Annotated in this window: 111 protein-coding genes and 1 riboswitch (2 of these 112 cut by a window edge); of the genes, 69 read left to right on the top strand and 42 right to left on the bottom strand. The window is 45.6% G+C overall.

The annotated features are described in order from the left end of the window. Positions 1-383 carry the 3' end of an FAD-dependent oxidoreductase gene (locus ACYFDN_RS11850; protein ID WP_483511262.1) on the top strand. The gene continues 1,300 nt to the left of window position 1, outside the view, so 383 of the gene's 1,683 nt are visible here — the last part of the coding sequence; its start codon lies beyond the left edge, outside the window; it ends in the stop codon at positions 381-383. A gap of 68 nt (positions 384-451) precedes the next feature. On the opposite strand, the gene ACYFDN_RS11855 is transcribed toward ACYFDN_RS11850, so the two are convergent. Further along, the gene (locus ACYFDN_RS11855; protein ID WP_483511263.1) at positions 452-2,776 is read right to left on the bottom strand and encodes a starch-binding protein; all 2,325 of its coding nucleotides are present in this window, start codon (positions 2,774-2,776) and stop codon (positions 452-454) included. Positions 2,777-3,240: 464 nt separating this feature from the next. Between ACYFDN_RS11855 and ACYFDN_RS11860 the strand changes: the two genes are divergently transcribed. Continuing rightward, a complete protein-coding gene (locus tag ACYFDN_RS11860) occupies positions 3,241-4,881 on the top strand; it encodes a glycoside hydrolase family 13 protein (RefSeq protein WP_483511264.1) in 1,641 nt (546 codons plus the stop codon). Between the two features lie 89 nt (positions 4,882-4,970). Here ACYFDN_RS11860 and ACYFDN_RS11865 read toward each other — a convergent pair whose 3' ends face one another. After that, the gene (locus ACYFDN_RS11865; protein ID WP_246615042.1) at positions 4,971-5,270 is read right to left on the bottom strand and encodes a DUF2498 family protein; all 300 of its coding nucleotides are present in this window, start codon (positions 5,268-5,270) and stop codon (positions 4,971-4,973) included. A 224-nt stretch (positions 5,271-5,494) separates the two neighbouring features. Beyond that, the gene (locus ACYFDN_RS11870; protein WP_483511265.1) at positions 5,495-6,403 is read right to left on the bottom strand and encodes a DMT family transporter; all 909 of its coding nucleotides are present in this window, start codon (positions 6,401-6,403) and stop codon (positions 5,495-5,497) included. A 384-nt stretch (positions 6,404-6,787) separates the two neighbouring features. Between ACYFDN_RS11870 and ACYFDN_RS11875 the strand changes: the two genes are divergently transcribed. The 4 genes from ACYFDN_RS11875 (at position 6,788) to yegD (ending at position 10,533) form a co-directional block, all read left to right on the top strand. Further along, positions 6,788-7,663 (top strand): AraC family transcriptional regulator, encoded by an 876-nt coding sequence (locus tag ACYFDN_RS11875; RefSeq protein ID WP_483511266.1) that lies wholly within the window; start codon positions 6,788-6,790, stop codon positions 7,661-7,663. A 15-nt stretch (positions 7,664-7,678) separates the two neighbouring features. Continuing rightward, positions 7,679-8,578: a transglutaminase-like domain-containing protein gene (locus ACYFDN_RS11880; RefSeq protein WP_483511267.1), complete on the top strand. Its 900-nt coding sequence runs from the start codon at positions 7,679-7,681 to the stop codon at positions 8,576-8,578. 70 nt (positions 8,579-8,648) lie between these two features. Beyond that, positions 8,649-9,074 (top strand): hypothetical protein, encoded by a 426-nt coding sequence (locus ACYFDN_RS11885; protein WP_483511268.1) that lies wholly within the window; start codon positions 8,649-8,651, stop codon positions 9,072-9,074. A 91-nt stretch (positions 9,075-9,165) separates the two neighbouring features. Continuing rightward, positions 9,166-10,533, top strand: coding sequence for a molecular chaperone (yegD, locus tag ACYFDN_RS11890; RefSeq protein WP_483511269.1), 1,368 nt, complete (start codon positions 9,166-9,168; stop codon positions 10,531-10,533). Positions 10,534-10,537: 4 nt separating this feature from the next. Here yegD and ACYFDN_RS11895 read toward each other — a convergent pair whose 3' ends face one another. Continuing rightward, a complete protein-coding gene (locus tag ACYFDN_RS11895) occupies positions 10,538-11,794 on the bottom strand; it encodes a sensor domain-containing diguanylate cyclase (RefSeq protein ID WP_483511270.1) in 1,257 nt (418 codons plus the stop codon). 137 nt (positions 11,795-11,931) lie between these two features. Here ACYFDN_RS11895 and ACYFDN_RS11900 point away from each other — a divergent pair, with 137 nt between their 5' ends. Then, on the top strand, positions 11,932-12,570 hold the full coding sequence (locus tag ACYFDN_RS11900; protein WP_483511272.1) for a hypothetical protein: 639 nt from the start codon (positions 11,932-11,934) through the stop codon (positions 12,568-12,570). 60 nt (positions 12,571-12,630) lie between these two features. Here ACYFDN_RS11900 and ACYFDN_RS11905 read toward each other — a convergent pair whose 3' ends face one another. Together ACYFDN_RS11905 and ACYFDN_RS11910 are read right to left on the bottom strand one after the other, a co-directional pair. Beyond that, on the bottom strand, positions 12,631-14,457 hold the full coding sequence (locus tag ACYFDN_RS11905; protein ID WP_483511274.1) for an ABC transporter ATP-binding protein: 1,827 nt from the start codon (positions 14,455-14,457) through the stop codon (positions 12,631-12,633). A 242-nt stretch (positions 14,458-14,699) separates the two neighbouring features. Continuing rightward, entirely contained in the window at positions 14,700-15,914 is a 1,215-nt protein-coding gene (locus ACYFDN_RS11910) for a DUF3179 domain-containing (seleno)protein (protein ID WP_483511275.1), read from the bottom strand. 127 nt (positions 15,915-16,041) lie between these two features. On the opposite strand from ACYFDN_RS11910, the gene ACYFDN_RS11915 reads away from it, so the two are divergent. Both ACYFDN_RS11915 and ACYFDN_RS11920 read left to right on the top strand, forming a co-directional pair. Beyond that, positions 16,042-16,935 (top strand): LysR family transcriptional regulator, encoded by an 894-nt coding sequence (locus ACYFDN_RS11915; RefSeq protein WP_338622459.1) that lies wholly within the window; start codon positions 16,042-16,044, stop codon positions 16,933-16,935. A gap of 102 nt (positions 16,936-17,037) precedes the next feature. Beyond that, positions 17,038-17,805: a hypothetical protein gene (locus ACYFDN_RS11920; RefSeq protein WP_483511276.1), complete on the top strand. Its 768-nt coding sequence runs from the start codon at positions 17,038-17,040 to the stop codon at positions 17,803-17,805. A gap of 1 nt (position 17,806) precedes the next feature. Here the strand turns inward: ACYFDN_RS11920 and ACYFDN_RS11925 are convergent, their stop codons facing one another. Beyond that, a complete protein-coding gene (locus ACYFDN_RS11925; RefSeq protein ID WP_483511277.1) occupies positions 17,807-18,700 on the bottom strand; it encodes a LysR family transcriptional regulator in 894 nt (297 codons plus the stop codon). 153 nt (positions 18,701-18,853) lie between these two features. On the opposite strand from ACYFDN_RS11925, the gene ACYFDN_RS11930 reads away from it, so the two are divergent. The 8 genes from ACYFDN_RS11930 (at position 18,854) to ACYFDN_RS11965 (ending at position 25,504) form a co-directional block, all read left to right on the top strand. Further along, positions 18,854-19,210 carry a MaoP family protein gene (locus ACYFDN_RS11930; protein WP_472589417.1) on the top strand — a complete coding sequence of 119 codons (357 nt, stop codon included), beginning with the start codon at positions 18,854-18,856 and terminating at the stop codon, positions 19,208-19,210. 36 nt (positions 19,211-19,246) lie between these two features. Beyond that, complete coding sequence (gene rimK / locus ACYFDN_RS11935; protein ID WP_152783092.1) at positions 19,247-20,152, top strand: 30S ribosomal protein S6--L-glutamate ligase; 906 nt, start codon at positions 19,247-19,249, stop codon at positions 20,150-20,152. 32 nt (positions 20,153-20,184) lie between these two features. Beyond that, positions 20,185-21,207 (top strand): succinylglutamate desuccinylase/aspartoacylase family protein, encoded by a 1,023-nt coding sequence (locus ACYFDN_RS11940; RefSeq protein WP_221075133.1) that lies wholly within the window; start codon positions 20,185-20,187, stop codon positions 21,205-21,207. Between the two features lie 13 nt (positions 21,208-21,220). Further along, positions 21,221-21,775 carry a mechanosensitive ion channel domain-containing protein gene (locus ACYFDN_RS11945; protein WP_152783088.1) on the top strand — a complete coding sequence of 185 codons (555 nt, stop codon included), beginning with the start codon at positions 21,221-21,223 and terminating at the stop codon, positions 21,773-21,775. Then, entirely contained in the window at positions 21,768-22,193 is a 426-nt protein-coding gene (locus tag ACYFDN_RS11950; RefSeq protein WP_406609770.1) for an ATP-dependent zinc protease family protein, read from the top strand. Before ACYFDN_RS11945 ends, ACYFDN_RS11950 begins: the two co-directional genes overlap by 8 nt. A 69-nt stretch (positions 22,194-22,262) precedes the next feature. After that, entirely contained in the window at positions 22,263-23,633 is a 1,371-nt protein-coding gene (locus ACYFDN_RS11955) for a magnesium transporter (RefSeq protein ID WP_483511278.1), read from the top strand. A gap of 42 nt (positions 23,634-23,675) precedes the next feature. Then, positions 23,676-24,647: a magnesium transporter CorA family protein gene (locus ACYFDN_RS11960; protein ID WP_483511279.1), complete on the top strand. Its 972-nt coding sequence runs from the start codon at positions 23,676-23,678 to the stop codon at positions 24,645-24,647. A gap of 215 nt (positions 24,648-24,862) precedes the next feature. Next, positions 24,863-25,504 carry a PEP-CTERM sorting domain-containing protein gene (locus ACYFDN_RS11965; protein WP_483511281.1) on the top strand — a complete coding sequence of 214 codons (642 nt, stop codon included), beginning with the start codon at positions 24,863-24,865 and terminating at the stop codon, positions 25,502-25,504. 54 nt (positions 25,505-25,558) lie between these two features. Here the strand turns inward: ACYFDN_RS11965 and ACYFDN_RS11970 are convergent, their stop codons facing one another. The 4 genes from ACYFDN_RS11970 to ACYFDN_RS11985 all read right to left on the bottom strand — a co-directional run bounded on the left by ACYFDN_RS11970 (position 25,559) and on the right by ACYFDN_RS11985 (position 28,760). Then, entirely contained in the window at positions 25,559-26,503 is a 945-nt protein-coding gene (locus ACYFDN_RS11970) for a TerC/Alx family metal homeostasis membrane protein (protein ID WP_483511282.1), read from the bottom strand. Between the two features lie 340 nt (positions 26,504-26,843). Then, positions 26,844-27,158: a DUF1840 domain-containing protein gene (locus ACYFDN_RS11975; RefSeq protein ID WP_483511283.1), complete on the bottom strand. Its 315-nt coding sequence runs from the start codon at positions 27,156-27,158 to the stop codon at positions 26,844-26,846. Between the two features lie 101 nt (positions 27,159-27,259). Next, on the bottom strand, positions 27,260-28,141 hold the full coding sequence (locus ACYFDN_RS11980) for an SDR family oxidoreductase (RefSeq protein ID WP_483511284.1): 882 nt from the start codon (positions 28,139-28,141) through the stop codon (positions 27,260-27,262). Between the two features lie 4 nt (positions 28,142-28,145). Then, positions 28,146-28,760 carry a hypothetical protein gene (locus ACYFDN_RS11985; RefSeq protein WP_483511285.1) on the bottom strand — a complete coding sequence of 205 codons (615 nt, stop codon included), beginning with the start codon at positions 28,758-28,760 and terminating at the stop codon, positions 28,146-28,148. A 139-nt stretch (positions 28,761-28,899) separates the two neighbouring features. On the opposite strand from ACYFDN_RS11985, the gene ACYFDN_RS11990 reads away from it, so the two are divergent. Further along, positions 28,900-29,448: a TetR/AcrR family transcriptional regulator gene (locus tag ACYFDN_RS11990; protein WP_483511286.1), complete on the top strand. Its 549-nt coding sequence runs from the start codon at positions 28,900-28,902 to the stop codon at positions 29,446-29,448. Positions 29,449-29,483: 35 nt separating this feature from the next. Here the strand turns inward: ACYFDN_RS11990 and ACYFDN_RS11995 are convergent, their stop codons facing one another. Together ACYFDN_RS11995 and ACYFDN_RS12000 are read right to left on the bottom strand one after the other, a co-directional pair. Further along, entirely contained in the window at positions 29,484-30,374 is an 891-nt protein-coding gene (locus tag ACYFDN_RS11995) for an aspartoacylase (RefSeq protein ID WP_483511287.1), read from the bottom strand. A gap of 90 nt (positions 30,375-30,464) precedes the next feature. Next, a complete protein-coding gene (locus ACYFDN_RS12000; protein ID WP_016401987.1) occupies positions 30,465-31,643 on the bottom strand; it encodes a XylR family transcriptional regulator in 1,179 nt (392 codons plus the stop codon). A gap of 284 nt (positions 31,644-31,927) precedes the next feature. On the opposite strand from ACYFDN_RS12000, the gene xylB reads away from it, so the two are divergent. The 6 genes from xylB to xylA all read left to right on the top strand — a co-directional run bounded on the left by xylB (position 31,928) and on the right by xylA (position 40,833). Further along, the gene (gene xylB, locus ACYFDN_RS12005) at positions 31,928-33,379 is read left to right on the top strand and encodes a xylulokinase (protein ID WP_483511289.1); all 1,452 of its coding nucleotides are present in this window, start codon (positions 31,928-31,930) and stop codon (positions 33,377-33,379) included. 134 nt (positions 33,380-33,513) lie between these two features. Continuing rightward, the gene (locus ACYFDN_RS12010; RefSeq protein WP_016401989.1) at positions 33,514-34,728 is read left to right on the top strand and encodes a XylR family transcriptional regulator; all 1,215 of its coding nucleotides are present in this window, start codon (positions 33,514-33,516) and stop codon (positions 34,726-34,728) included. A 469-nt stretch (positions 34,729-35,197) separates the two neighbouring features. Then, the gene (gene tal, locus ACYFDN_RS12015; protein ID WP_483511291.1) at positions 35,198-36,157 is read left to right on the top strand and encodes a transaldolase; all 960 of its coding nucleotides are present in this window, start codon (positions 35,198-35,200) and stop codon (positions 36,155-36,157) included. Between the two features lie 27 nt (positions 36,158-36,184). Further along, positions 36,185-38,188: a transketolase gene (gene tkt, locus ACYFDN_RS12020; RefSeq protein ID WP_483511292.1), complete on the top strand. Its 2,004-nt coding sequence runs from the start codon at positions 36,185-36,187 to the stop codon at positions 38,186-38,188. Between the two features lie 199 nt (positions 38,189-38,387). Next, positions 38,388-39,137 (top strand): hypothetical protein, encoded by a 750-nt coding sequence (locus ACYFDN_RS12025; RefSeq protein WP_483511293.1) that lies wholly within the window; start codon positions 38,388-38,390, stop codon positions 39,135-39,137. Positions 39,138-39,510: 373 nt separating this feature from the next. Then, positions 39,511-40,833 carry a xylose isomerase gene (gene xylA, locus ACYFDN_RS12030; protein WP_016401994.1) on the top strand — a complete coding sequence of 441 codons (1,323 nt, stop codon included), beginning with the start codon at positions 39,511-39,513 and terminating at the stop codon, positions 40,831-40,833. A gap of 57 nt (positions 40,834-40,890) precedes the next feature. Here the strand turns inward: xylA and ACYFDN_RS12035 are convergent, their stop codons facing one another. Next, positions 40,891-41,253 carry a GFA family protein gene (locus ACYFDN_RS12035; RefSeq protein ID WP_483511294.1) on the bottom strand — a complete coding sequence of 121 codons (363 nt, stop codon included), beginning with the start codon at positions 41,251-41,253 and terminating at the stop codon, positions 40,891-40,893. A 214-nt stretch (positions 41,254-41,467) separates the two neighbouring features. On the opposite strand from ACYFDN_RS12035, the gene ACYFDN_RS12040 reads away from it, so the two are divergent. Beyond that, the gene (locus ACYFDN_RS12040) at positions 41,468-42,313 is read left to right on the top strand and encodes a DNA ligase (protein ID WP_016401996.1); all 846 of its coding nucleotides are present in this window, start codon (positions 41,468-41,470) and stop codon (positions 42,311-42,313) included. A 6-nt stretch (positions 42,314-42,319) separates the two neighbouring features. On the opposite strand, the gene ACYFDN_RS12045 is transcribed toward ACYFDN_RS12040, so the two are convergent. Next, a complete protein-coding gene (locus tag ACYFDN_RS12045; RefSeq protein ID WP_483511295.1) occupies positions 42,320-42,856 on the bottom strand; it encodes a putative ATP-dependent zinc protease in 537 nt (178 codons plus the stop codon). Between the two features lie 120 nt (positions 42,857-42,976). Between ACYFDN_RS12045 and ACYFDN_RS12050 the strand changes: the two genes are divergently transcribed. After that, positions 42,977-43,717 (top strand): substrate-binding periplasmic protein, encoded by a 741-nt coding sequence (locus ACYFDN_RS12050; protein ID WP_483511296.1) that lies wholly within the window; start codon positions 42,977-42,979, stop codon positions 43,715-43,717. Here ACYFDN_RS12050 and thiH read toward each other — a convergent pair. The 9 genes from thiH to ACYFDN_RS12095 all read right to left on the bottom strand — a co-directional run bounded on the left by thiH (position 43,714) and on the right by ACYFDN_RS12095 (position 53,260). After that, positions 43,714-44,826 carry a 2-iminoacetate synthase ThiH gene (gene thiH / locus ACYFDN_RS12055; protein WP_483511297.1) on the bottom strand — a complete coding sequence of 371 codons (1,113 nt, stop codon included), beginning with the start codon at positions 44,824-44,826 and terminating at the stop codon, positions 43,714-43,716. The two genes, ACYFDN_RS12050 and thiH, sit on opposite strands and share 4 nt — an antisense overlap. A gap of 12 nt (positions 44,827-44,838) precedes the next feature. Continuing rightward, entirely contained in the window at positions 44,839-45,606 is a 768-nt protein-coding gene (locus ACYFDN_RS12060) for a thiazole synthase (RefSeq protein WP_338622478.1), read from the bottom strand. A gap of 11 nt (positions 45,607-45,617) precedes the next feature. Further along, the gene (thiS, locus tag ACYFDN_RS12065; RefSeq protein WP_406609787.1) at positions 45,618-45,821 is read right to left on the bottom strand and encodes a sulfur carrier protein ThiS; all 204 of its coding nucleotides are present in this window, start codon (positions 45,819-45,821) and stop codon (positions 45,618-45,620) included. After that, positions 45,818-46,603 carry a HesA/MoeB/ThiF family protein gene (locus ACYFDN_RS12070; RefSeq protein ID WP_483511298.1) on the bottom strand — a complete coding sequence of 262 codons (786 nt, stop codon included), beginning with the start codon at positions 46,601-46,603 and terminating at the stop codon, positions 45,818-45,820. The genes thiS and ACYFDN_RS12070 overlap by 4 nt, the downstream gene beginning before the upstream one ends. A 26-nt stretch (positions 46,604-46,629) precedes the next feature. After that, positions 46,630-48,156, bottom strand: a complete 1,527-nt coding sequence (gene thiE / locus ACYFDN_RS12075; protein WP_483511300.1) for a thiamine phosphate synthase — start codon at positions 48,154-48,156, stop codon at positions 46,630-46,632. Beyond that, entirely contained in the window at positions 48,146-50,083 is a 1,938-nt protein-coding gene (thiC, locus tag ACYFDN_RS12080; protein WP_483511301.1) for a phosphomethylpyrimidine synthase ThiC, read from the bottom strand. The genes thiE and thiC overlap by 11 nt, the downstream gene beginning before the upstream one ends. 107 nt (positions 50,084-50,190) lie before the next feature. Beyond that, a riboswitch (TPP riboswitch) is annotated at positions 50,191-50,305 on the bottom strand. 127 nt (positions 50,306-50,432) lie between these two features. Then, the gene (locus tag ACYFDN_RS12085) at positions 50,433-50,975 is read right to left on the bottom strand and encodes a polysaccharide biosynthesis/export family protein (protein WP_016402005.1); all 543 of its coding nucleotides are present in this window, start codon (positions 50,973-50,975) and stop codon (positions 50,433-50,435) included. Positions 50,976-50,989: 14 nt separating this feature from the next. Beyond that, entirely contained in the window at positions 50,990-52,177 is a 1,188-nt protein-coding gene (locus tag ACYFDN_RS12090; protein WP_338622481.1) for an outer membrane beta-barrel protein, read from the bottom strand. A gap of 186 nt (positions 52,178-52,363) precedes the next feature. Beyond that, positions 52,364-53,260 carry a 1,4-dihydroxy-2-naphthoate polyprenyltransferase gene (locus ACYFDN_RS12095; protein ID WP_483511302.1) on the bottom strand — a complete coding sequence of 299 codons (897 nt, stop codon included), beginning with the start codon at positions 53,258-53,260 and terminating at the stop codon, positions 52,364-52,366. A 132-nt stretch (positions 53,261-53,392) separates the two neighbouring features. Between ACYFDN_RS12095 and ACYFDN_RS12100 the strand changes: the two genes are divergently transcribed. The 9 genes from ACYFDN_RS12100 (at position 53,393) to ACYFDN_RS12140 (ending at position 63,967) form a co-directional block, all read left to right on the top strand. Continuing rightward, positions 53,393-54,715 carry an isochorismate synthase gene (locus ACYFDN_RS12100; RefSeq protein ID WP_483511303.1) on the top strand — a complete coding sequence of 441 codons (1,323 nt, stop codon included), beginning with the start codon at positions 53,393-53,395 and terminating at the stop codon, positions 54,713-54,715. Next, positions 54,708-56,438, top strand: coding sequence for a 2-succinyl-5-enolpyruvyl-6-hydroxy-3-cyclohexene-1-carboxylic-acid synthase (menD, locus tag ACYFDN_RS12105; protein ID WP_483511305.1), 1,731 nt, complete (start codon positions 54,708-54,710; stop codon positions 56,436-56,438). Before ACYFDN_RS12100 ends, menD begins: the two co-directional genes overlap by 8 nt. Continuing rightward, on the top strand, positions 56,428-57,228 hold the full coding sequence (menH, locus tag ACYFDN_RS12110; RefSeq protein ID WP_483511306.1) for a 2-succinyl-6-hydroxy-2,4-cyclohexadiene-1-carboxylate synthase: 801 nt from the start codon (positions 56,428-56,430) through the stop codon (positions 57,226-57,228). The genes menD and menH overlap by 11 nt, the downstream gene beginning before the upstream one ends. Continuing rightward, positions 57,215-58,060, top strand: a complete 846-nt coding sequence (gene menB, locus ACYFDN_RS12115; RefSeq protein WP_016402011.1) for a 1,4-dihydroxy-2-naphthoyl-CoA synthase — start codon at positions 57,215-57,217, stop codon at positions 58,058-58,060. The genes menH and menB overlap by 14 nt, the downstream gene beginning before the upstream one ends. 230 nt (positions 58,061-58,290) lie before the next feature. After that, complete coding sequence (menC, locus tag ACYFDN_RS12120) at positions 58,291-59,211, top strand: o-succinylbenzoate synthase (RefSeq protein WP_483511308.1); 921 nt, start codon at positions 58,291-58,293, stop codon at positions 59,209-59,211. A 415-nt stretch (positions 59,212-59,626) separates the two neighbouring features. Beyond that, a complete protein-coding gene (xylF, locus tag ACYFDN_RS12125) occupies positions 59,627-60,619 on the top strand; it encodes a D-xylose ABC transporter substrate-binding protein (protein ID WP_016402013.1) in 993 nt (330 codons plus the stop codon). Between the two features lie 72 nt (positions 60,620-60,691). Beyond that, entirely contained in the window at positions 60,692-62,215 is a 1,524-nt protein-coding gene (locus ACYFDN_RS12130) for a xylose ABC transporter ATP-binding protein (protein WP_483511310.1), read from the top strand. Between the two features lie 5 nt (positions 62,216-62,220). Beyond that, the gene (locus ACYFDN_RS12135) at positions 62,221-63,399 is read left to right on the top strand and encodes a sugar ABC transporter permease (RefSeq protein ID WP_016403161.1); all 1,179 of its coding nucleotides are present in this window, start codon (positions 62,221-62,223) and stop codon (positions 63,397-63,399) included. A 106-nt stretch (positions 63,400-63,505) separates the two neighbouring features. After that, positions 63,506-63,967: a hypothetical protein gene (locus ACYFDN_RS12140; protein WP_483511312.1), complete on the top strand. Its 462-nt coding sequence runs from the start codon at positions 63,506-63,508 to the stop codon at positions 63,965-63,967. Here the strand turns inward: ACYFDN_RS12140 and ACYFDN_RS12145 are convergent. The 5 genes from ACYFDN_RS12145 to ACYFDN_RS12165 form a co-directional block, all read right to left on the bottom strand. Further along, positions 63,964-65,694, bottom strand: a complete 1,731-nt coding sequence (locus ACYFDN_RS12145; RefSeq protein WP_483511313.1) for a diguanylate cyclase domain-containing protein — start codon at positions 65,692-65,694, stop codon at positions 63,964-63,966. The genes ACYFDN_RS12140 and ACYFDN_RS12145 overlap by 4 nt on opposite strands. Next, the gene (locus ACYFDN_RS12150) at positions 65,691-66,731 is read right to left on the bottom strand and encodes an extracellular solute-binding protein (protein WP_483511314.1); all 1,041 of its coding nucleotides are present in this window, start codon (positions 66,729-66,731) and stop codon (positions 65,691-65,693) included. Before ACYFDN_RS12150 ends, ACYFDN_RS12145 begins: the two co-directional genes overlap by 4 nt. Before the next feature lie 155 nt (positions 66,732-66,886). Then, positions 66,887-67,690, bottom strand: coding sequence for a CLCA_X family protein (locus tag ACYFDN_RS12155; protein WP_483511315.1), 804 nt, complete (start codon positions 67,688-67,690; stop codon positions 66,887-66,889). Between the two features lie 27 nt (positions 67,691-67,717). Next, on the bottom strand, positions 67,718-68,089 hold the full coding sequence (locus ACYFDN_RS12160; protein WP_483511317.1) for a DUF805 domain-containing protein: 372 nt from the start codon (positions 68,087-68,089) through the stop codon (positions 67,718-67,720). Between the two features lie 48 nt (positions 68,090-68,137). Then, a complete protein-coding gene (locus ACYFDN_RS12165) occupies positions 68,138-69,565 on the bottom strand; it encodes an ATP-binding cassette domain-containing protein (protein WP_483511318.1) in 1,428 nt (475 codons plus the stop codon). A 184-nt stretch (positions 69,566-69,749) separates the two neighbouring features. On the opposite strand from ACYFDN_RS12165, the gene ACYFDN_RS12170 reads away from it, so the two are divergent. Genes ACYFDN_RS12170 through ACYFDN_RS12195 form a run of 6 tightly spaced genes read left to right on the top strand, consistent with a single transcriptional unit; the run spans position 69,750 to position 74,770 of the window. Next, the gene (locus tag ACYFDN_RS12170) at positions 69,750-70,877 is read left to right on the top strand and encodes a D-alanine--D-alanine ligase (protein WP_472589478.1); all 1,128 of its coding nucleotides are present in this window, start codon (positions 69,750-69,752) and stop codon (positions 70,875-70,877) included. 10 nt (positions 70,878-70,887) lie between these two features. Further along, a complete protein-coding gene (locus ACYFDN_RS12175; protein WP_483511320.1) occupies positions 70,888-72,669 on the top strand; it encodes a lysophospholipid acyltransferase family protein in 1,782 nt (593 codons plus the stop codon). Then, positions 72,653-73,165, top strand: a complete 513-nt coding sequence (locus ACYFDN_RS12180; protein ID WP_016403152.1) for a DinB family protein — start codon at positions 72,653-72,655, stop codon at positions 73,163-73,165. Before ACYFDN_RS12175 ends, ACYFDN_RS12180 begins: the two co-directional genes overlap by 17 nt. After that, the gene (locus tag ACYFDN_RS12185) at positions 73,166-73,954 is read left to right on the top strand and encodes an NRDE family protein (RefSeq protein WP_483511321.1); all 789 of its coding nucleotides are present in this window, start codon (positions 73,166-73,168) and stop codon (positions 73,952-73,954) included. It abuts the gene before it with no gap. Next, positions 73,951-74,385, top strand: a complete 435-nt coding sequence (locus ACYFDN_RS12190; protein ID WP_483511322.1) for a YHS domain-containing (seleno)protein — start codon at positions 73,951-73,953, stop codon at positions 74,383-74,385. Before ACYFDN_RS12185 ends, ACYFDN_RS12190 begins: the two co-directional genes overlap by 4 nt. Continuing rightward, positions 74,333-74,770, top strand: a complete 438-nt coding sequence (locus tag ACYFDN_RS12195; RefSeq protein WP_483511324.1) for a hypothetical protein — start codon at positions 74,333-74,335, stop codon at positions 74,768-74,770. The genes ACYFDN_RS12190 and ACYFDN_RS12195 overlap by 53 nt, the downstream gene beginning before the upstream one ends. 29 nt (positions 74,771-74,799) lie before the next feature. Here ACYFDN_RS12195 and ACYFDN_RS12200 read toward each other — a convergent pair whose 3' ends face one another. The 5 genes from ACYFDN_RS12200 to ACYFDN_RS12220 form a co-directional block, all read right to left on the bottom strand. Beyond that, positions 74,800-75,309: a hypothetical protein gene (locus ACYFDN_RS12200; protein WP_483511325.1), complete on the bottom strand. Its 510-nt coding sequence runs from the start codon at positions 75,307-75,309 to the stop codon at positions 74,800-74,802. A 104-nt stretch (positions 75,310-75,413) separates the two neighbouring features. Then, positions 75,414-75,560 (bottom strand): hypothetical protein, encoded by a 147-nt coding sequence (locus ACYFDN_RS12205; RefSeq protein ID WP_016403147.1) that lies wholly within the window; start codon positions 75,558-75,560, stop codon positions 75,414-75,416. A 179-nt stretch (positions 75,561-75,739) separates the two neighbouring features. Then, positions 75,740-77,563 carry a sensor domain-containing diguanylate cyclase gene (locus ACYFDN_RS12210; RefSeq protein WP_338622498.1) on the bottom strand — a complete coding sequence of 608 codons (1,824 nt, stop codon included), beginning with the start codon at positions 77,561-77,563 and terminating at the stop codon, positions 75,740-75,742. A 6-nt stretch (positions 77,564-77,569) separates the two neighbouring features. Further along, positions 77,570-78,538, bottom strand: a complete 969-nt coding sequence (locus tag ACYFDN_RS12215; protein ID WP_483511326.1) for an ABC transporter substrate-binding protein — start codon at positions 78,536-78,538, stop codon at positions 77,570-77,572. Positions 78,539-78,757: 219 nt separating this feature from the next. Continuing rightward, positions 78,758-79,927, bottom strand: coding sequence for a multidrug effflux MFS transporter (locus tag ACYFDN_RS12220; protein WP_483511328.1), 1,170 nt, complete (start codon positions 79,925-79,927; stop codon positions 78,758-78,760). 94 nt (positions 79,928-80,021) lie between these two features. On the opposite strand from ACYFDN_RS12220, the gene ACYFDN_RS12225 reads away from it, so the two are divergent. Beyond that, positions 80,022-80,960 carry a LysR family transcriptional regulator gene (locus tag ACYFDN_RS12225; protein WP_016403143.1) on the top strand — a complete coding sequence of 313 codons (939 nt, stop codon included), beginning with the start codon at positions 80,022-80,024 and terminating at the stop codon, positions 80,958-80,960. Between the two features lie 27 nt (positions 80,961-80,987). Here the strand turns inward: ACYFDN_RS12225 and ACYFDN_RS12230 are convergent, their stop codons facing one another. After that, a complete protein-coding gene (locus ACYFDN_RS12230) occupies positions 80,988-82,181 on the bottom strand; it encodes a potassium/proton antiporter (protein ID WP_152783004.1) in 1,194 nt (397 codons plus the stop codon). Positions 82,182-82,328: 147 nt separating this feature from the next. Here ACYFDN_RS12230 and ACYFDN_RS12235 point away from each other — a divergent pair, with 147 nt between their 5' ends. From ACYFDN_RS12235 to ACYFDN_RS12255, 5 genes are all read left to right on the top strand, one after another. Further along, positions 82,329-84,293, top strand: coding sequence for a bifunctional 2',3'-cyclic-nucleotide 2'-phosphodiesterase/3'-nucleotidase (locus ACYFDN_RS12235; RefSeq protein WP_483511329.1), 1,965 nt, complete (start codon positions 82,329-82,331; stop codon positions 84,291-84,293). A gap of 192 nt (positions 84,294-84,485) precedes the next feature. Beyond that, positions 84,486-85,733 carry a methyl-accepting chemotaxis protein gene (locus ACYFDN_RS12240; protein ID WP_051147653.1) on the top strand — a complete coding sequence of 416 codons (1,248 nt, stop codon included), beginning with the start codon at positions 84,486-84,488 and terminating at the stop codon, positions 85,731-85,733. Positions 85,734-85,877: 144 nt separating this feature from the next. Further along, positions 85,878-86,921 carry a hypothetical protein gene (locus tag ACYFDN_RS12245; protein WP_483511331.1) on the top strand — a complete coding sequence of 348 codons (1,044 nt, stop codon included), beginning with the start codon at positions 85,878-85,880 and terminating at the stop codon, positions 86,919-86,921. A gap of 100 nt (positions 86,922-87,021) precedes the next feature. Continuing rightward, positions 87,022-88,461: an MBL fold metallo-hydrolase RNA specificity domain-containing protein gene (locus tag ACYFDN_RS12250; protein ID WP_483511333.1), complete on the top strand. Its 1,440-nt coding sequence runs from the start codon at positions 87,022-87,024 to the stop codon at positions 88,459-88,461. 73 nt (positions 88,462-88,534) lie between these two features. Beyond that, on the top strand, positions 88,535-88,945 hold the full coding sequence (locus tag ACYFDN_RS12255; RefSeq protein WP_483511335.1) for a hypothetical protein: 411 nt from the start codon (positions 88,535-88,537) through the stop codon (positions 88,943-88,945). A gap of 24 nt (positions 88,946-88,969) precedes the next feature. On the opposite strand, the gene trhA is transcribed toward ACYFDN_RS12255, so the two are convergent. Beyond that, on the bottom strand, positions 88,970-89,599 hold the full coding sequence (gene trhA / locus ACYFDN_RS12260; RefSeq protein WP_016403136.1) for a PAQR family membrane homeostasis protein TrhA: 630 nt from the start codon (positions 89,597-89,599) through the stop codon (positions 88,970-88,972). Positions 89,600-89,922: 323 nt separating this feature from the next. On the opposite strand from trhA, the gene ACYFDN_RS12265 reads away from it, so the two are divergent. From ACYFDN_RS12265 to ACYFDN_RS12305, 9 genes are all read left to right on the top strand, one after another. Beyond that, positions 89,923-91,071: a hypothetical protein gene (locus tag ACYFDN_RS12265; protein WP_483511337.1), complete on the top strand. Its 1,149-nt coding sequence runs from the start codon at positions 89,923-89,925 to the stop codon at positions 91,069-91,071. A 223-nt stretch (positions 91,072-91,294) separates the two neighbouring features. After that, positions 91,295-92,062: a hypothetical protein gene (locus ACYFDN_RS12270; RefSeq protein ID WP_483511338.1), complete on the top strand. Its 768-nt coding sequence runs from the start codon at positions 91,295-91,297 to the stop codon at positions 92,060-92,062. A gap of 26 nt (positions 92,063-92,088) precedes the next feature. Continuing rightward, positions 92,089-94,068 carry a hypothetical protein gene (locus tag ACYFDN_RS12275; protein ID WP_483511339.1) on the top strand — a complete coding sequence of 660 codons (1,980 nt, stop codon included), beginning with the start codon at positions 92,089-92,091 and terminating at the stop codon, positions 94,066-94,068. A gap of 262 nt (positions 94,069-94,330) precedes the next feature. Continuing rightward, positions 94,331-95,755: a hypothetical protein gene (locus ACYFDN_RS12280; RefSeq protein WP_483511341.1), complete on the top strand. Its 1,425-nt coding sequence runs from the start codon at positions 94,331-94,333 to the stop codon at positions 95,753-95,755. 168 nt (positions 95,756-95,923) lie between these two features. Next, complete coding sequence (locus ACYFDN_RS12285) at positions 95,924-96,646, top strand: response regulator transcription factor (RefSeq protein ID WP_483511343.1); 723 nt, start codon at positions 95,924-95,926, stop codon at positions 96,644-96,646. A 69-nt stretch (positions 96,647-96,715) separates the two neighbouring features. Further along, complete coding sequence (locus ACYFDN_RS12290) at positions 96,716-97,528, top strand: ion transporter (protein WP_152782989.1); 813 nt, start codon at positions 96,716-96,718, stop codon at positions 97,526-97,528. A gap of 145 nt (positions 97,529-97,673) precedes the next feature. Continuing rightward, positions 97,674-97,907, top strand: coding sequence for a hypothetical protein (locus ACYFDN_RS12295; RefSeq protein WP_016403128.1), 234 nt, complete (start codon positions 97,674-97,676; stop codon positions 97,905-97,907). A 200-nt stretch (positions 97,908-98,107) separates the two neighbouring features. After that, the gene (locus tag ACYFDN_RS12300) at positions 98,108-98,440 is read left to right on the top strand and encodes an immunity protein Tsi6 family protein (protein ID WP_152782987.1); all 333 of its coding nucleotides are present in this window, start codon (positions 98,108-98,110) and stop codon (positions 98,438-98,440) included. An 89-nt stretch (positions 98,441-98,529) separates the two neighbouring features. After that, positions 98,530-98,898 (top strand): hypothetical protein, encoded by a 369-nt coding sequence (locus tag ACYFDN_RS12305; RefSeq protein WP_040307490.1) that lies wholly within the window; start codon positions 98,530-98,532, stop codon positions 98,896-98,898. A gap of 113 nt (positions 98,899-99,011) precedes the next feature. On the opposite strand, the gene urtE is transcribed toward ACYFDN_RS12305, so the two are convergent. The 5 genes from urtE to urtA form a co-directional block, all read right to left on the bottom strand. Beyond that, on the bottom strand, positions 99,012-99,707 hold the full coding sequence (gene urtE, locus ACYFDN_RS12310) for an urea ABC transporter ATP-binding subunit UrtE (protein ID WP_483511344.1): 696 nt from the start codon (positions 99,705-99,707) through the stop codon (positions 99,012-99,014). Positions 99,708-99,718: 11 nt separating this feature from the next. Next, the gene (gene urtD / locus ACYFDN_RS12315; protein WP_483511346.1) at positions 99,719-100,477 is read right to left on the bottom strand and encodes an urea ABC transporter ATP-binding protein UrtD; all 759 of its coding nucleotides are present in this window, start codon (positions 100,475-100,477) and stop codon (positions 99,719-99,721) included. Then, on the bottom strand, positions 100,470-101,675 hold the full coding sequence (urtC, locus tag ACYFDN_RS12320; RefSeq protein WP_016403125.1) for an urea ABC transporter permease subunit UrtC: 1,206 nt from the start codon (positions 101,673-101,675) through the stop codon (positions 100,470-100,472). The genes urtD and urtC overlap by 8 nt, the downstream gene beginning before the upstream one ends. A gap of 3 nt (positions 101,676-101,678) precedes the next feature. Continuing rightward, complete coding sequence (gene urtB / locus ACYFDN_RS12325) at positions 101,679-103,286, bottom strand: urea ABC transporter permease subunit UrtB (RefSeq protein ID WP_483511349.1); 1,608 nt, start codon at positions 103,284-103,286, stop codon at positions 101,679-101,681. Between the two features lie 157 nt (positions 103,287-103,443). Then, positions 103,444-104,673: an urea ABC transporter substrate-binding protein gene (gene urtA, locus ACYFDN_RS12330; protein WP_246612339.1), complete on the bottom strand. Its 1,230-nt coding sequence runs from the start codon at positions 104,671-104,673 to the stop codon at positions 103,444-103,446. A gap of 449 nt (positions 104,674-105,122) precedes the next feature. Between urtA and ACYFDN_RS12335 the strand changes: the two genes are divergently transcribed. The 9 genes from ACYFDN_RS12335 to menE all read left to right on the top strand — a co-directional run bounded on the left by ACYFDN_RS12335 (position 105,123) and on the right by menE (position 112,235). Continuing rightward, complete coding sequence (locus ACYFDN_RS12335) at positions 105,123-106,007, top strand: urease accessory protein UreD (protein WP_016403122.1); 885 nt, start codon at positions 105,123-105,125, stop codon at positions 106,005-106,007. Between the two features lie 20 nt (positions 106,008-106,027). Then, positions 106,028-106,330 carry an urease subunit gamma gene (gene ureA, locus ACYFDN_RS12340; protein WP_016403121.1) on the top strand — a complete coding sequence of 101 codons (303 nt, stop codon included), beginning with the start codon at positions 106,028-106,030 and terminating at the stop codon, positions 106,328-106,330. 22 nt (positions 106,331-106,352) lie between these two features. After that, positions 106,353-106,676, top strand: a complete 324-nt coding sequence (locus ACYFDN_RS12345; RefSeq protein ID WP_016403120.1) for an urease subunit beta — start codon at positions 106,353-106,355, stop codon at positions 106,674-106,676. Continuing rightward, complete coding sequence (gene ureC / locus ACYFDN_RS12350; protein ID WP_016403119.1) at positions 106,673-108,379, top strand: urease subunit alpha; 1,707 nt, start codon at positions 106,673-106,675, stop codon at positions 108,377-108,379. The genes ACYFDN_RS12345 and ureC overlap by 4 nt, the downstream gene beginning before the upstream one ends. 11 nt (positions 108,380-108,390) lie before the next feature. Beyond that, positions 108,391-108,837 carry an urease accessory protein UreE gene (ureE, locus tag ACYFDN_RS12355; protein WP_163133352.1) on the top strand — a complete coding sequence of 149 codons (447 nt, stop codon included), beginning with the start codon at positions 108,391-108,393 and terminating at the stop codon, positions 108,835-108,837. Next, positions 108,837-109,505, top strand: a complete 669-nt coding sequence (locus tag ACYFDN_RS12360) for an urease accessory protein UreF (protein ID WP_483511352.1) — start codon at positions 108,837-108,839, stop codon at positions 109,503-109,505. Before ureE ends, ACYFDN_RS12360 begins: the two co-directional genes overlap by 1 nt. A gap of 26 nt (positions 109,506-109,531) precedes the next feature. Next, positions 109,532-110,167, top strand: a complete 636-nt coding sequence (gene ureG, locus ACYFDN_RS12365) for an urease accessory protein UreG (protein ID WP_152782974.1) — start codon at positions 109,532-109,534, stop codon at positions 110,165-110,167. Between the two features lie 23 nt (positions 110,168-110,190). Continuing rightward, positions 110,191-110,754, top strand: a complete 564-nt coding sequence (locus ACYFDN_RS12370) for a HupE/UreJ family protein (protein ID WP_483511354.1) — start codon at positions 110,191-110,193, stop codon at positions 110,752-110,754. A gap of 74 nt (positions 110,755-110,828) precedes the next feature. Beyond that, on the top strand, positions 110,829-112,235 hold the full coding sequence (gene menE, locus ACYFDN_RS12375; RefSeq protein WP_483511356.1) for an o-succinylbenzoate--CoA ligase: 1,407 nt from the start codon (positions 110,829-110,831) through the stop codon (positions 112,233-112,235). Here menE and ACYFDN_RS12380 read toward each other — a convergent pair. Beyond that, the gene (locus ACYFDN_RS12380; RefSeq protein WP_016403113.1) at positions 112,205-112,414 is read right to left on the bottom strand and encodes a hypothetical protein; all 210 of its coding nucleotides are present in this window, start codon (positions 112,412-112,414) and stop codon (positions 112,205-112,207) included. The genes menE and ACYFDN_RS12380 overlap by 31 nt on opposite strands. Before the next feature lie 286 nt (positions 112,415-112,700). Between ACYFDN_RS12380 and ACYFDN_RS12385 the strand changes: the two genes are divergently transcribed. The 4 genes in view from ACYFDN_RS12385 to ACYFDN_RS12400 are tightly spaced (at most 55 nt apart) and all read left to right on the top strand, a layout consistent with a single transcriptional unit that may run on beyond the window. Continuing rightward, entirely contained in the window at positions 112,701-113,084 is a 384-nt protein-coding gene (locus ACYFDN_RS12385) for a hypothetical protein (protein ID WP_016403112.1), read from the top strand. 55 nt (positions 113,085-113,139) lie between these two features. Beyond that, complete coding sequence (locus ACYFDN_RS12390) at positions 113,140-113,991, top strand: LysR family transcriptional regulator (RefSeq protein ID WP_016403111.1); 852 nt, start codon at positions 113,140-113,142, stop codon at positions 113,989-113,991. Then, entirely contained in the window at positions 113,981-114,778 is a 798-nt protein-coding gene (locus tag ACYFDN_RS12395) for a LysR family transcriptional regulator (protein WP_406609827.1), read from the top strand. The genes ACYFDN_RS12390 and ACYFDN_RS12395 overlap by 11 nt, the downstream gene beginning before the upstream one ends. 44 nt (positions 114,779-114,822) lie before the next feature. Beyond that, positions 114,823-115,343 carry the 5' portion of a tRNA-uridine aminocarboxypropyltransferase gene (locus ACYFDN_RS12400; RefSeq protein WP_483511359.1) on the top strand. It continues 94 nt past the right edge of the window, so 521 of the gene's 615 nt are visible here — the first part of the coding sequence; its start codon is at positions 114,823-114,825; its stop codon lies off the right edge, out of view.

The following is a 115,343-nucleotide window of genomic DNA, read 5'->3' on the forward strand; positions in this document are numbered from 1 at the left end:
ATTTAGAGCTCACTTATGCTCCTCCGTTTGGCAGTGCCAAAGATGTCGTCAATCAAGCTGGGTTTGTCGCCGCCAACAGCATTCAAGGTGATACTCGCCTTTGCCACAGCGACGAGATCAACCAACCGAGCGCAGAGCAGCTAGTGCTTGATGTACGAAATCCTGGAGAGCTAGAAAAGCTAGGAGCAATTCCTGGTGCGGTTAATATTCCAGTAGATCAACTTAGAGAGCGTATTAACGAGCTGCCTAAAGATAAAGAGATCTTGGTGTATTGCATGGTGGGTTTGCGCGGCAACGTTGCTTATCGCCAATTGGTTAATCACGGTTTTAAAGCGAAGAATCTTACTGGTGGCTATAAAACCTGGCTAGCCGCCAAGGCATAAAACCGAGTCAGCAGGTACAAAAAAGCCCGGTGTAAACCGGGCAAAAAGCTGAGACGCATAAAAACAATTTACTGCGCGTTTACCGTAATATCTTTGGTAGCGCTATTGAAGTTGATGCGATAAGTAGTGTTGTCAGACACTTGGTAATCCGCATTTGGATACGCTTCTGTCCAGTTACCACTATCTATCTTAAAGCGCGCAGTTGCTTCTTCACCATTAAAGCTTTGAACGGTGTAGTACAAGCCACTAGCACTATCGTAATCAAGTTGAGTTGTTCCCCAAGCATTTGGCGTACCGCGGAAGTACCATACTTCGTCGCCGTCGTTGTCAGGGTTTCCGCCAACACAGTTCGTTGCAGCAACCCAGCTACCTTGGGCATAACACAATACATCGCCTGTAGTATTTAGGTCTGCGGTTTGATTAGCGCCACTATCATTAAAGATAATGTTTAAGCTGCTTAGCTTAGTGCCAAAGTCATGGCAGTAGTAAGCACCTTTTTGCACCATTCCCACACCTGGCCATTGCGCATTGGCAACCGAAGTTTCAGCTGAAACCGACCAGTAGTAAAGTGTTGGATTACTAAAGCCAGCTTGGTTGTCGTAGCAAACTTCTGTGCCACCTACAGGATCTGGATTCGTGCCGCTAATTTCAAAGCCACAAGCCTCTAAACTGCTCCAGCTACCGTCTTTGTAACAACCGGCACCTGCTGCAGTTAAGTCAGCCGTTTTATTTGCACCGTTGTTGCTGAAGATAGCATTGATGCTGGTAAGTGTGACACCTAGATCATGACAATAGAAGTCGCCGTTCTTCTGCATGGCTACACCAGGCCAAGTTGCATTGGCAAGGCTGCCAGCAGGCTGTGCTCCCCAGTAGTACAGAGTCGGTAGGTTTTCTGATGTACAAATAGAGCTAGCCGCTACTGGGGTAGCTGGTTCTGGGTCAGTTCCACAGTTAGAAGTACATGGGCAATCTGCACCAGTACAAACATCACCAATTTTTGCACCAACATGAATTGCTGCAGCTTGGTCGCCGCCCACAGTAAAGTTAGCTTGACCACCACTCACCGTAATCACCGACTGACCACTTGAGTCAGCAGCAGCGTTACATTGACCAGTGCTCTCATCAAAGTTAGCTTCGATAATGTTACAGTACTGCCCGTCTGGCATGCCTGTATCAAAGCTTTGATTAATTGAGCTACCGTAACGTTTGTTGATAACAACAAAACCTAAGCCGCCACGCCCGAAGGCAATTTGGTCGTTACCACCCTGCCACCAATTGGTAATACTCCACTCACCAGCAGTATGGTTACGGAAGCCCACCATGTTAGCAATGCCGCGCCACTTGTGCTCACACACCCAGTTGCCACCGTCGAAACCACAGGCATTACCAGTATGTACGCCGCTGCTAGGTGGACCTGCATCAAAGTCACCGTTGAAGTAGTAACCAGACATGATTTTTGGGTAACCATAAGGGTAGGCTAGCGCAAAAACGTTCGCTAAGAAGTAGCCGTCACCTTGAACACCATGCCAGATTGGGCCACCTGGATTATGACGCTCCTCATCGTGGTTGGTCACAAAGGTCACCGCATCGGCGCTAGATAGCTCCATTTGGTTGCCTAAATCACGTAACCACGCAATATTGCTATCACGAAAAGCAGGACCTAACTTACGGGCAAATTCAAACTCAGTAACATCACCAATGTAAGTATATTCAGTTGGACGAACTGGTTCTCCAGGAGCCCCAATCACTTCTTGGAAGATGTAAGGATTACCGTTTAACTTGCCTTTAATCGCAGCAATATCACCTGCCGGGATGTGCTTGGCTGCATCAATACGGAAACCTGCAACACCCATGCTTATCGCATCATTCATGTAGTCTGCGATTTTTTGGCGAACATACTCTGAGCCAGTTTTAAGGTCATTTAGGCCCACCAAATCACAGTTTTGTACCTGCCAGCGATTTCCGTAGTCGATATCACTGGTACAAGAGTTAAAGTCATTTGGTCCGTAAGGTACTTCAGGGAAGTTTCTATCGTAGGCTGCCATGTGGTTAATTACGGCATCTACGTAGATATCTACCCCAACGTTTTTACAACGCTGTACCATATCTTGGAACTGACCACGGCTACCACTGCGTCCTTCAAAGGAATAGCTAACCGGTTGGTAGCGGCTCCACCACGCGCCAGCGTTGTGAGATTTAGTTGGAGGTGAGACTTGCACGGCGGCAAATCCTTTAGGTCCTAGAAAGGTTTCACACTCTTGTGCAATGTCTTCCCATTTCCATTCGAAGAGGTGTACAAAGGCGGTTCTTGGTGCCGCCGTGACGCTGGACGCATAGCCCAACGCCGCACCAGCTAGCAGAGCGCTAGTGGCGAGTTTGCTGAATTTTCTCATTGTTACTTTCCCATGTAATCTTAGAGCGTCTCTTTAAGACTCAACTCATCACCACTCTTTGGTGTTTTGCGATGAGGGGCAGACTAACCACTGGAAAGAACCACAAGTAAAACACAACCTTAACTATCCATAGTTAATTTACCGCCTTTCTAATCTACGCTTAATATTTGAACGATGAAGACAAGCGCTCACTTATTGAGCATTAGCTCACAAAGATCTTTGTTTTTGGTTAATGATGTTTGACAGTGATCAAAATTCGAACAAATACCCTAATATTTAAGCCGATAAACTCCAAACACAAATTATTTAACTGCAAACTTTAAGTTCCAGTTTCTGTTAAAACAGCCCTGAAAGGCCTATAAACAGTAGGGTTTGTAAAATTTCATGACATTAATTACTAACTACTCTAAGCACCAAAGAGCTATTACAATGACCTTAATTCATAGCAGTAAAAGAATTTAATCATGAACCAACAATGGTGGCACTCGGCAGTTGTTTATCAGGTTTACCCACGCAGTTTTTGTGATACTAGCGGCGATGGCAACGGCGATTTAAAAGGTATTATTAGCAAGCTAGATTATCTGGAAAAGCTGGGCATCGACCTTATTTGGCTATCGCCTGTTTATCTTTCTCCAATGAAAGACAATGGTTACGACATTGCCGACTACCAGGCCATAGATCCGCGCTTTGGCGACATGAACGACATGCGCCAGTTAATCCATCAAGCTAAACAGCGTAACATCGGCATAATGATGGACTTGGTACTTAACCATACCTCCGACCAACATCATTGGTTTAAGCAAGCAAAACAAAGCCGAGATAACCCCTACCGCGATTATTATATTTGGCGAGACCAAACTAATCAGGTCCGCTCCATTTTTAGTGGCCCTGCGTGGCAGTATGATCCCGTCACTAGCCAGTATTACTTCCACTTGTTTGCCGATGCTCAGCCCGATCTCAACTGGGAAAATCCAGCGGTAGCAAAAGAAATTCATCAAATGATTTCTTGGTGGGTAGAGCAAGGCGTGGCTGGCTTCCGCTTAGATGTGATTGATTTAATTGGCAAACAAATTGACCAAGGTATTACCGAGAATGGTCCGCGTTTACACCCGCTATTGCAGCAAATGCATCAAGCTTGTTTCAAAGGTAAAAAGCTGGTGACCGTGGGCGAAACTTGGGGAGCCACACCCGATATAGCCAAGTTGTATTCCGATCCGCGTCGCGAAGAGCTATCGATGGTATTTCAGTTCGAACACGCCGCCTTAGACTGGCACCCCGAACATGGGAAGTGGCAAGTACAAGATTTTGATTTAGTTGCCTTAAAAAGGGTGCTTAGCAAATGGCAAACCGCCTTTGATGGCGATGGCTGGAACGCCCTGTTCTGGAACAATCACGACTTACCACGCATTGTTAGCCGCTGGGGTAATGATGGCGAATACCGCGAAGCCAGCGCCAAATTGTTTGCAACGCTGCTGCATGGCATGCAAGGCACTCCATACATTTATCAGGGCGAAGAAATCGCCATGACCAACGTACAATTTGCCGAGCTAAGTGATTACGATGACATAGAAATTAAAAACAGTTACCAAGAAAAAGTGGTAGAGCAGCAAAGCTTAAGTCATCAGCAATTTATGCAAGGTGTGTATCAAAGCGCCCGTGATAATGCCCGCACTCCCATGCAGTGGGATAATTCTGACAATGCTGGCTTTAGTTGTGGGCAGCCGTGGCTCAAGCTTAATCCCAACTATCAGCAAATAAATGTTGCTAATGCGCTTGCCAATCAACACTCGGTGTTTTATCACTACCAACGCTTAATCGCACTGCGAAAATCTAGCAAATTTGGCGATACCTTGGTCTATGGCAGTTACCAATTATTATTGGAAGAGCACCCTCATATATTCGCTTATATTCGCCAATATAAGGAGCAAAGGTTGCTAATTGTTGCCAATGTCAGCCAACAGACTCAAGCCTTGAGTTTAGATTATAAGCTTGCAGAAGTGGTGCTGGATAACCTTCAGCCGGAGGATGAATCGGAAGTCGGGGTAGATTTAGCTCAGCTTAACTTAGCGCCCTACCAAGCCATTATCTATTTGCTAGCGGATTAATTAGCGATACAAAAAACCAGCTAAGCGATTTCCTTAACAATACTTAGCGCCTTACTAGGCGGTAATCTATGCGCTAAGTAGCTACAAGCTTATTCGCTAAGGGTATATTGCTCTGATAGGCGATGACACAGCCATTTATACAAGTTAAAAGCTTTTGGGCTATTACTTGTAGGTAATAAGTCATCGTCTAAAAAGGCTTCACCCTTAAAGGTAAGCACATCACGCTGTTGTGATACTTCGCGAACTTCTATTCCAGGAATATAGTCTTCGTGCTCGCGCAGTAGCTGATTGGCCAGATCAATCAAATCTTGTTGGCTTATTGCTTGTTTAGTCATCACACCATGAGTATTTGGGTAAATATGAATTTTAGCATACACAGATGTGGCCACTTACCCTAGCGTCAAGATCAAAACTTGTGGCGCTTTTCTCAGCTTAAAAAACTGAGATAAAACGTAATAAGCCAAACAACTAATACCAATCACACTAAGTAAGTGATCAGAAATAACGCAGGAAAAATACTCGAGAATAAGGCAGAATTTCTCGATAAGTAGTTATTCTACAATCAAAAATTCTAACGCAGTTATCGAGTATTTTAACCAGATAGAATGAACAGTTAATTAGTACGATTGGTATAAGTTGCCTTTTTCTTCCCACGCCATTGCTGTATCAATAAGCCACTAATAATTAACACTAAACCTAAGTAAGTTGCGGGTTCTATCACTTCGTTCAAAAAATAACTGATAAAAAACAGCGACAAAAACGGGGAAATAAAAATAAGATTACTTATACGCGCGGTGTTGTTAGTAAATTTTAATGCTAATACCCAGCACACAAAGGCAATACCCATTTCAAACAAACCTACATAAGCCGCGCCTAACCAAGCTTTAGCATTAAAACTGGGTAAGCCATCACTCCACCAACAGTAGGCTAGTACCATTGGCAGGCTAAAACAAAAGGCTACCAGCAAACTCGCCACCGGGTCGCCAGAGTTACGGGTATTAATAATCCAATAGCCTGCCCACAACAAGGTGCTAAACAGTGCCAGCAGAACGCCTAGCACACTGTCAAACTGCATGCTTAGCAAATCACCTCGGGTTGCAATCACCAGAACCCCAAAATAGCCTAAAGCCATGGCAAGCAGATCTTGCTTACGCAACTGCTGCTTTAAAAAGGGGACCGCCAGCAAAGCCAAGGTAATTGCCCAGGTATAATTAAGTGACTGAGCTTGCTGAGCCGGCAATAAGTCATAGGCTTTGAACAGTACTAAATAATAGAGGAAGGGATTTATAGCACCTACCAGCAAAAAGAAGCCGGGCCGCTGCTTAGCGTAGATTAACGCTAAAGGCAGTTTGCGTTGCCATAACAACACACCACTTAACAGCAAAATTGAAGTTACTGAAGCCAGCAATACCAATTGAATGGGGCTTAACCACTGCAGCGCTAACTTAAAAGCAGTGGCCACCGTAGACCACATTAACACTGCACTTATGCCAAAAGCATAGGCTTTAGTTTGTGTATTCATTATTACTTTACTATTTCCGACCAAGGGGCTCAGTGTATTCGGCATAACTGGCTAGAACAAGCCTTTAAAGTTTGAACGTCTGTGACTAGGGTCTGTTGATCTTTGCTGATGGTTTCTGCAGCAACTTATTAGCCATTTAGGCAAGGCAGTGAGTGTGCAGTTAAGTGGGCTTAATAATCACTCGCTAACGCTGAATAAATGGCTAATAAATGCTGCCCGAAGGGTTCGGATAAGCGAACAAAATTTCAACACCAAAGATCAACAGACCCTAGTAAGCCATCTATAAGTGCTTGAAGAATTAAGCTTAAGCAATGCGCAAGAATGGAAAAGAAAATAACTCACAAACTGGCTAAACTGATTTGAAGTCTAGTAATTGAGTCCAACATGGCAAGCCAACAACAGCGAATCAATACGGTCAAAAGACAAGTAGAGCAAACTCTTGATAGCCAGCTGGATATTGATCAGCTGGCTGCTTTAGCCTGTGTTTCACGCTTTCACTTTTGTCGGCTATTTCATGCTTATGTCGGCGAGAGCATTTATGCTTATCGCAAGCGTTTGTTGCTAGAGCGTTCGTTAAATCACCTTAGGTTTAGTCAACAACCCTTAATCGATATCGCCAATCAAAGCGGCTATCAAAACCAAGCTTCCTTTAACAAAGCGTTTAAACAACAATTTGAGCAAACGCCACTTCAGGTAAGAAATCAGGGCTGGCTTCCGCCTTCTTCGGCAAAATCTAACAACTTTACCCCTCAAGCTGTCAGCCAAGTTGAGGTTATAGATCTCGCGCCACAAGCGGTATTATGTTCACGAGAACGAGGCCCTTATGCCCAAGCTGCCCCCAAAGCTTGGCGCCAGCTATTTAGCGCTTGCAATAAAGTGGGGTTAGATACTCAGCAAAGCACTATGATTGGTGTCTCCTACGATGATCCTAAAGTTACCCATCCGGAGCAAGTGCGCTTTGATGCGTGCCTAAGTTTGCCAATGGAGCAAACAAACCACGCCCGCTTGCCCTGCACTTCACAACTTGCCGAACTGGGCATTCAACAACTAACTTTGCCTGGCGGTAAATTCGCTAAGCTGCGCCACCACGGAGGTTACGCCAGCATACCCAACAGCTATCAAGTGCTGCTGCGCGACTGGCTGCCACAGTCAAGCTATCAGCTTCGAGACGCCAATTGCTTAGAGATCTACCACAATAAAACAGCCGATAGCGTCTCGGAACAAGCCCTAATAACAGATCTTCTACTGCCCATTAACTAGCCACAGGCAAGCCCCATGACCTCTTCAATTGATTACGCCAGTTTTAGTGAGTTTAGCGACCCCAAAAACTATTTTTCGCAACTGCCAGATTGCCAAGCGGATATTGCAAAACTGGTTAAGTGCGTGCAAAACAACTTGGTTCATCCCTATTGGTTACAACACTACCAGCTCGACCCAGATTTCACCCAGCGCCTAGACGAAATGCAAACTCGCAGCGTGCAGCAAAAGCTAAAACGCTTAAGTAATACCAAGGGGCCGCTGCTTGCGGACAAACCAGCTAACCAAAGAATGCTTGGAAATTGCCGAGATTTCGCCTTGTTGCTCTGCACATTATTACGAGCTCAAGGTATTGCAGCGCGCTTGCGCTGTGGTTTTGCCGCCTACCTCGGCATGCACCCTTACGAAGACCATTGGGTATGTGAATATTGGCACAAGCAGCAACAACGTTGGATAAAAGTAGACGCCCAGCTTGATGCCAAGCAACAAGCTCTATTGAACATTACGTTTGATCCACTAGACCTGCCAAATGAGCAATTTATTTACGCAGGCTCTGCCTGGCAACTATGCCGACGAGAACCAGAGCGCGCCCAGCAGTTTGGCATTTTGAGCATCACTGGCTGGCCCTTACTGCAAGGCAACTTACTGCGCGACATATTTGCCCTAAGTAAAATCGAGTTGCTTGCCTGGGACAGCGGCTGGGGACTCAACAAACACTATTTTGAATACAGCCAAGCTAAGCAAGAATTACAGCTACTAGATACACTGGCAGAGTTAAGCGCTAAGTCTTTAGCCGAGCAAGCCTTAGCACAATCGAAAGGCCAAGAGCTGGCTTTTCCCGCTAACTGGCAATGGCAGCTTGCCCCCAGCATTGAAGACTTGTTGCAACAGCACAACAGCATTGTGGAGACCGACTAAACTCTCATTGACAAACAACACTATTAAGCTATATTTCGCGCTATTAATAGAATACAAAGTAACTGCAATAATGCTCCACCACCGCAAAGCTCTTGGGCTAGTGCTGTTATTTAGCCTTAACGCTTGTGACAGCAATAAGCCACTTACGGACGAAGACTATACCCTGTATAGCCGCTATACCCTAGATAACCAAAGCAACTACAATCTCACCTTCAGCAGTGAGCTAAGCTCGCAAATAGAGGCGGTAGACAAGCAATTGCTCAAAGGCCAAATCGTCTCGGGTGAACGCAAACAAATACTGGCTTTCTTTGACCTGAGCCAAGCCACTAATCCCCCCTCAAGTAGTTTTAAACAGCTACAGCTATATGCTGATTCTGGACAAGGCGAACAGCTGGTTTATCAAAAAATCGATGACGAGCTCTGGCAATTGCAGCGCAGCGACAGCAATCAAGAAAACTACGTACTAACTATTATTGACGCCGATTTAAACTGGTAAATTCGCTAAAACTGGAGCTCTGAAACGCTATACTCGGGACAGTAATTTTGCTACTCTGCGCGACCTTTTTTGCAGGTATAAGGCCTTGGTTATGAGTCATTCAATTGCGGGTTTCGATTTTGGAACGTCCAACTGTGCGGTTGGTGTAATGCAAGGTAAACAAGCGCAATTAGTCAGGCTTCCCGAGCACGGCAATTATATGCCCTCTACCTTATTTGCCCCCCAATCAGAGATGATTTGTGCGTGGTTATATCAGCAATTAGACGCTCAAGGTAAGGCCCAGGCTTATCAGCAAGCACGTGGTAACCAACTAAGTGCCAGTTTACGCGCCTTAAAAGAACTCAAACTTGACGGCTACGACGAGCACCTAAGCTTTGGCCAACAAGCGCTAAAAGAGTACCTCGTCGACCCCGCCGATTGTTATTACGTGCGTTCCCCCAAGTCATTTTTGGGTGCTAGCGGTATTCGCGAGCGTCAACAGCAACAGTTTGAAGATATTGCCGCCGCCATGATGTGGCACATAAGCCAGCAAGTGAAACAAAGTGGTCAAGCCGAACTGGCCAAAGTGGTAATCGGTCGCCCAGTTAACTTCCAAGGTTTAAACAGCGAAGTAAGCAACCAACAAGCCATCACTATTCTTAGCAATGCAGCCCGTTTTGTAGGCTTTAAGCAGGTAGAGTTTTTGTATGAGCCGATGGCTGCTGGTTTAAGCTATCAACAGCAATTGCAGCAAGAACAACGTGTATTAGTGATAGATATTGGCGGTGGTACCAGCGATGTATCGATGCTAATTATGGGGCCTAACTACCTTGCCGAGCGAGATCATCAAGACTTGGTGCTAGGTTACAACGGCGAGCGCATTGGCGGTAACGACTTCGACATAGCCTTAAATTTTGAAACCCTAATGCCCAGCCTAGGCGCCAAGCTTAATTTAGCCAGTGGCCAGCCAATGCCAATTAAGCCTTTTTGGGATGCAGCTGCAATTAATGACTTCCCAGCGCAAACCCGTTTCTATGAAAAAGATACCCGCCTGTTATTGCAGCGCTTACTGAAAGAGCCGCAATTAAGCCCACTTAAAGGTTTGCTGCGCCTAAGCACAGAGCGACAAACCTACCAGTTAAGTGCCTGTGCCGAGCAAGCCAAAATTGCTTTAAGTGAAGCGAGTACGACCACTGTGGATTTGTCTTACTTACTGGAGCAACTAGAAGTAAACGTCACTCAAGAGGCTTACCAGCAGGCAGCTGAACGACTGCTTAACAGTATTGCTGCACTTAGTGACGATGTTATCGCGCAAGCAGGTTGCCAACCCGAGGCGATATTCCTAACTGGCGGCAGCGCTAATTCACCCATGGTTAAAAACTTTTTAGCCAAACGCTATCAAGCACCTTTAATTAGCGGGGATAACTTTGGTAGCGTAACCAGCGGCTTAACCTTGTGGGCCGACCATATCTTTGAATAAGTACCTATAGCTCATAAACTTGCGGCGCTAATTCCACCCGGTTTTTGCCGCGCTCTTTGGCAATATACAAAGCGCTGTCGGCACGAGCAACCAGCGCTTCTGGGCTAGAATCATAACTAGTTAACATCGCTAAACCCAAACTCACGGTGGTGCTAAATTTATGCTCATCTTTAGTCACTTCAAGCTCGGCTAAATGCTCTCGGACTCGATTGGCTATTAGTAGTGCCTGCTCTTGCACTGTATTAGGCAACAATAACAAAAACTCCTCTCCGCCCCAGCGACATAAATAATCACCGCTTCGCAGCACCTTTAAGCTTTCTATGGCAAATAACCGCAAGGCTTCATCACCGGCAGAATGACCAAATCGATCATTAATTTGTTTAAAGTTATCAATGTCTAACAAGATACAACATAAGGGCTGTAACGAGCGTTTGCTAATTGCAAACTCTTCAGCAAGAGTCTCACTCATGGAGCGCCGATTCATTAATCCAGTGAGCGGATCATGATTTGCCTGAAACTCTAAACGTCGCTGATCATGATGTTGCTGAGTCACATCCATCATCACTGACTGCACAGCAGGTTTGCCATTCCACTTCACCACCGCTTCACTAATGTGCAACCAAGCAGATGTGCCATCACGGCGAACATTTTCAGTCACCACACTATTGCTATCCACCTCACCTTGAATCAAGCGTTCATGTAACTGAATAGCTTGTTGTTGGTTTTCTTCGGGGATAATAGACAATAGGCTGTCCAACTTAAGCACTGCTTCTGGGCTGTCATAACCTAGAATATTGGCCATCGCTTGGTTGCAATAAAGCGGTTCAAAAAAGCGGTGTACCATAATTCCCTGCAAAGAAGACTCTGTTAACAAACGATAACGTTGCTCACTTTGCTGTAGCTTTTTCTCCGCGGCAATTTGTGGTGAAAAATCCACTAGAGTAATTTGCAAGGCAGGTTTGCCCTGCCACTCGGTGAGGTGATCAATAGTTAACACCGAGAATTGCTCACCGTCTCGATTATAGTTTTCGTAGACCCTTACTTTTGGCCGCGCTTGGCCACTCATTACTGCCTCGTAAGCGCTAATCGCTTCGTCGCGATCATCTTCAGCAATCAGTTCCAGTAAAGAAGGCAAGGCCATAATATCTTCAGCGCTATCGTAACCGAACATTTGAGCATAGCGTTCGTCAGCGAACAGCGGTACAAAGTCCCGGTGGATCACTATTCCGTAATAAGCACTAATGTCAGAAACTTTGCCCATACTTAACCATACTTTACTTAAGGTAATTTAAGCGTAGTCAGGCACAAGGGTGAACTCAACTACCGGTGACTAACTACCACTTAATTAATAGTACTGTTACATTGCTACTAGCTTTGCGATAAACCTGAGGAAAACCAATGAGAACCCTGTTAACAGCCTACTTGTTAATACTCGGCCTAAGTAATCTCTCCCTGGCCAATGCCAATGAGTCTTCAGCCATGCTTGAATCAGATTCTCCGCAACTTAATATGCAGTTACAAGTAGAAGTGATAGGGATTGATAAAGCTGCCGCTCAGGCATCACAAGCTTTGCGAGACATCGCCGATAGCGTTAATCAACTTGCTAGCAATCCAGAACTTAGCCCAGAGCAACAACAGCACTTTCAGCAAACCCTTAACGCGGTAGAGCAGCTAAGCCAACAGCTAGATAGCAGCTTAAAGCAACTGCCCGATACCGTCGTGCAAAGCACCAAACCCATTGTGAACTTAGCCGATAAGCTATCCAGTGAAGTGCAGTTTTGGGTAATGATCATCTTAATCAGTTTGGTGATAATCATTATTGTCGTTTTGTTAGCTATTTACTTTAGTGTGTTAGCGCCAACTAGCCGCGCAGTGCTTAGCGCCACCGGACAACTTAACCAGCTGGCCTCTAGCTTAAAAACAACGGCAGAATTAGTCGAGAAAACCGCCGCTCAAAATCAACATTTGCTAGAGCACTTAAAGCCAACACCACAGCGATTTAGTCAGCGCCAGCGGGCTAAAGCTGCTATTAAATAACTAACCTGTACAACAAAAAAGCCAGCATCTCTGCTGGCTTTCCGAAACTAGCTATCAGGCTTAGTCACCCAAAAAACCACCGGTTTGATGTGCCCAAAGCTGACTATAAATACCGTCACCTTTGATTAACTCGGCATGGCTGCCTTGCTCTACAATCTCGCCTTTATCTAGCACAATTAAACGGTCCATGGCGGCAATCGTTGATAAGCGGTGCGCAATTGCGATCACCGTTTTACCTTCCATCAACTGATTCAAACTGGTTTGAATTGCCGCTTCTACTTCAGAATCTAGCGCCGAAGTCGCTTCGTCTAAGACTAAAATAGGCGCATCTTTTAGCAGTACCCGGGTAATCGCAATTCGCTGGCGCTGACCGCCCGAAAGCTTAACCCCGCGCTCGCCTACATGGGCGTCGTAACCAGTACGACCGTCTTGGTCGCTAAGGCTTAAAATAAACTCATGGGCTTTAGCTTGCTTGGCAGCCTCAATCATTTGCTCTTCGCTTGCGTCGGGACGCCCATACAAAATATTGTCGCGCACCGAGCGATGCAATAGCGACGTATCTTGCGTCACCATACCAATTTGCGCCCGCAGGCTATCTTGGGTCACTTGGCTAATATCTTGATCGTCGATCAAAATAGCGCCGCCTTCCACATCATGAAAACGCAGCAATAAATTAACCAAGGTGGTTTTACCGGCACCCGAGCGCCCTACTAGACCGATCTTTTCACCCGCTTTAATTTGCAAGTTAAGCTTATCAATCACGCCACTTTGCTCACCGTAGTGAAAGCGAATATCGCGATAATGAATGCGGCTTTCGGTCACGTTAATTGGCTTGGCATCCTTTTTATCGGTAATAGTTTGCTTGGTGGTTAAGGTAGTCATGCCATCGGCCACGGTGCCAATGTTTTCAAACAAAGAACCAATTTCCCACATAATCCACTGCGCCATGCCATTAAGGCGCAATACCAAAGCAATCGCTACCGCAATAGCGCCCACCGATACATCGCCCAAGGTCCACAAATAAATAGACAAAGCAGCAATACCAAAGGTAAGCAGATAGTTAGACAGTTGCACCGAAAAGTTAAGGCCGGTCACTAAACGCATTTGTTTGTGCACGGTAACCAAAAAAGCGTCCATCCCTTCTTGGGCATAATCTGCTTCACGCTGGCTATGCGAAAACAGCTTTACCGTTGCGATGTTGGTGTAGCTATCAACAATTCGACCACTCATCAATGAGCGGGCATTAGCCTGTTCGGTAGAAATACGTTTTAACTTAGGCACAAAGTACAACTGCACCCCAATATAAGCACAAAGCCACAGCAACATCGGCCATATGAGTCGAATATCAGCTTGCGCCACCAGCACCACCATGGCGGCAAAATAAACCAAGATGTACACCATCAGGTCGAGCAGCTTCATCACTGTTTCGCGCACAGCTAATGAAGTTTGCATAACTTTAGTGGCTACTCGTCCGGCAAAGTCATTAGCAAAAAATGACACGCTCTGGCGCAGCAAATAACGGTGAGCCGACCAGCGAATCGCCATTGGGAAATTGCCCAACAAGGCTTGGTGAATCAACAGAGAATCCAACAAAATCAGCAGCGGCATTACCACCAACAAGGTGAGCCCCATCATCCATAAGGTTGCTGCCTCTTCGCTGAAAAAGGTAGCGGGATCTTTAGTGCCCAGCCAATCAACTAATTGCCCCATAAAACCAAACAAAGCAACTTCGCAAATAGCAATTAAGGCCGATACCACCGACATAAATAACAAAGGCTTACCCATGCCAGCACAATAGTGACGACAAAATTGATATAAACCTTTAGGTGGTTGTTTAGGCTCTTGTTTTGGAAATGGAACGGTGAGCCCTTCAAAAAAACTAAACATCTAGACATTCCTTGTAATAAATCTTGGTGTTACAACGAATTAACTCGCATTTGTACTGTAGCGTACTTTGTCAAATATGCGCAGCCTTACTGACCAATAAACGACAAATACTTAGCGTTTAGAAGATTCTTTTTGCTCACCCGTCTCAAGTTATGTTTACAGCTATAAAAAATAACAAAAAAAGAGACTAACTCTAGGCAGTTAGTCTCTTCTACGGATAGTTAGGTGCTAATTATTGGCGTTTATTTACTTACGTTTAGCTCTGTTTGTGGAAAGAAATTTGCCCACACCACCCAAAAAATACCAGCTTTTAAGGTTTCGACTCGCTCTAACCTATCGCCATTTTCTAAATAGCCTAAGAAATCTAGTTGTTTAACAGCTTGCGAGGTATGGTTATAAAACACGCCTAAGCTTTCCATTTCTTGGTTGTAACTCACCACAATGTCTTTGCCGTCTACCACTAGATTAATTAAACCACCTTGGCTAATAACAAACTCTTCGGTATAGGCCATGTAATGCTCACCAATATTAAATGCCCATACTAAACGCTTGTTCGGTAAACGATCATCGACATGCTTAATGGTTGGAAAAACCGGTTTGTCGAACTTATGCTGTGCATCAATAGCCAAACTAAAAATTAGTTCGATAGCTCGGTCATAAACAAATAGAAGAGGGTTCTTCCAAAAGCTGGTGCGCATGCCCTTCACTTGGTAATCGTTCACAAATACCAAACCATTGGGGTAAGCCTGCTTAAACTTTGAAAAAGGCATTCTAAAGGTTGCGACTTGCTGCATTGCATTATCAATACCTGCGTTTACATCACACTCTTTACGCCCCCATAGCTGCTGAATAGGCTGGTCTGAATTTGCATCAGCCATGACTAAGTTATTTTCTAGCTGCAATACCGGACGCAGTGACAAGGCTTGACCATCAATTTCAGGAATCATCGCCATGCCTAAGTTTGTTAGACCACAATAAGTCATTACAACATTAGCCGGACCTTCAGCTTGGTCTCCTACAATATGGGGACGAACTAACTGCTTATCTGAATGCGCACGCGCTTGACCGTCGTATTCGTAGACCAACACACTTTCATCATCGCGATAGTAATGCTGGGCTTGCTCTGGATTAACAAAAACCGCGTTTTCTTGGCGAGCACGCATCATAATGTCGGGGTTAATCGCGCCAGTGAAGTACATGCCTAATATCAGAGCACTAACAACCAACATCATTACCACAGTAATTGGGCTATTTAACGCGAACCAAAGCCCCCAAGAAGCAGCCAAAGCTAGCAGAGTATTTCGGCTCAGGCTTTTGCGTTTGTGCCAAGCTCGCATAGTTTTGCTGCGTGTAGATCTTAAGACCCATTGCCCAAAATCACCTAGTTCAATAAAAATGATAAATGCGTGATACAAAGCAATCGCTAAGCCTAAACCAATCAGTATTGTTGAAATCATAAAACACCTCTGTGAACAACTATCGTTAAACTGAAGTCAGTGTATGCGCCAAGCTTTATGAGAAAAATCTACGACAGCGAAACTGATTGTTGCATATAATGAAACGAAACAATAAAAGGGAATGACTGTGAATTTAGAAGACATGGAGTTATTTGTTAACTTGGCAAAACAAGGCAGTTTTACCAAGGCGGCAGACTTTACCAACATCCCCAAATCAACCATTAGTCGACGTATCACCAATCTAGAAAAACACCTTGGGGTAAAGCTGTTAGCCCGCACAACCCGCAGCTTAAGTTTGACTGAAGTGGGTATTAATTACCTAAAAGGCTGTGAAGAATTGCTAAACCAAGCTAAACAGCTAGAACAAAACACCCAGCAACAAAACCAGCACCCCAGCGGCACCTTAAGCATCTTCATCCCCAATACTCTGTTACGCATTTTTTGGCCGGTAGTGATTGAGATGATCAACCAATACCCAGAGCTTAAGTTTGAAGCATACAGCAGTGAAGGGCGCCAAGAAGAGCAAACCTCAACCCGCTACGACATTATGTTTCATGTGGATGAACCTAAAGACTCTTCACTGATTGCGAGGCGAATAGCCACCATAAAATATGACTACTACGCCAGCCCCACTTACATTGCTAAAAATGGGCTACTTCAAGTACCCAGTGACGTAGATAAACACCGCATTATCTTTAACTCAGTGTCACAAGCACCCACTCACTCCTGGCGATTTGAACATAACAACGAACTAATATCACAGCCTGTCTCGCCATTTTTTAGCGTTCAAAACCCCGACCTAGGTTTAGATTTATGCTTGCAAGATAAGGGGATCGCACTGGTGCCGGATATTCTATCAAAAGAGTTAATTAAACAAGGGCGCTTAGTTAAAGCCTATGCTCAGCCGCAACAACTTAGTGGTTACATTTACGCTATTTATCATTCGCGACAATTTCTTCCCGCCAAAGTCGCAGTGTTTATCGACAAAGTGCAGGCCTTTTGGCAAAACAACCTTAATTAGTCCATTTGGTGGAACAATGGATTTCACCTTGATGGATTTTTAAGCCACTTAAGCTTACCTACAATGGGCTCAACTTAACCAGTCCATTGCAGGAAACACTCAATGAAAATTAAAGCTTCCCTTTACGCACTTATCTTCGCTGGCCTTATTTCAAGTTCAGCTCATGCCGCTACGGTACAGCTAAAAGATGGTCGCTCCATCCAAGGTGCCATTGTGTCGCAAAATGCCGACGAGCTGGTTTTAGACATGCATGGTATTGAAGTAAAGCTGCCAACCGAACAGGTGCAAAATATTAGTTTTAGTGATACCCCAGAAGATGGCGCCACCATTAGTAGCTTTACCGAAACCAACCAAACTAGCGCAACTGTAAATACCGAGGCTAACCAAGAGCCTGTAACCGTGCCTGCAGGCACTATGCTAACGGTGCGTATGAGCGAAGGCGTAAATACTCGCCAACATGAAACTGGCCAGCGTTTTACGGCGGTGTTAGAAGCCGACCTAATGGCCGGAGATGCCTTAGTAGCACCACGAGGTAGTACCGTTTATGGCCAATTAAGTGAAGTTAAAAAAGCGGGTCGTTTAGCAGGCTCTGCCAGTATGAGCATTACCCTTACCAATATTCGCATCAACGACCAAATGCACGATATTCAAACCGATGTATTAAGTTCAAGTGGCAGTAATACCGCAGGAGATACTGTGGGAAAAACCGCACGAGCGGCAGCTATTGGTGGTTTAATTAACGGCAGCGATGGCGCTAAAAATGGTGCTAAAGTAGGTGTAGGAGCTTCGGTCATAACTCAAGGCAATGACATTGAGTTGCCCAAAGACAGCTTAATCGACTTCACCTTAACCGCCCCTATGAACAGTTAAGTTACTCGGCAGGAGGAGTATCTCCGGCTTGTTGCAACACAAACGGACTGGTGGGCTCACTGTTATCCAACAGTGTTTCCACCTGCTTGATTTGCTCAAGCGCAGCAGAGTCTTTGCGATAACTTAGATACACAGGCCTTAGCCAAGGCTCGGCGTCTTCAACCAAACATAACTGCTGGCTATCGATAAACGGAGCCACCATCGACTCTGGCAAGTAACAAGCACCACCTTTTTCTAGAATAAAATCTAGAGCGATGCGGCCAGTAGAAGTACGCAAGAAAGGCGGAGCAGTATTACTATGGCGCAGCGCATGTTCTGAGGCAAAACGACTGCCCCAATCTACATACACATAGCCCTTGTCTAGCGCTTGTTGCTGCAACTGCGGTGTGGTGGACACCAATAACAATGATAGTTGGGCCACTTGGCTGCTTGCCAGTTCATCAGATTTTAGGGCGTCAAAACCCACCCCAATATCTAAAGTGCGCTCTAATAATGCGCGGTGCATTTGCTCACGCCCCATGGTTTCTGCGCTAAACGCATAGCCGCTAAACACCTCGGTAATCACACTTAAGCCGTGTTGCAAAAAAGCATCCCAGCTATTTGGTGTGCCTGCTAATGCGAGTTGAATTGCATGGGCTTTGCTAAGCAATAACTCAGCTTTAGATTGCTCTAAGGTTCGCACCATATTTTCAGCATAAGTAATTAAACGTTCACCAGAGCTGGTGAGTTTAATGGCATTGCGGTCTCGAATAAAAAGCTGGGTATCAAAATAGCTTTCTAACTGCTTGATTCGGGCGCTCACTGCCGCCTGGGTAATATATAAATTCTCTGAAGCCCGCCCAAAGTGTTTTACTTTGGCCACTTCCAAAAACGTTCGGAATACTTTTACATCCATCGATTTATATCTCCTCAGCTAAGCTGAGGTTAACAAACAAATTTTGTTGTTACGACAAAAACAATTCGTTTTCTTGTTTCCGTAATAGTCACTACCTTGCAGCCAACTTTTCCTGCTGCCTAAGCAGCCTTAACTTTCAGTTGGAGTGACCTCATGATTATCGATTTTCGCTTTGGCAACAAACGTTTTTACGACGACAAGCGTTTTAAGCACGGTTTTAGTAAATCAGGTGATTTCACCTTGATGGAATCAGAATTACTTAGCTTATACGGCGAAACCATGCGCGCCATAGATGCTGGAGAAATACTCCCAGAGGGAGAGCAAGAGAAACGTTTTTTATTAGTGTGCAACCAGCAACTGGAACCGGAGACAAAGCTAGAAAAAGTATGGATGAAGTACAACGCTCTTGCACATAAACGCCGCAGCTTCCATACCTTAAACAGTCGCAGTAAATCAACTACTGATAATTTAGAAAATGAAGATGAAACATTTATCACTGAAGATGATTAGCAAACAGGCTGAACTTTTAACCATTAGGACTGAACAATGCGTATAGCAATTTTATCTCGAGGCGAAAACCTCTACTCCACCCGCCGCTTAAAGGAAGCCGGTGAAGCTCGTGGGCACCAAGTAGACATTATCGATACCTTGCACTGCTATATGGACATAACCAGTAGCAAACCAACGGTACGGTATAACGGTGAAGTGCTGCCCAAGTATGATGCGGTAATCCCGCGAATTGGCTCATCAATTACCTTTTATGGCACCGCGGTAGTACGCCAATTTGAAATGATGGGCACCTTTTGTGTTAACGAGTCGGTGGCGATTAGCCGCTCGCGCGACAAATTGCGTTCGCTACAGTTATTGTCACGTAAGGGCATTGGCTTACCGCGCACTGGTTTTGCCAGCAAACCTGACAAAATTCAGGATCTAATCAAAAACGTGGGCGGCGCTCCGTTAGTGATTAAACTGCTAGAAGGCACCCAAGGTATCGGCGTGGTGTTAGCCGAAACCAACAAGGCAGCCGAAAGCGTGATCGAAGCGTTTATGGGTTTAAAAGCCAATATCTTGGTTCAGGAGTTTATTAAAGAAGCTGGCGGTGCCGACATTCGTTGTTTAGTGGTTGGCGGCAAGGTAGTCGCAGCAATGAAACGCCAAGCTGCAGAAGGCGAGTTTCGCTCAAACTTACACCGAGGCGGCGCAGCTCAGCTAGTGCGTTTAACTAAAGAAGAACGCGCCACGGCGGTAAATGCGGCTAAAGCTATGGGCTTAAACTTATGTGGTGTAGACATTTTACAGTCAAACAACGGGCCAGTGGTGATGGAAGTAAACTCCTCCCCCGGCTTAGAAGGCATAGAAACCGCCACCGGCAAAGATGTTGCCGGTATGGTATTTGAATTTATCGAAAAAAACGCCAAACCTTTTGCCACTAAAACCCGTGGAAAAGGCTAAAAAGCCAAGCGTCAAACAATGAGGCAAAAAACATGATTATCGCTGGAACAGAAATAAAACCGGGAGAGCAAAAACATATCGAAATCCCCGTGGCCAAATTATATACCGACACGAATATTTCGATTCCAGTGCTAATTACCCGCGCCAAACGACCAGGCCCAACGGTATTTGTAAGCGCCGCAGTGCATGGCGATGAGCTAAATGGCATAGAAATAATTCGCCGTTTAACCCGCTCGCCAAGCTTTAAAATCACCAAAGGCTGCTTAATTGCTGTGCCAATGGTGAATATTTATGGGGTGCTTAATCAAAGCCGTTATATGCCAGACAGACGCGACTTAAATCGCTGCTTTCCTGGCTCAGAAAAAGGCTCGTTGGCCGGGCGTTTGGCGCATATTTTCTTAACTGAAATTGTCGCCCATTGTGACTATGGGATAGATCTACACACCGGTGCGATTCATCGCTCTAACTTGCCGCAAATTAGAGCCAACCTAAAAGACCCCGAAACCAAGTTATTGGCCGAGGCCTTTGGCGTGCCGGTGTTACTTAATGCCGATTTACGTGATGGCTCGTTACGCGAAGCGGCAGTAGATAACAATACCAAGATCCTGCTTTACGAAGCTGGAGAAGCACTGCGTTTTGATGAGTTATCGATTCAAAGCGGTGTGAAAGGCATATTAAAAGTACTGTCACATTTAGGCATGGTTAAAAAACGCCGTAGCACTAAAAAAACCTCACCGTACATTGCCTATAACAGCGCGTGGTTACGCGCATCTGCCAGCGGCATAGTCAGTGAAACGACTCAGTTAGGTGATTTGGTTGAAGCCGGTGATATTTTGGCCGAAATAAATAGCCCCTTTGGTGAGCTAATCAGTAAAGTGAAGGCAAAGCGCTCGGGCATTGTAATCGGCAAGCAGAATATCCCCTTAGTTCAGGAGGGCGATGCGATGTATCACCTTGCGTATTTTGGAGCAGAACAAGATGAAGTTGCCGAACAGATCGAAAACTGGCAAGAGTCCATAAATCCTGTTATCAACGCTGTTCAACATCCTCAATAGGAGAAGCTAAACAATGAGTATTAATACCTTTTTACTAATCGTTGTAGCATTTGCGATTTTTTATGTCGCGCAAAGCAAAGTAAATACATTGGTGCTTAACTACGGAGCAGCACGCAATATTGCTAAAACACGGATCCACTATGTTAGTTGGGTGCTGCGCAGTGCTCTAGTATTAATACTGGCACTAGTGGTTAGCCTGGTTAGCGATCTAGGTTTTAATGATTTTGGGGTATTTTTGTCCTCGGTATTTGCCGTTATTGGCGTAGCCTTGTTTGCTCAGTGGTCGATTTTAAGCAATGTCACCGCCAGCATTATTGTGTTTTTCTTTTTTCCTTACCGGGTTGGTAACCAAGTTAAGATCCTAGATGGCGATAACTCAGTTGAAGGGCGTTTAGAAGAAATCACCTTGTTCCACGTTATTTTGCTGGCCGAAAATGGCTCTAAGCTCACCTTTCCAAATGCCATGGTCTTTCAAAAAGCCGTGGTCATTGGTGAGCACCAACCTACTCGCGCAGTAGATTCCAAACCAAAAGCGCAAGGTTACGAAGAGGAAGTAAGCGGTGAATAAACTGGTAATTGGCAACTTAGAAACCTGTAACTTGCCAGACTTAGGCATTAATGATTTACCGGTTAGAGTTGATACCGGGGCAAAAACCTCGGCTTTACACGTAGATAATCTGGAGCAAACTAAAGTTAACGGCAAACCGCACATTAGCTTTGATTTGCACCCAGACATTTATAACCTGGAACAAGTTTGCCGTTGTAGTGCACCTATTTACGACACCAGGAAAATCAAGTCATCTAATGGTGACGTGGAGCAACGTTATGTTATACAAACGCGTTTTCAGCTGGGCGAACATATTTGGCCCATTGAGATAACCTTAAGTAACCGCCAAGACATGACCTACTTAATGTTGTTAGGTCGACAAGGCATGGGCGATAAAGTGTTGGTAGACCCTGCTCAAAGCTTTCTGGTAAACAGTTAACATTAACTAACCAGCGCCAAAATAAGGAATACCAGCACTTAATAAGCCGTAAACACAAGGACTTAGCCAATGACCAGCGAAAACCTAGCAAGCTCCAACCAACAAACCTTTGATGGTCATCATGATGCGGCGCTTCGCCGCGTTTTGGACGTTCTTGAACAAGAGCAGCCCGCTGCCGAGCTTAGCTTTATAAGCCAATACGACAATGCGGTATTGGCTAATTTGCTTGAGTCTTTACCCGATAACTATCGTCAACATATCTGGCCTCAGCTAGCGACCGAGCGTTACTGGGACATATTGCATCTCATGCAATATGAAACCGTTAAACACTTCTTCGAGCTATTTAATCAATCACAGCTAAACGCGCTACAGCAAACCATAAGCGATACCGAAATTGTTGAATTTGCTGACTTTCTTCCCGAGTCGATGGTGGAGATCTATCTTGAGCAACAAGACGAGCTTAGCGCGGCACAGCTGCAAGATGCGCTAAGTTACGATGATGAGCAAATTGGCCGTTATGTAGATACTCACATACTACGTGCACGCCCCAACTCAACGGTAGCAAGAATTAAGCAGCGTTTGAGCGCTCAAACCGACAAGCATGTGGCGGTATACTTGGTGGATGCCCAAGGGCAGTTTCAGGGTGCTTGCAGCATGACCGACATCGCCAACTCTGCCGACACTACTAAACTTACTGAGCTTAGCCAGAACATTGAGGTATTTGACCACCAGCAAATGCTGGCCGATGTATCCTTATCGTTGAACATGGTGCCAGGCCATGCTTGGAACCCAGTACAAAAAGACGGAAAAATTGTCGGGGCTATAGCCTTATCCAACATAGTGCAATGGCTGCAAGAGCGCAGTTTAGATGTTGCGATTATCGATACACCATCCGATGAAGAAGATTTGTTTACCCCAGTGCCTACCGCCGCCAAAATGCGCGCGATTTGGCTAACCACCAATTTAGCTACGGCGTTTTTGGCCTCTTGGGTAATTGGCTTGTTTGAAGGAGCGCTCCAACAGTTAGTGGCACTGGCGATATTAATGCCGGTGGTGGCTAGCATGGGCGGTATTGCGGGCAGCCAAACCTTGGCGGTAGCCTTGCGCGGTATAGCGCTTAATCACTTACAGCAAAGTAACCTAAAGCTTCTACTTAACAAAGAGTTAAAGATTGCCGCATTCAACGGCTTAGTCTTGGGTCTGGTCATCGCTCTAGTGGTTAGCCTGTGGTTTAAATCTGCCGCTTTAGGTGCAGTTATCTTTGTGGCCATTGTGCTCAATAGCTTGGCCGCAGCAGCGTCTGCCACAATGATTCCGTTTATACTTAAAAAAATGAAAATTGACCCAGCCGTTGCCGGCTCGGTAATTTTAACCACCGTGACCGACATCGTAGGTTTTGTGGCTTTTCTTGGCCTAGCCTCACTATTATTAATGGGCTAAACCTCCCACAAAAAATGCAACTAAATAGCTAAAAGGCACACAATGATTAGAACTTGGTTAAGCCATAAAGGCGACGCGCCGATACAAGGCGACGAGCAGCAAATTGGTCCATGGTTAGAACAAGAGGCAGGCACTATCTGGATTGATATTGACTTGCGCAGCTTTAGTCATGCCAAAGCCGAGCAATTACTTAAGCGCTTTGCGTGCCACCCTTTAGCAATAATCGATACCTTTCGTCCTCGCCACCCACCGAAAATAGAGCTGTTTGACGAACAAATATTCATGCTTTATCGAGGCATTCAGCACTGTATTGGTGATTTAAAGTTTGAGCATATGCAGCTGGCCATGTTTGTAGGCAAAAACTATCTCATTACTCTGCACGATGGTCAGTCGCAGGGCATAGAAAACCTGTTACAACAGCCCTTTCATAAATACTTACAGCACCCATTAAGTTTAGCCAGCCGAATAATGCACAGTGCCTCAACCTTGTATTTAAACCAGTTGCTAGAATTTGAAGACCAACTAAGTGAATTAGAAGAGCAATTAAGTAGTCATGGAGACGACCAATTGCTCAGCACAATTACTCGCTATAAAACCGACATTCTTCGACTAAACCGAATTTTTAGTTACCACCTCAGCCTAAGTAAAAAGCTACTGCATCTCGAGCAAGAACAAAGTGTAAACAACATAGCGATAGATCAACCGGTGCTGCAAGACTTACACGAGCGCTTCGAACGATTGCATAGCCTTAGCAGCATGTATTACGACATTTGCGGTGATTTAGTGGATGGTTACTTATCGATAAGTTCGCACAAACTTAACAACACCATGCGGGTATTAACCTTAATTACTGCCATCTTTGTCCCTTTAAGTTTTTTAGCCGGCATTTACGGAATGAATTTTGAAGTGATACCCGAACTTCATCACCCAAATGGCTACTTCATTTTGCTTGGCACAATGCTGCTAATTGCAGTATCACTAATTGCCATATTTAAATGGAAGCGCTGGTTTTAGGCTGCCGTAAGCCGTAGTGCTACCATCTATTTATGTGCATCCAAATCATCTACTTACCCCAAAAGTAGCACGTCAGATTTCTTTACATCTTTTTTCTCAATCATATGTAAAATTGCATAAGAGATTGAAATAAAGGTAATTTTTTATTGGCTTAAAACTTGCTATCGAAATCACATCTAAAAATGTGATTTTTAGCCAAACAAGGGATAAAAAAATTGAAAAAAGCTAAGTTAATACTATGTAGTTTAGTATTTGGATTACTTACCAACCTATCGGCGCAAGCTGGCGTGATTCTTTCGGCAGTAGATGTTAGTACTAATATGGGCACTCGATTTGCTGGAGATATTAACAATACGATTGATCAATCGGGCCTTAATACTACCTTTGTAAGTGGTGTAACTGACTTTGATACCTACAATCCAAGTAGCCAATCGGTTATTAATACCGCACCGAACCAGTGGTGGGGCGCAACCGATACCTTAGGCTATACCGATTTTGACTTAGGTGCAGTTTATAACCTTCACCGTTTTGCACTATGGAATGCCAATTTCATCTTTGGTGTTAAAGATTTCAGAGTATTAATTGACGATAACGCAGCGTTTTCTAGCGCGCTTGATTTAGGCTCTTTCACCGCCAACTTTGACCAAGCTACTGGTCAAGTATTTGATTTGCTAGATGGTATTGGCCGCTACGTCCGAATTGAACATCTATCTATCCACAGTAACTCAAGTAACATTAATGAAGTGGCCTTTGATGTTAGCTCATTTTCTCCTGTGACTGCAGTACCAGAACCTAGCACTTTAGCTATTTTCGGTTTAGCTTTTGCCGGTCTAATGTTTAGACGTAAACAGCGCTAAACATAACCGCTATTCACCAACAAGAAACCCGCTTCAAGGCGGGTTTCTTGTTATTTAGTTTAACGGAACACTTACTCGCTTATTACGCTGAATAGATGCCAATACCGCACTGGCCATCACCAGTAAAACGACGACCAAAGACACTGCTGTAGGGATCGCCCATACCGTTTCAACTAAAGCCATTTTCACCCCAATAAACACCATGATTACTGCCAATGCTGGGCGTAAATATACAAACTTATCTATCATGCCCTGCAATACAAAAAACAAGGAGCGCAGGCCCAACAAGGCAAATACGTTAGCGGCTAATACTAAAAATGGCTCTTGAGTCAGCGCAAAAATAGCCGGTATTGAGTCCAGCGCAAACAACACATCCATCAAAGCAATGGCGCTAATCACACTCGCCATAGGAGTAAACCAGCGTTTGTTATCCCGTTTAACACACAAGGCATGGCCATGATACCGGTCGGTCACTGGCAATATCTTTGCCAGCAGCTTATTAGTTTGAAACTGGTTATCGGAGTGTTTTTCTGGCAAGGCTAGCTGTATGCCTGTCCACACTAAAAAGGCCGCAAATACATACAGTACCCAGTGAAAGCTTGCTAACAATTGGCTGCCAACGCCAATCATCACACTGCGTAACAGCAGTGCGCCAATCACTCCCCACAACAAAGCACGAGGGCGCAACTCAGCGGGCACCTTAAACTGGGAAAATATAACAGTGAATACAAATAGATTATCTACGCTTAGCGACTTTTCTAATAAGTAACCGGTGCTAAAAGCCATTGCTGCCTGTTGCGGTTTATAACTACTGTTTGGCGCATACCGCTGCCAACACCAAAGTATAGAAAGAGCAAACGCCAAAGCTAAGGCAAACCAAAACACACTCCACAGAGCGGCTTTTTTAAGGCTGATATTGCCATTTCGAGTTTGCCAAACGTCCACTAGCACCAACGCCAAGGTGGCGAGTGCAAATACAAAGTAAGTGATAGAGTTCATTACTGATCCTCAGGGGCAAAGGATCTAGTCTTTAAGGGATAATGCCTAGACCTTCACAAACAAACACGCTTAACCTTTTGGCTAAGCACCTTTGTGTTGGTCTCGTCGAGATACCTTTCGGTACCTTCGCATGCCGGATAGGTAAGACACCTAACGGGATGACGACATGCAAATTTTCATCAACTACTCCCTAAGACGCCGCGATATTACGCCTAAAATTTGCCTCGCGCTAGGCTTATTTTACTTAAAAATAATACTATGGTTTAAGACTTATTTTTCATTAACTTGCAGCACATCAGATCACTAAATAGGAGCGTTTTCGCGCCGCTAAACTTAGCTATCAGCTATCCCACATAACGTCACACTGTTTTTTAAGCGCTGAGCTGAGTAATTCAATTAAAGGTTGAGCACGAGTATTTAAACTAATCACAGGTTCCAATTCGGCATCGGACTCATCAGCGTTAGATTGTTCTGCCTGAGCTTGTGCAGCAAGCTCTAGCTCAGCTTTTAACTGGCTTAAAGCTTCGGCAACGTCTTCGGCCCGTATTGCTCCCGGCACACTGCCACTGTGTCCCATCATTTTTAACAGCGCTAAACCAATATCGCCAAACATGGTGACATTTGCGTAAGCTTTACATCTGAATGTAATTAACATGGGTAGTTACCTATTAATAAATCAACACAAGGCTAGCAGCATAAAACGAATCGCCAACGCTTTCTTTAAGCAAAACGACATTGTTGCTTAACGCACTAAAATTAAACCCTTTGTAGTTTTGTTTTCGCACTTAACTCATCACGATAATAATTACCTAGAGTATATTGTCCAAAAGCGGGTGCGATAGAATCTTGCCCCATCACTGTAAGAAAAAACTCTGCTGGCCCGCCCCATTTCTCTGGGAGTCGCTTAACAATACTAAGAGCAATGCGACGGATAAAATCTGGAAGCTTAATCGATTTTGACGGCTTGTTTTGCGCTTGAAATGCCAATAGAGCCATCTGGTTCATCGACAATACTTCAGGTCCGCCTACGTCTAATTCTGATTCACTCCGAGCTATTGCATCGATGCAAAACCTTGCTAGATCTTTGCCATGGATCGGATTAGCTCGCACCTCACCATTGCCAAACATGTACACTTTGCCGCTTGCTGCCATACGATACAGTTCTGTCATATCGGAGAAAAAGCCGTTTGGCCTAAGCACACAGCCTTGCAGCAATGAAGAGCTTAATAAGCGCTTGGCGAACTTTTCTTTGGCCGCCAACAAACGCACTTGCGGATACTTTTTAGCATTAAAAGCCGAGACATAAATGAATTTACTGACCGCCGCTTGCTCAGCTTCTAACAGAAGATTCAAGTTTGCCTGGTAATCCACATCTCGATAAGTCAGGCCATCTTGTTGTCGAGTGATACCCAAACAGGAAATAACCACATCTACATCGTCGCAGATGCCTTTTATGGCTTTTGGCTCGGTGACTTGCGCTTGAATAATTTGCTGCTCGAGTACACCTTTATCCAGCAGCTTTGCGCGGTTTCTCGCAACGGCCTTAAAATCTATATTGCTGGCTAATAGCTGCTCAACAATGTGCAGACCTAAATAACCTGTGGCCCCAACCAGCAATACTTTTTGCTCCTTATCCATCGGCTTAGTTCTCCACCTTTTGTTTAGTTTCTAAGTCAGGGCGATAAGGCTCTTCTCGCAATATATGGCTAATGAGTAGTTTGAGATAAAACAAAGGCAGAAACCACGCTAATCCCGGCGGTGCATCAAACACAGCCAAGCCAAGTACTAGCGCAAACGAATACAAGATCAAGGCCACCGGACGCTGCAAATACAGCGGCGTTTTTAATACCCACGCACAAGCGACAAGCATATAAGTACCGGTTAACAAAACCCACCACACATCCAGCTGCAAAAAAGCCCAACTGAATAGGCCGAGCTGCACAAAATGCACAGCTATAAAACTCATATGTTGTTTAAAGCCTTGTCCATCGCGATGAAACCAGCGCTTAGCACTGGAAGTAGCATTAGTTATGATGCCGCCAACAATATCAACTGCAAGAATACCCGCCACAACAAACTGAAATACACTCCATCCCAGATCGCCGTACCATGCCCACAACATCAGAGCTGCGCTCGATATAAAAGGTACATACAGTTGCAAAGCTTTCTCCGCATCAGTAGCACCTGGACCAATAAAGCTATCAACTTTCCCCTTCACGCCTGCTCTCAATTCGGGCAGCTGCCAATCAATATTCATAACCTTTACCTTATTTAGACCACTCGGTCTTTTTAAAATAAAACCAATCCACACAAAGGTAAAGTTTTATTTTGTCCAAATGGTCTAAAAAAATAACCCATGTTATAGTGCTAGGCGTAACAAAGAGCTAGAGAATCAAATGCCAAAGCTGATAAATCACGATGAAAAGCGCAAAGAGATTGCGCTAAAAGCCACAGAGATATTTCTCGAATATGGCTACAAAAATATTGGAATGCGCCAACTGTGTGAACAGCTAGGCATGAGCAAAAGCGCTGTCTACCACTACTACAAAAGCAAAGATCAGCTTTTTATTGCAGCCACCGAAGCCATTGTTAGTGTTGATGCCTCGGCACTAATTGATGCGCCATTGGCGCCCCAGGCCAAGCTTGAACAGCGCTTAGAAAACTTTGTCATTATCTTTCGGCAAATGGCGCCGCGATTCTTCAAAGAAATGCAACTTGTTGCCGACTATATTGAAGTGATTGGTGAGGAAAATGTGGCCAGCGATGCATGCATGCAACTAGCTAATCAGAACTATTTAGAGCTTCTGGCAAGCTATGTATCAGAAGAAGCTAAAGATAGCCTATACACGCTTATGCTGGGTTTGCTAAACCATCAAGTAATGGCAGGAAAACCTTTAGAGAAAAGCTACATAATAAAGATGGTGAGTGCGCAACTAAACAACTAACGAGAGCGCCAAAATAGCGCTCTTGTTAAGCGGTGTTACTCAAGCTCCAAATACACCTTGTCCAGCAAAGACATGGCTAAGTCGTTATCGTAATAAGCCGCTTCGTTAATAAACGCTGGATATACCGTTTTCTCACCTTGATAACAAATGTCTTCGCCCATAAAGGTTCTAAAAATAGGGTCACCAGTATTAATTGGCTGGTAGTCATTGTCTTGCACATTGCTGTGCACCATCGCTAGTCGTTCACCCTTATCGTTAAGCGGCAGTTTAATGCTATCGAGATACAAAAAGGCCTCAACTTGTTTGGGTAGCTTGGGTAAATCTTGTTGGTTATGCAGCTCTACAAAATCAAGAATATGCCCGGTCATTTGTTCCATCTGCTCCAGCACATCTTGGCGCAATACCGATTGCGGCTGCGGCCCGACTTCAATTAAAACGCCATATTTACCACAACTTGCGAGGAAGCGGTGATTACTCATATCTTCTTCCGGCTCATCCAGAAACACCACGGCTTCTGGCATCTGCATAGTGACGTAAGCGGCAAGTTGTTTGTAGAAAGGTGTTTGCTCTAACAAGATAAGGGTAGGTCCCATGTTAGAGGTGGTATTGTGCAAGTCGATAACCAAATCCATGTTCGGTTTTGATTTAGGGCCAAGCTGCTGGTGCAGCGCTTTAGCGCGTGATTGCTCATAATTGGCCAAACTAAAACCAGCCAAGTTACTGGCGCTAAATTGGCGATTTAAATCGGCATCAATGTAGCGTTTGTTTTCACCATGCGCTTTAGGGTTGGCAAATACAGTTTCTACTTTGAGGCTAGGACGGGCAATAAGTTGAGGATGTTGCTGCCATTTATTTATTAAGTACACCCCACTAAATTCATTACCGTGGGTGCCACCGACAATGGCAACTTTATTAATCTTCGACAAGTGCAGCTCTCCTTTTATACCAACCAGCAAACAGCCTTGAGCTTAAAAGGAAATGCGCTTTGACTCAAGCCAAAGCGCTGTTACTGCTGACTATTCTTCTTGCTCTTGTTTACTAATACGGTAAGCCTTAGGCGTTAACTCTAAGTCTTTCTTAAATACCGCATACATGTATTGCAAAGAAGGGTAACCACATAGCTCCGCAATGTCAGAGGTGGAAAGCTCGGTATTACGCAACAAACTCATGGCTTGTTCTAACTTGGCACAGTGAATTTCTTGGTGAACCGAGTGGCCAATATCATCTTTAAAGCGCTTTTCTAGGTTTGAGCGCGAGACTTTTACATAATCTAATACTTGCTCAACCTTAATGCCTTTACAGGCGTTATGGCGAATAAAGTGCATCGCTTGAATAACGTAAGGGTCTTTCAGCGCTTTGTAATCGGTAGATTGGCGCTCAACCACTTGCTCTGGGCCTACCAGCTCACGCACTTTACGTAACTCTTGCCCTTGCAGTTGGCGGTGCAATAGCTTGGCCGCTTGGAAGCCCATTTTTCGACAACCTTGCGCCACCGAACTCAATGATACTCGGCTTAAATGGCGAGTTAAGTCTTCATCATCAATACCAATAATCGACACTTTGTCTGGCACGATGATCCCCAAGTGATCACACACTTGCAGCAAGTGGCGCGCTCGCGCATCAGATACCGCAACAATGCCTACCGGTTTAGGCATAGATTGAATCCAATCCGCCAGGCGGTTCATTGCATACTGCCAAGACTCTGGGGTGGTCTCCATGCCGCGATAAACCGCACACTCGTAACCATCACCTGCTACCAATTGTTGGAAAATAGCTTCACGCTCCATCGCCCAGCGGTTGCCCTCATTAGGCGGCATGCCGTAGTAAGCAAAGTACTCCAAACCTTTGGCTTTTAAGTGCTCATAGGCTGAATTAACCAAAGCGCGGTTATCGGTGGCCACATAAGGAAAATCGGGGTATTGCTCTGGGTTTTCGTAAGAGCTGCCCACAGCCACCACTGGCACACGTAGGCCAGTTAAGGCTTTTTCAATTTCAGGATCGTCGAAGTCGGCAATAATGCCGTCGCCTACCCAATGTTGTAGTTTGCTGATCCGACAGCGAAAATCTTCCTCTAGAAATATATCCCAATCACATTGTGATGCCTGTAAGTAGTCGCCAATACCTTTAATGATCTGACGGTCATAAACCTTATTTGCATTAAATAACAATGTAATTTTGAAACGTTTATCAAACATGTGGGGCTCCTAAAAGCACGGTGCCAATCAAGATTTAATTTAATATCTAAAAAAAAAGAGCCGAACGCTACTGTGAAAAATCGTAATGTGATTATGATCATGCACATTTCAAACGAAACTGTGAACTCAGGCACGCCATGGAAAAACGCTATTCCTCTGGTAATTTTCGTAATTGAGCCAAGTTTCCAATCCGCGGCAGGATGAGCTCATATTTAAAACACTTTTGCTGCCGCTTAATTACAGTGTAGTTTCGCCGAGCAGCTCGCGTCCAATAAGGAACTTCTATGTATATCGGTATTGATTTAGGCACCTCTGGAGTAAAAGTTGTGCTGCAGGCTGAAAACGGTGATATTTTAAGCCAAGCCACCGAAAGCTTAACAGTATCTCGTCCTGCACCGTTGTGGTCTGAGCAAGCTCCGCAAGACTGGTGGCAAGCCACTCAAGATGCACTTAGCGCATTAAGCAAACAACACTCGCTAGCAGAAGTTAAAGCGATTGGCCTAAGTGGCCAAATGCATGGCGCTACCTTACTGGACGCCCAAGGCGAAATTTTACGCCCAGCCATTTTATGGAACGACGGCCGCAGTGCGGCTCAGTGTGAAGAAATAGAGTGTGTAGTACCTAAATCTCGCGATATTGTTGGCAATCTGATGATGCCAGGTTTTACCGCGCCTAAACTGCTTTGGGTTAAGCAAAACGAGCCGGAAATTTTTGCCAAGGTCGACAAAGTACTACTGCCTAAAGATTACTTGCGTTACTTGCTGTCGGGCAACTTTGCCTCTGATATGTCAGATTCAGCCGGCACCATGTGGTTAGACGTAGCCAAACGCGACTGGAGTGATGACATTCTAGCGGCCACTGGCCTTAGCCGTGAACACATGCCTGAACTATTTGAAGGCAGTGAGGTTACCGGTAACCTTAAAGCAGAACTCGCCGAACGCTGGGGCATGCCCGCCGTGCCATTAGTAGCAGGTGGTGGCGATAACGCAGCTGGCGCTGTAGGTGTAGGCATCACTAAACCTGGCCAGGCGATGTTGTCTTTAGGCACCTCTGGTGTTTACTTTGCAGTAAGTGATGGTTACCTAAGCAACCCCGAATCAGCCTTACATAGCTTCTGTCACGCACTACCAGGTGCTTGGCATCAAATGTCGGTCATTCTTAGTGCCGCTTCATGTTTAGATTGGGTAGTTAACTTAACTGGTCAAGCAGACGTGCCAAGCATGTTAGCCGCTGTAGAAGCCGCGCCAGAAAGTGATAACCCAGTGTACTTTTTACCTTACTTATCGGGCGAACGTACGCCGCACAATAACCCAGAAGCTAAGGGCGTATTCTTTGGCATGACTCATTCAACTGGCCCATTAGATTTATGCCGCGCGGTCTTAGAAGGCGTGGCTTATGCCTTTGCCGACGGCTTAGACGCACTGCATGCAACGGGCTTAAAACCAGAAGAAATCACCTTAATTGGTGGCGGTGCGCGCAGTCAGTTTTGGCGTCAAATGCTAGCCGACGTATTTGGCCAAGCAGTAAGTTACCGCTTAGGCGGCGAAGTAGGCCCAGCACTTGGTGCTGCACGTTTAGCCCAACTAGGGGTAACCGAGAATCCAGATCTAGCCGCCATTTGCCCAGTGCCAGAGTTAGTTGAAGTTCACCAAGTGAATGTCGAGCGCCATGCTGTTTACGCTAAACGCCGCGAAACTTACCAAGCGCTTTACCCAAAACTAGCACCACTTTTTTAAGCAATAAACCCAACGAACAGCCATAGCCTTGCTATGGCTGTTCTGCCAGTTAAGTGAACACATCTGATAAATCCGCATTTATCACATGTGCTCACCCCGGCCCATTGAACGTAGTAATACGGAAGACAAATACTATGGCAAAGAACTATCGCGTAGCGCTTCTTTTGAACGCTAACATGGCTTACGACCGAGGCATCATTACCGGCATATCATCATTTGTGAAAAATGGTGCTCCTTGGAGTTTGTTCATTGGAGAACAAAATCTATTTTCGGTGGACGATTTTAGTAAGTGGCAGGGTGATGGCGTAATTGCCGACTTCGACCACCCAGAAATTCGCGATGCGATTAAGTCTCGAAATATTCCAGTAGTGGGCATTGCCAGTAGCGAAACCGTAGCGAATACCATGCAAGATTACCCGGTGGTGATGTCTGACAATAAACAGATCATCAATATGGCGGCACGTTTCTTAAAAATGCGCCGTTATACCCATTTAGCATTTTGTGGTTACCCCAACCGCCCCTTTAATGACTGGTCGGCCAACCGCGAGCAGCTGCTGCGCGATTGGTGTGAGCGTAACCAATGCGCCTATAGCCAGTTTAGCGCTAAAGATAACATTGATACCTGGGACAGCGACTTACAGTGTTTAGTTGATTGGCTCAGCCGCCTACCTAAGCCAGTAGGGATTATTGCTGCCAACGATGTGCGCGCTCGCCAACTGAGCTACGCCTGTCAGCAGGCTAAAATAAACATCCCCGAAGAAGTCTCTATCATGGGGATAGACGATGACGAACTGAACTGCACCTTAAGCTTGCCTACGTTAACTTCGGTTCGCCAAGGTACCCGTGCCATGGGGTATTTAACTGCCTCACTTCTGCAGCCGCTAATGGATGGCAAAAACTTAGTTAAACGCCACCACTTTGTGCAACCTGAACGGGTTATTGGCCGCGATTCGACCGACTTCTTCCATTTTAAAGACAATCTAGTGCGGGGCGCGCTAAGCCTTATTCGAATTAACCAAGGCAATATTAAGGTAAAACAAATTCTGGCCGAACTAGGCTGTTCTCGTGGCGCCATCGACAACAAATTCCATGAAGAGTTAGGCATGTCGCTGCACGCTTACTTGCTGGATACACAGCTTAATTTGGCGCTAGAGCTATTGGTGGATACCGAGCAAACCTTAAGTGAGATAGCTAAAGTGGTGGGCTTTAGCAGCCCGCAGTATTTGTCATGCGCAATTAAGAAACGCTGGAACATGACTCCCGGCATGTTGCGCGAACAAAAGGGTGTAACAAACCGAGAGCTAGCTCCACTTATTGAAGATACCGAAGAGTTAATCGAACAAGCCTAGTTTCATCAAGCTGGCATAATTAGCTGCCACTATAAGCGAGTAAGCGCAGTGATAGCCTAGCTTGTTGAGTAATAACGCTATTCCAGAGCACAACCAAGAGCTGAGGGTTTGGTAAAAACTTAACCCAACAGATCTGGTGAAGATCAAAAAAACATCATCACTGTTATTAAAACTCTGCGGTGGTGATGCGTTTCTTTTTTCAACAAATCAGCGCACCATGCAAGGGAGTGTGACAGCAACATGAAGCTTGCGTGGCCCAATTCAACAAAACGCTTAATAAAGCGTGATCTGGATCAGGGCTGCGAAAATTCAACATTAGCGCTAAAAAAAGCGTAATTGCGCTTAATTGCCAGTCTGGCACTTTAATACGGACATGAAGCTTAGCTTTGGTCAATGACCTTCAACCAATAATGAAGGCACGCCAAACAAGCCGCACAATTAGTTTTCATTACAAGGGTCTATACATCTTATGAGTTCTCTACTTACACAGCTAAAACAATACACCACGGTTGTTGCCGATACCGGCGACTTAGACACAATGCGCAAATTTTCACCTGAAGATGCCACCACAAACCCATCGTTAATTGTTAAGGCCTTAGGTTTACCTGAGTACTCAAGCCTACTTAAAGACGTAGCAGACTGGGCTAAAACCCAATCAAACGACCAAGCCGAACAAATCGAAATGGCTGCCGACAAACTGGTAGTAACTATTGGTTGTAAGGTACTTGAGTTAGTACCGGGTCGTATTTCTACGGAAGTAGACGCACGTTTGTCATTTGACACCGAAGCCAGCATTGCTAAAGCACGCCGCTTAATTGAGCTTTACGAAGCGGCCGGCATCAACAAAGAACGTGTATTGATTAAGTTAGCCTCTACTTGGCAAGGTATTCGCGCCGCCGAGCAACTAGAAAAGGAAGGCATTAACTGTAACCTTACTTTGTTGTTCTCTTTTGCCCAAGCCCGCGCTTGTGCCGAAGCTGGCGTATTCCTTATCTCACCTTTTGTTGGCCGTATTCTTGATTGGTACAAAGCTAAAGACGCTAACGCAGACTTTGCTGGCGCTAAAGATCCGGGTGTTATCTCGGTATCAGAAATCTACAGCTACTACAAAGACCACGGCTACAACACTGTAGTGATGGGCGCAAGCTTCCGTAACATTGGCGAAATTGTAGAGCTAGCCGGTTGTGACCGCCTAACCATTGGTCCAGCCCTACTTGAAGAGCTAGACCAAACCGAAGCACAACTAGACGTTCGCCTACAAGATAAAGGTGTTAGCAAAAACCGTCCTGCTGCAATGACCGAAGCAGAATTCTACTGGGCGCATTACGAAGATGCCATGGCAACGGAAAAACTGGTAGAAGGTATTCGTGCCTTTGCAGTTGACCAAGTGAAGCTAGACAACATGCTAATTGAAGCGCTAGAAGCTTAAGATTTATTAATTATTAGGAAATAGAAGATGACTCACCCTCGTCAACAATACGCTAACGCAATCCGCGCTTTAAGCATGGACGGTGTACAACAAGCTAAGTCGGGTCACCCTGGCGCACCAATGGGCATGGCAGACATTGCCGAAGTACTATGGCGCGACCATTTAGCGCATAACCCTAGCAACCCAAGCTGGAGCAACCGCGACCGCTTTATTTTGTCTAACGGCCATGGCTCTATGTTGTTGTACTCGCTACTTCACCTAAGCGGTTACGCACTGCCAATTGAAGAGCTTAAAAACTTCCGTCAATTGCATTCTAAAACGCCGGGCCACCCAGAATATGGTTACGCACCGGGCGTAGAAACCACTACCGGCCCACTAGGCCAAGGTATTGCTAATGCTGTAGGTATGGCGCTAGCAGAGAAAATGTTAGCCGCGCAATTCAACCGCGACGGTCACGACATTGTTGACCACTTCACTTACGCCTTTATGGGCGACGGCTGTTTGATGGAAGGTATTTCTCACGAAGTATGTTCATTAGCTGGCACCCTAGGTTTAGGTAAGCTAATTGCGTTTTGGGATGACAACGGCATCTCTATTGACGGCCACGTTGAAGGCTGGTTTAGCGATGATACTCCGACACGTTTTGAAGCTTACGGCTGGAACGTAGTACGCGATGTTGATGGCCACGATCCTGAACAAATTAACGCAGCCATTGCCGCGGCTAAAGCCGACATTACTAAACCTACGCTAATTTGTACTAAAACCATTATTGGTTTTGGTTCACCAAATAAGTCTGGCTCGCATGATTGTCACGGTGCACCACTAGGTGATGAAGAAATTAAAGCGGCTCGCGAATTCTTAAACTGGCCACACGCCGCGTTCGAAATCCCAGCAGATGTTTACCAAGCTTGGGATAACAAAGCTAAAGGCAGCGAGCAAGAAAACGCTTGGAACGACAAGTTTGCCGCGTACAAAAAAGCCTACCCAGAGCTAGCTGCCGAATACGCTCGTCGCGTAGAAGGCCAGTTACCAGAAAACTGGAAAGCTGAAACTCAAGCTTTATTGCAACGCTTGCAAAACGAGCCAGCAAACATTGCTAGCCGCATGGCGTCTAAAAACACCCTTGATATAATTGGAAAAATCTTACCTGAATTGCTAGGTGGTTCTGCCGACCTTGCACCATCAAACCTAACCTTCCACGCTAGCTCTAAATCAGTAAGCGCAGAAGATGCCTCTGGTAACTACTTACACTACGGTGTACGTGAGTTTGGTATGTCGGCAATGCAAAATGGTATTGCTTTGCACGGCGGTTTTGTTCCTTACTCGGCCACCTTCTTAATGTTTATGGAATACGCCCGCAACGCGGTACGTATGGCAGCATTAATGAAGCAACGTTCTATTTTTGTTTACACCCACGACTCTATTGGTCTTGGCGAAGATGGTCCTACTCACCAACCGGTTGAGCAAGTGGCTAGCTTACGTTTAACACCAAACATGGAAACATGGCGTCCTTGTGACCAAGTTGAATCAGCAGCGGCTTGGATCAATGCAGTAGAACGTATTGATGGCCCGAGTTCGTTAATCTTCTCTCGCCAAAACCTTGCTCAACAAAAACGTAGCGGTGAGCAACTAGAGTTGATTAATCGCGGTGCTTACATTCTTAAAGACTGTAGTGGCACTCCAGAGCTTATTCTTATCGCCACTGGCTCAGAAGTAGAGCTGGCCGTTGAAGCCGCAGCCAAGTTAAGCGAGCAAGGTAAGCAAGTACGTGTTGTATCTATGCCTTGTACTGAGCGTTTCGACAAGCAAGATGCTGCTTACCGTGAAGCTGTACTGCCGAAAGCTGTTCGTGCTCGTGTAGCCGTTGAAGCACTACAAGCCGACTTCTGGGGCAAATACGTTGGCCTAGATGGCGTAACTGTAGGTATGACAAGCTTTGGCGAATCGGCACCTGCTGGTGAGCTATTCAAACTATTTGGCTTTACTGTAGAAAACGTAGTAGACCAAAGCTTAAGCTTGCTCAATAGCTAAGATTTTTACCTATCGAGCTAAAGGCGCTGATGATTCAGCGCCTTTTTTTTCACCTTTAAATGATGTTAATTGACAAGCAAAGCCGAAAAAGTAAGACTCAACTCACCAAACCAAAGTATTTACTCTAGCTAAACCACTGATCTTAAACAGCTGTCTATACTTGTTGTTGGGGCTTGAAAAAAACTAAAAAGGACTGTTTTTGCAGCTATTCTCAAGGGTAATGATAGCGCTTATCGTAAGCTTGCTTGTTAGCCAAGTAAAAGCGGATCCCTTACGTTTAGTTTATCCAAATTTTCCTCCTTATACTTATGCCAGTGACGAGCAACCAGCTGCTGGTAATTTTCTAGTCGACAAAATCATGCAGGTGCTGGAACAGCCCTACAAAATGGCCCCGGTACCCAACTACAAACGCGCACTTAGCGATGTGCAATACGGCGTGGCCGATGGTTTTTTCTTTGCATCTCAGAACAGCCAACGCGATTCTATCGCCGAGTTTTCTAAGCCCATTGTTTACAACAATTGGAGTTGGTTTTTCCGCTATGACAGCTATTTCGATCCAGATGCCAACAACTTTAAGACCGATGTAAAAGTTGCCTCAATTGAAGGAACCAACACCTTACGCTGGCTTAATACTCATCACTTCAAGGTGGTTGGCAAACAAAAAAATGTCGCTAAACTTGCGCAACTCCTATTTGATCTAAAACGCATAGACGCCGCATTTTTGTCGGCTGATGTATTTAAAAGTAGCCATGTTCACCCCAACCTAGTAAGTGGTGAATATATTGAAGTTGTGCAGCGCTCCGCCCCCTTTGGTATCTACATTTCCAAGGCTTACTTGGAACAACATCCCGGCTTTATGCAAGACCTCAACCGAGCCATTAGCGAAGTGCAAAACAAATACTTAGACAACACTTACTCGTTGTCGGGACTAAAGCGCAACACTGATTAAGCGCCTCTATACACTCAATAAATCAAACACTCGCAACGAATGGCTGCAGTTAACTCATACCAGCATTTACCGCTAGGCAAACATGGGTTTCATGCCATACAAGATAAGATGAATAGCTTTTCATCCAGTGTTTACCGCTTAAAACACCACTAAATAGCATTACGAAATTTCACACACTCGCAATGTTATTGCAGATTTTTTGAAAATTCCTAAAAAAGCGCTGTTTAAAACGCGAGTTAGCGCACGAAAAGTAAATAGCTGAAAAAAGTCTGCATTTTTCATAATTGAGAGAAAGCTAAGCAAGGCTAACAATAAGCTCACAGAAGGAGATTGGTTCTCCGATGAAAACGCATTCTTTTTTAGGAGTAGTTCCATGGCTCAATATTTTGACCAGTTTGAAAAAATCGCATACGAAGGACCAGAGTCCACTAACCCACTAGCGTTCCGTCACTACGACGCGAAAAAAGTAATCATGGGTAAAACCATGGAAGAGCACCTACGTTTTGGTGCTTGTTACTGGCACAACTTCTGCTGGGATGGTTTTGATATCTTTGGTACTGGCACTTTCGACCGTCCTTGGCAGAAGCCTGGCAACGCGCTTGAAATGGCTAAGATGAAAGCTGACGTAGCCTTCGACTTCTTCTCTAAAGTAGGCACGCCTTACTACTCGTTCCACGACGTAGACGTAGCTCCAGCAGGTAACTCTATTAAAGAGTACGCTGAAAACATGAAAGTAATGATGGACGTTCTTGCTCAGAAACAAGACGAAACCGGCATGAAACTTCTTTGGGGTACAGCAAACGCATTCTCAAATGCACGTTACATGTCTGGCGCTGGCTCTAACCCTAACCCAGAAGTATTTGCTTACGCTGCGAGCCAAATCTTTACTGCTATGAACGCAACCAAAATGCTAGGTGGTGAAAACTACGTATTATGGGGCGGCCGTGAAGGTTACGAAACATTGCTAAATACCGATCTACGCCAAGAGCGCGAGCAGCTAGGTCGCTTGTTCCAAATGGTAGTAGAGCACAAACACAAAATTGGCTTTACCGGCACAATCTTAATTGAGCCAAAACCAGCTGAGCCTACTAAGCACCAATACGACTACGACACAGCTACTGTATACGGCTTCTTGAAGCAGTTCGGCCTTGAAGACGAAGTGAAAGTAAACATCGAAGTTAACCACGCAACTCTAGCGGGTCACTCTTTCCACCACGAAATTGCGACTGCTATTTCACTAGGCCTATTTGGTTCTATTGATGCTAACCGCGGTGATGCGCAACTAGGTTGGGATACTGACCAATTCCCTAACAGTGTTGAAGAGTGGACGCCAGTAATGTACGACATTCTGCGCTCTGGTGGCTTTAAAGATGGTGGTTTAATGTTTGATACTAAACTACGTCGTCAAAGTATCGATCCAGCCGACTTCTTCCACGGCCACATTGGCGGAATGGACACTTGTGCATTAGCACTTGAGAAAGCTGCTAGCCTAATTGAGAGCCAAGAAATCAGCAACATCGTTGCAGATCGCTACGCTGGTTGGAGCGGTGACCTAGGTAAAGCCATTATGACTGGCGATTACAGCCTAGAGTCTTTAGCAACTCAAGCTATTGGCGACAACATTGATCCTAAACACGTATCAGGTCGTCAAGAAGAGCTAGAAAACATTGTTAACAAACACATTTTTAGCAAGTAACACCTAGTACAATTGCTTATTTGTATTAAGTTAGCCGACGCTTAGCGTCGGCTTTTTTTATTTTGGCTCAGTAGATAACTCCGCACCTTTTACCAAACTCACCGTTAAGCTCAATGGGTCGACGCCTTCCAAACAACCTGCATTTACCCGAGTAAGCTCTGGCGCAGAGCGAGGGTTGTGGAAAGTATAAATGCCGCAGTGCTGACAAAAGTAATGCTTCGCTATTTGGGTATTCCACTGATACAAGCTTAAGGCCTGCTCACCTTGCAACAGCTCAAAGCTGTCTTCTTCCGCGGTTAGCATCACAGCTCCCTTACGCTTACACAAACTACAATTACAACGCAGCGCAGACTCTAAACTGGTGCGTAGGCTAAATTTAACCGCACCGCAGTGGCACTGGCCTTGATAATGTTGAGCCATTTTCTTCTCCTTGCTACTAAGGGCAACCATAAACCGAACTGTTTGGGCGAAATCACAATCGAGCCCTGAGCTGAAGGCTTTTTACAAAACACTTCTCAATGGCTCATCGTTGCAACAAATTAGCCAATAAAGCTCGCCTAAATAGCAACTAGCCCTAGCGACCTACCTTAAATTGCACTACCATTAATAACAATTAACTCATTACAGGTAGAACATGGATCGTTCGTTTAGCACCAAGCTTAGCCTATGTATGCTTTTTTTTAGCTCGTATCCGCTATTAGCAAAAACACCACAACCGCCAGCATTGGTATTAGCTAGTGATTACCAACAGGGCTTAGACCTTCAAGATTACTGGGTATGTGAAAAATACGATGGCGTAAGGGCGTATTGGGACGGCAAGCAATTATTTAGTCGAGCCGGCCACGTGATTAACCTTCCCAGCGCCTTAAGCGAGCAACTACCAGAGGTTGCGGTAGATGGTGAGCTTTGGTTAGGCAGAGGCCAATTTAGTGATTTAGTCAGCCTAATCAAACAACAAGATGTAAATCTAAACAAATGGCAACAAGTTCAATTTGTGGTGTTTGATTTACCCAACTATCCCGGCCCTTATCAGCAGCGCTACCGCCATTTGCAAACCCTTAGCAGTGCAAGCGAGTTTATGCGCGTGCCAGTTTATCGCGCCTACCCTGGGCGACCAAAACTAGAGCAGCAATTGGCTAAAATCAGTGCTGAGGGTGGCGAAGGGTTAATGCTACGCGACCCTAAATCTATGTATCTTCCAACACGTAGCAATGCGCTCATTAAATACAAAAGCTACCAAGATGCCGAGGCTAAAGTCATTGCGTATAGTGATGGTAAAGGCAAATACCGAGGTATGCTTGGAGCCTTGGTAGTTCAAGACCAACAGGGTCGGCAGTTTAAAATAGGCAGTGGTTTAAGCGATCAATTACGCGCCGATCCACCACCTATTGGCAGCTTGGTTGAGTATCGTTATAACGGTCTCACAGAACATGGAAAACCCCGCTTTGCGCGCTTTGTTAGGGTTCACCAAACCTTGTAATTGAGGCTATTTGAGGTTTTTGTTGAGCTCTACATCGACCAAGTAATCACCTTCTAGCCAGTTACGGCCAATCAGCAATTTGTAATGCATTTTGCTGCGATCGCGCAAATTAACATCTACGGTTTTTGCCTGCCCTTGCCAGGCAATCGCCAAGGCAACTTTGTAGCGAATTTCTAGACCTTGAGAATTACGCACCGCTGCAACATCAGTAATTAAGGCTTTACCTTGGTGCTTTTCGCCATGTTCGTTCTCGGTGGTAAACTGCAAATACTTACCAATGTTCTTGCGCATAAGTGGTCGCACTACCGACTTCTGCTCGGCCTCGCTGTAATCAGCAGGGTCAATGTTTTCACCGTCGATAACTTGCATGTCTTCCGCATGCAAAGAAGTGCTAGCCGCTCCGGTATCAATTCGAGTTAAAAATCTTAAGTTGGCTTCTACTACTTTTACGTGCTCGGCGGCGCCTACTGTTTGCTTCTCGGCCATTGCGCTACTTACTACAGCAAGTACTAGCGTTACGGCTACTAGTAATTTCTTTAACACATTCCACCTCTTATATTGTCACGAAAACAGCACACTAATCGGTTAATTACGGCTGTTTAAAGTCGCATACCTTAGCATGATTCTTTATACTTTGCGGCAAGCTCAAGGATGAGGACTCAAATGAGACGACTCGCAGTTTTCTTACTAATCATCAGCTCTGGTCTGTGCCAAGCAAAAACCATCGATATACAAAGCTTTGTTTTTCCACCTTATATAATGCTCAATGCTCAAGGTAAGGCCGAAGGGATCATTGTAGAATTGATTCAACAAAGCTTTGAGAAATTAGATGTTGAAGCCAACTTTGAAATAAGTAACTGGGCTCGCGCGTTTGCTAAAGTAAAAAGCCACCAAAGCCAAGGCTTAATTCCCACTATGCGAACTCCCGACCGTGAAGCGTATTTTTATTATCCTGATACGGCGTTTTTACTGCTAGACCAGCATTTAATTGCTCATAGCTCTTGGCAAGGAAATCAGTTCTCTGGTGACTATGCCGAGCTCGATGACTATCGTATAGGAAAAGTTCGCAATGCCCGCATCTCACCGAGTTTTGATAATGCGCTAAGTCAGCAAGTATTCGACGTAGAGAAACACAACAGTGTAGAAGGGTTGGTGAAATCCTTATTGCGCGGACGACTAGACATGATTGCCACCGACAGTCGCCAAGCTCAGCTAGTAGCCACGCAAGAGGGCCAAGCAGACAGTATCAAGCTGATAAAACCTGCCTTGGGACAAGTACCGGTATACCTAGCCTTTAGCAAACAACAAGTAGATCAAGAGTTTGTAGAGCGCTTTAACCAACAACTTAAGCTGCTACTTGAGCAAGGGGCACTAGAACAGCTAGAAGCAAAATATTTGCACTAGCCTAGTACCCGATCCCAGTCTTTCCACACCACTTGGTAGCCAGCTTGTTTTACTGCATCGGCGACCACTTCTGGGCGGCGTTCGTCACTAATTTCAAACTGCTCAAGCGCTTTGGTGCTATCGTCTGCATAACCTCCAGGTTGAGTGCTCGAAAATGCACTCATGCTGGTAATACCAAGTGGAATTGCATGATTACGGAAGTGCTCAGACTCACGGGTAGATAATGACAGCTCAACATCTGGGTTAAACAAACGGTAAGCACATATAAGTTGTACTAATTGTTTGTCGGTCATCACCGATTTTGGCTGGAAGCCGCCTTCACAAGGGCGCAAACGTGGAAAAGAAATTGAAAACTTACTCCGCCAAAATTTGCGCTCTAAATATTGCAAATGAGCAGCCACATAAAAACAGTCACTGCGCCATTCATCCAAACCAATTAGTGCGCCAATGCCCATTTTGCGAATACCGGCTTCTCCTAAACGTTCAGGAGTAGCAAGGCGAAAATCGAAATCGCGTTTTTTACCTTTAGGGTGAACCTCGGCATAGCGGTGGCGATTATAGGTTTCTTGATAAACCATCACCGCGTCTAAGCCAAGGCTAATCAACTCCTCATACTCGTCTTGCTCAAGAGGCTGAACTTCCATAGAAACATGAGAAAAACGCGCCTTAATTCTTGGCAGAACTTCGCGAAAGTAGTCCATACCCACTTTACGTTCCGACTCACCAGTAACCAATAATATGTGGTCAAAGCCAAGCTGCTTAATGGCTTCTAGCTCAGCGTCTAACTGCGCCATATCTAAGGTGACGCGACGAATTTTGTTGCCCATGGAAAACCCACAATAGTCACAAACATTGCTGCACATATTGCTGAGATATAAGGGGATATAGAATTGCTGAGTTTTGCCAAAGCGCTGCTGAGTTAAACGCATACTGCGCTGAGCCATAAGCTCAATATAAGCTTCAGCAGCCGGTGAAATAAGCGCCTGAAAGTCATCAAGGTCCAGCTTATCTTTGGCCAGCGCTCGCTCTACATCAGCAGCGGTTTTACTGTTTATTGCCATATGAACAGCGGTATTGTCGTAACGGGCTAATTGCTCAGCAAAACTCATGGGCTTCTCTAATTACAAAGTATCTAAAAATGCAGTGAGGGGACTCGATGCCTCGGCGTGACGCAACTCTGCGCCCAAACCTGCCAAGTAGGCACTACGCCCAGCTTCAACCGCTTGAGCGAATGCCTTAGCCATTGCTACCGGATCTTTAGCCACAGCCATAGCAGTATTAACCAACACTGCATCTGCGCCTAACTCCATAGCCAGTGCAGCATCTGAGGGCGCTCCAATACCCGCATCAACCACTACCGGTACATTGGCTTGCTCAATAATAATCTCTAAGAAATCGCGGCTACGCAGCCCTTTGTTGGTACCAATAGGCGCGCCTAAGGGCATCACCGCAGCACAACCAACATCTTCAAGGCGTTTGCATAATACTGGGTCAGCATGTACATAAGGCAACACCACAAAACCTTGTTCTACCAGCTTCTCTGCTGCGGCTAAGGTTTCGATAGGATCGGGCATTAGGTACTTAGGATCCGGATGAATTTCTAATTTGAGCCAATTAGTGCCTAGAGCTTCTCGGGCTAATTGTGCAGCAAATATCGCTTCTTCAGCGTTACGTGCCCCCGAGGTATTAGGCAATAGATTCACCCCTGCTTGAATAAGCGGAGCCAGAATATCGTCTTGCTGGTCTTGCGCATCGACACGTTTCATCGCCATAGTAACTAGCTGGCTACCACTGGCTTGAATACTTTGGCTCATTAACTGTGGGGTCGCAAATTTGCCAGTGCCGGTAAACAAACGGCTGGTAAAATTCTTATCTGCAATCTTTAACACAAGGCTTCCTCTTATCCGCCAGCAATGGCGCGAAATACTCTTACTTTGGCTTGGTCTGCCAGCTTGGTGCTTGCCCACTCGCTGCGAGTCACAATGTTGCCATTAAGCACCACTGCAATGCCTTCGGGTGCTTGCTGGTGTAATGCTAATAGTTGCTCAATGTTGAGCGCAGCATCAAGCGACTGTGCTTGACCATTAAATTCAATATTAATCATGATGTTTGTTTATCTTTTCCACATACCGGACAGTTCGCATCGGCGTTCACTTTAAGGTGAAACCATTCAAGGCTATGCGCATCAAAGCTGGAAAAACGACCGCGTTGAGCAGAAGGAATGTCCGCTATCAATTTGATCGTTTCTAAAGCTTGCAAACTACCAATGGTGCCTACAACTGGGCCAAGAATACCGGCATTACTGCAGTTGAGTTGCTGTTCATTGGCATTAGGAAATAGGCAGTGATAGCAGCCTTGTTCAGCCTGGCGAAAATCAAACACCATTAACTGGCCATCAAAGGCAACCGCCGCTCCGCTAACTAGTGGTACCTTGGCCTTAACACAAGCTTGGTTTACCGCATAACGGGTAGCGATGTTGTCACTGCAATCAAGCACTACATCGGCTTGAGCCACTTCCATGGCCAGCAACATCTCATCCATTTTACGATTAACGGTTCGCACCTGAATGTTTGAGTTTAGCGCTTGCAAATGCTGCTTAGCCGCCACGACTTTAGGCTGTTTAATATCGTCTTCTCGGTACAAGACTTGGCGCTGTAAATTAGAGCTGTCTACTTCATCAAAATCTGCCAACACTAATTTGCCAACACCAGCCGCAGCCAAATACAAGGCTGCAGGTGCGCCCAATCCGCCCATACCAACCAGCAATACCTGCGCACTCTTTAACTTGAGCTGCCCCGCTTCACCAACATCCTTAAGTAACAGATGACGGCTATAACGAAGAGCTTCTTGATCGCTTAAGGTTGATTGCTTGCTGGTTTGGCTCATAGTGCTTCCTAATGCTGACTGGCTATTTATTGGCTGACAATGGCTTCTAGCTCAGCAACTGCCGCAACCGGATCGGCTGCTTCGGTAATTGCCCGTACCACTGCCACACTGCCCACACCACATTGCCAAACTTGTTTCGCTCGAGGCAAGTCGATGCCTCCAATGGCTACCAAGGGGTAATCTTGCATCAACTGAGCATAACGGCTGAGTTTAGCTAAACCTTGCGGCTTAGATGGCATGTCCTTGGTTGTAGTAGGGAAAATGTGCCCAAGTGCAATATAACTTGGTTGCAGCTGGCTAGCACGTAGCAATTCAAAATAACCGTGGGTACTAATGCCCAAACGCAAACCTGCGGCAGCAATTTGTTGCAAGTCGGCCACTTCTAGATCTTCTTGGCCTAAATGCACACCATAAGCACCATGCTTAACCGCCAGTTGCCAGTAGTCATTAATAAACAAACGCGCTTGATGTTGGTGCCCCAAATCAATGGCACGTTTAACATCAGCTTCAACCTCAGCATCGGTTTTATCTTTAATCCGCAGCTGAATGGTTTTAATGCCCATATTTAACAAGCGCTCAATCCATTCAACACTGTCTACAACAGGATAAACACCCAGTTTATTAGTGTCACAGCGCGCAAAAGGCACAGCCTCTGGCCAAGACTCGCTTAAGCCAAATTGCTTACCCAGCTCGGTTTGTGCCGACTCTACCCGAGGGAAGTTTACCCGCTCTGTAGGCCACCCAAGATGGGCTAGATTGCCACGTCCAGTAACTTGCTTTAAGCCCTGATAAACATAGGCTTTAGCAATAACCAAAGCGTCTTCCATGAAAAAGTCATGGGCTAAGGCAGAAGCTAAGGCAGAGGCTAAAGTGCAGCCAGTACCATGGGTATGCGGCGCATCAATCAACTCGCTCGACAATACAATTTCACGCTGGCCATCAGTGAAATAATCCAAAGCTACCTTGGGGGTTAACGCTAAGTGTCCACCTTTGGCCCACACCGCTTTAACGCCCTGCTTAAGCAAAACTGCGCAAGCTTGTTTTAGCTCAGCCACACTGTTTAGCGCCACGCCACTTAAGGTCGCTAGTTCTGAAGCATTAGGTGTTAGCACATCGGTTTGTGCCAATAGTGCCGGTAAGGCTTGCATTAGGTCGTCCAAGGCTAGGCTTGCCCCTGAACTGGCTACTAACACTGGGTCACACACTACCAACGGAGGCTCGGCCCAAGTTGCCTTATAAGTGGCAATTTTATCTGCCACAACACGCACTAATTCTGCGCTACCCAACATGCCAATCTTAATCACTTTGGCGGGGTTGGTGGCCGCAAGCGCATCTAGCTGCGCCGCTAACAATTCAGGTGAAGACGGCTGAATGGCCGTCACTCCCGTAATGTTTTGCGCAGTTATCGCTGTTACTGCAGTTGCGCACTCCACCTCAAGATCATGGGCAGTTAGCAAGTCAGCTTGCAAGCCTGCACCCGCACAACTATCGCTACCTGCGATAGTCCAAATTTGCGGGCGCAAACCTTCAGCAGTTTCCAGCTTAAACTTCATCGCTGGTCTCGGCGCGCAGTGGCGAGTGGTAAATCTCGGCACCTTTATTTCTAAATTCAGCAGATTTTTCTGCCATACCGTCGGCCACAAAACCTAAATCGGCCAATGGCTCGTCAATCATTTTGATTTCCAGCTCGTTGGCATAATCACGCACTTCTTGAGAGATTTTCATTGAGCAGAACTTAGGTCCACACATTGAACAGAAGTGAGCCACTTTGGCCGACTCTTGTGGTAAGGCTTCATCGTGATAGGCACGCGCAGTGTCTGGGTCTAAGGCTAGGTTGAATTGGTCTTCCCAGCGGAACTCGAAACGCGCTTTACTCATCGCATTATCACGAATTTGCGCGCCAGTATGACCTTTAGCTAAATCAGCCGCGTGAGCAGCGATCTTGTAAGCAATCATGCCTTGCTTCACGTCTTCTTTGTTAGGTAAACCTAAGTGCTCTTTAGGGGTTACGTAACACAACATGGCACAACCAAACCAACCGATCATTGCAGCACCAATGCCCGATGAAAAGTGATCGTAGCCAGGAGAGATGTCGGTGATTAATGGACCAAGCGTGTAGAACGGTGCTTCATGACACTCTTCTAATTGCTTTTCCATGTTCTCTTTAATCATTTGCATTGGCACGTGGCCAGGGCCTTCGATAATCACTTGAACATCGTATTCCCAAGCCACTTTTGTTAGCTCACCTAAGGTTTCTAGTTCGGCAAATTGCGCTTCATCGTTGGCGTCGGCAATCGAACCAGGACGCATGCCATCACCTAGCGACAGTGATACATCGTAGGCGGCACAAATTTCACAAATCTCACGAAAACGCTCATACAAGAAGCTTTCTTTATGGTGGGCTAAACACCACTTAGCCATAATTGAACCGCCACGCGATACAATGCCAGTAACTCGCTTCGCGGTCATTGGTACGTAACGCAGCAATACACCTGCGTGAATCGTGAAGTAATCCACCCCTTGCTCGGCTTGCTCAATCAGCGTGTCGCGGAACACTTCCCAAGTAAGGTCTTCGGCAACGCCGTTCACTTTTTCTAAGGCTTGGTAAATAGGCACAGTACCGATTGGCACAGGAGAGTTACGAATTACCCATTCGCGGGTTTCGTGAATATAACGGCCAGTAGATAGGTCCATTACCGTATCGGCGCCCCAACGGCTTGCCCATACTAGCTTTTCAACTTCTTCTTCAATCGAAGAGGTTACCGCTGAGTTACCAATGTTGGCATTCACTTTAACCAAGAAGTTACGACCAATAATCATTGGTTCGGCTTCGGCGTGATTAATGTTAGACGGAATAATCGCCCGGCCTCGTGCCACTTCATCACGAACAAACTCACCAGTGATGTGCTCTGGCAATGAGGCACCAAAGGAATGGCCTTTTTGTTGCTCTGCTAACAACTCTTCACGGATTTTGTCGCGGCCCATGTTTTCACGAATAGCAATGTACTCCATCTCTGGGGTAACGATGCCTTGACGAGCGTAGTGCAACTGGGTGACGGTTTTGCCTAATTTAGCTTTACGTGGCGTTGGTAGGTTTTCGAAACGAATATGATCAAGGCCTTCATCTGCCAAGCGCTGCTGCGAGAAGTTAGAGCTTAAACCCGCTAACTCTTCAGTATCGCCACGCTCTTCAATCCAAGCTTTACGCAGTTGTGGCAAACCTTTATGAACATCTAACTCTGCGTTTTCGTCGGTGTAGATACCAGAAGTATCGTAAACACGTACCGGCTCGTTAGGCTCAAAGGTAGGTTCATCTTTGGTGCCGCCAACTAAACTGTCAGACAGATTAATTTGGCGCATGGCTACTTGGATATCGTCACGACTTCCCTGAATATAGATTTTTTCTGAATTTGGAAAAGGTTGGCCTTGCAGGTTATTAATGTATTGTTCTGCTGCAGCTCGAGTTTCGCGTCTTGACATGACTGGCCTCTAAATAAAAATTTAAGTAATGAGGCTTGTCGGATGTAGGAAAAGTAACCAAATGTTAGACCAAGAGTGCATTTTTACACTAGTAGTAACAGAAGGAATTGATTACTTATCTTGTTCCCTGCGCAGGCATTATCCTGATCAAGTTATACGGATCCCACACAACGTAGCTTAGCTAACCGTGGTCTCAGCCTTTCGGCACTCCGACAAGAGAGCCGAGTATAGGGCCGAAAAAGCCAAACCACAATAGTGATATTAAGAAAGCCAATGATGATATTCGCTATTTTGCTTAAAACTAGGCTAACAGGTTTAGATAGGCATTTGGCGTAAGCCAACAATGGGATTAGAAGAAACTTTGCGGAATATTAAGAACATCACCTGCAGAAACACGGTCTTCAAGGCTTACTCGCTCACGTTCATCGGGAGTCGCCCCTTCTGCTTGTATGGTAATTTTGCTTTTACCGGCACGCTCGGTAAAACCACCAGCAAGGGTAATTGCACGATTTACCGTTAAGCCGGGTTGATAAGGGTAGGCGCCAGGGCGAGCCACTTCACCATTAATAAAAAAGGGCCGGTATTCAACCATGGTCACTTGCACCATTGGGTCAACTAAATAGTCACCCTTTAGGCCATTTTGGATCTGTAACTGCAGCTCGGTGAGGGTAAGGCCACGCACTCTTATTTCACCTAAAAACGGGTAACGAATAAACCCATCATCGGATAAACGGGTTTCCAAACTAAGCTCTGGCTCACCGTATACACTTACTCTAAAGCTATCGCCTGCCGCTAAACGGTAGTTGCTCACCGTTTCAGCATGCAAAGAAAAACACAGCACGCCGACTAGTAAAACTAGTCCTTTTTTAAGGCGCGCAATGTGTTTTCGCATAACTTAATCCTTGATCATAAACTCAGTCTCAACTTAAGACTGGTAACTTGCTTATCATAGGTAACGGCCTGAAGCGTAGAATCTTTATCTCTCCATAGCTGCCAAAGTGAAATTTCTAGCCAGCGGCGGAATTGATAGCTCACGCCTACCCGCCCTTCATAAATTTTATCTTGCCGTTCTACGCCCACATAATCGTTGTTGTCGTAACCAACCGTAAAGGTTGTAGCAAGGCGCTCTTGCCAGTAATGCTCCCAGTCTAGGGTAATGTTGGTATTGTCGATAACATCACCGCCTTGCTCTGGGGCTTTGGCTTGTCGACCACCTTCCACACTAAAAGTAGAGTAGGTGCGAGGCGACCAATCGGCTGCGAGCGACCAACTTAAATCGCTGAATTTTTCACGTTCACCTTCTTTAAAGTCACGCTGTTGCCAACCGATTTTAGCGCGACCTTTAGTTTTTCCGGTGATCGCCCAATCTCCACCAACAAAGCCAAGTAAGTCGTTAAAATCGCGACTTGGCGTATTTGGTTCGATGGTTTTATAGTCACTTTTTCCGGCTTTAAGTTCAGCCAACAAGCGGGTGGCCGACGACACTCGATAAAAGAAGCGCGCGCTGCCGTCAAAAGCATTGCGATCGCGATACTGAGTAACTTCGCGAAAGTTTTGGTAATCCAGCTGGCGAGCATTGGCTTCTAGCTCGATCTGCGCGGTAGCGCTTCTGGCACCAAAGCCATATAAACCATGCAGCCAATGCAGGTTATATTGCACGGGCTCGTCAATCACACCACCTACACCAGAGGAAATACCTTCACCACGTTGGTCGTGGTCGCGACGAAAATCGTAGCGCAATTTAGCACGTTGGCGAGCGCTAAACTCCCATTCGCCATTTACCCGTAGATGGTGGTCTAAAAAGTTATCTTCAGAGCTGTCGAAGTACTCGCCCCACACCAAGCGATATGCCGCATAATAAGTGCTTTTTTCTTGCTCAGAAATAGCAGCAATGGCTGGCGAGACAATGGTTCCCCAAGAAGAAATTTGATCAGTATTACTGTTGGTAAGGTTGCTGTCGTATAAACCTAATACTTCAATACTAGGTACAACACCTACTCCGTCTGCACTATACCACTTGGCAGGCTGCATGTTGGCCAAACTAGGGCCTGCAATTGCTAGGGCTGGCAGCAAGATGATCCCTATCTTGCGCATCGATAATCCTCCAAAACGTCTGTAGCTACCTTAGCAAAGGCCAAGGACTAGGCTCAACGCTTTTTATCCACCTTGCGTAGATTAAATGTGAATATTGTGTGTCATTTGGCGATAAGGCTTTAGCGGCTGTTGAACTTTCTAACTGATTTTCGCGGACAAAACTTAACCGCGAAAGATCGACAGCCCCTAGTATTGAAACTGCAAACCAAGGCTAAACAACAAGGCGATGAAAAAACTTAGCTTGGCGGTGAGCTGCAATTGCTTATCCAATAACTGATGCTGGCGCGCCAACATCACGGTTTTGGTTACCTTCATTAAGACTAAAGCAGGCAATAAACACAGCCAAGCAAAATTAGCGCTACTTTGCCAAACAATAAAGCTGGCAAATAGTAATAAAGCCAGCGCCACCAAAACCAAGTGGTAACGACGGGCATTACGCTCGCCTAAGCGCACCGCCAAGGTGAGCTTTCCAGCAGCTTTATCAGGCGAAAAGTCTCGCAAATTATTAATGTTGAGCACTGCTGTCGCTAGCAAACCATTAGCTGTCGCTATCATCATGACTGGCCAACTCAGACTTTGGGTATGCAAGTAGTAAGAGCCCATAACGCCCAGCAAACCAAAGAACAAAAACACGCTAATATCACCAAAACCACGATAACCGTAAGGTCGAGAGCCCATGGTGTATGCCATAGCCGCAACAATCGACAGCCCACCCAAGGCGATAAACCCTAACCACGCCTGCGGATTACTGCCCAAACTTACCGCCAGCAGGGCAATACCGCTTAACACTGCCAGCAGGGCAACCAGCGTAATCGCCCGAAACATTTGCTGCTTAGTCAACAACCCAGCTTGAATCGCACGAGCGGGGCCCACTCGAGTATCATCATCAACACCACTTACCGCATCGCCATAATCATTGGCTAAATTGGAAAGAATTTGCAGCAATAAGGCCGTTAGCAAAGCCAGCAGCAACACTGGCCAAGCAAAGGTTCCCTCAGAATACGCCAGTGCAGAACCTAAAATTATCGACGCGCTTGCTAAAGGCAAGGTGCGTAAACGCGCCGCATGAAGCCATGATTTCAAAGTAATATTCAACATTAAGATAAGAACTTAGCGCCTATTATTGCTCAGCATCAAGGCTGAGCCAAATCTGACTATAAACTTGTAACAAAAACAGCTACATTGAAACGGTGTAATAGAGCAGGAATAGTTAAGGTGAGACTCACTGCTAGCCAGTTTCAAAATGCCATAAACCAGCTTAGGCTCTTGCCGCAGCAGGGTTTTCAGCAGGTTTGTATAAAACTGCCAAAGCTCGATCTTCTCGCCTGGCTTAACCAGCAACAACACACCACCCGCGGTTACTGGAGAAACAAACGCCAGCAACAAGTTGCCTTTGTGGGTGCGGCTAAATCGGTGCTCGACTTAGAACAGCTGCAATCGGTGTGTGACCAATTAGACCCACGCAATAACCAGCTACGCTTTTATGGCGGCATTGCCTTTGCCCGCCAAAGTGCTCTTTGGTCAAGCTTCCCACATCGCCGCTTTATTCTGCCGCGCTTTGAAATTCGTTGTGACGGCGAATATACCCGTTTGTTCATCAATGCTAATTTTGAACATCAACCAGAGCTAGAGTATCAGCGCATCGAAAAGGCCTTTGCTGCCTTAAAATCAGCACAAGCCCTGCAACACACGCCACTTAAAGCCTTGTCTCGCCAAGACCAACCCAGTCGCGAACAATGGCAGCACTTGGTTAAGCAAGTGACCAGCGAAGATTTTCAACAACACACCGCCAAAGTGGTGTTGTCTCGGCAAACCAATTTGCAACTAAATGCCGAAATAAACGCTTTTTCTTTGCTACAACAATGGCAACAAAAAGAACGTAACTGCTACAGCTTTTTATTTCAGTTTGATGGGGTAACTAGCTTTTTAGGCTGCAGTCCTGAGCGTTTGTATTCTCGTGAAGGCAGCCAATTGGTCAGTGAAGCCTTAGCCGGCACTGCGCCGCGAGGAGAAACCAGCGAGTTAGATACGCAGCTGGGCGAACAGCTACTAGAAGACGCCAAAAATAAGCTAGAAAACCAACTAGTGGTGGATGATTTAACTCGCCGCTTAAAAGAGCTAAGCCTGCATGTTCGCACCTTAGATAATCTAGAATTGCTAAAGCTAGATAGAGTGCAGCACTTAAAACGCAGGATTCAGGCCCGTATTAGCCCTGCCTTAGATGACCGCTCGTTATTGCAAGCCTTACACCCCACCCCTGCAGTCGGTGGCTTGCCACGTTCTTCTGCAGTGCAATATATTCTAAAAAACGAAGGCTATGCCCGAGGCTGGTATGCTGGCGCAGTTGGCTGGTTAAGCGGTGCACAAAGCGAGTTTTCGGTAGCCATTCGTAGCGCCTTAGTTACCCCACAACATTTAAGTACTTTTGCCGGTGCAGGGATCGTGGCAGGCTCACAAGCCGAGCAAGAATGGCAAGAACTTAACCACAAAATCGCCACGGTATTGCAGTTGGTAGATAAGGACCTTCTCCTTGATTAAAAACATTAACATTGCCTGGGCTGAGTGCTTAATTGAAGATTGCATTCGTCACGGCATAGAGCACTTTTGTATCGCCCCAGGCTCTCGCTCTACGCCATTAACTTTAGCGGTGGCTAAGCACCCTAAAGCCACTAGCCATTGCCACTTTGACGAACGCGGTTTAGGCTTTTTTGCTTTAGGCTTAAGTAAGGCTCGCCAGCAAACTGTAGCCATTATCACCACTTCGGGCAGTGCGGTTGCTAATCTTTACCCGGCGGTGGTTGAGGCAAAGCAGTCGAGCATTCCATTGTTAGTGCTTAGCGCCGACCGACCGCAGGAGCTTGTGGCTGTTGGTGCTAATCAAGCCATCGAACAGCAGGGGATGTTTGCCAACTACCCGGTATATAGCGGCCAACTAGCCGAACCCAGTGTTGATGCCTCACTTGCCAATATGCTTAGCGAGCTGGGTCATGCCTTAGCGCTGCAGCAACAAACGCCTGGCCCAGTGCATTTAAATTGTCCTTACCGTGAACCCTTTTATCCTGAACAAGCTAAACAAGATTTAACTGAGCTTTATAAGCAACTTGAAGCTTGGATAAACAGCCACTCGCCCTATTACCAACAACACCCTAATAGCTCCCAGCCGGTCGTTAGTCAGCAGTGGCCAGAGCTACTCGAAAAATCCAAAGTTTTGGTAATAATAGGCCAGCAAACAGCCGAGCAAAGCCAAGCCATTATCACTTGGGCGCAGCAAGCAGGCTGGCCAGTGGTAGTCGATTGCCAAAGCCATTGGCAAACAGCTCAAGAAGGTGCTGGGCTGATTCAACACGCAGAGCTATTACTCGCCAACTCGCGATTTGCCGAACAAGTACAAGCTGAACTGATAATTCAGTTTGGTGGCAAGCTGGTGTCGAAACGCCTTAACCAATGGCTGGCCAAGAGCTCAGCAAAGTACTGTTTAATTGATCAATCAGCGCAGCGGGTAAACCCCGGCCAAAATATCCAGCAGCGCTGGCAATGCACTGCCCAAACTTGGCTACACGCTCATCCAGTTAAGACAAACACCACTAGCCAGCAGTATTTAGAGCGATGGACCCAAGCTCAACAAGCCATTAGCGAGGAGGTTAATGCTGCCTTACTCGATTACTCTGAACTGGCAATATGCGCACAGATTTCGGCACAGCAAAAACCGCAATCAGCGGTGTTTATGGGCAATAGCATGGTCGTGCGTTTGTTTGAACTACTTGGCCAACCTTGCCAAGCGGAGCATTACTTTGCCAACCGAGGAGCGTCGGGCATTGATGGTTTATTAGCCACCAGCGTGGGCATTGCCGAAGGTCTGCAACAAACATGTACTTTGGTGATTGGCGATACCTCGTTATTGCATGACTTAAACTCCTTAAGCCTTGCCGCTAATAGCCAGCAAAATTTAGTGATAGTGCTGTTTAACAATAACGGCGGTGAAATATTTAATCTGCTACCAGCACTATCAACTGGCCCGCAGGAGCAACAGCTAAGCAAACAGTATTACCAGTTGCCTCATAACGCCGACTTTGCTGCCGCAGCAGCCACCTTCAATTTAGCTTATCAACAGGTGGTAGATTTCGAACAATTCGGCCATGCTTTTGAGCGTGCACAGCAGCAAACCGGAGCCAGCTTGATTGAAGTCTGCTTTACTCCAGGCGATGCCAGTGCGCGTTATCAATCTTTAATTAGTCAGGTAGCCAGCAACGATGCACTTTAGTGTTTACGGACAAAGTCAACATCCCTGTTTAGTTTTTTTGCATGGATTTCTAGGTAGCGGTAGCGACTGGCAAGCGCAAATTGCAGCGCTCAGCCAGCACTACTATTGTGTAACCGTAGACATTGCCGGCCATGGCATGAGCGCCCAGCAGCGGCTTAAACCACGCAATGCCTTTAAAGATTTTAGCCACCAGCTCACCACATGCTTAAAGCGCCTTAAAATCGTCCATTACCATTTAGTGGGTTACAGCCTAGGAGGCCGCTTAGCGTTGCAACATGCTTTACTCGCCCCCAAAGGTATTGAACGACTAGTTATCGAATCTGCCAATACTGGTTTAAGTGATGAAGATGCGCGCCAACAACGTTTAGTGCACGACAACCGCTGGGCAGACCGCTGGTTAACAGAGCCTATGGATACGCTAATCAACGAATGGTACCAACAAGCGGTATTTGCCAACCTAACTAGCCAGCAGCGACAGCAGCTTATCCAGCGCCGCCAACATCTAGACCGACAAGGCATTGCCGCAACATTGCGTGCAACCAGCTTGGGTTTGCAACAAGATCTTAGTCGGCACCTTGGTCAGTTAAAAATGCCGCTAGATTTTATTGGTGGAAGCCTAGACAATAAATACCAAGCGCTAGCCAAACAGCTACAACAAGATTACCCGCGCCTTAAATGTCACCTCATTGAAGGCGCTGGGCACAATTGCCATTTTGAACAACCGACACTGTTTCTCGAACAACTGTCCAGTGTCCTAAATAATGATAGAGAAGAGAATGACCCAAATTGATAGCTCAGCAGTAACTTGGCAGGATGCCGACAATGGATACGAAGATATTCGCTACCATAAGTCCGCCTGCGGCATCGCCAAGATCACCATTAACCGCCCGCAAGTTCGCAACGCATTTCGTCCTTTAACGGTTCAAGAAATGATGCATGCCTTAAACGACGCCCGCATCGACCCAGAAGTGGGTGTGATTATTCTTACTGGCGAAGGTGAACTGGCTTTTTGTTCCGGCGGCGACCAATCGGTACGTGGTGATTATGGCGGCTATAAAGATGACCAAGGGACCCATCACCTAAATGTATTAGATTTTCAACGCCAAATTCGTACCTGCCCTAAACCTGTGGTAGCCATGGTAGCTGGTTACGCTGTAGGTGGTGGCCATGTATTACACATGATGTGTGACTTAACCATTGCCGCCGACAACGCTAAATTTGGCCAAACTGGTCCTAAAGTAGGCTCTTTTGATGGTGGCTGGGGAGCCAGTTACATGGCGCGCATAGTTGGCCAAAAGAAAGCGCGTGAGATTTGGTTTTTATGCCGTATGTATGATGCAAAAGAAGCACTTGATATGGGCTTAGTGAACACCGTTGTGCCTTATGCAGAGCTAGAAAAAGAAACCGTGCAGTGGTGTCGTGAGATGTTGCAAAACAGCCCTATGGCTCTGCGCTGTTTAAAAGCTGCACTCAATGCTGATTGTGATGGCCAAGCGGGCTTGCAAGAACTCGCGGGCAACGCCACCATGCTGTTCTACATGACAGAAGAAGGCCAAGAAGGCCGTAACGCCTTTAACGAAAAACGCCCGCCTGAGTTTAGTAAATTTAAACGTAATCCTTAACGGCAATGGTGAAGGGCAGAATCCTCGTTTGCTTTAGCGAGTATTCTGCCCCACTCTTCATTTAACCTAGTCCACTCAAATAGCTCACTTGCACCACTCAACCAGCTTAAAAACACCCACTAAAGCATAATAATAAATCGCATATTTGCTATTGCGGCCATTCCGTACAAAGTGATAAATTTGCAGAGTGATGAGTGCTTCATCACTTCTAGTATTTGAGAGGTCTCAGCATGCTCTGTAACTGGCAAAGTGCTACCTTAAGTCGCTATACCCAAGCATTTGTTGAACCCATACAGCTTGGTTCTCTAAAACATAAGCAACGCCAAGGTCTTTACCTCGAAATTCGCTTTCGTGATGGCCGCTTGGGACGTGGAGAAATCGCCCCTCTGCCCGGTTTTAGCGAAGAAACATTAGCGCAAGCAGAGCAACAAATTACCGACTACTTACAAGGGCATGTTCAGCGTAAGTTGTATCCAAGTGTTGCCTTTGGTATCGACTGCGCGATGGCAGGGTTACCGCCAAGTACTCCCATTGTTTCTGGCTACCCGCTACTTAATGGCGACTTCGCTCACTGCCAACAAATACTGGACTTTCAATCTGGTAATCTAGCCAAGTTAAAAGTGGCTCGCCAATCCCCCAAACAAGATCTAGAACTGATTCAGCAACTACAGCGCAGCTATCCTGATTTACAGCTACGTTTAGATGCAAACCGCGGTTGGATATGGAACCAAGCGATTTTTGTTTTAGAGAATATCGATCTTAGCCGCATCGACTATATCGAAGAACCGTTAATGAATAGCCAACAGTGTGAGTTGTTAGCCCAACGCACAGGCGTAGGCATTGGCTTAGATGAAACCTTACAAGACAGTAGCTACCGTTATCATTACTTCGAAGGTTTGCGCTGCTTAGTCATTAAACCCAGTTTATTAGGCCCTTGGCGAACCTGTGCCAGCATTATCGACCAAGCACAAGCTAACCAAGTAAGTTGTGTGCTTAGCTCAGCCTATGAAAGTGAGTTTGGTTTACAGTGGATCAACGCCATGGCCAAACAATATACTCCAGAGCAAGCGCCGGGTTTAGATACGCTTAAGGCATTTAGTGAGCAAGCGGCTCAAATTGAGTTAATTGGCGAGTTTCAACATCACAGCTAATGTGAGCTTTACCTGCATTTTAAGTGAAACTAAAGCTTTCACTTAAATCCCTTTGTGAAAAATGACAATATCTTTATTTTCAGCAGCTTATTATAAAAATTTCAAACCTTCTTCCACCGCCCTCTTATTAATTTTATTATCAAATTAATAAAATATAAGTAAAAGTGTGACTCAACTATAGTGCCAACTTTTAGTAATTCTTAAAAAGCTCCACCTTTGAGAAAACGTTTTCTTGAAACCCATCACAGAGTGACACTTAATGTGAATAAACATTATAGCCGTATGAAAAAGCATCATTGGTGAGTGTATCTTATAAGCCTAATCTGGTTCACGAGGAATGAGTTTTTGGGATTACCTCTACACCCTACAATTAGCTAAAAAATATAAAACAAGCTATAAAGCAAGGAGCCAAAACATGAAAAAACTGACCACTCTATTGTGCGCAGTCGCGTTAGCCGTTTCCGCCCCAGTATTTGCCAAAACCGTTAAAATTGGTATGGCCATCGATGATCTTCGCTTAGAGCGCTGGCAAAAAGACCGAGACTTTTTTGTTGAGAAAGCCGAGGAACTTGGTGCCAAAGTGTATGTTCAATCGTCCAACAGTAATGAAACCGCCCAGATCTCTCAGATTGAGAACATGATTTCTCGTGGCGTAGACGTATTAGTCATTATTCCCTACAACGGCAAAGTATTGTCTAACGTGATTGCGGAAGCTAAATCTGAAGGTATTCGGGTATTAGCCTACGATCGCTTGATCAACAATGCCGATATCGATTTCTACTTGTCTTTCGACAATGAAAAAGTGGGCGAGCTACAAGCTCAAGCCCTGATTGAGCGTAAAGCCGACGGAAACTTCTTCCTAATGGGCGGCTCACCGGTTGATAACAACGCTAAGTTGTTCCGCCAAGGGCAGATGAACATACTGCAGCCACTGATCGACAAAGGTGATATTAAAGTGGTGGGTGACCAATGGGTTGATGGTTGGTTAGCCGAGAATGCCCTAAAAATCATGGAAAATGCCTTAACTGCTAACGATAACAACATCGACGTAGTTGTTGCCTCTAACGACTCTACTGCAGGTGGTGCGATTCAAGCGTTAGACGCACAAGGTCTAGCTGGTAAGGTGCATATTTCTGGTCAAGACGCAGATTTAGCTGCCAGCCGCCGCGTGGTCGCGGGCACCCAAACCATGACCATTTACAAGCCAATTAAACTGCTCGCTACAACTGCAGCAGAGCTGGCAGTGCAAATGGGTAACGGCCAAATGCCAGAGTCGAACTCTAGCTTAAACAACGGTACTAAAGATGTACCTTCTTACCTACTTACGCCAATTCCTGTAGATAAGTCGAATATTGATCAAACAGTAATTGCCGACGGCTTCCATAGCAAAGCAGACGTATATCAATAACCACAAAGCACTATTCACTACGCAGTAAAAAAGGGTGGGGCCAACGCCTCGCCCTTTTTATTAGGAGTTAAGATGAGCCAAAGCAGCTTATTGATGATGTCTGACATCGTTAAAAAATTCTCCGGAGTGATTGCGCTTAATGGGGTTAATTTCAATTTAGAACGTGGCGAAGTTGTCTCGCTTTGCGGCGAGAACGGCTCTGGGAAGTCCACCTTAATGAAGGTGCTAACCGGCGTTCACCCCCATGGTAGTTACGAAGGACAAATCATTTATAAAGGCGAGCCGCTTGTTTCGCGCAATATTCGCGATAGCGAGGCAAAAGGCATTGCCATCATTCACCAAGAGCTCACGCTAGTTAAAGAGCTGTCTATTTTAGAAAACATTTTTCTTGGTGCCGAAATCACCAGTTACGGCGTACTGGACCACAGTGCGATGTTTAAGCAAACCGAAGACTTGCTTAAACGGGTAAAACTTGATGTTTCGCCCGACACACTTATTCGGGAATTAGGGGTTGGCCAACAGCAACTGGTAGAAATTGCCAAGGCCTTATCTAAAAAAGCCGAAGTATTAGTGTTGGATGAACCAAGTGCGCCACTAACAGAATCCGAAACTCGGGTACTGTTAGACATTGTTAAACAGCTACGCAGTGAAGGTGTGAGCTGTGTTTACATCTCCCACAAGCTCACCGAAGTGAAAGAAATTTCTGACCGAATCTGCATCATTCGCGATGGTGAGCACATTGGAACTCAAGATGCTAAACACATGTCTACCGACGACATTATTAGCATGATGGTAGGCCGTGAGCTTAAACAGTTATTTCCCCGTGAAGAACACCCTATTGGCGACGCGATCCTCAAGGTTGGGCCGGTTAATGCCCAATTGAGCAAGTCGTCCAATCTTAAACAAGTAGACCAAGTAAGTTTTAGTCTGCGTAAGGGCGAGATTTTGGGCGTTGCTGGTTTGGTGGGTTCCGGCCGTACCGAACTTATGCAGTGTTTATTTGGTTCTTACGAAGGCATTTACCAATGCCCTGTGGAGCTAGATGGAGAACCGATAAAAATTCGCCACAATCGCGATGCTTTAAATCACGGCATTGCCATGGTGCCTGAAGATCGTAAACGCCATGGCATTGTGCCAATTATGGGAGTGGGTCAAAACATTACCCTAGCCGGTTTAAACATGTTTAGTGGCTTAGGCCAAACCGTCAATGAATCTGCTGAACAAGCAGCCATAGAACAATCCATTCAACGCCTTAAAGTAAAAACAGCATCCCCAGAGTTGGCCATAAAAAGCCTCAGCGGAGGCAACCAACAAAAAGCTATTTTAGCCAAATTTTTATTATTACAACCGCGTATTTTGATCCTTGATGAACCCACAAGAGGCATCGATGTAGGGGCAAAATATGAAATTTATAAGCTGATGTATCAATTGGTTAAACAAGGGATCAGCATCATTATGGTGTCCTCCGAATTGCCGGAAGTATTAGGCATTAGTGACCGAGTATTAGTGATGCATGAAGGTAAATTGAAAGGCCTTCTAGACAATCAAAACCTGAGCCAAGAAATGGTGATGGACTGCGCGTTGGCCGAGGAGTAACAAACATGTCTAGTCAAGAAACAACTATCAGTGACACCAATACGAAGGTGGGCTTGATGAACAATTTAAAGAAAATGAAGTTACAAGTATTGGTGATGTTTGCAGCTATCGCGGTAATTATGCTGTTTTTCTACTTCGCCACCGAGGGCAGCTATCTTACCCCACGTAATATTTCTAACTTACTACGCCAAACGGCCATTACCGGCATACTTGCTATTGGCATGGTGTTTGTGATCATCTCGGCAGAGATTGATTTATCGGTTGGCTCGATGATGGGCCTATTAGGCGGCGCCGCAGCCATTATGGATGTATGGTGGCAACTACCTTTACCACTCACCATTGTGCTTACTTTAAGTGCTGGCTTTTTACTTGGCTTGTGGAACGGTTGGTGGGTAGCCTACCGCAAAGTACCATCGTTTATCGTTACGTTAGCCGGCTTACTGGCCTTTAGGGGGATTTTAATCGGCATTACTGGCGGTAGCACGGTAGCTCCAACAACCCCAGATATGGGCATTATTGGTCAAAGCTACTTGCCAGATATGTTCTCACTAATCACCACCGTAGGGGCGTTAGCTGTCTTCTTTGCTTGGCAAGGCAAACTGCGTAAAACTCGCTCAGAACACAAACTAAGTAATAACCCCGTCACCGGCGATATATTCAAGTTTGGCCTGATTGCCATCTTCGCCCTGGGCACAGTATTACTATTAAACGACTATCGCGGTGTTCCCACTCCCGTATTGTTGCTGGTTGTGCTGATGTTTGCCGCTGCCTTTATGGCCAAGAAAACCGCCTTTGGTCGCCGTATTTACGCCATTGGTGGCAATCTTGAAGCCAGTCGTTTATCTGGTATCAACGTTGAGCGCACCAAGCTATCAGTATTTGCAATCAATGGCTTATTGGTGGGCGTGGCGGGCTTAATTTTGGCTTCACGTTTAGGTGCGGGTTCTCCATCTGCTGGTAACATTGCCGAGTTAGACGCCATTGCGGCATGTGTGATTGGCGGTACCAGTTTAGCCGGTGGGGTGGGCACAGTATTTGGCGCAGTGATGGGCGCATTTATTATGGCCAGTTTAGATAACGGCATGAGCATGATGGATGTACCAACATATTGGCAATCCATCATCAAAGGTAGCATCTTGCTATTGGCGGTTTGGATGGATGTAGCCAGTAAGAAGCGCGCTTAAACTGATAATTTACCTAATAAAAGCCAGCCCTAGCCTACAAGGCAAAAGGCTGGCTTAGCTAACAATCTTGGCTAAACTTAAACATTATTAACTAGCCAAAATCTCTATGAGCACCGAACCACTTCACGGCGACTACCAGCTTTACCTACTCGACAACTTGCTAATAGCCAGCGCTCAAGGCGCGTGGAATCAAGCGGTTAGTGAACACTTTGCTGAGGACTTTAAACGTATTGGGCAATCACTAGCGGCGCCATGGGCACATTTAGTATTGTTAGAACAATGGGAATTAGCAGTGCCAGAAGCAGAGCTGGCAATCAGTGAACTGCAGCAATGGTGCATTCAAACGGGAATGAGCCACGTGGCGCAAGTATTTAGTTTTTCACCACTCAAACAATACCAACTCCAGCGGATGCTACCTGCTGAACAACACTATAACAAACAGGTATTTCTTGAAGTATCTAGTGCGACACAATGGCTGAGCCAACAAGGCTTTAAGGCAGCCAAAAGCTTCGAGCTAACAAACAATAAACCCAGTATGATTCAGCGTCATTTTGATAGGGTGGCTTAGCCTATTGCCGAAGGTACATCTAAGGCGTAGTAGCTAAATTGGTTACGCCCTTTAGACTTAGCTTGATACATCGCCGCATCGGCATTTCGTACCAATAGTTCTGGATCATTGCCATCCGCAGGATACATGCTAATCCCTACGCTGGCGTAAACGGGCTGAATATGCACCCCTAAGCTTACTTCCTGGGCTAAACGACGCAGCACAGTATTCACTACATCGTTGGCTTCCTCGGGCTCGGAAATTGACTCTAGAGCCAGCATAAATTCATCACCGGCAAAGCGTGCCACCGAATCGCCAGAACGGATTGAGTCTCGCAATACTGTTGCAACCTGCTTTAACAAAAGGTCACCGGCTTCGTGGCCCAAATTGTCGTTAACCTGCTTAAAGTTATCCAAATCGATAAACACCACTGCTAGGCTATTTTGTTCGGTTTGAGCACGGTGAATCGAGCCTCGTAGCTGCTCCAAAAACAAACTGCGGTTAGGCAAACCCGTTAAGCTATCGTGGCTGGCCATGTGGCGAAGGTTAATCTCATTGTCTTTAAGCTCAACAATTTGCTTATTAATTTGCCGCGACATGGCTTTAAAGGTATTGGCCAATAAACCAATTTCATCTTTACGCTCGCTAGGTAAAAGCTGGGCCGCAGGCAATTTACCTTTAGAAAAAGAGTTTACCGCTATCATCATATTGCGAATAGGCTGGGACAAAACCTTAGCAAACAGCAACGAAGTAAGTAGCCCAACTAAACTCAGCGCTAAACAAACTTTGATCATCGACCCGGCTAACGAGTCCATAATATGACTGAGACTAGGCAGAGGACTTGCTAAACCAAGCACTGCCATTTTAGGGCTAGATTTAGGCCCATAAAACAAGGGAGTGAAAGACACCGCTCGCTCATATTTGTAGACCGCGGAGGGGTCTAGCACAAAGGTTCTTGGCTGCAGATCATTAAACAGCACTTCCATCTGAGGGAAGTCACGTTGCATTAAATAGCGATGGCCAAAATGAAAACCAAACTGTTTATCAGGATTAGGATTAACTAAATAGTCACCTTTTTGGTTAGCTAAATAAATAGCTACACCTTCGGGCAAATCGGCCTGCATTTGGCTAAACAGACTTTCCAAACCCACATTCACCACCACCAAACCACGGGCTTTACCCTCAACATATACTGGTGAGGCAATTTTTAAGGTAGGTTGATGCTGGCCCAGCTCGACACCTTTTTCATTGTGAATATCCACATCTGACAAATAACTCTCGCCAGCATTCAAACGTAAGGTACGAAAAACATAAGGATAATGCGCTTTTTCTTCCAAGTTTGCAGCGGGAATAGCTATCAAGCCATCACTTAGTCTATCAACTCGAATCAACTCTCGGCCAAAATTGTCAGCACCGATAAAACGCACTTGGAAATAAGAAGGATTTAAACTTAACTTTTGCTTAAAAATATCTTTTAGCTGCTCGGAAAGTACCAGCTTATTGTCAGCCTCGAAGTAGCCAGCCGTTTGCGGAATAGAACTTAAAAACAATACATCTTTGGTAATTTCATCAATGCTACTGCTAAATTCTCGGGTAAGGATTTGAGTAGTTGTGGCTAACTCTCGCTCGGCACTTTCGGCTAACAACCCGCGGCTTTCATGATAACTAACCGCGGCGGTAACCACCGAAGCCAAAATGCCAAAGCCGGCAAACCAAAGACCAAAACGAAGAGAAATGGAGTTGATCATGGCAGGCTCATCATCTGCAAAGTTTTGCCGCTAAGAATATTTTCCCAAAACTCACTGCGGCGTTGATGATCTTCCACTTCTTCGAGCCAAATGATCTTGTCTTCAGGTAACGAGCGAGTGTCTTGCACAATGGTATTCGCTAAGCCTTGGCGCTCGGTTAACAACTGGCTAACCCAAGGCTCTAAGGTGAAATCAATCCACTTGTGGGCTAAGTCTTGGTTTTTCACCCCGCTCGACATGGCCCAGCAATCTAACCAAGCCAAGGCACCTTCTTGCGGAATAACGTATCCAATGTCTGCGCCGGCATCTTGCAACTGTTTGAGCTGCTGAGCTCCATAGTTAGCAAATACTAACGCTACCGACTCTTGATTATAAAACTCTGAGGCTTCTTCTGGAGAGCTATAAAAGGTTAATACATTGCGTCTTAAAGCCAACAGCTGCTCGGTGCTTAGTTTAAGCTGCTGATTCGTTTGCTGAAAAGGATTCTCTACACCTAGAACCATGCCCGCTAATGTGTAGTTATGAGCACTGCCGTTGTACGCAAGAATCTTCCCTTGATACTGAGGATCCCACAATACATTCCAGCTAGTAGGCGGCTGTTCAAAATAGTTTTTATTGTAGATTAAGCCCATTTCAGAATAGGTATAGGGGATTGCGTATACCTGCTCATCACGGGTAACCCCGGGGATATCCTGTAAGGATGTAAAACGAGGCAGTTGTTTGGCCATGTTGCCAATGGCTTGTGGATTTAACGGGCTAGCCAATTTGGCATCAATGTAGCGCTGTAACTCGGCAGTGTTAACCGCAAATAGATCGTAGTTAGCGCCTTGTTTATGGCCCATTCTTAGCCACATTTCATCATCGCTGGTAATGTAGCTAACTTTAACTTTAACCTTATAACGTTTTTCAAATGCCGCCACCATATCTGTATCGGCATAACCTGGCCAAGCCAAAACACGTAAATCCACCGGCTCAGCAGCAGAAGCGCAGTTAAACCCAGTAAAAACCAATAAAACGATAGATAGAAGTCGCAACATTCCTTGTTCCCTAATGCCCTAGGTGCCTTGTTAACCATCCAGATAACTTATTAACAAGACCAATAAGTATACGATCCTTGTTTTATTTGTGAATAGAAAACTTATGCACCATCACACATAGATGAAACAAATCAAGCGGTGGTCATTAGATCCTGCTATTTAGACTCGAGTGCTCGACCTAATGTTTCAAAGTACGGCAAAACACAACTACCAATTTGCAACAAATGCTTATCATCGGGATAAGCTCCCTGTTTGGCTAATTCAGTTTGTTTGGTTCCACTAACTAAATAGCTATTTTTGATATCGTTACGACTTTGAATCCATGCTTCAAACGCCCGCGCCATCATTTCTGTAGGTAAGCTAAAATAACGTTGCCCTAACTGTTTGTCTAAAGTCACTGATCGACTTACATAGGGATGTAGGTTTTGCCCTTGCTCACTTAAAAACACCGCAGCAAACACCTGATCAAGCAGCTGATTTAAGGGGTGAGGATATTGTTTCTCATCGGCCAACCAACGCGTAGAGGCAAACTCGTTGCGCCCGGCCGGCTGGCAAAACAGCTTTCCAGCCATATAGTGATCAAATGCGTGCCACCATTCATGAGCTAATGCCCCGGCACCGGCATTTTTAGCAAGCGCGAGGGTTTGACTTGCTGGTGCATAGTGAGCCTGCACATTAGCTTGCCCACCAGTGCCAAAAGCCAAACTTAAGCTCCCTCTTAAACCTAGGGCGACTGGAGGTAGATTAAGCAAAAACGCCAGATCGGCTAAGGCATCAAAGATTAGCTCTGCGGCGCGTTGTTTCTCTTGTTTATTAACCCAAGCGCCAATCGCTAAACCAGCAAAGCCAAAAGTGCTCTTTATGTCAGCGAAGTCCACACTATCACCATGGCGATAATCTGGACCACGCCGATAGAATTGGCGATTTAGCCCTACACCTGTGGTTTCATTTGCATGCATTTATTGGACAACACCACATAGTTAAAGCTAAACAGCTTGAGCTTTAGGGTTTTCCCCATAAGCATTGGCTGCACTTTCGCTGTCAGACAAAAAGAAAAACAACAGCACTAATACGCCAATAATTGGCAGGAATAATATAAACAACCACCAACCGCTGCGCCCAGTATCATGCAGCCTGCGCACAGCCACTGCCAAAGAAGGTAACAAAACCGCCAAGGTATAAATACTGCCCAATACCCCTAAACCAGATTCAAGATTAACGGTTCCGGTAACTTGATCAATAAAACTTAATATCACTCCGATGATGCTGTTGATAAGCACAAACATCCAATATTCTTTGCGTCGAGCGCGCCCATTAAACACCAGATATTTTTTAAGAACCGCTATATACCAACTCATCTTATTACTCCTGTGGACTAGAGATTAATTTGCAGCATAGTGCCACGCTCAAAGCGTACTTAGATGCACCGCGCCATCGGAAAAATCGATAAAGTGCTTAATGCTAGGCAAGGCATCATCTTGATGGTGAGTAACATACACTAGCTGACTAAGATTGTGTTTAGCCACTAACTCTAAGGCTTTTAACACCGTATTACGCTGTAAAAAATCTAAGCCTTGGCAGGGCTCGTCCAGCAATAACAGTTGCGGCCCTTTCACCAAGGCGCGAGCAATAATCAACAAACGCTGTTGCCCATAAGACAAACTTTTAAAGTAGTGTTTTTCTAAGTTAGCCAAGCCAAATAGTTGTAACCATAAACGTGCTTGTTCAAGCTCAAGTTCACTGGCTTGTTGATAAACACCAATAGAGTCGTACAGACCAGACAACAACACCTCAAGGGCACTGCAGTTGACCCGATATTGTAAATGTAAGGCCGCCGAGACCATGCCAATATGCTGCTTAACTTGCCAGATACTTTCACCGCTGCCACGGCGAAACCCCATAACCTCTATTTGATTACTGTAACACTGTGGGTGGTCACCAAAAATCAGATTCAACAAGGTGCTTTTTCCACAACCATTGGGGCCACGAACTTGCCAGTGCTCGCCGCGCTGTATCTGCCAATCTAAACCACTAAACAATGTTTCACCGGCATAACTCACCGAGCCTTGTGAAATAGAGAACAGTGGTGAAACTGGCTCTGTTTGTTGAAACTCACGCAGAGCCTGCACAATAGCCAAAGATTGTTGCTCAGCTTGCTGTTCCATTTGCTGGCGCTCAGGGTGCTGTAACCACTGCTCAATGGTGAGTTGCTGGCTTAGACCTTGTTCGTCAAGCACCGCTACGTGACTAATTGACGCCGGCAACTCATCGTCACGCGAGCTAATGATCAATAACTGACACTCTTTGGCTAGTTGTTCAAGCAGGGCGAGTAATTGCTGTTGATGGCGGAGATCTAAGCCGGCAAAGGGTTCGTCTAAAATCAACAATTGTGGTTGCTTAATCAGTGCTAAAGCCAGCATCAAGCGACGCGTTTCGCCAGTTGATAACAAACGAAAACCGCGCTTAAGTAAATGGGTTAAATCACACTGCTGGCTCACTCGCTCAAGTAAACGCGGCTCGGAACAGTCAGCTTCAAGCAACTCAAGTACTGTGTGCCCGCTATCTATTTGATCGCTGAACTCACTGTCATCGTCGGCGAGTTCGCGCTCAAGCAAAGCCTGTTGCTGCTCTAAAGAGACTAAAGCTATGCGCTGTGGTTGTTGGCTTAAGGTGGCCCGCTCTGCTGCTAAGTCTCCCACCAACCAAGCACCCAACAAAGATTTACCGCTACCACTATGGCCAAAGATCGCCCAGTGCTCGCCAGCTTTTAACTCCCAGCGTTTTATCGCCAACTGATGCTGACCAGCCAGTAGGTGTAAATCTTCAATAATCATTCAGCGCAACCATCCGAAAGTCTTACATTTATTGGTAACTATTCTCGCTTAGACTGGAGCATTAATACACTGTATTGGGTTAATCAATTTGCTGAACTAGACTAAATCTAACCGAGATTGAATTATTTATCGCAATACGCAGGTCTGTTAGTACAGATAAAAAGCAAAAGGAAGTGCCGTCACTGTGACTGAACAAACAAATACCAAGCCCTCTTCGCCTTACGTATCCCCCGGTATGCCGGCCCTAGATATGAACGGAAAAACCACTTCTTTCTTTGAATTTTGGCCAACTTGGGCAGTGTATATTCCAGTGGTATTTCAATGGATAGCCTTAGGCATTCGCCATCGCTCATTCACTTTACCGCTATTGGCAAACCCCAAACTCCCTTTAGCCGGCATGGTCGGTGTAGGCAAAAGCGAACTGCTGGCTCAAGCTACCGGGTCATGCGACGATGCAGTCCTTGCCTGGATGAAGGTCAATCGCACCGGGGCACCTTTGGCGCGTCAAGTAGAAGACTTATTAGAGCAAATGCAACAACGCGGCCTTGAGTTTCCAGTTGTAGGCAAGCCAGATATTGGCTGCCGTGGTGCGGGAGTAAAGTTGCTGCATAACCGCCAAGAGCTGCAAGATTGCCTAGAAAACTATCCACTCAATGCTGCCATGTTGATTCAAAAATTGGCCAGCTATGAAGCCGAGGCAGGCGTGTTCTTTGTACGCCATCCCGACCAGCCACAAGGTGAGATTATTTCTTTGGCATTAAAGTACACGCCTTATGTAGTGGGTGATGGCCAATCCACCTTAAAGCAGCTGATTCAAGCTGACCCTCGCGCTAGCGAACTGCAACACCTGTATTTAAGTCGTCATCACGACAAACTAGACAGCATAATCGATGAAGGCCAACCCTATAAATTGGTGTTTTCGGCCAGTCATTGTCGCGGCGCTATTTTTCGCGATGCCAATGATTTAATCACTCCAGAATTAAACCAAGCGATTAACCAAATGATGGCCGATTTGCCCGAGTTCTATTACGGACGAATGGACATTAAATTCGCCGACATCACCCACTTACAACAAGGAACCAATCTGGAGATTGTCGAAATTAATAGCGCTAGCTCTGAATCGCTGCATATTTGGGATCGTAAAACTCCCTTTCGCGAAGCAATGCGCTCGTTATTATTTCAATACAAAACCTTATTTGAGCTAGGTGCTGCCAATCGCAAACGTGGTTATCGACCACCTAAATTTAAAGAGCTGCTAGTACGCTGGAAACATGAGCGTGAACTCACCGCTTGTTATCCAGAAACGGATTAAGGAGTAATCCATGCAGGAAAAAAATAATCCATTTAGGCTGAGTATGCGCCCACAGTGGTTAGCGAGAGTAATAGAAAAGATCTTGGGCTTAAGCACTTTGGCCAAGCACTATGATGCTACCCCTAACTTTGTAAATGACAGCCAAACAGCACAAAAGTTTTTGCGTCATACCATGCACCGTTTAGATTTCTCGTTACTCGCCAACAATCCAGAAGCACTTAAAAATGTGCCGCAAGAAGGTCCGCTACTGATTGTGGCTAACCATCCTTTGGGCGGCTTAGAAGGCGTAGCAATGAGCGAATTATTGCTACAAGTGCGCCCCGACTTAAAAGTGCTCACAAATGAACTGTTAGCCAATATAGAAGAGTTTCAAGATCTGTTTATTGGCGTAGACGTGCTCTCTGAGCAAGCCGCCAAGAAAAATGCTCGCGGCATTCGCATGTCTTGCCAGCACTTATCTAAGGGCGGAGCATTAATGATTTACCCCGCGGGCATGGTGTCAGCCATCAATACCGAAACGGGCCAAATAGAAGATCGCCAGTGGAACAATTTGGTTGGACGTTTAGCCAAACGCTATAAGGCTCATGTATTGCCTTGTTTCGTTACTGGGCGTAATTCCAAGTTGTTTTATCTCGCCGGTTTATTGCATCGCCGCCTACGTACTGCCCTTCTGCCAAGAGAGCTAATAAACAAACGTGGTCGTGAATTTACCATGCAAATTGGCGAAATTATTGCCCCTAAAGATTATCAAGACTTAAGTGATGAACAAGCCGTTACCGATTACTTGCGGGTAGCGACGGATTTACTGAGTTTACCTAATAATAAAAAAGCTAAAGCTGCGCCCAAGCACCCGCCGCTGCACTTAGTTGAATGTTTGCCTAATGGCCGCCAAGAACTACGTAAGCAGTTAGATACTTTAGAAGACTGCATATTAGTCAGCCACCGTAACTTTAGTGTGTATTGCGCCCCCTACCCACGCTTAGGGCCAATTATGGATGAGATAGCCTTGGCGCGCGAAGTCACCTTTAGAGCTGCTGGAGAGGGTACTGGCAAACACTTAGACAGCGACCAGTTTGACCCTCACTATTTGCACTTGTTTGTATGGGATAACGACGCCCATTGTTTGGTGGGGGGTTACCGCCTTGGTCACGCCAACGAAATTGTTGAGCAACATGGCATCAATGCTCTGTATAGCCGCTCACTTTACGATTTCGACCAAGCCTATTTAAAACGCATGGGCGACTGTTTAGAAATGGGTCGCTCCTTTGTGGTACCTAAATACCAGCGCCATCCTCGAGCGCTCGATTTACTGTGGCAAGGCATTGGTCACTACGTGGCAGAAAACCCGCAGTATCACACCTTATTTGGTTGTGTGAGTATTTCCCAAGAGCATTCCGAGCTGGCTCAAGCCTTTATCTCAGATTCGATGATTTCGGCCTTTCGCGCTGAACAACGTTACCTAAACGATGTTAAGCCTATTGTGCCCTTAAAGGTGAAAGGCAAAGTATGGTCGAGCAAAGTACTCGCGTCGCTTAGCAACATTGCCATTCTTAATAAACTGGTGGGTCAATGTGAACCGGGTAAATCGATCCCCATTTTGCTGCGTCACTACTTAGCGCTTAATGGCCGCTTTGTCTGTTTTTCAGTGAACAACAGCTTCAACCAATCGTTAGATGGACTAATTATTGTTGATTTAAGAAAAACCCCTGAGAAATATTTACGTCGTTACCTCGGTCAAACTGGTAGTGAACGCTTTTTAAATAAATGGAGAAACAATGAAGCAGCTGCGTGACGCTACCGTAGAAGCACTTCAGCAAGTGCAACAATTAGTAGAAGCGAGTGATGGAGCACTCTACAACCAGCCCTCTGTTCACAGTGAATCAGGCATTGGTCGCCATGTACGACACATTCTAGATCACTTCTTAGCCCTACAACATGGTTTGGATAAAGGCAGTATTGATTACAATTCACGCCACCGAGATAGCGATATAGAAAACGATCCAAGCCTAGCCTTACAACTGATTAATCAGCTGTGTAACTGGTTCCTTCACCCACAATCCAGCATTGATGAACGCCCGATTAAGGTGGAGTCAGAAATTTCTTTAAAGCAGCAACAGAGCATGCAGTTTGATAGCAGTTTAAGCCGCGAATTATGCTACTTAATTAACCATACGGTGCACCATGTTGCTTATGCCAAATTAGTGGCAAAAGAGCTGGGCTTATCGGTAGACAATAACATGGGCATCGCACCTAGCACTGCGAGTTACCTGCGCCAACAAGGCAACTAGATGTGTACTGTTAGTGTATTGCGCCTTGGCCAGCAAACCGTAATTACCATGAACCGCGATGAAGCCCGTCATCGCCATGAAGCAGGCATAAAGCAACAGCATAAGGGTGATACGGTATTGCTTTACCCCGTTGATGGGCAAGCTGGCGGTACCTGGTTTGGCTTTAACAATCATGGGGTTGTATTAGCGCTATTAAATCGTTACCAAGATCCACAACATGCAGGTGCGCCCACTCGTGGACAAATTATTCCCCAAGCCTTGGCATTAGGCAGCAGCCAACACCTTGAGCAACATTTAGCTACGCAAGATTACCAGCACTTCAACCCTTTTGATCTATTAATGATATCAGCCAATGATTGCCAGCACTTTTCTTGGAGTGGTAAACAGCTTAGCCATCATCATCTTAGCGACAAAGCCATTCAGCTCAGTTCATCTGCCTTAAATACCCAACAAGTATTGGCTAGCCGGAAACGCCGCTTCCAACAATGGCTAGAGCGTGAACCTAACTCTGCCGAACGAGTACTTAGCGATATTCACCTACAGCAATGCCAAGAAAACCGCAGCCATTCGGTACTTATGGACAGAGTTGAAGCCCACAGCAAAAGCATTTGCCAAGTACGACTAAGTGCCCAAGATAGCGAGTTTGATTACTACCCAGAAGCTAGCCTACAAGCGTGGCGACAGCAACTTAGCCAAGCTAATCAGCCCTTAGACGCCGGCTTACTAGAGAAACAACAACGCCAACTTTCCATAATCCGTTCTGATTTAATCGACGAGGTAACCCTATGAAAAAGCTAATACTCGCCTTACTGTTTGTCTCCGGATACAGCTTTGCTGCAGATCCTATCTACACGTCTTGGTTTAACAACCTAGCCATCAAAGGTTACGATAGCGTGGCTTATTTTACTGAAAACAAACCAGTAGAAGGCAAAGAGAGTTTTGAATACGAATGGCAAGGCGCTACGTGGCGCTTTAGCAGTGCAGAAAACCTGGCCATGTTTAAAGCAGAGCCAGAAAAGTTTGCGCCACAATATGGTGGGTACTGCGCCTATGCGGTAGCCAAAGGCAAAACAGCCAGCATTGAACCAGATCAGTTCACCGTGCTAGATGGCAAGCTTTACTTAAACTATAACGCCAGCGTGCAGCAAAAATGGACGGCGAATCGCGATGATTTCATTGTTAGTGCCGACAAAAACTGGCCAGCAGTACTTAATGATTAATAACTACCGCAAGCTAGTTAACCGGCTTAGCCCTTGGCAAATCGCCTTACTTGCAGCCTTGGTTTATGGCGCTTGGGCTGCCTTTGTAAACAGCGAACACGGTAACCAAGTTGCCTTAAAAGCGGGCTTGGTTCAGGGCAGTTATGCTTTTGTATCAACCTGGTTAATTAGCTTTATTGCTAAATCAATGCTGGCTTATTGGGGTTATAGCCAAGGAGTGCGTTGGTCGGCGATGTCGGTATCTTGGTTAGTTATGCTGGCGATCCCAGTCTTGTTACATACTTGGCAGCAAACACCCGATTTATTAGAAGCCATTCTGCCTGGCCTCGCTATTGGTAGCCTCTACCTTTGGAGCTATTGCCAACAACTACAAGAGCCCGCTTAACCAAGTAATTTGTTCTTGTAGTTTCAGGGCTAATGGCTCTCTTTGCCTAAGTGCTCAGCATGCTGCTCATTGGTAGGCGGCACAGCGCTTAAATAAGCGTAATCAATCTTATCTTGTTCTTCTTTGGCGCGGCGTCGTTGTATTTGATATTGCTGCAAGCGCTTCACTTTAGTGTTTTGTGGATTGGTCCAAGCAACATACACCAGTAAACCTAGGCTCATCATACTGGCCGCGCTAAACAAAGCCGCTATCGAAGACTCCACCAAACTGGTTGCAAAGATCATATTTAGGATATGCACGACCGCAATCCCGGTAAGTAACAAGCGGCCATGTAAACTGTCGTGCAGTAAGGAGTAACTAGCCAGCAAGCTAAGAAACAGCAGCACTAAGGCAAACTCAAACCGTAAAGGAAAGATCCAAACTCGCTGGATGATATGATTATCAGAAAAGCCGCCACTAAAGGCGGTCGCCAAAAATGCCAATAAAGCACAAGCAACATAGGCACTTATCGCCAGTTTAAGCATTCTTGTATGGCTCATGTTCAAGTCCTCAATCCTTGTTAGCCATGTTTATATTATAAAACATAATTACCGACTTACTGACAAATGAACAATTAAGAATGAAGCTGGCGCAAATTATCTGGCTATTCTGTGACCTCAGCTGCGAATACCAGCAGCAATTCTGCAGCCAGCGCGGTAGAGCATAGCGCCATACCAGCTAATACAACAATACCTAAATACTTAGTGAGAACAATGCTTAAAGCCAGAACGTTGAGTATGCCTTGGTTCATGGTGTTTCTCCCTGCAAGCGGTCAGTACAATCACCATTGTGGAGAAAACAACCACCAATAAATGCGACCCACTTCACCGCTTTGTTGGGAGAAATCAAGATCCTCTGTAACTTTGATTAGGAACAAACCAGGGCTCGGTAACTGCCAGAAAAGCTAATATTTTTGAACTAACGCAGTACTTAAACATCCAGATCTAACACTGCTTGATTACGCCCCTGATGTTTTGCCTTATACAAACAGCTATCGGCAAGTTCTAACAGCTTGGTAGGGTCAATAACATCATCAGGTTCAATCAAAATGCCACCGACACTAATTGTTAATACCGCGCTTACTTGCGAATCCGCATGCTCAATTTGTAAGTTGGCAACTTCTTTAACCACTTGCTCAGCCATTTTGGGCAGATCTTGTTGATTAGCATCAGAGACTAAAATGGCAAACTCTTCACCGCCGACCCGTGCAACACAATCTTCACTTCGCTTTACCACTTCTGTTAGGGCTTTAGCCACCAACTTTAAGGCTTCGTCACCTTGCACATGTCCATAGTGGTCGTTATAAGCTTTAAAATAATCGATGTCGGCCATTAGCACTGCCAACTGGGTTTTGTGCCTTCTGGCACTGGTTACAGCACGGTTTAATTCTCGCTTAAACGGCCTACGGTTAACCAAACCGGTTAACTCGTCGGTTTCGGCTAATACCTGCAAGCGCTCATTCACCTGAAGTAACTCATTTTGCAAGCGATTCATCGCCTGATCGTTTTTTTCGTTAATTAACAGACCACTAATGGCAGCGGCAAATTGACTTAACAATACTACTTGGTAATCGTCCCAAATCGCGCAATAACTCAAGCTCACACAATTCAGTAAACCAAAGGCCTTATTGCCATCACTTAAGGGAATTCCTACAAAGGACTTTATCCCGTATTGCTTGAGTAGCTGATATTCGGCGGGAGCATGCCGTTTAAGCTTTTCCACATCACTCACTACTATTGGCGCTACACTCACCAAACGCCGCTTTAACTCACTAAGTTGGCTTAAGTCCACCGGCTCTATAGGCGCTAAATGCCCCGGCACACTCCATACATCGCGATAAATCGCTTGCTGGCGCTCAAACTCCAATACCACCACCCGCTCTATCGGAAACAAACTGCCTATGGCTGAGGTGGCCCGCTGTAGCAATGCCTTTGAATTGCTGGATGTTTGATTTAAAAAAGACAAGGAGATCTCGGACAGCAATTGATTAGCTTCGGTTTGCCAATTAAGCACCGAAGTACGTTGTTCAACGGTTTCTTCTAACACCTGCCGGTGCTGGTGCAACTGTTGCTCGGCTTCTAAACGGGCATCTAAGCCGCGTTGCAAACGTTGCTGTAGCTGTTGCATAGAGCTGGCCACTAGGCCAATTTCATCATTACGTTTTAGTAGCTTACTGGGCAGCTGAACAATCTGTTGTTCTTCGGTAAATATCTGATCGGCAGCCTCGGCTAAACGCCGTAAGTCGCCAGTCACAATCCGCCCAACAAGCAGTAAAATAATCAAACTCATTAAAAAGGTTTTTAAGCCATTAGTTAGCAATATAACCAAGGCTTGGGCTTTTATATCTTGCTTGATCAAGGATAAGTCTAGGCCAACCGTAAGTTTGCCCAGCGCAGTACCTTGGTGGTCGAGTGAATAAACATAAAATTTCTGGCTTAAGTCAGCTTCACCAACGCCCGAAGCCATGCCTTCGTCGGTTGAGAAATTTACCGACGACACATATTGCTGCTGCACAAAACCTTGCAGCAAATCATCCAGCAGCTGGTAATCAATTTCCCATACTGCTCGCTCAATCGCGCTCAAGTTTGCTTGGTTATATTCATCAACCCATTGCTCAGCGTTTTTAACTGCGCCAGAAAAATTGAAAGCCAGTTGCACGGCCACAGATAACAACGCAAACAAGGTGCTGGCGCTTACGATTAAAATAACTAATCGTTTTGCAATAGGAGTGCGAAGTTTAAAAGCCCCTTTCATAACAACCTACTGAGCAAACTGAAAACTAAGCGGATTGCCGGCTTCTAGCAGCATGTTCTCAAACATTACTGCATCCCATTTTTTCTGTTTTACTTTTTCAAAGGCCTCAGTCCCTGGCTGCAACATTACAAACAAGGGAGCATTCAATTTACTTGGCAGTGTTTGCCCTTGAATATGTCGATGAATCAAACTTAGTCCCCAACCCGCCGCGGTAAAGTGGCCACCCGCCAAGGCGCTAATTTCACCTTGTTCACGCAAAAATAAGGCTTGTTGTGAGGTATTCACGGTGCCAACAATCACATCCCTACCTGGTTGCTTTCCTAATTCTTTAATCGCTTTAATACTGCCAAAAGCCATGTGATCGTTAGCTGTCCACAGGTATTTCAAATCGGGGTAACGTTTCAGCAAAACTTTGGTTTGTTGGTAGCTACGCTGCTCATCCCAATGGCCATAAATAACCTGCTTTAAGTCAATACCGGCTTGGTGTTGAAAAAAATCGACAGCGCCGGCTGTGCGCTCTACTGAAGCTGGAGTGGTTTTATCTCCCGAGATAATTACCGCTTCACCAGTGACTTGTTCGGCATTTAAGTACATGGATTGGGCCGTTTGATAACCCGCCCACAAATTGTTAGGCACGATGCAAGACAGCAAGTAATTTTGCCAATGAGGATTATTATTACGAAGCTGTTGCTGTTCAGCACTCACATCATTAAGCAACACCAATACATAAACCGATTGCCCTTCTAGCAGGCTAAGCATACGAGGCAAGGCTTGCTTCTCGTTCACCAGCATGAGGTAATCGGGCAGCTGCTGATTGTTGATCATCCATTCGATGTGCTTAATCATTGAGTAATGATTACGCTCTCCGTGAAAAGTACGGTAATCAAGCGCTAAACGCTTAGCGGCAGCATTAGCAAACATATCTACATCTTGCCAAAAGCTTTCTTCAGCTTTACCGGGGTTTATAAAAACCACCGACGCTTTTCCCCAAGCTAAAGGGCAAATAAACAACAAAAGTAGTAGGATCTTCACGTGATAACTACCAACGCGACTTAATTTCACTTACTTAAAACTATAAACCACCCGCCAGATTTAGCGCGTCTAGTTAGCTAAAAAAACCGCTTAAGTGAAAATAAAACTAAAAAAGCGCCAACTAGGCGCTTTTTTCATAAATACTACAGCTAATTCAACTAGCTAATTACTGGTTTCAAACCGTAAGCCACCTTTGCAAATGGCTAGCGTCATGGCCGTAAATGGCAGCGCCATTAACAAGGCCAGTTGCTCGGTGTTGGCTAAACCACTTACGCCTAAGATGCCCACTAAACTTGCAGAACCGGTCATTTGTACAAAGCCCAATAAAGCAGAAGCCGTGCCAGCTTTATCACCAAAAGGCGCTAAAGCGCTTCCGGTTCCCACTGCAATTAACAGACAAAAACCAATGCTAGAGACAAATACCGGAGCCATAAACGCCAGCGGATGCAATACTTGCTGGCCTAGTACTAAGGCAATGGCCGCGCCTGCCATTAAACTTGCGCCAAGCCATAAGCCTGCCGTTTGCCCGATCTGCTTAATTACTTGAGGAGCCAAAAATGCAGCCACAATGTTAATGGCAGCGTTGCAGCCAAACCACAAGGCATAATCAGCACTAGATAGCTGCATATCCACCATTAAGCGGCCAGCAGACTGCGAAACATAGCCAATAATCATCGCCATCCCCAACATTACCAACAAGGAATAAAAACGAAAGCTGGCTACAGTAATAACCGAATAGTAACGGCTAAAAGAATACAAGCGCCCAGTAAACACGTTAGCTTGAGGTTTAGTTTCTTTTAAACCAAATAGCAGCGCCAAAAATACCACCAGCGCAAATGCCACCATAAACCAAAAGTTTGCTGCCCATGACCACCAATGGGTGAGCACGCCACCTAACAAGGGCGCTAATGCGGGAACAATGCAAATCACACCGTTTAAATAGCTAAATATATTCTTTGAACGCTCGGCACCAAATACATCACGCACCCCGGCAAACGCGGCCACCGACAAACAGCTGGCCGCAATGCCTTGAGCTAAGCGCGCTAGCATTAATAGCTCATAACTACTGGCTATCGCCGCCAAGGCAGAGCTTGCCAAATATAACAGCGCACCTACCAAAGCCACTGGCCTACGGCCATAGCGGTCGGCCAATGGGCCCACTAACAACTGGCCAATACCAAAGGAAAACAAAAACACCGGAATAGTTTGAGCAATCCACGCCACAGGCACATCAAAGGCTTGCGCCATTTGTGGAATAGCGGGTAAAAAGATATCAATAGCTAAGGGTGAGAACAGCACCATTAACATGAATAGGGGTAAAGGCTTCGACATAGCATGCTCCAAAAACAAGGTGGGCATTGTAAGTCCTGCACTTTATGAATCATAATGATAGTTTAGATTCACTCATAGTCCTCACAGGAATATCATGTCTCAGCAATACGATCTTAATCTACTGCGAGTTTTACTCACTTTGCTTGAAGAGCGTAGTGTTTCAAAAGCGGCAGATAAGCTATTCCTCACTCAATCGGCAGTGAGTAAGCAATTGGCCAAATTGCGTCAGCAGCTAAACGACCCCTTATTTATCCGTCATGCCAATGGCTTGAGCCCAACGCCAAGAGTACGCAGCTTAGAACCTAAGTTGCGGCAGTGGCTGCAAAGCGCTAATGAAATGATTGAAGCAGAAGGCTTTGAGCCAGCGATTAGCCAACGTAACTTTCGCTGCTGCCTTAATGAAACCTGCTTTGCTACCTTATTGCCGCGTTTTTTTGGCAAACTGATGCAACAAGCTCCTGGCCTAAAGCTGGATACTCACCGCCTAGAACCAGGCAGTATCGAAGGCCTGCAAAAAGGGGAATTTGATTTAGCCATTGTGGCTCGCGATAACGACGAACGCGCACCAAGTCATTTTCAAGTGAAGCAAGTGCCCGCTCAAATTCATAGCTTTGAGTTATTTAGAGACGACCATGTTTGCTTAGTGAGAAAAGACCACCCGGTGTTAAGCCAGCAATGGGATTTAGACTGCTACATGCAGCAAGCTCACCTAACCTGCGAATGTGAAGTTGGCGATCGTTGGTTATTGCACTCGGTACTTGCAGAGCAAGGACTGCATATTGAAAACAGCACCCTTACCGCCGATTTCTTTGCCGCGGCCTTGCTCTGTCAATCTAGCGACTTGGTGTTTACCTGCACCCGCAGCTTTGCCCAGCAAGTGATAAAGACTCACCAATTAGAGCTGCTGCCTTTGCCGATTTACATGGCCCCGTTTAGCTACTTACTCGCTTGGCCACAACACCTAGAAAACGACCCCGCACACAGCTGGCTGCGAGAGCTGATTATCGAGCATTGTCATAACACCAAGCCCTAGTTCCAGCGAGTATTCGCTTAGGTTTGCCTATGATTCGCCTTGATTGAGTTGAAGTTTTTTCGCCAGCGGTTCGATAGCTGCACCTTGAATAAACACCGAATAAAGCACCACAAAAAACACCATGTGCATCATCTCTAAAGCGCCTTCTACACCGGCCGCAGCGGGGATCAATGCAAATACAATCGGAGTAGCCCCTTTTAAGCCAATGGATGAAATAAACAAACGCTTCTTCCAAGTCGCTTGGCGAAATGGCAGATAACAAAGCTGCACTGCAAGGGGGCGGGCCACCAACATCAAAATAGCACTTGGGACGATGGCCACCCACAATACATCTAGCAATTGTTGCGGGAAGATTTGCAGCCCAAGAATAATAAACATCACTGCTTGGGCTAACCACGACAAGCTATTAAAAAAGTGTTTACTCACTTCTTTACCACGCTTCAAGCCATTACCAATTACCACACCGCTGACATAACAGGCTATTAGCACGTTGCCGCCAGCTAACTCACTGCCATAAGTGGCTAAGATAAAACAGGCCAATACAAACACTGGAATTAAGCCATATTCTTGCAGGCTAATTTTACTTAAGGCCAGCACACATACCTTGCCCACAATAAAGCCAATCGCCAATCCGCCAATGACTTGAATCGCCAAGGTTTGGCTGATCTCCATAGCCGATACGCCGCTGTCAGGTGACAAAGACAAAGCGGTAAGAATCACCACCATAATTAGCGCCACCGGGTCATTAGTGGCTGACTCAAACTCCAACACCGTATCGGTGCTTTCTTTAAGTTTGAGCTTTTTCGATTCTAAAATTGAGAACACCGCTGCAGCATCGGTAGACGACACCACCGCAGCAAACAGCAAGCAATAGACAAAGTCATAATCAAATATTAGGTAAAAAATAGCGGCAAAAATAAACGAGGTGAACACCACCCCCAGTGAAGACAATACCCCACCTTCTTTATAAGCAACCTTAATACTTTGCAAAGGCGTATTAATACCGCCCACAAATACAATGATGTTTAAGGCAAAAGATCCCACCAGCGAAGTAACCGCCAGATTATCGTAAACAAAATTGAATTCGCCATTACCAATGGATAAACCCACCCCCATAAAAATCAGCAGCGAAGGAATACCTAAGGTGCGTGAAGGGTGATGTAATAAGATGCCAATAGCTATAAGACTAGCAAGGCCAAGTAAAATCCACTGATAGGGCATAGCGTCTCCGAATTTTTTGCCTATTTTATCATAGCTAAGACCATGAATTATTGTTGAAAAGCGTCTTTATTTTGCTATTGAGAGTGCCACCTTGCACCGCTCTGCTATGGTTTACTTTATTGTTTACTGTTTCCAAGCGGAGCCACCATGAATAGCTTAAAAATACTACTGTGCGCCAGCCTATGTATAGCAGCCTATAGCCATGCTCACGATTCCACAATTAAGCTCAGAATCATCGAAACCACTGACATTCACGCCAACATAATGGACTTTGACTATTACAAGGATAAACCCTCCGCCAAAATAGGTTTAGTGCGTACCGCTACCCTCGTTAAACAAGCCCAAGCAGAAGTGGACAATAGCGTGCTGGTAGATAATGGCGACCTGATACAAGGCAGCCCAATGGGCGACTATATTGCTGACCGAGGGTTAACTGGCCAACAAGTTCATCCGGTTTATCAGGCAATGAACAGCCTCGATTACGATGTCGGCAATATAGGTAATCATGAGTTTAATTATGGCTTAGACTTTTTAGACAAAGCATTAGCAGGCGCGACCTTTCCCTACATCAATGCTAACGTAATCCGCAGCGACAACCAGCAAAACTACTTTAGTCCTTACCTAATAAAAGACTACAGCTTTAAAGATACAGCCGGTCAAAGCCAAAACCTCAAAATTGGCTACATCGGTTTTGTTCCCCCACAAATTATGATTTGGGATAAAGCCAACTTAGAAGGCAAGGTAAGCGCACAAGACATCAAACAAAGTGCCGAACTTTGGGTGCCCAAAATGAAGGCAGAAGGCGCCGATATTATTGTCGCCATTCCCCATTCAGGCCTATCTACCGATCCCTACAAGGTAATGGCCGAAAACTCGGTTTACTATTTATCTGAAGTCGCTGGCATTGATGCCATAGCCTTTGGTCATGCTCATACAGTGTTCCCTGGTAAAGGCTTTGATAACTTACCAGGTGTAGATAACCAAAGCGGCACCATTAATGGGGTGGCGGCAGTAATGCCGGGGCGTTGGGGCAGCCATGTTGGCATCATCGACTTAGAGCTACAGCATACCCAAGCAGGCTGGCAGGTGACTAAAAGCCAATCTACCAACCGAGCTATCTTTGACAGCGCCAATAAAAAATCGCTGGCAAAGGCTGATTCTGCCATGGTGGCCGCTGTCGCGGAAGATCACCAAGCCACCCGTGATTTTGTCAATCAGCCTTTGGGTAAATCTAGCGACGTGATGTACAGCTTTTTAGCCTTAGTTCAGGACGACCCCACCATTCAAATTGTTAACTTAGCGCAAACCGACTACGTAAAAACCTTGATTCAAGGTGACCCCGATTTAGCTGATTTACCGGTGCTATCGGCCGCAGCCCCCTTTAAAGCAGGCGGACGTAAAAACGACCCTAGCAACTATACCGAAGTAGAAGCCGGCGAACTCACCTTTAGAAATGCCGCCGATTTATATTTGTACCCCAATACTCTGGTGGTGTTAAAAGTCACCGGCGCCGAAGTGAAAGACTGGCTAGAATGCTCGGCTGGGCAGTTCAACCAAATAGACCCAAACCGAGCCACCCCGCAAGCGTTAATCAACTGGGACGAGTTTAGAACCTATAATTTTGATGTGATCGACGGTGTTACTTACCAAATTGATGTAAGCCAAGCCGCCCGTTTTGACGCAGACTGCAAACCACTCAACCCAGAGTCTGAACGTATCAAACAACTTCATTACGCCGGCAAAGCGATTGACCCAAGCCAAGAGTTTTTAATGGCAACAAACAACTATCGCGCTTATAGCGGCGGTTTTGCCGGCACCGGCGAAGACAAAGTGGTGATTCAAGCACCCGACGAAAACCGCAGTGTATTAGCCAACTACATTAAGCGAGTAAGTAAGGAAAAAGGGCAAATTAGCCCTAGCGCCGACAACAACTGGCGCTTTAGCCCTCTTGAATCAAAAACTAAAGCCAAGTTAAACATTTTCTTTGAAACCTCGCCCAGCGACAAAGCTGCCGCGTTTATCGCAGAAAAAGCCATCTATCCGATGCAAAAGCTTTCTGTCGATGATATTGGTTTTGCCCTTTATCAAATAGATCTTCAAAGCCAGCCTTAGATATAGGTTCTGCCGTTTTACTCCGCTGCTGCCCAACCAGCAGCGGAACTGCTACTTTTAACCCCTTCACTGCTAAGCAAAATGCGATGAAAGTAAAAATTTTACTTGTTGTTCAATAATATGTGAGGAAAGTTGAGCGCCAGATTCAAAAGTATGAGATTGTAGCGACAGACGGGTTCATGGAGGACAATAATGGCAACACTGTCGTTTAAATTAAAACTACTTATTAGCATCACCCTATTATTTATATGCGTGCTTACTAGCATGTTGATGTTTGGTAGCGCTTCACTTAGCGCCGAGCAAGCCGCTGCTGCCACTCAGCTAAATGCAACAGAACTACAAGCTCTGTTTGCAGAAACAGCAGCAGAAGCTCGCGGCACCATGATCTTAGTGTCTGCCGTTGTGGTTATCATTGCGCTGTTTATTGTGTCGCAACTGGTGCAAGGTTTCTTAGAGCCTTTAAGCCAAATCACCCGTCGGATCGGTTACCTTGCTGGAAATGATGGCGATTTAACCATGAAGCTAGATGTGCAGAAGCACCAAGAGCTGGTAGCTATGGCAACCCAATTTAACGCCTTTACCGAAAAACTACGGGTAATGGTCAATCAGCTGCAACAGCAATCAAATCAGCTTACCAATGGTTCACAAACTCTGGCTAAAAATGCCGAGTCAGCGGGAGAAGCAAGCCGCTTACAACGCAACGACACCGACAGCGTGGCAGCCGCAGTAAATGAAATGTCATCGACTGCTAGCGACGTAGCAGAGCTAGCCAATGGCACCGCAACCAACGCTCAAGAAGCTGAGAAACAGTTAAGCCAAACTCAGCAAGAGTTCCAAAGCTCTGTTGAACAAATTCGCGACATCTCTGGCAGTATGGAAGGCATTAGCGAACGAATCACTCAAGTAGCGGGTCGTAGCCAAGACATTAACAGCATCTTGGAGACCATTCGTGGTATTGCCGAGCAAACCAACTTGCTGGCATTAAACGCTGCAATTGAAGCAGCGCGCGCCGGAGAACAAGGCCGAGGCTTTGCGGTAGTAGCAGACGAAGTAAGGAACCTAGCTGGCCGAACCCAAAGCTCTACCGAAGAAATTAATCAACTGATTCAAGCACTACAAAGTGATGTAAATGCTACGGTAGACTTAATTAGCACCAGCCGAGAAAAAGTGAATACCACCGCGGTAGACACCGAAGCCAGCTACGAGCAGCTGCATAAGGTGGTAGAAAGCATTTCGGTAATTAACGATAACGCAGCCCAAGTTGCTACTGCCGCACATCAACAAAGCCATGTGAGCGAAGATATTAACCGCAATATTAATGGCATTGGCGAAGCCGCAGGCGTGCAGAATAGTTTGGCGCACGATATCGAAAGCATTAGCGCTGAATTATCGCAAGTAGCGCAGGCACTTGATACTCAGCTATCAACACTTAAAGCCTAAATTGCGCTTCATCTCGTCAAAGGCTGCCATGGCAGCCTTTTTTACTTCCTAAATTAATTTAATAAATTTTTCCAATTTCTTGCCATATACCCAATTAGAGGTATTAATTTATTGAGGGACCAATCAAAAAACAGGAGAAACCAAATGAAATGGACTTCAATAATAGCTTTAATAAGCTTAAGCCTATGTGCAAAAGCAAATAGTCAAACATTCAGCATTCCGCAAGAGCAGTTACTGGCACTACAACAGCATTGTATCGCAGAGGTTAGCACACAATCATGTTTAGACATTAACAGTGCTGCAAGTGAATTGAAAATCGAATGCAAATCTAAAAGCCCCAATACCACCGCTTCAGAACTCATAAAGCAACAAAAGCAATTGGCTTACGAACTAAGCCAATGTATTAAAGGTTTAGATAAAGATAAAGGCGTAACTGATTCGACGGCTAAAGCCATTGAGACTTATGCCACCTCTGGGACAACCAGTAAACCAAAACTATCACGATATGTAAGCTCATTTGAGCTCGGATATCAACGGCTTAATGGATACGATGCTGATGGTAAATCGACTGGCTTGAGTGAATCTGGAGCAATTGTAGATCTCAGGATTAATGGCCGCTGGCAGCCAGACAGCTACTTTGGCTTTGGTTCAAATGACGAACACATAATTAACGGTGAAGCATCCATTAGGTTTGGAAAAACACCGACGACCACTGAACAAGTTGATTCAACAACAGTTGGATTTAACGACGTAACCGACTCTGTTGATGCTCAATTAAAACTCAATTACTCCCCAGGTTTTTTCTTAACTGGCGATGATGGAGCTCTATCTTTTGGTGGACTAGGAGGTTTTCGGAGCAGAGCTGAAGCTATTTCAGGAAACGAACTAAGCTCTTATTGGGGATATGGACTAGAGTTCAACATGTATAGCAATAAAATTGAAAAGGGTAGTAACGCACTTCCAAGAGGCAGAATAAGCTATTACCGAGTAAAAGCTGAAGAATTTGGAGCGTACCAAGACACTTGGATTAATTCCATTCATGCTCACTACTTATTAGTTGAAGATAAGCCATTTCTTGTGGGTATCAAAGCCAATTTTGGCCCTGCTGATTCAGATGACTACGCAATAAATTTTAGCATTAGACAAAGTGGAGAAGAGCTTCTCAAATTCTTTGGTTTTGGAAGTTAAGCTGTTGGGAGGTGAGCATTAATCACCTCCCTAAAACCGCTTAACCACACCAGCTGAGCTACACTTTAATAAAGTGTAGCTTGAATGAGGGACTGATATCATGACCATGACCTTACAGTTTCTTGGTGCAGCGGAAGAAGTTACCGGCTCCTGCCACTTGCTTACGGTAAACGATAAACAAGTGCTATTAGATTGCGGGCTGATTCAAGGCAGCAAAGCCGATGCAATGCGCAACTACCATGCGTTCCAATTTGAGCCTTCACAGATTGACGCGGTTATTCTTAGCCACGCTCACATTGACCATTCCGGCAGAATACCGCAGTTAGTAAAGTCTGGCTTTAAGGGCCCTATTTATACTCATAAAGCCTCGGCAGAACTTTGTGCCATTATGCTAAAAGACGCCGCCATGCTGCAGCAGCGCGATACCGAACGGCTTAATAAAAAGCGTTTAAAAAAAGGCCTTGAGCCACTGCAAGCCTTGTTTGATGAACAAGACGTAGAGCAAACTATTCAGCAATTTAAGCCACTCAACTATGGCGAAAGTATCGAAGTACTTCCTCAGCTTACCCTGAAGCTCTCCGACGCTGGACATATTCTTGGCTCGGCCATTGTTGAGCTATGGATAAGTGAAATAGGCACCCGCAAAAAAATTGTCTTTAGTGGTGACTTAGGCCGCGAAGGCATGCCTATTTTGGATGATCCAGAAATTATCAAAACAGCCGATTTAGTATTGATGGAAAGCACCTACGGCAATCGCTTACACCGCAGCTGGCAGCAAACCATCGATGAACTGGAGCAAATATTTGCAGCAGCAATTAGCGGTAGCCAGGGCAATATTCTATTGCCTGCTTTTTCGGTAGGGCGCGCCCAAGAGCTGCTCTATCTATTTCATCTCTATGCCAAACAATGGGATCTGTCACGCTGGCGAATTTGTTTAGATAGCCCCATGGCCATAGAGGCCACCAAGGTATATATCAACAATTACCCAGTAATGGATGATGATTTTAAACGTTTTACTCGGCAGCATCCGGGAGAGCATCCACTCTTGTCGAATGTCGAGTTTATTCAAAGTACCGAACAATCCATGGAGCTTAACGAAATAAGCCAAGGCTTAATTATTATTGCTGGTAGCGGCATGTGTAATGGCGGGCGTATTCGCTGCCACCTAGAGCACAACCTATGGCGGCCCGAATGCGATGTTATTATTTGTGGCTACCAAGCCATTAGCACCCCTGGGCGTATGCTGGTAGATGGGGCCGACTATCTCACTATTCGCGGCAAACCGGTTAAAGTTGCCGCCAAGCTGCACACGGTTGGGGGGCTTTCTGCTCATGCCGACCAAGCCGAATTGATCCACTGGTACCAACAATTCGATAACGCTCCTCCACTAATACTGGTGCATGGAGAACAGCAAGTACAACAAGATCTACTGGCAGCCATTCAAGCTTCTTTTGCTCAACCCGCCGCAATGCTTGCGGCCAAACAGGGTGACAAGTTGGATTTAAGCGCCTTGCCAGAACTGGTTTGGCTTGGAGAGTAAAATAACCTAAGTATTTGACCACTCAAGGCTTAACTGATAGAAAAGTAACTAAATGTATTAGCTTGGTACAAGCATGAAATTATCTATTTTGTTACTGCCTTTTTTATTAACCAGCGGCTTGCTGCATGCCCAAGATACAATAAATCCAGATTCGCTAATTGGTTTGTGGGGAAGCTCTGAAGATCAAGGCCAATCCATTTGGGGTTACGACCAGTACAATGCCGACGGCACCATTAACAGCTGGGGAACCTTTCCCGACAGCATTGCTGATTTTAGAATAGATGGCCGTTACGAGGTTTCTGGCGATTTGGGCACGACGATTTGTTTAACCATCAGCCGAACATCCCACCCAGAAATTTTGCCAGTTGGTACACAATGGTGTGACCAAATCATTTCGATTAGTGAAGATGAATTTGTGTACCAAGATCCCGATGGCGAACAACATGTGGTTTATCGCCAAAAGGTAGGCGAGGCATATTATTAATATCGGGCTTGGCAGCGTTAAGCACTAAACAATATAGCCGTACACCGTAGCAAAATGGCAAGCACAACCTGCAACAACAAAGACATGCCAGATAGCATGTGTGTAAGGTTTGTGCTTGGCCACATAAAACAGCGCACCTACGCTAAACAATACTCCACCGGCAGCTAATAGCCATAAACCTTCGCCCGCAATATGCTGATACATGGGATAAGCTAAAGCCAAAGACAACCAACCCATCGCCAAGTAAGTACTCAATGATACTTTGGGGAAACGGGTGCCAGTGAGCAACTTAAAGCCCACGCCAAAAGCCGCTAGCGTCCAAATTACAATCATCGAAATTAGCGATAACCAACCGTCAAAAGACACCAGCAATATTGGTGTATACGTTCCAGCTATTAGCAGATAAATCGCAGAGTGATCAAACAGTTTTAAGCCAGCCTTCCATGCGCTATGGCTAACCGCATGGTAAAGGGAAGAAGCCAAAAACAACAAGACTAAAGACCCACCATAAATACTTACAGCCACCACTTCAGTTAGGCCTTCGGCTTTGCTCAGTAACATAAACAAACCCACCACAGAGATAAGCAAACCAATGAGGTGAGAAACTACATTTAGTAATTCTTCTTTCGCGCTGTAGTGCTTTGCAGCCTGCATGTTGTTACCTAAATTTAACAAGTCGCCGACCAGCTTATTATTTCAGCGTACACTTGTACACTGAAAATTTGTAATGCTTTTATTACAAGCTGGTTCACTTTAACCAAAGCAGCGCTTTTAAGGCTTAAACTCACTTAGTTAAGCCTCAGAAAGGCTTCCACTTTTAGTGTTTTACTTTCCATTTACATGCAAAGACCAAGCGCTGCCAGTTTTTGTTTCAAGCAAGCAGCATTAATCCGCGCGTCGCAAGTTCATCACCTATAATCAAATAGCCGTGCAAGTCTTACTTATTTCTTTTTGGATTAAGCAAACAAGGATCGTCAATGAGCAAACAGTTACCTCTTGCCTTAGCAAAATCGCTTGCCTTAAGTGAAGATCTTGACCAGCTTCAATTTCATCACTTACTAGAAAACATTAGCCAAGATCCACAACTAAAGCAGTTTGCTCCAGACGGCGTTTGTCAAATTGATCCACGCAACGGTAACTTAGTGATTTATAACTCTGCCCGCGCTAAAAGGGTTCACACCACAGCGAAACCTACTGCAGTTAAAGAAGATGAGCACTGCCCTATTTGTGAAGGGAAAAGCGCCGATATTCTCGACATAACCGAGCACAGCGAGGGATTTACTTTTATCAACAAAAACCTCTACCCCATTTTTCACCCTATCGAAGATATTCCTTTAGAAAACGCCGACTACTTCCTCCACCAAGACCCAGAACACCAAGGCCGTGCATCCTATGGTTTTCATCTATTGCAGTGGACTTCTTCGCTACACGATAAAGATTGGCATAACCTACCATTCTCCGATGCGCTGATTAGCTTTCAGCGTTTAGCAAACCTAGAAAAGAATCTGTTATGCCAACCCACCGACTTTATGGCGCGCTCTGAAACCAAAGTGAATCAAGACGTAGTAAGTGGCTATGTATCTATTATCAAAAACTTTGGCGCTACAGCTGGTGCTTCTTTAGTACATGGCCACCAGCAAATTGCCTATAGCAACATTTTGCCGCAACATTTCTTCAATAATTTGCGCTTTAGAAAACGCCACAACAAGTCTTTTAGCCGCTACATGTTGGAAGAGAACCCCAGCGAGTTACTGGTTAAAGACTATGGCGAATTGCAGCTAATCGTACCGTATTTTATGAAGCGACCTTTAGACATGCTGCTAATTGTGAAAGACAGCGATAAACGCTACTTGCATCAGCTCAACAGCATAGAGCAGCAACAATTGGTGGAAGGAATGCAGCAAGCCATACAAGCTATTCTTCATCTCATGGAGCAAATGGGCATTCCGCCTGCCTACAATATGATCATCAACAATGGGCCGGGCTGTGGTTTGTATCTTGAGTTTTTACCTAAAACTCAAATGATGGGTGGTTATGAGCAAATAGGCTTGTTTGTTTGCCAAGCTAATGCAGCCGACTCGGCTGAGTTGTTGCGTCAGCACATTTGCCTATCCAAAGATAAGTAACAAATTTTTTCACTGCGTAAATGCTAATGCAGAGCTCAACAATACAGCCATAATATCAAGCAAAAATCATATAAATCAAAGCAATGACATTTTTTTAAATATTATAATAATCTTTAGTTTAAGCGCATTGTTAGTGTAATATTCTTCCCGCAAAATCTGCATTGGTGGGCGTTTACCGTCCATATTTTGAGTTAACTAGACCAATTGCAGTAGCGAGAACAGAATGGAAACATCTCACCCAACCACCATTAGAGTGGGTAAAAATGACTATGACTTCAATATTATTTCAGTAACCAAAACCTATGGTGGTTCTAAACACTTTAGTGATGGAATCAACATATATTTAGAAGACAACAATGGCAAAGTGGAAACAATGGGTGTCGATTTTAAGCCTGATATTCCACCAACCACCCAGCATATTTCAACCCTATGGGGCGAAGACAAAAAAACCAAGAAAACTTTTCGTTTTGGCTACTTCCTTCACTCCAATGATTTCTTGGGTTATACCACGCAAGTAAACCTTCTTACGGCAGCCAAACGCATTATTCCGCTACAAGGCTTTGCCGCAAAACTAGAAAAATGGAGCCCACTAATTACTGGCTTTTTGGCACTACTGTTTGCTTGGTGTGCGTTTTGGGCGGGATCGGGTATCAGTCGCTATGGGATAGCGTCGTTCTTTCAATCAATGCCTTATATATTGATCGATACGCCGCACTTAATTGCCAATTTTTCTGAGGCAGCACGCTATAACAACGTAAGTTATGGCTGGGCGTTTATGGGCGCGATTGTTGGCTTTATTCTCAGCAAACTATTTGTTGGCATTCCTCTGGGTCGCTTACGCAATAAGATGCGCTTAGCTTTTGGCCAAACCATAAGACAACAGTTAACCACTGCCTTTGCCAATACCACCCAGGCAGCACCGTCCCCTATTTCTGGCTCTTCAAGTGCAGAACCTAAAACCGACGCCGACGGCTACCAAACACTTATTTAATCCAAGATATCGTTTAAGGAACTAACATGTCTTTTGAACATGGCTCACTCGACTTAGGGATCCGCAATCCCTTCCGCTTTGAAGGCACGCTGCGTGCCATTCGAGGCGGCATCACAGCGCTGCTAGGTTTACTCTCATTATTAAACGTAGCGAGTGCAGTGCAAACCCACCCAATTACTGGATGGACCTTCGCCATCATCGGCTTTGTGTTAATGGCCAACGGCCTATGGACACTAGGGCGTGGCTTAATGCAGGTAATGCGTTTTTACGTGGGACGCTCAGCGCCTACTTCACTGTCTTATAACCATGCAACGTCTGAGCAAGACAGTGCTAAGCGTGAACAACGCGACGTAGCCTACGACCAACAACAAATTGAATCGATGTTGGTGGGCAGTAAAAACTACACTTTTAAAGAACCCGTGGGTTTAGTAGCCAGAATGCTGCACACCCTATTCCCCAAAATCACTTTTGTGCCTTACCCAATTCAAAACTTGGCGCAGCGCATTGTTGGAGCACTAGTACAAACCTTAGTGGCGCTATTTGCTTTTGCCATTTTAAGCTTTGTAACGTCGGTGGGTTTAGCTGGCGATAAAGCTACTATTTTAATGCCATTTTTTGCCTTTACCTTACTCTGCTACGTAGCCTTAGTATGGTTTAAAGCTGGCCGCCCACTTAACCGCAGCTTAGGTCGTGGTATCGAAACCGTAAGCGCTTTTGGCTTTGTTAAAATGGTGGCGGTGTGTGTAAGTGTGCCAGTACTGGTTAACATGCTTCTAGGCAAACTCTTTGCTTACGAGCTAGGCCAGTACCAAGATGTTATTGCCGCTCAACTACGTGGTTTAGAGATAGAAGCAGAGCTAAGCGAAGGCATGACTTGGGCAACCCAAATGCTAGATCTGGCCTACAACAGCTATAGCAACTCTACCTGGTTAGGCTTAATTTTTGTCTTCTCTGTAATTAGCTGTGCCTTGGTATTGGGTTTAACCGCCTTGCGTGCCAAACAAGCTAACCCAACAACCGAGATCACCGACAAACTGCCTCGCACCAGCGAAGTAGGTGCTCGCCCAATGGATATATTCAACGAGTTTACCCACCAAGTGATGGAGCGTCGTCGCTATAAAAAGGTGCCAAACCGTGTTTATAAACCTTTGAGTGCTCGCCAAAATCCTAACAATGGCGAATTTGATGGTGAACTGATTCAAGAAACTCAGCCAAAAACTGTTGAGAAAAACGACGAACCAGTAAGCAAAAAGATGCGTATTGCTTCAACCAGTTTGGCTCAGGCTTTACTGCTAATCGCCAGCTTATTGGTGTTTTACGCACTCACTCCGCTAACCACTTACACCAGCTTCTTCGACGGTGTGGTGTTTGAGCTACTGGATGATGAAACCGGACCTGCGTTTGTTCAAACTACCATTGAAAGCTTCTTTACCATTCTTACCTTATTAGTGGCTGCCACCATTTGTGCCATTTTTGGCCGTTTACTGAGCAACTTAAGCCATCCGTTTTGGAGCGAAATTCAGTTTGAATCAAGCTTGGTTTACTTCAAATGTAAAGGCACGGTAAAAGAAGATACGCGTACCTTTGGTAAAGGGTATAACGACAGCACTAGCCTAGAAACCAGCGTGTTCACCTCAACCATTCAGCCACGTTTGTTTGTTACGCGAGTAATTAGCTCTACCTTTGCTGGCATTGGTAGCACTAACTTAATGTTCCCTCGCCATATTATGACCATGCATGGTGACGAGAACTTAGCCGACGAACTTCATCACGAACTAATGCACAGCATTGGCAACCGCGCAGGCACCGCTGCTATGAACGACGAGCAGCGTAAAGTAGTAGATGAATACAATAGCTCTAACCTGCAAATGAAAGCTGAATCGGCCCCAGAGCGCTTAGCCAACCGCAGCAGCGAACTAAGCCTAGACGCGCCCAAAGCTCAAGCCGCGCTAGCGCAAAAAGAAGACCATGAGGCAGAAGCCAATAGTGAAACTGAAATTCAGTAATAGTTAAACTGACTCTGCCGCTCTATAGAGCGGCAGTTTCATTTGATAGACCATTCAAATACTCTTTCCCTTCCATGAAATGCAGTAGATTTACCGTATAGCAAGGCGCTCATTTCTGTAATGATAAGTCGGCTCGTTCAAGAGCCTATTGTGTCCTTAGAACACTTAACCTGTGACAAACCAAGCCTGTTTATTTGCTCGTATTTATAAACAGAGTTTGAACTAGCTTTTAGGGACTTTTTCTACATGATGAGGGATTAATATGTACCCACGACTGTTCACTAGTTTACTCGCCACCACCGTACTCTTCGCTTGTGGTGGCGGAGGCGATGATAGTACCCCTAGTAATACCCAGTTATCTGGTCTCGCTATCGATGGTTATATTAGCGGAGCAACTGCCTTTCTCGACATTAACTTCAACGGCCAATTAGATGCTGGCGAACCTAGCGCACTAACCAACGAGAACGGCCAGTACGACCTAGCTTTAACTGGTAGCGATGCAGATTGCGCAGACTATGCCCCAATAATTATTGATGTACCAGTAGGCGCGATTGATAGCGATTATGGTGAAGTAGAGGAAGCTTACCAACTTAGTTATCCACCTGCCTTTGCAATACTCAGTGAAGATGAGCTCAAAGCGACTACACCGCTAACCAGCATAGTATGGAACAGCGTTGAAGCTGAGTTAGTTGAGATGGGTGAAGCAACTACTTGTGCAGAGCTAAAAGCCAATTACAGTTTGCAGGAAGATATAACCAAGCGTTTAGAGGAACAAGAATGGCGGGTAGCTCGTCGCTACAACATCACCGTAGAAGAGCTTTACAGTGACTATATCGCGGAAGAAAACGCTGAGTTACATGCTTTCGCTCAAGAGCTCGTGCCAGGCTTGCAAAAGTCTTATGAGGACACAGCAGACCTTTACCAAAGCTACCCCGATGCTTTCTACGTATACGTAGAGTATTACTTGGGTAAATGGTTTGACGACGAAAATGAAGCTCAAGCTTGGTACCGCGAGGAATTTGTCGCCTACGATAACTCTAACGTTAGAATGGTAAATGCAATGAGCCCAGACCTTGAAGTTTTAGGGAAAATGATGAGCTACTCAAGCATGGAAATGCATAGCAATGAACAGATAGAGTATGAAATTACTCACGATGTATCTCGTCAGCGAGACAATATGTTGCTGTGTAACACTCACGAGTTTTACGAACAAAACCGTCCTACTCGCTATGCTGTAGTCAATCAATATCAAGATACTCAAGCAGAACAACTTGACTGCTTTACCGGAGGTTTTGAACAAGCTTTAGTCAACCAAACTGCCCATACCAAAGTATTCGATAGCAATGGTGATTTGGCCACCTATTCCTACCATGTATACAACAACTATGAAACGCTCGGTTTAAGTTCATTGATTGGCTTATATGGTAATATCGACCAGCTTGATGGCAGTGAACTAGACGTGCTTAACTTCATATCTACTGATTTTGAAAACACCGATAACTACGAAGCCGATAGCTGGACTCGCCACAAAAATAGTTTTAACCAAGGCCAACAAGTGGCTACTCAGCATGACAGTGACGGTTTATGGATTGAAACAACTCTCCATGAAAATGGCACTTACAGCATAAGCTGCGGACCACAACAAGCTATGCAGGTAGTTGAATCTGTAGAACAGTGTTACTTCTAAAACGTCTTCTTTGATGAAGGTCTCAGCAGACCTTCATCAGTTGAAGATTTGCTACTATTTAGTGATAAAACAATTATTCCCAACAATGCACCAATAGACAGAATGTCACAAACAAAGCACCCTCGAACTCCTTTCGAAGAATTGTTGCTTGAGCAATCAGAGCAGCTAATGCAGACAAGTCCTGCCCAATTCACCACTGTTTGGCAACACTTAGCCGGCCCAGCCTTAACGTTTTTTGGGTTAGATCGCGTTACTTTGTTCCCTAATTCAATGATATTAGTGAATGCAGAAAACACCTTGCATCATGCAGTTGACTGGTTAAATCCTGCAACTATTAATGACTATATAGACGACAACGATAAACACCTAGACTACTTAAAGAAGGTAGAGCAAGCCAAAGAGCCAGTTCTTTTTAGTGAAGTAGAGTTAGCTTCTAGCAATGATTTTGTTCTGCAAAAGCTGTATCAAGAAGGAGCGTGTTTGCACTATATTGTGCCGCTATCACTACACGGTGAGCGCTGGGGCGCTTTGGCATCAAGCATGTTTAAAAAAACACCCTGTAATTGCTCACAACCCTCGACAGATATTGAACAGCTAAAACTTATTGGTAACTTATGGCTTAGCCACTGGCAACACGCCAAAGTGCTAAGTAGCGTAAGTGAAAATGCCCCTTCCCGCACCGCCGATCACCATAAGGTTCTTAAGCTCAGTCCGAAGCAGGTTAAGGTTCTATCATTATTGGCTCAAGGCTATTCAGCAAAGCAGGCTGGAAAAATGCTAAATTTAAGCCCGCGCACCGTTGAGTCACACAAGTATCGCTTAATGGCCCAGCTAGAATTACACAGCCCAATGGAGATGGTGCTATTTGCGGTACGAAATCACCTCATCTAGTGCTTGAGTTCGCCGACCAGTATGCGGCAAAATTGCTAACAGCATTTCATAACACCGCAGTAACAAACATTGAACACTAATAGCCAAAACCTGCAAACCCAATTTGAACGCCTTAAACGTAACAAGCTGTTTGAGTTGTTTGTAATTTCGGTGATCTTAATTTCAGCCTTACTTATTGGCGCAAAAACCTACTCGCTGCCGCCTAAAGTTATTACTGCCACCATCATACTCGACTACCTCATCACCCTGTTTTTTGTGGTCGAAATTAGCATTCGCTTTATTGCCGAGCCCAATAAAAAGCACTTCTTTAATAACTTCTGGAATGTCTTCGATACCCTAATTGTATTGGTAAGCCTAGTCCCTATCGAAAACTCTGAACTAGCTATAGTTGGTCGCCTAATTCGGGTATTTAGGGTACTGCGAATGGTGTCTATAATTCCCGAGCTGCGTATCTTGCTTACCTCGCTGGTTAAAGCCTTGCCGCAACTGGGTTACGTAATGCTGCTAATGTTCATCATCTTCTACATCTACGCCGCCATTGGCAGCACCTTATTCGAAACCATTAACCCAACACTGTGGGGCGACATTGCCATCTCCATGCTCACCTTGTTCCGGGTGATGACCTTCGAAGATTGGACCGACGTAATGTACGAAACCATGCAGGTATACAGCCTAAGTTGGATCTACTTCCTTAGCTTTATCTTCCTGTCGGCGTTTGCCTTTCTTAACATGGTGATTGGCATTGTGGTAAATGTGATGGAACAAGAACACGCTAAAGTACGTGAAGAAAAAAGCCTCGCCGAAGGTACCAACGAGCCGAGCCTGCGAGAGTTACAGCAAGAGCTAAGCGAGATAAAAGCGCTGCTTAAGCAGCAAAAATAGTGACTTAACAAAAAAGCTTGAGGGTAGATAAGCCCTTGAGCTTTTTACTCCAAGTAGTAAAAGCGAGCAAACATCAAACAAAACCTTGCTCCAAGCCAAATGATAGTTAATGATAACTATTCGCAACAAGTGTTTGGACATTACCATGAAACATCACTCTTCAACATCACCAAGGATCCAGCTAAGCCTCTCAGTAGATAAGCTACAACAATTGCTTGCTCAGGGAGCAATTTGTATAAATGACTTGGCCGACATACAGCCAGAAGCCAAGCACGTGCTATGGAAGCTTTGCCTGCAAAACTGCAAATCCGGCGCATGTGAGCGGCGAGCAAAAGCAGTGAATGATGAAGAAAGGCTTAAGGTTAAGAACCTCGATTAACTGCTAATGGCCTAAAGTTTGCGACGGCATAACCAAGTTAATAATCAAGAGCTAGCTTGTGGCCATTTGAACGAATAATATCCTTTAATACTTCTCCGAAACCCTGCAATATTTAAACAATGCTATTAAATACGAAAGGTGGAGACCTTCAATATTTACTACAGATCCCGATGCATTCGATTTAGATTCAAGGAAATACTATGGCCAATAATTTCATGACGGAAGAACAAAAAAAACTTTGGATAGATGAAGCTATAGCTATTACAAACAATCGCTTAGATAGCAATTACAAAAATTCAGATTTATATAAGTATATTATGAATCAGTTAAACTATATAAATGATTGTATTTCAGGTGAGTCTTCGGGGGAGAAATTGTCCAAAATAAATATTGGGCATATAGCAGTTAGAGAGATATCTCCTAACGACGAAGTATATAGCACAGCTTTAACAAAGGCTTATTTTATAGCGTCATATATGGAAAAAGGTAAAGAGGTTCCGTTAGTAGATGAACACGGAAACATTAAGGAATAGAAAATATGTTAAAGATAATTTTGACGCTTAATACAAAGATAAAAATATAGAGCACTCGTAGGGCCAACATCGCAAGGAAATACTAGATAATGAGTAGTAATAAAGAGGAAGACACAACCTTTTTTGACATCTTTTCTCGCCGAGAAAAGGGGCCTTGGATATTACTATTGATAAACTTCGGGATATCTTTTTTGCAATTTTTTTTAGGCAATATAGCGGATGACAAGTATGGAAAAATGCCGAACTTTATAGCGTTAACCGTAATTACATTCATACTCACTTTATTATCTGTGAATGTATATCTAAAAATGTCAGGAAGAGGCTTTTTTGTTGGTGGCTCTCAGGGGCGATACACTGAAAAGAAATATGATAAAAAGGGTTATATAGCCACACTATATATAACTACTTGTGGCATCGTATATTTAACTTTAGCTATACAGCTTCTGTTTTATCCTTAAAAAAGAATAAACACGCTAAGCAGCTAACGGTTACAAAATGAATCCTTGATAAGTGAACCAGCACAAAAAAAGCCGCTCTAGTGAGCGGCCATATCATTAACGCGAGTTAAGATCTAAACACTCATCCAACGTTTTACATCGGCTTCATCTACTTCGTCTTTGCTGCCTTGCAATACAACATTGCCGCGATCTAATACGGTGTAGTTGTCGGCAAGCGCTACAGCAAAATCAAAATACTGCTCTACTAATACAATCGCCATTTCGCCGCGATCGCGCAGTAGTGCCAATACCTTTTGGATGTCTTTAATAATGGAGGGCTGAATCCCCTCGGTAGGCTCGTCTAGCATTAACAACTTAGGACGCATGATTAAAGCGCGCGCAATCGCTAATTGTTGCTGCTGTCCACCCGATAAATCACCGCCGCGGCGCGCCAGCATTTGCTTTAGCACCGGGAACAAGCGAAAAATTTCGTCGGGAATAAAACGCTCCGATTTAGGCAATACCGAAAACCCAGTTTTAAGATTCTCCAGCACCGTTAGTTGACCAAATATCTCACGCCCTTGCGGTACAATCGCAATGCCTTGTTTAGCACGTTGCGCCGCCGACATTTTGCTAATGTCTTTACCGTTAAACATAATGCTGCCGGCGCTAATGCTTTGCTGACCCGCTAGCGCTTTTAGCAGCGTGGTTTTACCCACACCGTTACGCCCGAGTACACAGCTTATTTTGCCCGGCTCGGCACTTAAGCCTACATTGTAAAGCGCTTGGCTAGCCCCGTAATGACTATCCACTTGAGAAAGTTCTAGCATAATTTATTCTCCTAACGCCCTAAGTAAACTTCGATGACTTGCTGATTTTGCTGCACTTGCTCAAGGGTGCCTTGGGCCAATACCGAACCCTCGTGCAATACCGTTACTGGGCAATCTAGTGCTTTTACAAAATCCATGTCGTGCTCTACCACCACTAAAGAGTGCTTTTTAGCCAGCTCTTTAAACAGCTCGGCGGTGAGGGCGGTTTCTTCGTCGGTCATACCGGCGGCGGGTTCATCAATGAGCAATAACTGCGGCTCTTGCATAATTAACATGCCAATCTCTAGCCACTGTTTTTGACCATGCGACAAAGAGCCAGCTAACCATTCTTGCTTATCTGCTAAACGAATCAGCGCTAAAGTATCGCCAATTTGTTTATTGTCGCTAGAAGACAGTTTATGCATCAAAGATTCAAACACACTACGGCGTCCGGCCAAGGCTAATTCGAGGTTTTCAAATACCGTTAGATTTTCGATTACCGAGGGCTTTTGAAACTTACGGCCAATGCCAATATTGGCAATTTCGGCTTCGTCGTGCTGGGTTAAATCGATATCGTTATTAAAAAATACCGTGCCTTCATCAGGGCGAAGCTTGCCAGTAATTACGTCCATCATGGTAGTTTTACCAGCACCATTGGGGCCAATAATTGCGCGCATTTGGCCTGGCTCTAAAATTAACGACAAGCTATTTAGGGCTTTAAAACCATCGAAGCTTTTGGTTACACCATCTACATACAAAATGGTGTCTTGAGGAATATGTACACTACGCATTTACTGCACCCTCCGCTGGATCGGCTTTATCGGCTTTTTTCTCGGTTGCTGGAGTTGGCTCAGTTACAGCAGCAGTGCTTACCTTAGTTGCTGCTCTTTCTTGCAACTTAGCTTTGATACTGCCATACAAACCCACCACGCCTTTTGGTAGCCACAAAGTCGTTACCACAAACAAAGCGCCTAAGAAGAACAACCAAAGCTCTGGGAATGCACCGGTAAACCAAGATTTACCAAAGTTAACCAGCAGCGCACCAAATACCGCACCAAACAGAGTGCCTCGGCCACCAACGGCTACCCAAACAATACTTTCGATGGAGTTAAGCGGCGCAAATTCGCCAGGGTTAATAATGCCCACTTGCGGCACATACAAAGCACCAGCTACCCCAGCCAACATGGCCGAAACCACAAACACAAACAGCTTAAAGCGCTCTACGCGGTAACCGATAAAACGGGTACGGCTTTCGCTGTCGCGCACGGCAATTAATACTCGACCAAGTTTTGAATTGACAATCCAGCGGCACAATACATAAGCGCCAGCTAAGGCCAGTGCACTTAAGGCAAACAACACCGCTCGGGTTGAATCTGCTTGCAAGCTAAAACCTAGAATGTCTTTAAAATCGGTTAAGCCGTTGTTACCACCAAAGCCCATGTCGTTACGGAAAAATGCCAACATCAGCGCATAAGTAAGGGCTTGGGTAATTATCGACAAGTACACACCGGTTACTCGCGAACGGAAGGCCAAGTAACCAAAGATAAAGGCCAAAATACCCGGTGCTAAAAACACCATCAACATGGCAAAGGGGAACATATCAAAACCCAGCCAATACCAAGGTAATTCCGACCAATCGAGGAATACCATAAAGTCTGGCAATTCTGGGTTAGCGTACACGCCACGGTCGCCAATTTGGCGCATTAAGTACATGCCCATGGCGTAGCCGCCCAATGCAAAAAAGGCACCGTGACCCAAGCTTAAAATACCGCAATAACCCCACACTAAATCCACTGCAATGGCCAGCAAGGCATAACATAGGTATTTACCCAACAAGGTTACCCAGTAAGAACTAAGGTGCAAAGGGTTCTCGGGGCTAAGCGCCAAACTCATTAATGGCACTAAAATCGCCGACAATAACAAGGCCAGCAACATGGCGTTGCCCACTTTGTCTTTCACTAAAAATCGAACTAATACAGACTTAGGCATGCTTTAGTCCTCCACCGTACGGCCTTTCAAGGCAAACAAGCCTCGAGGACGTTTTTGAATAAATAGAATGATGAACACTAGAACCAAGATTTTGGCTAATACAGCACCGGCAAACGGTTCCATTAGCTTGTTCGCCACACCTAAAGTAAGTGCGCCAATCACTGTGCCAAATAGGTTACCCACGCCGCCAAATACCACCACCATGAAGGAATCGATAATGTAGTTTTGGCCCAAGTTCGGTCCCACGTTGGTTAACTGACTTAAAGCCACACCAGCAATACCGGCAATGCCAGAGCCTAAACCAAAGGTCATGGCGTCTACCCAGCTTGAACGAATACCCATAGAGTTGGCCATTGGGCGATTCTGAGTTACCGCACGCATTTGCAAACCAAAGAAGGTTTTACGCAAAATGGTCCACAGTAGTGCCACTACCATAAAGCTGAAGATGATGATGTAGAGACGGTTGTAAGTAAGAGACAATACGCCATTAATCTCTAGCGAGCCGCTCATCCATTGAGGCGTAATTACCGCTTGGTTTAGCGGACCAAAAATACTGCGAACCGCCTGCTGTAAAATAAGGCTTAAACCAAAAGTGGCTAATAGTGTTTCTAGCGGGCGGCCGTATAAGAAACGAATCACGCCACGCTCAATTAATACACCTACCAAACCAGACACTAAAAAGGCGGCAGGAATTGCCACCAGCAACGACCATTCAATGTTGTTTGGCATTAATTGCTGCACCACATAGGTGGTGTAAGCACCCAGCATGATCATTTCGCCGTGGGCCATGTTAATCACGCCCATCACACCAAAGGTAATCGCAAGGCCTACCGCTGCCAACAACAGTACCGCACCTAAGCTCAAACCAAAGTAGATGTTCTCGGCCACGCTGTTTATTTGTAACAGCTGATCATTAGTGGCAATGGCTTTATCAATGGCGGCTAATACTTGAGGCTCTTGCTCGCTAGCTTGCTGCTTAACTAATACGTTACGAGAGGCAGGGTCTAATTGACCTGCCAGTAGCTCGGCCGCAGCTAAACGCTCAGCATTTTCGCCAAATTGCAGATTAATAATCGCCTGCATTTCTTTAAGTTTGGCAATTACCTTTTCATCTTGCTCGGCAACTAGGCGCTGCTCGATAAGCGGCGTATGAGATTGGTCAGCGGTATTCATTAATGAACGAATCGCAGCTATTCGAGCGCTAGGCTCATCGGCATTTAAACCAATAAGCGCCAAGCCATTGCGAAGCTGTCGACGAATTTTGTTGTTAACCGAGATTTTCTTAATAAGAGATTTTTTAACGCTACCTAAATCAGCGCCATCAACCACAGAACTTAAGTTATAAAGGCTGCCTTCTTTTACCGCTACTACCACTTTTTTATCGGATTTTTGGTAGTACAGATTGGCACTTAATAAACTTTCGAAGATCAGGCTGTTACGCTTGTCTCCGCTAGCAATTAGCTGTTCAATGGCTTGTTGTTTTTGATTATTTTTTTTTGCAGTTAAGGCCTGCACTGCCTGCTCCCAATCACTTGCTGCAGCTGGTAATACCCAAAGCATGAGTAAAACACCGGCCAACAAGCGTGCGAAGCGAGATATGTATATGCTCAAAACAATCCCTACTCTTGATTGATTCAATACAAAAAAAGGCGCTACCGATATTACTCAGCCGCGCCTTTTAAAAAGTGCCCGTAGGCACTTAGCTGTTTACGCGTACCTAGGTTCTATTTGTCTTTTGGGCTGTTGAGCTCAAAAGCGCAACAGTTCCTTAGTAGTTTTGACCAGAACATTGGCCAGTTTTGATGTTGAAGTTGCCACACTTAATTGGGGCAGTCCAATCAGCAACAATAGTCGCAGATTCAGTTAGGTGGTCTGTCCAAGCATCACCAATTACGCCGCCGCTTGTTTGCCATACAGTGTCGAATTGACCGTCAGCTTGAATCTCACCAATAAGCACTGGCTTAGTTAAGTGGTGGTTAGTGTTCATTACTGCGTAACCGCCAGTTAAGTTAGGAACAGTGATACCGTACATTGCGTCACGCACTGGATCGGTGTCTGTAGTACCGGCTTTTTCAACTGCTTCAGCCCACATTTGGAAACCAATGTAAGTTGCTTCCATTGGGTCGTTAGTTACACGCTTGTCGTCGCCAGTGTAGGCTTTCCAAGCTGCAATAAACTCTTCGTTAGCTTCGCTGTCTGCGCTTTGGAAGTAGTTCCAAGCTGCTAAGTGACCTACTAGAGGAGCAGTATCAAAACCAGATAGCTCTTCTTCACCTACAGAGAAAGCAACTACTGGAATGTCTTCAGCCGAAATACCTTGGTTAGCTAGCTCTTTGTAGAAAGGAACGTTTGCGTCACCGTTAATGGTAGAAACAACCGCTGTTTTCTTACCTGCACCACCAAATTTCTTCACATCAGAAACGATAGTTTGCCAATCAGAGTGACCAAATGGCGTGTAGTTAATCATGATGTCGGCTTCAGCTACGCCTTTAGACTTAAGGTAAGCTTCTAAGATTTTGTTAGTGGTACGTGGGTATACGTAGTCGGTTCCGGCTAGTACCCAACGTTCTACACCTTCTTCTTCCATTAGGTAATCAACCGCTGGAATCGCTTGCTGGTTTGGCGCAGCGCCAGTGTAGAATACGTTTTTAGAGCTTTCTTCACCTTCGTACTGTACTGGGTAGAAAAGCATACCGTTTAGCTCTTCAATTACAGGAAGTACTGATTTACGAGATACCGAAGTCCAACAACCGAAGATAACGTCTACTTGTTCTTTATCTAGTAGCTCACGTGCTTTCTCGGCAAATAAAGGCCAGTTAGATGCTGGGTCAACCACTACAGGTTCTAGCTTCTTACCTAATAAACCACCCTTTTTGTTTTGCTCTTCAATCATCATAAGCACGGTGTCTTTCAGTGTTGTTTCACTGATAGCCATGGTGCCTGATAACGAGTGCAATACGCCTACTTTAATGGTTTCTGCGGCTTGGGCTGCATTCATTGAGAAGGCAAGTGCTACACCACTTGCAACCGTTGCGATCTTCTTCCATTTGCTATGTTGTGTCATTGCTATATTTCCTATTTTTTATAGTCCTTTAGAGCATGCGGTACCTCATGCAATGCTAAGGTAGCTAGAGCATCGACTATGCCAAGTAGAAAATAACAATTAAAAACAATAACTTAATGAAATGATTTATATATCATTAGTAATTCGACGCACAAAACATGAGCGTTTGCCTCAAATAAACGCACCAAAATGATCGTACAATAAACAAACACCAAACAAACGCACCAATTTGGCTATCGCGCACCAAAATGATCCACCCCAAGCTGCTGATTTTGCGCTATTTTGAATAGGAGCCGCTCTTAGGTTAGCTCGATAAAACTGGTTTAGTTCTTGCTCTATTAAGCAGAGGAAAATTCACTTCCAGCCATGAAAGAAGGATAACAGTGAGTCAGCAAGAGCAAACCGCATGCAGCAATTCGCACGCTCCCATTAAGCAAGGTTGGGTAGCCACCCTTGATTTGGGCTTTGCCCCTATCGCTAATAAAACTCGCTTAACCTTAAACCAAAGCCAAGGCCCCTTGCGGGTACAACGCCCTTTTCACCCAGAGCTGGCTGCACCAGATTGTTGCCATGTGTATTTATTACACCCACCCGGTGGCTTGGTGGCGGGTGATCACCTGCTGATGAATGTGGAATGTTTGGCTGGCAGTAAAGTGGTACTCACTACGCCAGCATCAGGCAAATTGTATCGCTCTAACTTGGCGCGCCAGCAGCAACGCCAAGAGCAACGATTTCATTTACAAGACAACAGCAGCTTAGAGTGGCTGCCGCCAGAAACCATTGTGTTTAATGGCGCGCAAGGTCGCTTAGACAGTCACTTCATGTTGCAAGGTAATGCTCAACTTATCGCTTGGGAAATTACTTGTTTAGGCCGTAAAGCCAGTGACGAAGACTTTGACCACGGCGAGTTAATGCAATCTATCAAGGTATATCGCGAACAGCGCCCATTGCTGATTGAGAATACCCGCATCGATAACGCCAATACTGCTGCTAACCCAGCAGCCTTGGCTGGCAAACACGTATACGCCTGCATGTTAGCCACAGTAGATTTGCTCAGCGAATTAGCCCAAAAGCAGTTATTAGAAGATTTACGCGAACAACTAGCGTGCGCAGAGGTGGGCATCACATTAGTGCGCGGCCTTATCATTTTGCGCTATTTAGGGGACAACGCCGAGCAAGTAAGGCAAGAGTTTGAAGCGGCTTGGGCGCTTATTCGCCCGGTTACGCTTGGTCACCCAGCGGTTCGCCCCCGAATTTGGAATACTTAATTTAATACTACGAGGCAGACATGGAATTAACCCCAAGAGAGAAAGACAAGTTATTGCTGTTCACCGCCTTTTTGGTCGCCGAGCGACGTAAAAACAAAGGGCTAAAACTTAACTACCCCGAAACCGTGGCTTATCTCTCGGCCAGCATCGTAGAAGGCGCGCGCGAAGGGCGCAGTGTTGCCGAACTAATGAGCTGGGGACGCACCTTGCTAAGCCGTGACGATGTAATGGATGGCATTGCTGAAATGGTGCACGAAGTGCAGGTGGAAGCCACCTTCCCCGATGGCACCAAACTGGTCACCGTGCATAACCCAATCCCTTAGGCTACTTGTAGAGGAACAGCAAATGATACCCGGAGAACTAATCATTGATGATGGTGACATTGAGCTAAACAAAGGTTTAGCCACTGTAACTGTAGATGTTGCCAACAGCGGCGATCGCCCAGTGCAAGTAGGCTCACATTACCACTTCGCCGAAACTAACCCCGCCCTGCATTTTGACCGTAAAGCCGCTTTAGGTTTTCGTCTTAATATTGCCGCCGGCACCGCAGTACGTTTTGAGCCAGGCCAAAGCCGCCGCGTAGAACTGGTGGCCTTAAGTGGCAAGCGCGAGGTATACGGTTTTAGAGGGGAAGTAATGGGCAAACTAAGTGACGAGGAACAAGCATGAGCAAAATGGATAAACGCGCCTATGCCGAAATGTTTGGCCCAACCGTGGGTGACAAAGTACGCCTTGGCGATACCGAGCTAATCATTCAAGTAGAAAAAGACTACGCCCAATATGGCAGCGAAGTGAAATTTGGTGGTGGTAAAGTAATTCGTGATGGCATGGGGCAAAGCCAAGCCAGCTGCGCCATGGTGCCAGATACCGTAATTACCAATGCCCTTATTTTGGATCACTGGGGTATTGTAAAGGCCGACATTGCACTTAAAGACGGTCGTATTCAAGCCATTGGTAAAGCGGGTAATCCCGATATTCAAGACAACATTGATATCGAGGTTGGTGCGGGTACCGAGGTAATTGCAGGTGAAGGCCAAATTGTGACTGCTGGCGGGGTCGACTCGCACATTCACTATATTTGCCCACAGCAAATTGAAGAAGCCTTAATGTCGGGCACTACCACCATGTTAGGGGGTGGCACCGGACCCGCAACCGGAACCAATGCAACTACCTGTACCCCTGGCGCCTTTCACTTAGGCAAAATGCTGCAGTCGGCAGACTGTTTTCCAATGAACCTAGGCTTTTTAGGCAAGGGCAACGCCAGCCTACCGCGTCCATTAGAAGAACAACTAATGGCCGGCGCCATGGGCTTAAAACTGCACGAAGACTGGGGTACCACTCCGATGTCTATCGACAACTGTTTAACTGTTGCCGAAAACTACGACGTGCAAGTGGCCATTCATACCGACACCTTAAATGAATCAGGTTTTGTAGAAGATACTATCGCCGCCTTTAAAGGCCGAGTCATTCATACCTACCACACCGAAGGCGCAGGTGGCGGCCACGCACCCGATATTATTACTGCTTGTGGTTTAGATAATGTGTTGCCATCATCTACTAACCCAACTCGCCCCTACACCATTAATACCGTAGACGAGCACTTAGACATGCTAATGGTATGTCACCACCTTGATCCGGCTATTCCCGAAGACGTGGCCTTTGCAGATTCGCGGATCCGTAAAGAAACCATCGCCGCCGAAGACATCTTGCACGATTTAGGCGCATTCTCGATGATCGCCTCAGATTCACAAGCCATGGGCCGAGTAGGCGAAGTGATTACCCGTACTTGGCAAACCGCCCACAAAATGAAAGTGCAACGCGGTTTATTGCCAGAAGATAAAGAAATTGGCTGCGATAACTTCCGTGCCAAACGCTACATTGCCAAATACACCATTAACCCGGCCATAACCCATGGTATTGCCCATGAAGTAGGCTCGGTTGAAGTGGGTAAGCTGGCAGATTTAGTATTGTGGAAGCCTGCCTTTTTTGGCGCTAAACCCTCGTTAATTATTAAAGGCGGCGCGATTGCTGCTGCACCTATGGGCGACCCAAATGCATCAATCCCCACGCCACAGCCGGTACATTACCGCCCAATGTTTGGCGCTTACGGCAAGGCGATGAGCGAAACCCGCGTCACCTTTGTAAGCCAAGCGGCTTTAGATGCAAAAATTGATGAAACCCTAGGCCTAACTAGCCGCCTAGTGGCTTGTAAAAATACCCGCAGCATTAAAAAGCAAGACATGGTGCACAACCACTACCAACCGCATATGGAAGTGGATTCGCAAACCTATGAAGTGCGCGCCGATGGCCAGTTGCTTGAATGTGAACCCGCTGCCGAGCTACCACTCGCTCAGCGTTACTTTTTATTTTAAGGAGAGAATGAATGTTAAAGGTGTATCAAACCCTCCATCACTACCACGGCCCAGTGCATCACCAAGTGGTATTGAGTTACGAGTTGCGTAAAAAAGCGCGCATTAAAGCGCAAACCGAAGCCAAGCAAGATATCGGCTTTTTCTTAGAGCGTGGACAAGTGCTACAAAATGGCCAAATGCTCGAAGCCGATAATGGCGAAGTGGTTGAGATTAAAAGTGCCGACGAGTTGGTAACCACCGCCTATAGCGATGATCCACTAATGTTCGCCAAGGTCTGCTACCACTTAGGTAACCGCCATACACCACTGCAAATTGGTGAAGGTTGGGTACGCTTTCAGCCAGACCATGTGTTGCAAGACTTAGTAGAGCTTTATGGGCTACGAGTAGAACAGCACCAGGGGCCATTTGACCCAGAAACCGGTGCTTATCACAGCCACTTGCCAGGACATAGCCACTAATGACTAGCATGGCGCAACTTCAGCTAATGCGTTTGGTTAGCCCCAGCTTACCGGTAGGTGGTTTTGCCTATTCGCAAGGCTTGGAATACGCCATAGAAAACGGCTGGGTGAATAACCCTCAACAGCTAAAAAGCTGGATTAGCGGTTGTTTAGAGGCGGGGCTAGCCTGCCTCGACATTCCGATGCTGGCGGCACTTTATCAAGCCTGCAAAACGCAAGACTTTGCTAAGTTTGAGAGCCTAAATTTAGAACTTATAGCCAGCCGAGAAACCCTTGAGTTGGAGCTAGAAGATGTGCAAATGGGTAACGCCTTACGCACCTTGCTTAGCCAACTCGATGAATCAATTACCGCTCCGCTCAGCCAAGAATCGATGAGCTGGACTAGTATGTTTGCTTTGGCTGGTGTGCATTGGCAAGTAGCGCTTGATGAATTAGCCGACGGCTACCTATGGACTTGGCTAGAAAACCAATTGGCGGTAGCCGGTAAAACCCTACCGCTTGGGCAAACAGCCTGCCAAAAGCTACTTAGCGAGTTACTGCCGTTGCTACCACCAGCACGCGAGTCGGGCTTAGCTTTACCTTTTGATCAAATTAGCGGGTCGTTACCAGCATTAAGCTTGGCTAGCGCCCTTCACGAAACCCAATATTGTCGGCTGTTTCGCTCTTAGCGTAGCCACAAAAAAGAGGAACCATAATGAGCATAAAACAAACCTTACGTGTAGGTGTCGGCGGCCCGGTAGGCTCAGGCAAAACAGCCTTACTTACAGCGCTATGTCGCGAGCTAAAAGACCGTTTCAACCTAGCGGTTGTGACCAACGACATTTACACCAAAGAAGATGCCCAATTTTTGCTGCGCAATGATGCCCTCGCTGAAGACCGCATTTTGGGTGTAGAAACCGGCGGCTGCCCGCACACCGCCATTCGCGAAGATGCATCGATGAATTTAGCGGCGATTGCCGAGCTTAATCGCCGCCATCAAGGCTTAGATTTAGTGCTAGTAGAAAGCGGCGGCGATAATCTAAGTGCTACTTTTAGCCCCGAGTTAAGTGACTTAACCCTTTACGTGATCGACGTAAGTGCTGGTGACAAAATTCCCCGTAAAGGTGGCCCAGGCATTACAAAGTCTGACTTATTGATCATCAATAAAACCGATTTAGCCCCGCATGTTGGCGCCTCGCTAGAAGTCATGGATCGCGATGCTAAAAAAATGCGCGGCGAACGCCCATTTGTATTTAGTAACCTTAAAACCAGCGAAGGCTTACAAACCATTATCAACTTTATTATTGAGCAAGGCATGCTAGAAGAATCTAGCCCTGCTACTGCCAACTAGTTTTAAATTACAAGGAACCTACCATGAAAAAACTACTTACTTTGGCTGCAGGCCTACTCATTAGCTTGCCCAGCTTTGCCCACGAAGGACACCACCATGGCTTAAGTGAAGGCCTATTACATCCACTTACTGGTTTAGACCACCTAATTGCCTTAAGCCTAATTGGTTTATTAGCTAGCCAAACTGGCAAACTCAAGTTGAGCTTGGCGCAAAGTGTGTTTGCGTTGATTGTGGCAGCGGTTGTTGCCAGCATGGGTTTTGTACCACCAATGTTAGAGACAGGCTTGGCTATTTCTCTGCTAGTTATGGCGGTATTAGTGGCTAAGGTATTGCCAAAAGCAGCTAGCCTAGCTGGTTTAGCAGTATGTTTAGTGGCAGCCTTACACGGCGCAGCCCATGGTAACGAGGTGCCTGCTGGCGCAGACATGAAGCTATTCTTTGCAGGCTTTATTGCTAGCTCAATTGCCCTTATTAGCGGCGGTTACTTGCTAGGTAAAGCTGTGCAAAAATCGACTTACGGCCAAAAAATCACACGCACTATTGCCGGTTTCGCTGGTGCCATTGGTGTAACTGCACTGGTTGCATAAGCCCCAAAAAAACTGCGTCGCTGGCGATGTTTGCCAGCGGCGACAAGCTTCACAATTTGCGGCATAATGCTGCTATGAGCGCCCATTCTTTGTCTACCCACGCACTGCAACTGCAAAGCCAAATTCGCCCAGAACATATTGCCCTGAGCATTGGCCAACAGCAGCTTAGCTATCAGCAGCTTTATGTCATGGTAAAAGCCACGGCTGAACAGTTGCGTCTGCAAGGCGTGACACAAGGATCTAGAGTGTGCTGCTTTGGCGAAGATCCACTGCGTATGCTGCTGTTGCAGCTAGCTAGCTTGGAGCTAGCCTATATCTTTTGCCCGCTTAATCACCACCACCCGCTCTCGCAATTACAGGCTTTAAGTGAAACCGTAGACTGTCAGTTTTATTGGAGTGATTTAGATTGCAGCTTACAGCAAGCTAAGCGAGTAGAATTTAACCCGCATCAAGAGCTTAGCTGCTCTGCCGGTATTGAGCTCGACAGCGAAGCCCCAATGAGTATGGTGTTTACCTCTGGCAGCAGTGGCCCGCCTAAAGCCGTGGTGCACTGCTGGCGAAATCACTACTACAGTGCTCAGGGCTCGCAAGCGATGATTCCTCTCAAGCACCATGACCAATGGTTATTGTCTTTACCGCTTTACCATATTGGCGGCCAGGCCATTGTATGGCGCTGCCTACTAGCTGGCGCGCGCATAGTTGTGGCACAAAACAAAGGGCGAGTATTTCCTGATTTACTGGGCAGCGACACCACCCATGTATCGTTGGTGCCAACTCAACTTTATCGGCTACTCACCCAAGCAAAATTTTGGGCGCATAGCCTTAAGCTCAAACACATCTTAATTGGTGGCGCAGCTTGTAACGACAATTTATTGGAAGAAGCCATTAGCCGCGGCTTTCAAGTATATAGCTCCTATGGCAGCAGTGAAATGAGCTCGCAAATCGCTACCCGCCATCACCGCTTAGGCCAAAGTGCTTATCAAATTTTGCCGCACCGCCGCGCCAAAATACATCAAGGCGAGATTTACCTACGCGGTAAAACCTTATTCTTGGGTTACTGGAAAAATGGCGAAATTTTAAAGGCCTGTGAACCTGATGGCTGGTTTAACAGCGGAGATAGAGGGTTAATCGAAGGTGCGCACTTGCACACGCTGGGGCGTAGTAACAATATGTTTATTTGCGCTGGTGAAAACATTCAACCTGAAGAAATAGAGCTGGCATTATTGCAACACCCAATGATCAATCAAGCTGTGGTGGTGGCACAACAAAACAGAGAATACGGCCAATGTCCGGTGGCGTTTATTAAAGCAGAACAAAAGCTTAGTAAGCAGCAGCTGAATCTGTTTTTACGTCAGCAGCTTGCGGCGATCAAACTACCGATCGCCTATTTTGAATTACCAGCTCACAACTCGCTGAAACCTTCGCGCATCGAGTTGAGCACATTGGCTAATCACAAGTCTAGTTGTTGTGACCAGTGTTGAAGTTCGGAAATGCTAATCCAAGATTGTTGATAGGCGTGTTGTAAGGCACTGTGTTGCTGCTCTTTAAGGCTTAAGTGGGAATCAGGAACAAAGCAGCATGCTCCTTTAAAGAATTGTTCTCTTTCTGCTAAGTAACGGCTTAGCAATCCGGTATTTGCGAACGCTTGTTCTGTTCTCATAAGCACTCCTTACGACTAAAAATAGCTAGCGCTTAGAAGCTGAAGAGCCAAATAAATTCACTCTCAACAACTTCATAAAGTAGCCGACCAACAATTGGAAACAACCACTTACCTTACATTTAGCACGCATTTACCCCCTCAACAAGCACTATTTCGCAGCATTTAGCCAAATTAGCTTAGCCTGTCACGATATCTGGGCAGGGCTGTCGATAAAAGCAACAGCCCAGTGGTTTACCTTGTGATGAGCTATCTCTAGAATGCTCGACAAACAATAAATGAGGTAACTATGAAAATTGCAGTATTTGGTGCTGGGGCACTTTGTTTAGTGGCATTTTCGAGCAATGCTAATCCCGAGCTTGGGGTAATGGTAGGCAGCGACAATGGTATTAGTGCTCAGTTTAACGATATTCGAGTGAACCTAGGACTTAACGACTTCTCTTTAAGTGGCGATAAAATCATTGGTTTTCCTGAGCAACAATACTTTTATTATGGCTTTGGTGGTAAATGGAGCGATCACCACCATCATAAGCTAGGTGCTCGTGCAGTGTTTGGGGCGCATACTGTAGTTGATAAATTTCGATTCTTTGCCGAGTTACAACCAATTGTGTATGTGATTGACGACCTTGAAGTGAAGCTCGAAGCCAGTGCAGGTGTTCGCTACATGTTCTAACAGCTCAGCCATTCTCTGCTAGCCTTAAAAGACACTAAAATCATGGCCTATGAGAATGCAGCACACGGATATTGGCTTGCTCAGCCGGTTTGTTAAAGCCTATGAGCAACGCCACCATTACCCAGAGATGACCAGCTCTAGTAGCAGAAGAAAGATTTTCTCCGACTTAGAGCAATCATTAAACTGCACGCTATTCGACCCCGACTACAGCCGCTTAAACGAACAAGGCCAGCAGCTTTACCAGCGCGCTAAGCAGCTACAACTGCAACTAGATAACTTTCTGCAAAGCCCTGTAGATAAACCACAGCCTCAACAAATCGTGATTGGTTTAGATGAATTTGTACCTAGCCAAAGCTTACTACAATGTTACCCGCGCTTTATTAGCGAGCTCTCACTACAACAACTAAAACTGGTGCAATTAAGCAGCCGCCAACTCCAGCAGCAATTGGTTAATGGCAATATCGACATAGCACTGCGGGTGGCGCAGCAAAACAAGCCGCCTAAAACGCATTCGCGCCGCTACTGTAATTTAAGTTTGGCTCTGGCCTGCGCTGCTCGCCATAGTTTGAGCAAACATCAGCAGCTCAGCGCCGAGCAGCTGCAGCGCCATCGTCAATTGTGCTTAAGCCATTTACCCTTAGAGTTACAACTCAATCGAGTCAGCTGCTGGCAGCTCAGTCACCGTGAAATGTTGCACGATTTGCTAGTACTTGGAATGGGCTGGGCCATCGCGCCACGTCATTGGTTGGAGTCCAGTTTTCGTAATGGCAGCTTAATAGAATTACACCTAAGTAATTACTTCTCACCAACCAAGTTAGAAATAGAAATCCTTTGGCTAAATAGCCAGCACGACAGCCAAGTAGCGCAGTGCTTAAACCTGTTAAGTTTGAGTGCCTATGATGGATGAACAAGCCAAACAAGCGGCCTTAGAAGCCTTTGTTTGCCTCGCCAAGCATGGCAATTTAATAAAGTGTGCCGAACAGCTTAAGTGCACCGAAATACAGGTAATACAGCGGATTGACCAACTAGAAAAGCAACTCGCCTGCTGCTTGTTCAACCAACACGCTGCACCTTTCCCACTTAGCTCAGCGGGGCTTGCCTTAATAGAGCAGGCTGAGTTGATAGTAAGCCGCTACCACGAACTGCAGCGCCACTGCCGCCATTTACAACTAGGCAAGAGCCTCAAGTTAAGTATTAGCTATCAAGCCTGGTTTCCTAGTCCGTGGCTTACCTTGTTAGCCAACCAATTACAGCGCTTTGATCCCTTACTGGATTTGCATTTCAGCGGTAATAGTCAGCAACATGTTCACTTTAGCTTTTCGGCGCAAAGCCAACAGAACAATACTCAAGTGCTTAGTTGGCGCCCTGCCAAGTTGATAAAAGTAGCTCACCCCAAGTTGGTTAATCATCAGCAACGCTTTGATGGCCACTTAAAGCTGTTTGATATTCGCGAGCCGCAGCAAAGTAATTTGTTTATTGGAGAGACCTTGTTGCTGGATGCGCTAGAAGCCGCTTTAGGCTGGGCAATTTTGCCACAAATAAGTGTCGAATCTCGGCTCGCCGAAGGACAACTTAAAGCGTGGCCTGATTTAATCGCAGAGCTACCGACCTACTTACACTTGTCTCATCACTGCCCAGAAGACATTAAGAGCTGGCTACTGCAACAACAGGCAGAGTATTGTGAATTACCCTAAACAATAGCTTATAATTAGCCCGCCTTTATTAACCTAAGAGATCAATGAGTCGAGTTCGTTGCCAGCGCTGCTTGCGCCCTCAAAGTCACTGCTTATGCGCAAACATCCCCAGCTGTTCACATCGTCACCCGGTGATTATTTTGCAGCACCCCAGCGAACAACAACATGCTAAAAGCACCGCTCATCTAGCTTGTTTAGCTCTGGATAATGCAACGATAATAGTGGGTGAAAATGCCGACGATTTTGCCGATTTAAAACAGCAAGTGGAACAAGCTCCACATCAATTTTTGCTGATTTATCCTAGCCAAACCAGCCAAGCTTTAGAACAGCTAAGCAATACTCAAAAAGCGGCTTACACCGCAGACTGCTCCCCCGCCACAATATTGCTACTTGACGGTACCTGGCGAAAAGCCAAAAAATTATGGCACCTCAATCCCTGGCTACAAAGTTTAGAACAATTTCATTTCGAGCACGCCCCGCAAGGGCAATATAAAATACGAAAAACCTCGATAGATAAAGGCTTATCCACCATAGAGGCTGTTGGATACACTCTAAATCAGTTAGA

Source organism: Agarivorans sp. D1326, from assembly GCF_056958115.1.

What these genes read in the sequence shown, in the direction of transcription:
- ACYFDN_RS11880 (WP_483511267.1), top strand. Translation starts at nt 7,679, where the DNA reads ATGACCTCTTCAATTGATTACGCCAGTTTTAGTGAGTTTAGCGACCCC.
- xylB (WP_483511289.1), top strand. Translation starts at nt 31,928, where the DNA reads ATGTATATCGGTATTGATTTAGGCACCTCTGGAGTAAAAGTTGTGCTG.
- ACYFDN_RS12145 (WP_483511313.1), bottom strand. Translation starts at nt 65,694, where the DNA reads ATGATCAACTCCATTTCTCTTCGTTTTGGTCTTTGGTTTGCCGGCTTT.
- ACYFDN_RS11905 (WP_483511274.1), bottom strand. Translation starts at nt 14,457, where the DNA reads ATGTTTAGTTTTTTTGAAGGGCTCACCGTTCCATTTCCAAAACAAGAG.
- ACYFDN_RS11980 (WP_483511284.1), bottom strand. Translation starts at nt 28,141, where the DNA reads ATGGATAAGGAGCAAAAAGTATTGCTGGTTGGGGCCACAGGTTATTTA.
- menC (WP_483511308.1), top strand. Translation starts at nt 58,291, where the DNA reads ATGCTCTGTAACTGGCAAAGTGCTACCTTAAGTCGCTATACCCAAGCA.
- ACYFDN_RS12090 (WP_338622481.1), bottom strand. Translation starts at nt 52,177, where the DNA reads ATGCGCAAGATAGGGATCATCTTGCTGCCAGCCCTAGCAATTGCAGGC.
- rimK (WP_152783092.1), top strand. Translation starts at nt 19,247, where the DNA reads ATGCGTATAGCAATTTTATCTCGAGGCGAAAACCTCTACTCCACCCGC.
- thiC (WP_483511301.1), bottom strand. Translation starts at nt 50,083, where the DNA reads ATGTCAAGACGCGAAACTCGAGCTGCAGCAGAACAATACATTAATAAC.
- ACYFDN_RS12000 (WP_016401987.1), bottom strand. Translation starts at nt 31,643, where the DNA reads ATGTTTGATAAACGTTTCAAAATTACATTGTTATTTAATGCAAATAAG.
- ureG (WP_152782974.1), top strand. Translation starts at nt 109,532, where the DNA reads ATGAGCATAAAACAAACCTTACGTGTAGGTGTCGGCGGCCCGGTAGGC.
- ACYFDN_RS12135 (WP_016403161.1), top strand. Translation starts at nt 62,221, where the DNA reads ATGTCTAGTCAAGAAACAACTATCAGTGACACCAATACGAAGGTGGGC.
- ACYFDN_RS12285 (WP_483511343.1), top strand. Translation starts at nt 95,924, where the DNA reads ATGCAGACAAGTCCTGCCCAATTCACCACTGTTTGGCAACACTTAGCC.
- ACYFDN_RS12155 (WP_483511315.1), bottom strand. Translation starts at nt 67,690, where the DNA reads ATGCATGCAAATGAAACCACAGGTGTAGGGCTAAATCGCCAATTCTAT.
- ACYFDN_RS12035 (WP_483511294.1), bottom strand. Translation starts at nt 41,253, where the DNA reads ATGGCTCAACATTATCAAGGCCAGTGCCACTGCGGTGCGGTTAAATTT.
- ureE (WP_163133352.1), top strand. Translation starts at nt 108,391, where the DNA reads ATGTTAAAGGTGTATCAAACCCTCCATCACTACCACGGCCCAGTGCAT.
- ACYFDN_RS11875 (WP_483511266.1), top strand. Translation starts at nt 6,788, where the DNA reads ATGGCAAGCCAACAACAGCGAATCAATACGGTCAAAAGACAAGTAGAG.
- ACYFDN_RS12360 (WP_483511352.1), top strand. Translation starts at nt 108,837, where the DNA reads ATGACTAGCATGGCGCAACTTCAGCTAATGCGTTTGGTTAGCCCCAGC.
- ACYFDN_RS12380 (WP_016403113.1), bottom strand. Translation starts at nt 112,414, where the DNA reads ATGAGAACAGAACAAGCGTTCGCAAATACCGGATTGCTAAGCCGTTAC.
- menE (WP_483511356.1), top strand. Translation starts at nt 110,829, where the DNA reads ATGAGCGCCCATTCTTTGTCTACCCACGCACTGCAACTGCAAAGCCAA.
- ACYFDN_RS12275 (WP_483511339.1), top strand. Translation starts at nt 92,089, where the DNA reads ATGTCTTTTGAACATGGCTCACTCGACTTAGGGATCCGCAATCCCTTC.
- yegD (WP_483511269.1), top strand. Translation starts at nt 9,166, where the DNA reads ATGAGTCATTCAATTGCGGGTTTCGATTTTGGAACGTCCAACTGTGCG.
- ACYFDN_RS11870 (WP_483511265.1), bottom strand. Translation starts at nt 6,403, where the DNA reads ATGAATACACAAACTAAAGCCTATGCTTTTGGCATAAGTGCAGTGTTA.
- tal (WP_483511291.1), top strand. Translation starts at nt 35,198, where the DNA reads ATGAGTTCTCTACTTACACAGCTAAAACAATACACCACGGTTGTTGCC.
- ACYFDN_RS12245 (WP_483511331.1), top strand. Translation starts at nt 85,878, where the DNA reads ATGAAATGGACTTCAATAATAGCTTTAATAAGCTTAAGCCTATGTGCA.
- ACYFDN_RS12220 (WP_483511328.1), bottom strand. Translation starts at nt 79,927, where the DNA reads ATGTCGAAGCCTTTACCCCTATTCATGTTAATGGTGCTGTTCTCACCC.
- ureC (WP_016403119.1), top strand. Translation starts at nt 106,673, where the DNA reads ATGAGCAAAATGGATAAACGCGCCTATGCCGAAATGTTTGGCCCAACC.
- ACYFDN_RS11920 (WP_483511276.1), top strand. Translation starts at nt 17,038, where the DNA reads ATGAAAATTAAAGCTTCCCTTTACGCACTTATCTTCGCTGGCCTTATT.
- ACYFDN_RS12235 (WP_483511329.1), top strand. Translation starts at nt 82,329, where the DNA reads ATGAATAGCTTAAAAATACTACTGTGCGCCAGCCTATGTATAGCAGCC.
- ACYFDN_RS11955 (WP_483511278.1), top strand. Translation starts at nt 22,263, where the DNA reads ATGACCAGCGAAAACCTAGCAAGCTCCAACCAACAAACCTTTGATGGT.
- ACYFDN_RS11925 (WP_483511277.1), bottom strand. Translation starts at nt 18,700, where the DNA reads ATGGATGTAAAAGTATTCCGAACGTTTTTGGAAGTGGCCAAAGTAAAA.
- ACYFDN_RS11930 (WP_472589417.1), top strand. Translation starts at nt 18,854, where the DNA reads ATGATTATCGATTTTCGCTTTGGCAACAAACGTTTTTACGACGACAAG.
- ACYFDN_RS11960 (WP_483511279.1), top strand. Translation starts at nt 23,676, where the DNA reads ATGATTAGAACTTGGTTAAGCCATAAAGGCGACGCGCCGATACAAGGC.
- xylF (WP_016402013.1), top strand. Translation starts at nt 59,627, where the DNA reads ATGAAAAAACTGACCACTCTATTGTGCGCAGTCGCGTTAGCCGTTTCC.
- ACYFDN_RS12200 (WP_483511325.1), bottom strand. Translation starts at nt 75,309, where the DNA reads ATGAGCCATACAAGAATGCTTAAACTGGCGATAAGTGCCTATGTTGCT.
- ACYFDN_RS12190 (WP_483511322.1), top strand. Translation starts at nt 73,951, where the DNA reads ATGAAAAAGCTAATACTCGCCTTACTGTTTGTCTCCGGATACAGCTTT.
- ACYFDN_RS12240 (WP_051147653.1), top strand. Translation starts at nt 84,486, where the DNA reads ATGGCAACACTGTCGTTTAAATTAAAACTACTTATTAGCATCACCCTA.
- ACYFDN_RS11970 (WP_483511282.1), bottom strand. Translation starts at nt 26,503, where the DNA reads ATGAACTCTATCACTTACTTTGTATTTGCACTCGCCACCTTGGCGTTG.
- ACYFDN_RS12345 (WP_016403120.1), top strand. Translation starts at nt 106,353, where the DNA reads ATGATACCCGGAGAACTAATCATTGATGATGGTGACATTGAGCTAAAC.
- ACYFDN_RS11860 (WP_483511264.1), top strand. Translation starts at nt 3,241, where the DNA reads ATGAACCAACAATGGTGGCACTCGGCAGTTGTTTATCAGGTTTACCCA.
- ACYFDN_RS12070 (WP_483511298.1), bottom strand. Translation starts at nt 46,603, where the DNA reads ATGAGCCAAACCAGCAAGCAATCAACCTTAAGCGATCAAGAAGCTCTT.
- ACYFDN_RS12140 (WP_483511312.1), top strand. Translation starts at nt 63,506, where the DNA reads ATGAGCACCGAACCACTTCACGGCGACTACCAGCTTTACCTACTCGAC.
- ACYFDN_RS12370 (WP_483511354.1), top strand. Translation starts at nt 110,191, where the DNA reads ATGAAAAAACTACTTACTTTGGCTGCAGGCCTACTCATTAGCTTGCCC.
- ACYFDN_RS12305 (WP_040307490.1), top strand. Translation starts at nt 98,530, where the DNA reads ATGAGTAGTAATAAAGAGGAAGACACAACCTTTTTTGACATCTTTTCT.
- ACYFDN_RS11985 (WP_483511285.1), bottom strand. Translation starts at nt 28,760, where the DNA reads ATGAATATTGATTGGCAGCTGCCCGAATTGAGAGCAGGCGTGAAGGGG.
- urtE (WP_483511344.1), bottom strand. Translation starts at nt 99,707, where the DNA reads ATGCTAGAACTTTCTCAAGTGGATAGTCATTACGGGGCTAGCCAAGCG.
- ACYFDN_RS11855 (WP_483511263.1), bottom strand. Translation starts at nt 2,776, where the DNA reads ATGAGAAAATTCAGCAAACTCGCCACTAGCGCTCTGCTAGCTGGTGCG.
- ACYFDN_RS12270 (WP_483511338.1), top strand. Translation starts at nt 91,295, where the DNA reads ATGGAAACATCTCACCCAACCACCATTAGAGTGGGTAAAAATGACTAT.
- ACYFDN_RS11895 (WP_483511270.1), bottom strand. Translation starts at nt 11,794, where the DNA reads ATGGGCAAAGTTTCTGACATTAGTGCTTATTACGGAATAGTGATCCAC.
- tkt (WP_483511292.1), top strand. Translation starts at nt 36,185, where the DNA reads ATGACTCACCCTCGTCAACAATACGCTAACGCAATCCGCGCTTTAAGC.
- ACYFDN_RS12165 (WP_483511318.1), bottom strand. Translation starts at nt 69,565, where the DNA reads ATGATTATTGAAGATTTACACCTACTGGCTGGTCAGCATCAGTTGGCG.
- urtC (WP_016403125.1), bottom strand. Translation starts at nt 101,675, where the DNA reads ATGCCTAAGTCTGTATTAGTTCGATTTTTAGTGAAAGACAAAGTGGGC.
- ACYFDN_RS11900 (WP_483511272.1), top strand. Translation starts at nt 11,932, where the DNA reads ATGAGAACCCTGTTAACAGCCTACTTGTTAATACTCGGCCTAAGTAAT.
- ACYFDN_RS12295 (WP_016403128.1), top strand. Translation starts at nt 97,674, where the DNA reads ATGAAACATCACTCTTCAACATCACCAAGGATCCAGCTAAGCCTCTCA.
- menB (WP_016402011.1), top strand. Translation starts at nt 57,215, where the DNA reads ATGACCCAAATTGATAGCTCAGCAGTAACTTGGCAGGATGCCGACAAT.
- ACYFDN_RS12150 (WP_483511314.1), bottom strand. Translation starts at nt 66,731, where the DNA reads ATGTTGCGACTTCTATCTATCGTTTTATTGGTTTTTACTGGGTTTAAC.
- ACYFDN_RS12175 (WP_483511320.1), top strand. Translation starts at nt 70,888, where the DNA reads ATGCAGGAAAAAAATAATCCATTTAGGCTGAGTATGCGCCCACAGTGG.
- menH (WP_483511306.1), top strand. Translation starts at nt 56,428, where the DNA reads ATGCACTTTAGTGTTTACGGACAAAGTCAACATCCCTGTTTAGTTTTT.
- ACYFDN_RS11990 (WP_483511286.1), top strand. Translation starts at nt 28,900, where the DNA reads ATGCCAAAGCTGATAAATCACGATGAAAAGCGCAAAGAGATTGCGCTA.
- ACYFDN_RS11940 (WP_221075133.1), top strand. Translation starts at nt 20,185, where the DNA reads ATGATTATCGCTGGAACAGAAATAAAACCGGGAGAGCAAAAACATATC.
- ACYFDN_RS12300 (WP_152782987.1), top strand. Translation starts at nt 98,108, where the DNA reads ATGGCCAATAATTTCATGACGGAAGAACAAAAAAAACTTTGGATAGAT.
- ACYFDN_RS12385 (WP_016403112.1), top strand. Translation starts at nt 112,701, where the DNA reads ATGAAAATTGCAGTATTTGGTGCTGGGGCACTTTGTTTAGTGGCATTT.
- ureA (WP_016403121.1), top strand. Translation starts at nt 106,028, where the DNA reads ATGGAATTAACCCCAAGAGAGAAAGACAAGTTATTGCTGTTCACCGCC.
- xylA (WP_016401994.1), top strand. Translation starts at nt 39,511, where the DNA reads ATGGCTCAATATTTTGACCAGTTTGAAAAAATCGCATACGAAGGACCA.
- ACYFDN_RS12210 (WP_338622498.1), bottom strand. Translation starts at nt 77,563, where the DNA reads ATGAAAGGGGCTTTTAAACTTCGCACTCCTATTGCAAAACGATTAGTT.
- ACYFDN_RS12255 (WP_483511335.1), top strand. Translation starts at nt 88,535, where the DNA reads ATGAAATTATCTATTTTGTTACTGCCTTTTTTATTAACCAGCGGCTTG.
- ACYFDN_RS12230 (WP_152783004.1), bottom strand. Translation starts at nt 82,181, where the DNA reads ATGCCCTATCAGTGGATTTTACTTGGCCTTGCTAGTCTTATAGCTATT.
- ACYFDN_RS12160 (WP_483511317.1), bottom strand. Translation starts at nt 68,089, where the DNA reads ATGAGTTGGTATATAGCGGTTCTTAAAAAATATCTGGTGTTTAATGGG.
- ACYFDN_RS12225 (WP_016403143.1), top strand. Translation starts at nt 80,022, where the DNA reads ATGTCTCAGCAATACGATCTTAATCTACTGCGAGTTTTACTCACTTTG.
- ACYFDN_RS12265 (WP_483511337.1), top strand. Translation starts at nt 89,923, where the DNA reads ATGAGCAAACAGTTACCTCTTGCCTTAGCAAAATCGCTTGCCTTAAGT.
- ACYFDN_RS12195 (WP_483511324.1), top strand. Translation starts at nt 74,333, where the DNA reads ATGATTTCATTGTTAGTGCCGACAAAAACTGGCCAGCAGTACTTAATG.
- ACYFDN_RS12280 (WP_483511341.1), top strand. Translation starts at nt 94,331, where the DNA reads ATGTACCCACGACTGTTCACTAGTTTACTCGCCACCACCGTACTCTTC.
- thiH (WP_483511297.1), bottom strand. Translation starts at nt 44,826, where the DNA reads ATGAGTTTTGCTGAGCAATTAGCCCGTTACGACAATACCGCTGTTCAT.
- ACYFDN_RS12050 (WP_483511296.1), top strand. Translation starts at nt 42,977, where the DNA reads ATGAGACGACTCGCAGTTTTCTTACTAATCATCAGCTCTGGTCTGTGC.
- ACYFDN_RS12395 (WP_406609827.1), top strand. Translation starts at nt 113,981, where the DNA reads ATGATGGATGAACAAGCCAAACAAGCGGCCTTAGAAGCCTTTGTTTGC.
- thiS (WP_406609787.1), bottom strand. Translation starts at nt 45,821, where the DNA reads ATGATTAATATTGAATTTAATGGTCAAGCACAGTCGCTTGATGCTGCG.
- ACYFDN_RS11975 (WP_483511283.1), bottom strand. Translation starts at nt 27,158, where the DNA reads ATGTTAATTACATTCAGATGTAAAGCTTACGCAAATGTCACCATGTTT.
- ACYFDN_RS11945 (WP_152783088.1), top strand. Translation starts at nt 21,221, where the DNA reads ATGAGTATTAATACCTTTTTACTAATCGTTGTAGCATTTGCGATTTTT.
- ACYFDN_RS12185 (WP_483511321.1), top strand. Translation starts at nt 73,166, where the DNA reads ATGTGTACTGTTAGTGTATTGCGCCTTGGCCAGCAAACCGTAATTACC.
- thiE (WP_483511300.1), bottom strand. Translation starts at nt 48,156, where the DNA reads ATGAAGTTTAAGCTGGAAACTGCTGAAGGTTTGCGCCCGCAAATTTGG.
- ACYFDN_RS12085 (WP_016402005.1), bottom strand. Translation starts at nt 50,975, where the DNA reads ATGCGAAAACACATTGCGCGCCTTAAAAAAGGACTAGTTTTACTAGTC.
- ACYFDN_RS12250 (WP_483511333.1), top strand. Translation starts at nt 87,022, where the DNA reads ATGACCATGACCTTACAGTTTCTTGGTGCAGCGGAAGAAGTTACCGGC.
- trhA (WP_016403136.1), bottom strand. Translation starts at nt 89,599, where the DNA reads ATGCAGGCTGCAAAGCACTACAGCGCGAAAGAAGAATTACTAAATGTA.
- ACYFDN_RS12180 (WP_016403152.1), top strand. Translation starts at nt 72,653, where the DNA reads ATGAAGCAGCTGCGTGACGCTACCGTAGAAGCACTTCAGCAAGTGCAA.
- ACYFDN_RS12040 (WP_016401996.1), top strand. Translation starts at nt 41,468, where the DNA reads ATGGATCGTTCGTTTAGCACCAAGCTTAGCCTATGTATGCTTTTTTTT.
- ACYFDN_RS12010 (WP_016401989.1), top strand. Translation starts at nt 33,514, where the DNA reads ATGGCAAAGAACTATCGCGTAGCGCTTCTTTTGAACGCTAACATGGCT.
- ACYFDN_RS12205 (WP_016403147.1), bottom strand. Translation starts at nt 75,560, where the DNA reads ATGAACCAAGGCATACTCAACGTTCTGGCTTTAAGCATTGTTCTCACT.
- ACYFDN_RS11885 (WP_483511268.1), top strand. Translation starts at nt 8,649, where the DNA reads ATGCTCCACCACCGCAAAGCTCTTGGGCTAGTGCTGTTATTTAGCCTT.
- urtD (WP_483511346.1), bottom strand. Translation starts at nt 100,477, where the DNA reads ATGCGTAGTGTACATATTCCTCAAGACACCATTTTGTATGTAGATGGT.
- ACYFDN_RS11910 (WP_483511275.1), bottom strand. Translation starts at nt 15,914, where the DNA reads ATGATTTCAACAATACTGATTGGTTTAGGCTTAGCGATTGCTTTGTAT.
- ACYFDN_RS12130 (WP_483511310.1), top strand. Translation starts at nt 60,692, where the DNA reads ATGAGCCAAAGCAGCTTATTGATGATGTCTGACATCGTTAAAAAATTC.
- ACYFDN_RS12390 (WP_016403111.1), top strand. Translation starts at nt 113,140, where the DNA reads ATGCAGCACACGGATATTGGCTTGCTCAGCCGGTTTGTTAAAGCCTAT.
- urtA (WP_246612339.1), bottom strand. Translation starts at nt 104,673, where the DNA reads ATGAATGCAGCCCAAGCCGCAGAAACCATTAAAGTAGGCGTATTGCAC.